An 84,252-nucleotide genomic window follows, 5' to 3' on the forward strand; every position below is an offset into this window, starting at 1 on the left:
GCATTTCTGGAACGCCACCCGGAAATAAAGCGGGTCACGCTTTACATGGACAATGATTTTGGCGGCCTTACCAATGCCCGGAAAATCAAAGCCATGCTCCATGAGGATCAGCGTTTTAAGCATATCCGGGTAGGCGTCAACCCACCCCGCATCGGAAAGGACTATAACGAAAAGCTGCTATATACCAGGGAACAGATCAGGGACCGCCAACTACAATGCCGCCAGAAACAGGCGGCAGTTTCAATTTAAGGGGGATTTTGGTATGAATGAAGCACAGCAGATTTGCTTTACGGACAGCGCGGGAAAGGCGCTGTTTTCGATTCCTGATAATGGCCTTCTCTGTCTGCACTATGGGAATGGAGACCGGCATTTTTCTCTTTGCCGGCGTCTGGATCAGACCCATGCGGAGATTGACGGCGTGAAATATTCCCTTCGGGAATTTTCCCGGAGGATGGAACACAACAAAATCAGTTTTGCCCCGGCTTAACAGCGGGGCCAGAATAACAGGAGGTTTTCACTATGACGAAAACAGAAAATACCGCTTTGCAGATGATCGCCGAGGCCGCCCGGTGCCCGGAATATGGCCCCGATATGGTTAAGGCTCTGATGAAAAAATTGGATATGAATGAAAAGGGCTTTGCACTTCTGATGAATGTTACGCCCTCTACCGTCCGGTTCTGGACCAGCGGCGCCGTTCAGCCCAGCGGTACGGCGAAACGCCTGATGCAGATTTATGAGACCGGGCCGGAAATCGTAAGTAAGATTGCCGGCGGGCAGCACCCGGAGAATGGGAGGGATTCATAAATGGCAGAGGAAATCACACAGCCTGTCGATGCGATGGAACAGCCCATTGCTGAAAATGAACAGGTGAAAGCGCTGCTTGCGCTCCTAAAGGAACACAACGCTGCGGGTTATGAGGACTTTGCGCAACTCATTGAATCTGTCACAACGATGGAAAGCCGTCTCTCCGCTGCACTTGGAGAACTGGAGGCTATGCGGGAGGATTTGCTGAAAATGCAGGATCATTCCCTGAAAGCCTCCCTTCAAAAGACCTGCAAGGCATTGGAGGCGAATGTCACTTCCATGCAGCAGAAATTATCGGAACTGAAAGGCCGGATCGTTGAGGGATGCAAGCATATCCTGGCGGATTTTAAGGAACGCGGTGTTGCTGCCCTGAATGGGATCACCCATTTTCTTCACCTGAAACCGGCATTAGAAACGATTTACCAGGGGGCGGAAAATCATCAGCAGGCCAGTAACCGGGCAATGGCAAAGATTGACGCCTTTGTGTCCGAGTACCACGAGGCTGGGAAACACCTGAAAAATATGCGCCTGGCGCTGATGGGAAAAGAGCCGGTTCAGGAGGCAAAGACCGGTGGTGAGATTGCCCAGTATGTCAAGGCTCCTTACCGCGCCAGCCGTGCGTGCATGGGGACAGTGAAAAAGAGTGCGGAAAAAGCACTGGACATGTTGGAGAGATTGGAACAGTCCGCAGAGCGCCGTCCCTCTGTTTTGAAAGCCATGCGGGAGCAGGCGGCAAAAGTGGAACCGGCGAAAAAGCAGCCGGCTCCTTCCCGCGACAAGGACAGCCGGTAAATTATCAGGTTCAGAGTGAAAGGAGGAATTTGATTGAACAATGAACCGCTTCCGCAGATTCATTTGATCCGCGACACGGACCTTATTACATTTGCTTATGAGCTCCATATCTTCGCGGGCGACTTCCTGCGGGAATCAGAATTTAATATACATTCCCTGGTGACGAATACCGGAACGGATTCGGTTGCCATTATGGGGAAAAACCACATGTGGCTGTCGGATGCCCTGCACGCCTACTGTTCCACGGCAGACCTCCACCAGATGATTTTTACAACGGAATATATCGGGGCAAGGGCTTTCCTGTTTCACACGGACCGGAAAGAGGATGGCCGCCTGTACGGTGACGTTATGATGCTGGACTTAGATACGCTGCGCCAGGACGTGAAAAGAAATACTCTCTCCCCTTATGGTGTTGACATATATCGCCCAAATGGACGCATGGAAACAGTCAGCCTTGAAAAAATGGCACTCTATGGAGCTCTGCGAAAAAGACGCCTTGAAAAGCTGGGGGTTCTGCTACAGGCCGGAGCAGGTCACAGAATGGCAGCACCACTATTCCGGTATGTTCAGCCAGTGGAAGGAGCAGGCGTTTTCCTACATGGCTCAGGATTTGGAGGAACTTCTGAACGTCGGCTATATGGAGGCGGCACAGAATCCCGATACAGACATGTACCGCATACCGTTGGGTACGGCCCGGCAGATGCTTCTTTATGATGAAGCGCCGGTTTACCGGCTTCTCCCTTCCGGTCCGGAAAAGATACCCCCTATTGCGGCGGTCCGGGCAGGCTTATGGTATGAGAACTACCGGGAATTTGCCGTTGCCCCGGAGGATTTGGGCGCGGTAGATGCCCTGGTACGCAGGGAAACGGACCGGCTCGCAGGGAACCGCCCGAAACTTCATCAATCAGAGAAAAGCCGTTCCACGCCGGAACGGTAAATTTTTGCACAGACTGGAGGTGATACCGATTGGCAGAAAATTTACAGCATGAAGATTTTGGGGAAAAGATCGGAGGCGCGAAAAAAGACCTCTGGAAAGACCGCGGCCTATATGTGGATGACCTGGGCGGCATGAATGAGCGGGAGGCAGAGAAATTTGTCAAGAAGGATAATGTCTGGAAGAAACCGGACTATCAGGCCATGCTTGACGATGGTGTCCCCCTCGGTGTTGTCTACTTCATCAAAAAAGCGCGGGACAGCCTGGGGGCTTCTCCCCAGTACCGGTACAGCGACACGACCCCTGAGCTTAAGCGTGCCAGACAGGAGGAATATATTGAGACCATCCGGCAGCTACAGGCCGTGATCGAGGATGTGCGTACACTGGATGACGCCATGCAAGCCTATGACCGCTTTCTGATACAGAATGGATATGTGGAGCAGGTGCAGGGCTGGGCCAGCGGAATCCATTACCGTGCCACAAAGAAAGGGCAGGATAACCCGGTCATTACCAATAAGCTGGCACAGACTCTATATATCCGCTCTGCTTCTCACTTTGACCGGAACTTTACGCAGAAGGCACAGCAGGAACAGTTTGGCGTTTCCAAAGACCAGAAGGTGCCAAGGGGCTACGCGATTCACTTCAATGACGGGAAAAACACCTATTCCAGAAATAACGACTGGAAACCCGGCACTTATTATGTGACGAAGGGATATTCCATTTTGCAGACGAACTTTGAATCCCGTGAGACAGCCCTGAAATGGGTGCAGGATTTTGCCCGGCAGCGAAGCAAAGGCGGAAAGGTCCGGTTTACCCCTCCGCAGCTTGCGCATGTGAGAAGGACAGGACCGGACTACCGGAGCGGTCAGGAGATCACCGGGCAGCATTATCTTGATACTTTCGGCTTCCGCGGCGGTGAGTTCGGAAACTGGATGAACCAGAATGACCGGCAGGCGTCCCTGAACATGGGGTTTGAAGCACTGAAAGACCTGGCGGCTGCTTTACAGATCAGCGATCAGGATATTGCCTTTGGGGGCACGCTTGCTATTGCTTTCGGTGCCAGAGGCAGCGGCAACGCCGCGGCCCATTATGAACCGCTCCGCAAGGTCATCAACCTTACGAAGATGCACGGCGCCGGTTCCCTGGCGCATGAATGGTGGCACGGCTTTGACGACTACCTGGGGGCAAAGATGGGCGCAAAAGGGATGCTCTCAGAACAACCCCGCCTTTACCCATTGTTTCAAAAGCTCATTGATACCATGAAGTACAAACCGGAGACGCCGGAACAGGCGGCCAAACGTACCGAGGCACAGAACAGCCGGACAAAGAAAAACGCGGCAAGCTGGCTGGATTCGGCGGTGCTTGGCTCCTTGAAACGGCATGGTGATGAAAGGACGCTGGCACAGTACGCAGCATTAAAAGACGCTTTCCTTTCCGGGGAAGTCGGTTCTGTGGATAAGATCAGCGCCTTAAAGAAATCCGTCAGCGGCCATGTGATCCCCAAAAGTGAACGTGACCGTTTGGAAATGTTCGAGCGGATGCTTCACGGGATGCAGGGACAGGAAACCCCGCAGATCGGGCGGACAGAGACCGACTACTACCGCAATTCTGTGAGGATGGGAAAGGAATGCGAAAAAGACGGCGGCTATTGGGACAGCAACACAGAAATGACGGCCAGGGCTTTTGCCTGTTATATCAAGGATAAGCTGCCCTATGCTTCTGATTATCTGGCAGGCCATGCGGATTGCGCTGTAGCCCTCGTTATGGATAAATCCGGGGAAACAGAGGTTTTGAAAGCCTATCCCCAGGGTGAGGAACGCAGGGCGATCAATGCGGTGTTTGACGAGATCGTGGCAGATTTGAAATTACAGCACACCCTTACCCATGCGGAAACAACGCTGCCTCTTGCGGTGCAGGCTGTACCGTTGGCTGAAAATGAGCAAATTTCGATTTTTACGATGGAACGCCCTTCGGTGATCGGGCAGCTTGCGGCGGCAAGACCGGAAGAAAGAAGTACGCCGGCGCAGGCGGCTCCCAAAAAGTCCCACGCGCCGGAAATTTAAGGAGGTGAAACATTGGAAGAAAACAAGGACTACAAAGTTTATCGCTTTGATTATCTGACGGAAGGCAGCCAGCTCAAATTTGAGCACAGCGTATATTGCGAGGACGTGGATATTTCTTCCCTGATTACGCAGGGTGCGGATGCACTGGAGGCATTGCGTCAGGACAGCATGGACGGCGAGCAGAAAGCCTTTGAAATCGTGCAGGCAGCGGCAAAGCAATGGGAACAGCAGGCGGCGGTCACACAGAAATTGAACCGTGCGCTGGAATATCTGCGGACCCCGGAGGTTGTGCATACCACAAACCAGTGGCAGCCCAATCGAAATAACAGTGATTGGGAAGAAATCAGCAACAAAGTCTATAAAATGAGCTGCCGGATCAGGGAGGACACCAGCTATGACCGTATCAAAAAGGTTATGGTTCCGACTGCATGGTATGTGACCTGGGATTTGTACTTGAATTCACCGAAGGACGGTCACAATATACATCTTGCCGGACAGAACCAGAAACGCTATACCGACAAAGCCGCTGCTATGAAATATCTGGAGGGGCGCAAGAAAGCCTATTCCCACCTGTTTACAGAAATCTCCCCGCAGATTCCGAAAGAATATGAACGCCACTTTACCGTCAATGGTGCCCTCCTTCCCGGTTATACCGTGGAGGGTCAGGAGCCGGTCAAGGCAGAACACACCGCCGCCGAGGTTTCGGAGGGCGGTATTTCTTTGCCCGAAAAGACGGGAAAGCCTTCCGTGCTGGGGAAACTGGCGGCAGCAAAATCCCAGGAGAAAGCACCCGCTGCTCCTGCGGCAACAAAAAAGAAGGAGGATATGCAGCTATGAACGTGTTAATGGTGGAGCCTGGAAAAGTCCCCTATGCGGTGGATATTGGCGAAGGTCTGGAGGCATTGCAGGCCGCTGTCGGCGGGGACATTCAGGCTGTTTACCCTTACGATGACCCGGTTGCCCTGATCTGTAACGAAGAAGGCAAATATATGGGGCTTCCCCTAAACCGTGCTCTCCGTGATGATGAGGGCAATATCTATGATATTGTTGCAGGGAATTTCTTTCTCTGCGGGCTTGGCGAGGAAGATTTTACAGACCTTCCCGCAGACCTTATGGAGAAATACCGGCAGCAGTTTGAGCACCCGGAGCAGTTTGTCCGCATTGCCGGGAAAATCCTGGCGGTCAAGCAGCCGGTCCCTTCCGAAGAACAGGAGGCACAGCGGGCGCAAATGGCCGCACAAGAGGCGCAGCGGGAAGAAATGCGGCTGGACGATTCCACAGACCTTGCCTTTGACCTGGATGTGTTCCTGCGGCAGCACAGTGACGCTTATGCGGATATGCACCCCGATTTCCATGAGGAAAAAGAGCGCATAGCGGACGAACTCCTTTCCGGGCAGACCGGAAAGATACGCATGAGGATGGCAACTGTCATTCAGGAGGAACATCTGGATGTTGAGGCCGGGCCGCTGCTGAATCGCATTGCCGCCTATGAAAAGGAATACGGGATCAGCGCCTACTCCATTTACCAGCTTGACTTATCGGACAGCACCGACGACCTGCGCTTTATGTCTCTTGACTGGCTGGAAAAGAAAGGACTCCCGGTAGACAGGGACAATTACCAAATGGTCTATGCGACAGAACTTTCGCCCGGCGAAACACTGGAAGATATTTATACCCGCTTTAACATCGATCACCCGGAGGATTTTAAGGGCCATTCCCTTTCTGTTTCTGATGTGGTAGTGCTCCACGAAAAGGGCAGCGACACCGCCTACTATGTAGACAGCATTGGATTTAAGGAGCTGCCAGATTTCTTTGGCGGCACCCGGCAGCCGGAGGCAAAGCGGGATGTGTCGCTACGGGAGCAGCTTGACGACGCAAAGAAACAGGCGGCAAAAGCGGAACCTAAGACGCCGGAGAAAAAGAAAGAACCGGAAAGGAGCTGATGACTTATGCTGATGGCAGAACAGGAACCCTATGCCTTAATGGTGCAGCCGGACGATATGCTGATTAGTCCCCGTGAGGTGGGTGACAACTTCGGGACAATGGTATGCTTTCACCCCCGCTATGCCCTGGGCGATCACCATAACTATGTTGACAAGGATGATTTTCTGCGGGAAATGTACTTAAACACCGTTGGCAACAATGAGCGCGGCATGGAACGCTATGAGCGCATGGTAAATATGGTCTGGAGCCGGAAAATGACCGGCGACCACCCCGATCCCCGCGCCGTGGATGATACCATGCTCCGGGTGATCTCTGAAAAATACATTGTGATGCCCCTGTATCTTCTGGATCACAGCGGCCTTGCCATGCAGACGACCAGCTTTCACGATCCCTGGGACAGCGGGCAGGTAGGTTGGGTGTATGTTTCCAAGGAGGATGCGCTGAAAGAATTCGGCGGGGAGAAAATGACCGGCGCCCTCCGAAAAAAGGCTGAGGATTTGCTGCGGGGCGAGGTTGCCGAGTATGACGCCTATCTCCGGGGTGAGTGCTATGGCTTTGAGCTGTATAAAAACGGTGAGCTTTCGGATAGCTGCTGGGGATTCATCGGCAGTCTGGAAGATGCCTGTAAAGCAATGGCGGATTATCTGCCGGACGAGTGCAAAGGCATGACGGAGCATCTTGCGGAAGTGAAAGAGCCGGCTTCCATGATTAAGACGCTCCTTCGGCACGCCCGTATTCAGATCGAACAGGCGGCAAAAGCCCATGAACACGCCCCGCGCCAGCAGGTGCTAAGTGAGGCACGGTAATGAACAGACTACATTTTTTCAGGAAGGAGGATGCAGGTGCAGGAAGATATTGAACAAAGAACCATGTCGGTCACGGTCCAGGCAACAAAGCTGTCCGGGCGGGTGCTGAAAGCGGCCATTGCCGCCGCGCTTCAAAAGATGGAGCAGAACCGCAATACCCCAAAGGTGGGCCGTAACAGCATGAAGCGGCTGACCGCCAGGGACCCCGGCGCCAGTACCATTGAAGTGACCGGGCGGATTCGCTCTTTTGAACGGATCGCCAAAAAGCATGAGGTCCGTTATCACATTGAAAAGGACCCCGGTACGGACCCGCCCAAATGGACGGTGTATTTCAAGGCAAACCAGGCGGATGCCCTGACTGCGGCATTTAAGGAATATACAAGAAAAGACCTTGCCCGCAGCACCAGGCCGTCGCTGCTTTCCCAGCTTGCCAAATTCAAAGAGCTGGCACAGGCGCTTAGCCGTGACAAGGTAAAGAATAAGGAGCATGGAGGACCAGAGCGTTGAAGATAGATACCGACACCCTGAAAAAACAGGTGATCCTCCACCTGCCTTACCTTCTGTTCCTTTTGGTATTCGCGAAGCTGGGCCAGGCGGTGCGGCTGGCTCCCGGAGCGGATGCTTCCCAAAAGCTGCTGGGGTTAAGTGAAGGCTTCACTTATGCCTTTCAGAGCATGTGGCCCGGTGCGGCACTGGACTGGCTGGTGGGTCTTTGCGGTGCGGTCATTGTGCGACTGGCGGTCTATCTCAAAGGAAAGGACGCCAAAAAGTACCGCAAAAATGTGGAATACGGTTCTGCCCGCTGGGGCAGCAAAACGGATATTGCACCGTTTATGGACCCGAAGCCGGAAAATAACATCATTCTGACGCAGAGCGAGGGGCTTATGATGTCCGGCAGGCCGAAGAACCCGGCCAATGCCCGGAATAAAAATGTGCTGGTGGTGGGCGGTTCCGGTTCCGGCAAAACAAGATTTTTTATCAAGCCCAATCTCATGCAGATGCACAGCTCCTATGTCGTTACCGATCCGAAGGGCACAGTCTTAATTGAGGTTGGAAAGCTGTTAAGCCGGGGCACACCGAAGCTGGATAAAGACGGAAAGCCGGTCCGGGGCAAGAATGGGAAGATCGTGTATGAGCCGTATAAAATCAAGGTATTCAACACCATCAATTTTTCAAAGAGTATGCACTATAACCCTTTTGCGTATATCCACAATGAGAAGGACATTCTCAAACTGGTAACGGTGCTGATCGCCAACACGAAAGGCGAAGGAAAATCGGGAGACGACTTCTGGGTCAAGGCCGAAACGCTGCTCTATACGGCGCTGATCGGCTACATCTATTATGAAGCGCCCTCCAATGAGCAGAACTTTTCTACGCTGGTGGAAATGATAAACGCTATGGAAGTCCGGGAGGATGACGAGACTTTCAAAAACGCAGTAGATTTGCTGTTTGACGCACTGGAGCAGAAAGACCCGGATCACTTTGCCCTCCGGCAGTATAAAAAATACAAGCTGGCCGCCGGTGATATATGCTCTAAGTGACTTCTTAATCATGATTTTGTCATGGTTAGTGAAGCAATTACTTAGAGCATTTTTGTATCAGGAGGTACAGCCATGAGAAATGAAAAAATTACCCCACTGTACGAGCGCCTGAGCCGGGACGATGAGTTACAGGGCGAGAGCAATTCCATATCCAACCAAAAGCAGATGTTAGAGGATTTTGCCCGCCGGAATGGGCTGCCCAACCCTACGCACTTTACCGATGATGGTATCTCAGGCACCCGTTTTGACCGCCCCGGATTTTTGGCGATGATGGAGGAAGTGGAGGCAGGGCGTGTAGAGGCAATCGTCATCAAGGACATGAGCCGGTTAGGGCGTGACTATCTGAAAGTCGGCCAGGTCATGGAGATTTTGCGGCAGCGCGGCGTACGGTTAATTGCCATCAACGATGGCGTGGACAGTCTGAAAGGCGACGATGATTTTACGCCCTTCCGCAATATCATGAATGAGTTTTACGCCCGCGACACCAGCCGGAAAATCCGATCTGTGTTTAAGTCAAAAGGCATGAGCGGTAAGCACCTGACAGGCACCGTGATTTACGGCTACTTGTGGGATGAAAAGCGGGAACATTGGCTGGTAGATGAGGAAGCCACCGAAGTGGTACGCCGTATCTTTTCCCTCACGCTGGAGGGATATGGGCCTTATCAGATCGCTTGCAAGTTGTCCGCAGACCGGATTGAAATTCCTGTCGTACACCTTGCCCGATTCAACGAAGGTGTGAACCGTTCAAAGCCGGTCAAAGACCCCTATGGATGGGGATCATCTACCATCGTGAACATTTTGAAAAAACGAGAGTATTTAGGGCATACCATCAATTTCAAGACCCGCAAGCACTTTAAGGACAAGAAAAGCCACTATGTTTCTGAGGATGAATGGACGATCTTTGAGAATACCCATGAAGCCATTATCGACCAGCAGACCTTTGATTTGGCGCAGAAAATCCGCAGCAATGTACGGCGTTATCCAAACGGCTGGGGCGAAGCGGCTCCCCTCACAGGTTTGCTCTATTGTGCCGATTGTGGCGGCAAGATGTATGTCCACCGCATCAACAATGGCAGGCGGATTTCTCAATATACCTGTTCCAATTATACCAAAGTTCCGTGTGGGACACTATGCCCTACACAACACCGTATCAATGAGAGTGCTGTTCTGACATTGGTTTCTGACACGCTCCGGGCTATCGCTGAATATTCCAGAAATGACCGGACGGAATTTATTCACACCGTTCAGGAAACGCAGGTTGCTCAACAGAGTGCCGATATATCGAAAAAGCGCAGGCGTCTGGCTGCTGCTCAAAAGAGAACCGGAGAACTGGAAAAACTGATTTGCAAAATCTATGAGGACAATGCCCTCGGCAAGCTGTCGGATGCACGATATAGGGCGCTTGATGCACAGTATGCCAAAGAGCAGGACGCACTTGAGATTGAAATTGCGGAGCTGGAAAAGGCTGTTACCGGCTATGAGCAGAGCCAGAAATCCGCAGAGAAATTTATAGCCCTGATTGATAAGTATGAGAATTTTGACACGCTGACAAACACCATGCTCAACGAGTTTGTAGAGAAAATCCTTGTCCACGAACGCGCCCGAAAAGGCAGCCAGGACACCACGCAGGAAATTGAAATCTACTTCAATTTTTTAGGACGCTATATCCCACCATCCTTACAGCCGGTTCCTTTAACCCCGGAGGAACAGGAAGAACTGCAGAAAAAAGAAGAACGCAAGGACAGGCTTCATCAGAATTATTTGAAGCGGAAAGCCAGCGGCGCACAGAAACAGTATGAGGACAAAATCAAGGCGAAGAAAAAAGCGGAAATGGACGCTAAGAAAGCCCTGATCCGGGCTGAGGATATGAAAAAAGGCGTTTTTTCTACTGTCGGACAGCTGCCGAAAGAAGAACCACGCAAAGGCAGCATAGCAGCCAGCGCAGCAGTCTAATCATCACGAAGCAAAGGAGAATGAATATGAGTAAGTTGACTTACATTCGTTGTGGAGATTATGATATACCCAACCTAAAACTTTCTGAACAGCCGGAAACTTCTATCGGCAAGTACGGCAGAATGCGAAAATCCTACCTAAAGGAACATCGCCCCATTCTCTACAACCATCTGCTGATGAGCGAGAAGCTGTATCCACACCTGTTAGAGATTGAGCGGACAGCACAGGGGCGTGTGGAAACCATGTTGCCTCACATGATGGAAGTTGCGGGTGTCACGGAGGAACTGAAAGCCTGTGACCCTATGCGCTGGATGGGGCTGATGAACACGCTGAAAGCGCAGGCAGAAGAAATCATATTAGCAGAATTGATTAACGACTGATTCCCTAACAATAAATTACAATATAATCAAAAAGACGAAGTTAGTGTAAATAGACTGACTTCATCTTTTTTGATTCCTATATTCTTCTGGGGATTTTCCATAAACTTTACGGAAAGTGGCCGCAAATTTACTTGCATTGGCATAGCCCAAATGCTCTGCAATATTGCCGATTGTCAAATTCGGTTTTGACATCAATAAAAGCGCATACCGCATTTTTGCCTGTCGGATATAAGCCCCAATAGGAACACCATACATGGCTTTGAATGATTCTCGAAGTTTGGTCTGCCCCATTGCTGCTATTTTGCAAAGCTGCGAGAGTTCTGGTGGGTTTAAAATATTCTGTTCAATAGCCAGACGTACAGATTCCAGCGCCTTTTTCTCTTGTTTGGAAAGAGACTGGTGTTTAGATGCTATCTCCTGTCGCTGTTTATGAAAGTTGCCTGCCACAATAGAAAGCAGTTCACCTACTTTGCTTTCGTAGTAAAGACGGGAGGTTTCGCCAGCAATCAGTTTATCCCGTATCTGCAAAAACAGGGTTCCAATTTCCGGGGTATTATAATCAAAAGCTTTCCAATCATAAACCTCTGCATAGTCAAAATCGTCCGGGGTAAAACGGTCTTGCAGATTTTTCTCTATGTAATCTTCAAACAGCAAAACTGACGCATAGCTGATTGGTATATTGGGTTGATATAATACTCGCCCCTGTGACGGCTTATTTAGATAAAGGTGGATTCCCTCTGTGATAGGTTGGGCTTTCCGCCCATTCTGGATCAGGGTAACACCGCCGGATTCCAAATAATAAATTTTCACCAGCTTTTGATTGATCTCATATTTGCGTTCCATTGAGGCGTATGGTATCCAGCTTCCGGTTGACAGGAATAATCCATCTGTCGGTTGAACCTGATAGATATTTCCATAGCCTTGTCTGTTTTGCGGCTGCAAGGTGCAGATTCCATTATGATTATCCTGTCGAAAATGATAATCATGCAGATAAAAAGAAGCATCCCCTAATTCGTGCGCGGCCTGTGTAGAATCGGTCTGCATCCTGCTCACCCCCGTTTCTTATGTAGTCGGAATAATCCGCAGTATCTTTTTTTATGCTCCAAAATGTCGCAAAGGCTGTCAGCAAAACCACAAAAAGCACTGATATATCCGGTTGTTTTTCCACTTTTAACTCCTGTTTTGACCTTTTTTGCCGGATTTGACACCCAAAAAATCACTGAGTAGAATGACATTACTGGCTGGTTAGCTGACTCTAATCACAGCAATTCTATCACGATTTTGTGCGTAGGTCAATGAGGCTTCTGCCAGCAAATAATAAATAGGAGGACGTTGAAAATGTCTAATTCACAACAAATGAAAAAAGGGCTGTCTGTGCGTGATTTGATTACCACCGGCATCCTTGCTGCTTTGTACATGGTATGCGCCATGATTGGCGAGGCTATCTTTGGGTTCTTCCCTGTACTGACTTTCCTTTGCCCGCTGTCTATTGCGCTGCTGTGCGGCCCGGTTTATATGCTGATACTGGCGAAGGTGCCGAAGCATGGCCCAATCATTGTCACCGGTATTTTGGTAGGAGGTGTACTGTTCGTACTCGGTATGTACTGGTCTATGTGTTTGGCATATTGTATTCTCGGCGTTGTGGCCGATCTGCTGGCCGGTTCCGGGAACTTTAGAAACAAAGGGCGTAACCTGTTGTCCTACATGATTTTTGTTCTCAGCCCAGTTTTCTCCTACGGTATGCTTTGGTTTGACCGCGACGCCTATGTGCAATATTTGGTAGAAAAGGGAACAGAACAGACCTATATGGACACAATGGTTTCAACCGCGCAAAACTGGATGCTCCCGGCAATGATTATCGGCGTGTTGATCTGTGCTGCTATCAGCGGTCTTGTAGGCCAGAAACTATTGAAAAAGCATTTTGAAAAGGCCGGAGTAGTGTAATGGAGATGCAACTGCAAACAAAAGACACACTTGCCACATTACATTTAGACCCTCGCACAAAACTATATCTGTTGATCGTCGGAAATGTTGCGTTGTTCCTTGCGCCCTCTTTACTCTATGAGATTGCGCTGGTTGTATGCGTTGTGATTCTCGGCATCCTTGTAGGAGCAAAGCGGTTTACGGTAAGAATGGCTGCTGTCTATGCGGGAATGGTTGTTCTGCATATCATTGGAACAAATTATTTGACAGGGACTTTGCAGATTGCGATTGTAACATTTACCGTATTTATCCGTAAAATCTTTCCTTGTGCCATGCTCGGAGGTATTTTAGTCAGCACGACAAGGGTAAATGAATTTATGGCGGCCATGAACCGTATTCATATGCCAAAAGCAATGGTTATTCCTCTGACGGTCATGCTCCGCTATTTTCCTATGGTGCATGAGGATTGGGGCTATATCAGCGACGCCATGCGGATGCGCGATGTAGCTCCAACCGTCAAAAGTCTGCTGACCCATCCGGCCCGAACAGTGGAATGTATCTATGTTCCGATGATGATGTCAGCACTGAAAGTGGCGGATGAATTGTCGGCGGCGGCTGTTACAAGGGGGCTGGAAAATCCGAAGCCCCGAACCTGCTTGCAGGAAATCCACTTTAGTGTTGCGGATGCCGTATGCTTTATCCTGTTCACTTTGTTTATGTCAGTGTCAATCTGGCTGAAATTGAAAGGGGGTGCAGGCTAATGATCCGTTTTGACAAGGTTTCTTTTACCTATCAGGAATCATTACAAAATGGCGGACTGCGCGATGTTGATTTGACAATCAACAAAGGCGAGTGTGTGCTGTTGTGTGGGCGAAGCGGCTGTGGGAAAACCACATTGACCCGTCTTGTGAATGGCCTGATTCCATACTTTTATCCGGGAGAAGTCACCGGAACAACCTATGTTGACGGTAAAAATATACAGGATTATCCCATATATGAAGTGTCCGAGTATGTGGGGTCTGTATTCCAAAATCCACGCTCTCAATTTTTTAATGTAGATACAGACAGTGAAATCTCCTTTGGAATGGAAAATCTGACTTATCCAAGGGAAAAAATGAAAGAACGCATTTCAAAGACAGTTGCGGATTTAGATATAGCACATCTGACGGGGAGAAGCATATTTGAATTGTCTGGCGGTGAAAAACAAAAGGTGGCGTTTGCGTCCATCTATGCTATGTCTCCGAGTATTTACTTGTTAGATGAACCATCGTCCAATCTGGATATGGATGCTATTGAGGATTTGCGGCGTACACTTGAACTCCTAAAGAAACAAGGCAAGACCATTCTAATTGCAGAACATAGGATTTATTATCTGAGGGAATTAGTTGACCGCATTGCGTATATGGAAAACGGGGCTATATCTGCTGTGTTTTCTCCAAGCCAGTTTCTTTCTATTCCTGAAGAACAGCGGCATAGTATGGGACTTCGCGCTTTAGATTTGTCAAAGGTACAGCCAAGGGCCTTTGCTGAAAATTCTCAAAAGCCGATTTTGGAAGTCAGGAACTTATCCTTGTTCTATAAGAAAAAACTGGTTCTGGACGATTTGAATTTGAGTGCGGCACCGGGAGAAATCATAGGAATTATCGGCCATAACGGAGCCGGGAAATCTACATTTTCCAGAACACTATGCGGCCTGCACACAAACTGTACGGGACAAATTCTTTGGGATGGTAAAGAACTGAACGCAAAGAGCCGGTTAAAACGCTCCTATATGGTGATGCAGGACGTAAGCTATCAGTTATTTGCCGATACATTGGAAAAGGAATGTGTATTTGGAATTAAACATCCTGATCTGGATGCAGCAAAACAGGCAATGGAACGGCTGGGTATTTATGAGTACCGTACTCATCATCCCAATACACTTTCCGGGGGGCAGAAGCAGCGTGCAGCCGTGGCGGTCAGTATGGTATGCCGTAAGGATGTTTTAATTTTTGATGAACCAACTAGCGGACTTGATTATGACAGCATGATTCAGGTTGCGGGGTTATTTCAAACGCTTTCCAAAATGGGAAAGGTAATTTTTGTTGTAACCCATGATTACGAATTTTTAGCGGCAGCCTGTACAAGAGTGATTCATTTAGATAACGGAAAACAGCAGGAAGATTACCCACTTTCCCCCGACAATCTGCATCGACTACATGATTTTTTCTTGCGGTCAGAAAGGAGGCAGAACCTTGAGGAGAATGGAAAATGACCTCCTGTTCTTCCATGAGCTGATTGGTAACTGTTCCGTTGAAAAGGATTCAAAGATATATACAATTTCTCCCAAATTTGGGAAAGGCACCATGCAGAGCTTTGAAGTGATGCCTGGTGCTGAAATTGTTTATAGCAATGTTCATATCACAACTCCAATTCAAAAAAATATCCAATGTATAGATCGTTTTATTGAAGTCACCTATTGCTTTCATGGGCGAGTGAATATGCTGTTCAGCGACCAGCCGGAGATGATTATGAGCGACCATTATATTTCTGTTTTCAATGGTGCAAGCCACCTGAAAAGCTGTGATTTTGGAGAAGAACCTTTTGTTGGTGTTTCAGTGGTGGCTTATCTGCCGCAGATCATAAACAGCCTGAATATCATGCTGGGGACAATCGCGTTTGACGAGGACATGGATTTTCAAGGACTTTTTACAGCGGGCGGATGCTTTATAGCACCCGCAACAAAAAGTGTGGAGCATATTTTTACCGAACTGCTCTTGCTGCCGGAACAGTACCGCAATTACCTTATGCGTATTAAAGTCATGGAACTATTGCTATACCTGGTTGGCAAAATGGAGTATCGGACAGATTTTGGAATTTCACTATTCCGCAAGGAGGAGATGAATTGTAATGAGTGATGTAAAAGCCCTGTTTGGACTAATTGATAAGAGAAATAAGCGCCGCCTGATTGGTGCGGTGATCTGTTGCGTCCTGTCTGTTTTGTGCGGCATCCTGCCCTATTTAGGCGTTTGGGGTATTGTGACCTGTTTCCTGGATGAACGGACAGAGAACCTTTTTCAATATGTGTGCCTGATTGCCGCAGCAATCATTTTGAAACATCTGCTGTTTGGAACCGGCACAAAAATCTCTCACAAGGTAGCCTACCAGACATTGGGGGAAACCCGTAAAAAGCTGTTCCGTAAAATTGCCCGCTTACCAATGGGCTATGTGAAAACAACGGCATCCGGGCAGGTCAAAACGATCATTATGGACAATATGGAACAGTTGGAGACATTTTACGCCCATAACATTCCAGAGATTATTTCCGGCCTCGCTGTACCGCTGTGTATGGAAATCCTGCTGGTGATATTGGACATCAGGGTAGCCGGTATCATGCTGATTCCGGTCGTTCTGTTTATTCTTGTCGGTATTCTTATGATTATCGTTCAGATGAAAAAAATGGACGAATTTAATCAGGCGTTTGCCGATGTCAGCGTTAAGACGGTGGAATATGTCAACGGTATGAAAGAACTGAAGATATTTGCTGCCGACGAATCCACTTATGGCCGCCTGTCAGAAAGCATCCGCACTTACAGCACCGTTGTAACAGAGTGGTTCCAAAGCTGCTTGAAATATGTTGCTTTCAATCATACCGACTTAAACAGCAACCTTGTGTTCCTGTTTCCGCTTGCCGGTTTGATGTACCTCTCCGGCAGCGTGACAGCGGCCAGCTATATTATGTATCTGTTTATGGGGCTTGCCATGCTGATTCCGTTGGAAACTGTTTCTAATAACTTTGATTATATCGGCATGAACGCCTCTGTTGCAAAAAAGATAGACGAAATTCTGAAGCTGGATGAAATGGCGGATACGACCTCAAAGGCAGAACTTGCCGACCACACGATTGCGTTTGAACACGTTACATTTTCCTATGGGGAAGAACAGCCGGTATTAAAAGATGTCTCATTTACTGTTCCTGACGGAAAAGTAACGGCGCTCGCCGGTGTTTCCGGCAGCGGCAAAAGTACAGCGGCCAGCCTGATCTGCCGGTTTTGGGATATAACCGAGGGACAGATTTGTATGGGCGGCGTACCGCTGAACCAGATTCCGCTATCCGATCTGATGTCCCAGATTTCCTTTGTGACCCAGAATACGTTCCTGTTCAAAAAGAGCATCCGGGATAACATTATGATGGGAAACCCAGAGGCCACGGAGGAAGAAATGATGCAGGCAGCCAAGGATGCCGTATGTCACGACTTTATTATGCGGCTTCCAAAGGGCTATGACACAGTGATAGACAAGGAAACCAAGTTGAGCGGCGGTGAAAAACAGAGAATCACATTGGCAAGGGCGATTCTGAAAAATGCGCCGGTCGTGATTCTTGACGAGGCAACGGCTTACATTGATGCCGACAATGAAGATTTACTGCAAAAGGCGCTAGCTAAATTATCAGAGGGAAAAACCGTACTTGTAATAGCGCACCGTCTTTCCAGTATCAAGGAAGCTGATTCGATTGTGGTTCTGGAACAGGGCAAAGTGATTGACTGCGGCACACATGATGAATTGATAAACCGTTGCTCCCCGTATCAGGATATGTGGGCGGCCTTTGAACAATCCGATCAATGGAAAATGGGAGGTGTAAACGCATGATTGCTATGATAAGGAAATTCTTAGACCTTGCAGGCGAGCGCAAAAAGCAGCTTTATCTTGCGTGGCTGTTTCAGGCGTTGACCTCAATTTGTGAGGGCGCGATATATTTCATGCTGTTCCTTGCGATAAAAGATATTTTGGGCGGCTCGTTTACAAAGGAAAAACTGATGCAGTATAGCCTTATGTTTCTGGTCTATACTGTCCTGCATTTTGTTTTTTATTACTTTACGATTGCAAAACAGCGCCCGGTATCTTATGCCATGATGCGGGATGAACGTCTTTCGATTGCGGCGAAAATCAAACAGTTTCCGCTCTACTACTTTACAAAAGACAAGATCAGCCAGCTTACATCTTTGTTTACAACTGATTTAAGTTTCGTGGAAATGAATATCATGGAGATTATTGCCGGTTTCGTTTCCAGCATGATCATGACGGTTGTATTTGCTCTGATGCTGCTTAGTGTGGACTGGCGTATGGCGCTTCTTCTGTTTGCGGGGATCATCCCCGGCTATATCCTCTACCAGCAGTTTCAAAAGAGCATGGTTCAACTGGGAGAGCAGAAGAAAAATACGCAGGTGGCAATGATTGATTCCACGCTGGAATATGTACAGGGCATGGAAACGATCAAGGCATACCGGCTGGAGCAATCCGGTAAGCTCGTGGAGAAGCAGGTGAACGGATATTGCACGGCTTCTGACCGTTATGAAGCGACGCTGACGAATTGGAGCATGGGTTATAAAATCTGCCTGAATCTGGGCCTGTTTTTGAGTTTGGGTGTTGGCATTGCAATGGTTCGTTCTGGTTCATTAGCCCCGGCAACCTATTTGTTTTTTGCAATCATGGGTATTATTTTTTACCGTCCGCTGGAAGCTCTGATGGGTTCCTTTGCCATGATGAATCTTGCAAACGCATCGTTGGATAATATAGCAGAAATCAACAACCTGCCGACCGAAAATGAAAAACAGGGAACTACACAGTTTGCAGATACACAAGCCGATGTACGGTTTGAAAATGTATCGTTTAGCTATGATGGAAAGCGTGACGCAGTTAGTCATGTAAGTTTTTCAGCTAAACCCGGAACGATCACTGCATTGGTGGGTCCTTCTGGAAGCGGCAAATCCACTCTCCTTAATTTAATTCCGGGATTCGTGACGCCGAAAAACGGGCGGATTCTGTTGAATTGGAAAGATGCGGCAACATTAAAGCATAGTGATCTGGTGCGTCATGTGAGTGTCGTTTTTCAGGAAGTATATCTTTTTCAGGATACCATGATGAATAATATCCGAATGGGAAACCAGAGCGCAACGGACGAGCAGGTGGTAGAGGCGGCAAAAAAGGCTCACTGTCACGAATTTATAGAAAAGCTCCCACAGGGCTATCAAACGGTTATCAGCGAGGGCGGCGCAAGCCTTTCCGGTGGAGAGCGTCAGCGCGTCGCTATTGCGAGGGCAATTTTGAAAGATTCCCCGATCATTCTTTTAGATGAGGCGCTGTCCAGTCTGGATGCCGAAAATGCCGTAGCAATACAGAAGGGCATAGAAGAAATGATTAAGGGCAAGACGGTGTTCCTTGTATCACACACTTTGTCCTATATCCAAAATTCAGATCAGATACTTGTCCTATCTGACGGCATATTGCAAGGCTGTGGGAAACATGAAGAACTGTTGCAGACCGTGCCGCTTTATCAAACTATGTGGGAAAAAGAGAAATCTATTAAAAACTGGAAGCTGGCATAATGAGCAGCAAGAACAAACTTCATGCGTCCGGGGAGGACTACCTGGAAACCATCCTTGTTCTCCAAAAGAAACGCGGTATGGTACGCTCCGTAGATGTGGCCCGGCACATGGAGGTGTCAAAGCCCAGCGTGTGCCATGCAGTGGCTATCTTGCGGGACGGCGGCTTTCTCACTATGGACGAAGATCACTTTCTCCATCTGACCGATGTGGGCCGCGAGGTAGCCGAAAAAATCTACGAGCGTCACTGCTTCTTTACCGAGCAGCTTATCGCCGCAGGCGTTGACCCCAGGACTGCGGAGGCTGACGCCTGCCGGATTGAACACATCATCAGCGATGAGAGCTTTTCACGGCTGAAAGAGGCAGCCGAACAGGAACAAACCTAAACCAAATAAGACAAGCGATCCTGCCCCGCAAGACGGGGAAAGAAAAAAACCGTTGCAGGGCAGGCAGCTTCGTGCGCCCATAATGGATTTTCCGGGTACTGCGGCGGTTTTGAGTAACATCAAGGCCGCCGTTCCTTATGCCCTCAACAAAGGAGTGACGACTACACGCTGACACGGCGGCTTTAGGAGGGAACCGCCATGAAGCACATTGACCGCCGACAAATTCAGACGATATTTCACTACCGTCAAAAAAAGCCCAGTCAACGAACAGGCCCCGTCTGGTAGCCGGTGCGAAAATTGTCATTCTGTAAGTGAATATTGGAGTTTTTGCGCTCGAATAGCTTTTTGCTGTCCGGGCGCTTTTTTGTCCCTATGGAGCCGGAACATCGGGCCAGCATGGCCCGAACCCTGGCCCCGGTGCCGCTCCCCGCCGCCCCATTCAGATTTACTAAAAAAATCTGAATGGAGGAAAGGCAGATGGAAGTTACCATCAATTATAACGGACAAGCTGTGGCCGTGGAGGTTACGCTGGAAGTCTATGAATTTCTTGACCGGGCCGATCATAAAACGGAGAACCTCTTCCATGAACAGCGGCGGCATTGGGATGGCCGGGAGTTTGACGAGTACATCATTACCACCGAGGGTGTAGGGGTCTACGGCGAAACGCCGGAGGAACACCTTTGCCGCATGGAAACGCTGCATGAGCTGATGGCTGTTCTGGACACCTGTACCGAGGCCCAGCGCCGCCGGTTCCTGCTCTATGCGCTTGACGGGCTGAGCCTTGCAGAGATCGGTGTGCTGTGCGGCTGCTCCAAAGTGGCTGTTTATCAAAGTGTGGAGGCGGTCAGAAAAAAATTTATAAATTTCTCTGAGAACAGGCTTAACGAATGACCTGTTTTCGGGCTACCAAGTGAAAGGGATTATTTCCCTTATCTCAGCGAGGGGCGGACAGCGGACAAGCTGCCCGCCTCTCCGATTTTCAGGAGGTAAGCCTATGAAAACAATCAATCTGCGGTGGATGTATCCCCACTACCGGCATGACGAGTTTGTGGATGTTACAGACAAGGTATGGGCAGCGATGTATCAGGCCCAGCGGGAGATGGAGAATTATGAGCGCCGGAAAGTCTACCACCGCGCCTACTACTCTCTGGACGCATACAGCTGGCTGGAAAATTACGCACTGGAACACAGCAGATCGCCGGAAGATATTTTGCTGGAACGAGAAGAAAAGACCACCCGCCTATACCTGATTGCAGCTCTGCCGGTGGCTCTGGCTCATGCCACTCCGACACAGGCCCGCCGTGTTCACGCCTACTACATTGCCGGTATCAAGCAGCCGGAAATCTCTCGGATAGAGGGTGTCCACAGCAGCAAGGTCAGCGTTGCCATCCGCCGGGGGCTGCGGAATATGCGCCGCTTTTATGATGGCCTTTTTCAAACAGAGTGAGGGCGTGCCTATGCAGACCATCAATCTCAAACAATATTATCCATTTTGCAAAGAGGACATTTTTGTGGAGGTGTCCGATGAGATCGTCGAAGCGTTTCTTCTGGACAAGAGAGCCGAGGCCGCCAGAGATCGCAAGATGTTCCGGTATAAGGCGTTTTATTCCCTCGATTGTAACGATGGAATCGAAAATGCCGCCATCGGCTGGGCGCAGCCATCGCCGGAGGACTACCTGATAGAAAAAGAAGAATTAGCCGAATACGAAGAATTGATACGGCGATTGTACGAAGCCATTTCCTCCCTGCCGCCTATGCAGGCTCGCCGTGTTCACGCCCGCTATATGCTGGGTATGAAAGTGAAAGATATTGCCGCAATGGAGGGTATCACGCCATCACAGGCGGGAAAATCCATCCATGCCGCACTGCGGAGGCTACGCCGGTACTTTGCTCGACAGAAATGGACGGTCAATCTATGAGTATTTTCAAAGAAAAGAGGTGCCTGACATGAACGAAAAAATTACAGCCCGCCCCCAAAAAGAAGAACGGGAGAAAGTCCTGAAGGAGATTCGGCAGCTTGAAAGCCGAAAGAAGATTTTGGAGAACAAGCAGCGCAACGAGGAACGCAAGGCCCGCACCCGCCGCCTGATTGAGCGTGGGGCCGTTTTGGAGGGCATTTTCCCTCTGGCCCCCGACCTTCCCGGCGTAGAGGTCAAAGCGTTCCTGATTGCCCTGTCCCATCTTCCGGGGGCGGCAGAACTGGCCGCAAAACTGCCGAAATCCGGGGACAAGCCGTAAGTCCCTTGTTTACAAGGGCGCACTTATACACCGTTGCCGGTGCTGTGCGCCCTGCCGGGGGCGTTGCGTACTTCGTCCGCGATGGGGCGCTACACTCCCCAAACCCCTTGTGCGCTCTGCGCAGCCAAACACCCGCTTTGCGTTTGTCCGGCTCCACAGAGCCTGTTATCCCCTCACTGAAAGGAGGTGTTCCCCATAGATTTCTGTCATATCCCCGTCAGTATCATAAAGCGCAGCGCAGGCCGTTCTGCCGTTGCCGCAGCTGCTTACCGCAGCGGAACCAAGCTGACAAATGAATGGGACGGAATGACCCACGACTACACCCGGAAAGGCGGCATTGTCCATGCGGAGATCATGCTGCCTGCCCACGCGCCGCCGGAATTTGCAGACCGATCTATCCTCTGGAACAGCGTGGAGCAAATCGAGAAAGCAAGGGACAGCCAGCTTGCCCGCGAGATTGAAGCAGCCCTGCCCCGTGAACTGTCCGGCGAACAGCAGCTTGCCCTTGTGCGTGCCTATGTGAAGGACAACTTTGTAGACAAAGGAATGTGTGCTGACTTTGCTATCCATGACAAGGGAACCGGCAACCCTCATGTCCATATCATGCTGACGCTCCGGCCTCTGAAAGAAAATGGACAGTGGGGTGCAAAGTGCCGCAAGGCATACGATCTGGACGAGAATGGACAGCGTATCCCGGATGGGAAAGGCGGCTGGAAAAATCACAGAGAGGATACGACCGACTGGAACGATAAAGAAAATGTGGAGATTTGGCGGGCAGCGTGGGCGGCTTATACCAACCGGGCATTGGAGGCTGCCGGTCAGCCCGCCCTGGTAGATCACCGCAGCTACAAGCGGCAGGGCATTGATAAGATTCCCTCTGTCCATCTGGGGCCAGCTGCCAGCCAAATGGAAAAGCGCGGCATCCGCACCGACAAGGGCGAAGTAAACCGGCAGATCGCCGCCGACAATAAGCTGCTGAAAGAAATCAAAGCCCGCATTACCCGTCTTTATCGCTGGTCGAAAGCCGAAACGGAAAAACCACAAACACAGCAAAGCAGCTTGACAGCTTTGTGGGAGGCCCAGCAGCAGTTGGACGCTCCCCGCACCCGCACCGGCAAAATCCGGGCTTTGCAGGAAAGCGCTGCACTATTCAGCTTTTTGCAGGCAAACGGCATCCAGTCTATGCAGCAGCTTCATGAAAAAATCGCTGATATGAACAGCCGTTACTATGACCTGCGCGGAAAGATCGTCAAGGCCGAGCGCCGGATCACTACCCTTACCGAGCGCGGGGAGATGTGGGAACAGTACAACCAGTACAAGTCCATCCACAAGCAGCTTGCCAAAGTAAAGCCGGAAAAATGGGAACAGTTTGAACAGCGCCACAGCCGGGAACTGATTCTGTATGACGCAGCGGCCCGGTATCTGAAAGAACTGAAAGACAGCGGCGAGGCAATCACCCCAAAGGCATGGCAGCTGGAAATTGACCAGCTGGCCGCTGGAAAGCAGACGGACACGCTTGCCATGAAATCCATGAGGGAGGATTTGAAAGCAGTGGAACGGCTCCGCAAAACCGCCGAGCAGCTGTCCCGACAGGAAAGGGACAAGTCTCACGACCGTGGGCCGGAGCGGTAAAGTCTACCGCGTTTTGGCGTACCCCTTTTAGGTGCGTCGCGTTTCACGACATACCTTTGCATACAGAAAAACCGCCGTACAGGTTTCCCCATACGGCGGCAGACTGTTTATTTGCCGAACAAGTCGCTGTGTGTGCCGGTGCGGGCCAGCGTCAGCACCAGAACATCATCTTCTATGCGGTAGACAAGCAGCCAGTCCGGGAGAATGTGACATTCCCGATGGCCTGCCCAATCGCCGGACAGGTCATGGTCACGGTTCTTATCTGGCAGCGGTTCGCCCATCGCCAGCAATGCTACGACCTGCTCCAACAGCTCAATCTTCAAGCCACGCTTTATGGCTCGTTTGTAGTCCTTTTTGAAACTGGTCGTGTACTTGACGGTATATTTGGTTTCTTTCATCTTTTCAGGTCAGCAAACAACTCGTCAAGGTCATTATAGCCCTTTACAGACGGGTCTTTTGCAATCCTTTCCGCTTCCAGCATGGCAGCAACCGTTTCTTTGTTCGGCTGTTCCAGCCTTACTTCAAAGGGAATGCCGCCTTCACGAAGCGACTGGCGCACAAAGATGTTAAACGCCGTAGTCAGGTTCATGCCAAGTTCAGTAAACAGTGCGTCCGCCTGCGCTTTCAAATCTGCGTCCATGCGGATACTGATGTTTGTGGTATTTCCAGCCATACGATCAACCCCTTTCTGCTGGCAATTATAGTATATGCCATTTGCACGAAGAAAACAATACTTTGCACGAATATTTAACAATAAATTCATTCAAGGAGGTTACCGGCTTTATGAAAGAAATCATTTATGAAGAACAACAAGACTGAACCTATCCCTGTCATGGATTACCGCCAGTATCGCAGAGCGCGGAGGCTGGTGCATGAGTGCTGTAACTACATCGACGGAAACTGTATCGCCCTGGACGATGGGGAGGAATGTGTCTGTGTCCAGTCTATTTCCTACTCCCTGTTGTGCAGGTGGTTTCGGGCGGCGGTATTGCCGCAGGATAAGGAACTGGAAACGGCGCTGTTCCACCGGCTGAATGCTAAGAAATGCTCCGTATGTAAGGCACTGTTTACCCCCGGTTCCAACCGAGCCAAATACTGCCCGGAATGTGCCGCACGCATGAAGCGGATCAACGCCGCAAAGCGCAAGCGGAAACAACGGGAGAAATGTCACGCTTTAGGGGATGAAAAACCCTTGTAAATCAAGGTTTTTTTCGGGGGTGTCAAAGGCAGTCTGATAGATTTATCCTCTGCCCACTAAAATAGCCTTAAAATGCGTACAGAATCCCAAGAGAACCCCAAGGAGGAACCCTATGTCAGACAATCGAAAATATTATTACCTGAAACTCAAAGAAAACTATTTTGACGATGATTCCATCGTGCTGCTGGAAAGTATGCAGGATGGTGTGCTGTATTCCAACATTCTGCTCAAGCTGTATCTGAAATCGCTGAAACATGGTGGACGGCTTCAACTTGACGAGGACATTCCTTACACGGCGCAGATGATCGCCACCATTACCCGCCAGCAGATCGGCACTGTTGAGAGAGCTTTGCAGATCTTTTTGAAGCTGGGTCTTGTGGAGGTGCTGGACAGCGGCACATTCTACATGAGCAACATCGAACTTTTAATCGGCCAGTCCTCTACCGAGGCTGAGCGAAAGCGGGCTGCGAGGCTCCAAAATAAGGCTCTTTCTGCGCCCCGGACAAACGGCGGACATTTGTCCGACATTCGTCCACCAGAGATAGAGATAGAGTTAGAGAAAGAGATAGAGATAAAGAGAGAGATAGAGAAGGGACACTCCGCCCGCGCCTATGGCCGTTACCAAAATGTTTTCCTGACGGACGAGGAAATGGCAGACTTGCAGGCCAGCTTTCCCACCGTATGGGGTCAGTACATCGAAAAACTGTCCGAGTACATGGCTTCTACCGGCAAGCGTTATCAGAGCCATGCAGCGACCATCCGGCGCTGGGCCGGTGAGGACGCGAAGAAAGCAGCCCCGCCCTCTCGCAACCGGGATTACAGCGTAAAGGAGGATGAAACCGTATGATTGAGATTACCGCAGAAATCCGGGCGCTGATCGACAAGGCAGCCGCCGGTATGGAACTGGCCGGGGACGAGTACATAGACCCGGCAGACGGCCTCATTCACTGTAAAAAGTGCGGCGGCCAGAGGCAGACCGTTGTGCCATGCTTTGGGAAACCCGGCTACTTTATGCCGCGCTGCATCTGCCAGTGCCAGCGGGAGGCTGAGGAGCAGCGCAAGGCCGCCGAGGAACGGCAGCGCCGCATGGAGCGTATCAAACGCCGAAAGGCACAGGGCCTGCAAGACCGTTATCTGTACGACTACACATTTTCCAATGATAACGGGCAAAACCCATTGATGGACAAGGCCCGCGCCTATGTGGAAAATTGGAAGGAGGCATATAAAAACAACACCGGCCTGCTGTTGTTCGGGGATGTGGGAACCGGCAAGTCTTTTTTCGCCGGTTGTATTGCCAACGCCCTGCTTGACCGGGATGTGCCGGTGCTGATGACGAACTTTCCCACCATTCTGAATCGCCTGACAGGGATGTTCTCCGAGGACAGGGCCGACTTTATCGCCAGCTTTGACGAGTACGACCTGCTCATCATTGACGATTTGGGTGTGGAGCGCAATACCGAGTATGCGATGGAGCAGATGTTTTTCGTCATTGACAGCCGCTACCGCAGCCGCAGGCCCATGATTATTACAACAAACTTGAAACTGTCCGAGCTGAAAAACCCACCTGATCTGGCTCACGCCCGTATCTATGATCGTATTTTGGAACGGTGTGCGCCGATTCTCTTTGACGGGAAGAATTTCCGGGAAGAAAATGCCGGTGCTACCCGACAGACAGCAAAAGACATTGTAAACAGTAAGCACGATTGATTTTTTACCGGGTGTCACAGACCCGTTCGGAGAAAGGAGCGCCATGAACAAAGAACCCCGTACTATGCAGGTGGCAGACGCCGCTACTGCGTCCAGAGCGCCGGAAAACACGCCGGCGATGGTAAAGAAAATCGGAAAGACAACCTACAAAGTTCATGTCCATTTCAGCAATACCAGCACAGAAACCATGAGCGATAAAATCAAGCGTATGCTCAAAAATGAAATTCAGCAGATGTGACAGACTGATAAACGAAGCTGCCTTGTGCTAAACTGATGATGGTACGCACCAAAATTTTTGTCAAGGAGGACACGAAAATGCTTTACACAGAAAAAGAGAAGCATGAAATTGAACGAGTAAAGGAGGTCTTTGCGGAACATCTGCGGCAAAGCCCTGATTTTGAACTGCTCTGGTCGGACAAGGTAGGCTATGTCTGGCTGGCGATTAGCGTCAATCCAGTCTATGTGGATACCGGTATCAGAATCGAATCAGCCGCCGATCTCTGCGGCAGGTGTTTGGATGATGTTGCTACGGATGTTTTATATATGACAGGCAACGATCATGCACTGGAAGCAGCCGATCCGCTGGAATTGGCCGAAATCAAGCGGCGCTGGGAGCCATATATCAACCAGCTGCCAGACTATGCGTATCTCTGCAAAGACCTGCTGAACGGAAAAATGTAATCTATCAAACGAGGTGTCAGGAGCCATACGGTGCTTCTGGCACCTTTTTTTGTGGATTTTTTGTGAATTTGATGAAAAAGTCCTTGACAATTTGTCTCTGGCAAGACGGCTAAGTCGATCTTAATTAGCTGCGGTGCCAGACTTGCCCCGTTTGACATTAAGGAAGTCCGGGAGATTACCATGTATGACGAGCTGGAGCTTGACCTGGTGGGCGACAGAAAAACGGCTCTGTTCTTTATTATCAGTGATACGGATGCGACATTTAACTTTCTTGTCAGTATGGCTTATACCCAGCTATTTAACCTGCTCTGTGAGCGGGCGGATGATAAATTCGGCGGCAGGCTCCCGGTCCATGTGCGGTGCCTGATTGACGAGGCGGCCAATATCGGCCAAATCCCGAACCTGGAAAAGCTGATGGCAACGATCCGTTCAAGAGAAATATCCGCCTGCCTGGTATTGCAGGCCCAGAGCCAGCTCAAAGCGCTTTATAAGGACAACATGGACACGATCATAGGCAACTGTGATTCTTCTCTTTTCCTGGGCGGTAAGGAGGAAACCACCTTGAAAAGCTGGAACGCCCTGTTGGGGAAAGAGACCATTGATATGTATAACACCAGCGTTACGAAGGGTACCCAGGAATCCCACGGGCAGAACTTCCAAAAGCTGGGGAAAGATTTAATGTCCGTTGACGAGCTTGCGGTGATGGATGGCGGCAAATGCCTCCTGCAGATCAGGGGCGTGCGTCCCTTCCTGTCCCGGAAGTACGATATTACCAAACACCCGAATTACAAATATCTTTCGGATTTTGATGAAAAGAACGCCTTTGACATAGAGAAATACCTGTCTACAAGGCTGCCTGTACGTCCCAGAGAGTTGTACCCCAACTATGAGATCACGCCGGAAGAACTGGCAGCACAGACAACCGCGTAAAATTCCACTGTATTATTTCCTTATTATATGGTGGACTTTTATATACCCTTTGGAAAGGAGGTGCCTATTGCGGATTCGCGATTCTCCCTGACAACTGAATATTCCCCGCAGGTCTTACCCTGCCCCTTATGCCGCTGTCATGTTTTTGTAGGTTTTCTATTTAAGCATGGCGGCGGCTTTTTTCGTTTCAGGCCCAATGCGGCCATAACAATAAATTTTATAAATATTAAGGAGGACTAATTTTATGGCATTTTTCGCAAGTGCGATTGACACTTTGAAAATTCTCGTGATTGCCCTGGGCGCGGGTCTCGGCGCATGGGGTGTCATCAACCTTCTGGAAGGATATGGAAATGACAATCGTGCGACACGTTCGTAAGTGAAAAGCTTGCGCACAAAGTCGAAGGGCAATTGTAGCCCGAAACTTTGGAGAACTGATATTCCGATGGGTGAAATGAGGGGGTAACGTCCCGAAGCGCCACCCTGATACTCCGAATGGCGGGGAGCATGCAACGGCTCTCTCCAAAAGTTTATAGAGCTCGGTGAAGTCGGCAGAGAGCAACCGTAAGACTGGTTTTCAGACCAGACACGAAAGCTGTCCAGAGGTGGATGGTGTTGCCTATATGCCGGGGGTCGGATATCCATGGTGAGAATGTATGAAAATACTGACGAAATTCCGAATGTACGAGTCTAAACGTTGATGCTGTCGAAAGGCGGTACACCTTTCATGGTGGTATCTGTGGGCGAGTAAAATTGGTTGTTATGAAAGTCCATGCATCGTTACAGGCGGTGCGGTTATGCATGACCAGATACAGGCTTAGAGGAAGAACCTAAAGATGTCCAATGATAGGAATATCGGAACGTGGAAAGCTGGGGATACGGAGGCGGTTGCAAGCCAATGATGTGGTGGATGGGAATACCTTCGCGAGAGGGCAATAACCATTCTTTATTCCAGTGAGAGTAGTGGCACAGTACCTGTGAAGCCGTGAATAAGTAAGCGGTGGAGGGATAGCCACAAGTCGAATTCAGCAAAGAAAATGAAAACACAACAAACACAGCTTCGAGTATGACAAAGAAAATCCAAACCGAAGGGAGAGGATGCCTGTGTTGACTTCGGGGCAGCAAGAAAGGAAAAGTAAACAGAGAAAAATCCGCAACTCAGAGTATTACGACATGGAAGGTACTTTTGACAGGCTGTATGCAGAAAGTAAGAAAGATAAAACCTTCAACCATCTGATGGAAATCATCGAGAGTGAAGAAAATATCAAGCTTGCATACAGAACGATAAAGAAGAATACAGGAAGTGATACTTCGGGAGTGGATAAAAGGACGATAGCCGACCTTGCAAAGTTAAGCGAGGAAGAATACGTCCGTCTCATACGGAAACAATTCAGTAATTATCATCCACGACCCGTAAGGCGAGTGGAGATACCAAAGCCCAATGGAAAGACCAGACCTCTGGGAATTCCAACTATCGTAGATCGGATCGTACAGCAATGTATTTTGCAGGTCATGGAGCCGATATGTGAAGCAAAATTCAGTGAGAACTCCAACGGGTTCCGCCCGAACCGTTCCGCTGAGACTGCTATTGCGCAATGCATGAGGCTGATACAGGTACAGCATCTGTACCATGTGGTTGACCTCGATATTAAAGGCTTCTTTGATAATATCAGCCATACAAAGCTGATTCGTCAGATATGGGCATTGGGAATCCGGGACAAAAAGCTGTTATGCATTATAAAAGAGATGCTGAAAGCACCTGTTGTTCTGCCAAATGGGGAGAAAACATATCCCACACGGGGTACCCCGCAAGGCGGTATTTTGTCGCCATTGCTGGCAAACATCGTATTGAATGAACTGGATTGGTGGATTGCTTCCCAGTGGGAGCAGATGCCAACAAAAACAAAATTCAAAACAAGGAGCAATGCGCAGGGAACAGAGATTAAGAGCCACGCCTACAGGGCTCTGCGCCGGAGCAGACTAAAAGAGATGCATGCAGTTCGGTACGCAGATGATTTTAAAATTTTCTGCGCAACACATGAGGATGCTGTAAGAGCATACAAGGCAACAGAGTTATGGCTAAAGGACAGGCTGGGGCTGGAAATCAGCCCTGACAAATCCAAAGTAGTTAATCTCAAAAGACAGTATTCTGATTTTCTCGGGTTCAAACTGAAAGTCCGTAAAAAGGGTAAGAAATATGTAGTTCGGTCTCATATGAGCGATAAAGCATACAAAAAGGCTCATGAAAAAGTCTCGGAAGAAGTAAAGAAACTGGCTCATTCGTCAGATGATAATGCTCAGTTCATGCAGCTTCAGAAATACAACTCTGTAGTTGCCGGACTTCATGAATACTATTGTATTTCTACAGAAGTATCTCATGACTTCAGCAGACTTGCCTTCAGTATCAACAAACAGCTCAGAAACAGACTGAAAGGTGACTTATCCAAAAAGGGACAACTCAGAAATGGGTTCATCAAAGAAAAATATGGAGCAAGCAGACAGATGAGGTTCCTTCATGGACGTCCGGTGGTTCCACTGGGATATGTCCAGTCAAAGAATGCCCAGCATAAAAGGAAATCCATCAATAAATATACGGTCAAAGGTCGGGAACAGATTCATAAGAATCTTGCAATCGACACAGCGACAATGTTATGGCTGATGAGAAATCCTGTAAAAGGCAGAACCATTGAATATGCGGATAACCGTATTTCTTTGTATGCGGCACAGTATGGTAAATGTGCAGTGACAGGAATTCCGATGGATTCTCACGATATTCACTGCCACCATAAAGTGCCGGTTAGCAATGGCGGTTCGGATGAATACGCAAATCTTATTCTTGTCAGCAAAGCGGTTCATATCCTTATCCATGCTTCTTCAGAACCTACGATTGAGAAGTATCTGAAATCCTTAAATCTTGACAATAAACAAATAGAAAAGCTTAACAAACTTCGTTCTATGGCAGAAATGCCACCTATTATTCTTTGAATTTAATGCTGTAACGAAGTGTGTAAGTTGTGTTTAAAAGCCCTGGACGGCTGAATTCGATGGAGCGCCGTGTGCGGTGAAAGTCGCATGCACGGTGTGGAGCGGGGGAAAATCCGGAGATAACTTCAAAGGATTACCTATCGCTATCTGGGGCCAAATCACAGGGAATGAAACAGCTTATGGCGGGCGGCGGTATCGCCCTGGTGGGTGCCACGCTGATTCCGCTCCTGTCCGGCCTGTTCGGTTAATAGCCGATGGGCAGTCTGTTTGACTGGATAACAGACTGGATTAAAGAGGGCCTGATCGAAGCGATCACCGGGCAGTACACCAGTATTTTTGAATCGGTAAACAGCCAGGTCGCGGATGTGGCCGGGCAGGTCGGACAGACCCCGCAGGGCTGGAATGGCGGCGTGTTCAGTATGATCCAGAATCTTTCTGAAACCGTCGTCATTCCCATTGCGGGCATTATTCTGACCTTTGTGCTGGTATATGAGCTGATTCAGATGATTTTGGAAAAGAACAACATGCACGATTTTGATACGTTCAATATCTTCAAGTGGATTTTCAAGACCTTTGTAGCCACCTACCTGCTCACCAACTGCTTTACGATTGTCATGGCGGTGTTTGATGTCGCCCAACATGTGGTATCGCAGAGCGCCGGCGTAATAAACGGAAATCTGGATGTCACAGCGGCTTTGGCTGACCTGGAAACGCAGCTTGAAGCAATGGGGATGTGGGAGCTGATTGGTCTGTGGCTGGAAACCAACATCATCAACCTGTGCATGTGGGTACTGTCCATCGTGATCTTCGTCATTGTGTATGGCCGTATGATTGAGATATATCTTACGGTCAGTCTGGCACCCATACCGTTTTCCACAATGGCAAACCGTGAATGGGGACAGATGGGGACGAACTACCTTCGTTCCCTGTTTGCTCTGGGATTTCAGGGGTTCTTAATCCTGGTATGCGTCGCAATCTACGCGGTGCTGGTCCAGTCGATCCCCTCGTCCGGCGATATTCACGGTGCGATCTGGGGCACGGCAGGATATACCGTTCTGCTGGCCTTCGCCCTCTTTAAGACGGGCTCGTTATCAAAAAGTATTTTTAACTCGCATTAGCGGGTAACAACTACATTTATCAAGGAGGAACTTTCATTATGAGTAAAACCAACACTGAACCCATGCAGCCGGAAACACAGGCGTCCGAAGGCTTGAAGCTGGATGTAACCGTGCGCCCGATTGCCCCGATGGGAAACCTCTTGGCCTTTGCCAACGTGACGATTGGCGACTGCTTCAAGATCGACGGCTTCCGTATCTGCTCCGGCGAAAACGGTCTGTATGTCAACATGCCTTCCACCCAGGATAAGCAGGGCAAATGGAGGGATGTCTGCTGGCCGGTGACGGCGGACTTCCGCAGACAGCTCAATGATGCTCTGATCGAAGGGTACGGCCAGGCGATTGAAAATTTGCAGGCCACCCTTGAAGCGACCAGGGGCGCGGCGGAAAAGCCTTCCCTGACCGGCGCCTTGAAAGAAAATGCCGGAAAGGTCAAGACGCAGCCGGCAAAGCCCGCACCTGCCAAGAGTGAGCAGGCCCGCTGATGGCGGAGGCCGGAAAATATGGCATTGTGTACGCGGACCCGCCCTGGCGCTATGATATGAAGCGCGGAAAAGGCGTGGCAGAAAACCATTACCCTACCATGAGCATTGAAGAAATATGCGCACTGCCGGTTGCAGACCTTGCGGCCAAAGACAGTGCGCTTTTTCTATGGGCCACCTTCCCGCAGCTCAATGAGGCGTTCCGGGTGATCGAGGCATGGGGCTTCCACTATAAGACCCTGGCGTTTCTGTGGCTGAAGCAGAACCGGAAAGCCGATACATGGTTTTATGGGATGGGTTTCTGGACCCGCTCTAATGCGGAAGTGTGCCTGCTGGCAACACGCGGGCACCCAAAACGCCAGTGTGCAGGAATCCACCAGTTTGTGATCTCCCATATCGAGCAGCACAGCAAGAAGCCCGATGAAGTGCGGGACAAGATCGTAAAGCTCATGGGAGATCAGCCCAGGGTGGAGCTTTTTGCCAGGCAGCAGACGCCCGGCTGGGATGTGTGGGGCAACGAAGTGGATTGCAGTATCACAATGCCGCAGAATGGATAGAAAAGATTCTCGCAGATCGGAGGTGACAATGAAATGCCTTATGTACCCGTACCCAAAGACTTAACCAAAGTCAAGACCAAAGTTGCCGCTGGCCTGACAAAGCGCCAGCTTATTTGTTTCAGTCTGGCCGCGTTGGTGGGGCTGCCGGTATATTTCTTTACCCGCGGCACCATTGGCAATTCGGCGGCGGTGCTTCTTATGATCGGCCTGATGATGCCCTTTTTCTTCTTTGCCATGTATGAGAAGGACGGGCAGCCCGCCGAGAAATTGCTGAGGAATCGGCTCCGCTATAAGCTCTGGCCCAAGAACCGCCCTTACCGGACGGAAAATCTCTATAAATCTATATCCAAAAAGGAGGTATCACAGATTGCCAAAAACCAAACAGCAGGAGGCGCAGAAAAAACGTCTGCAAAGAAACGTAAAGCAGGCAAAAAAGACCCGCGCCGAAGCAAGAAAGGCAGGAAGTAAAACTGCCTCTCCCGCCGGGCCGAAGAAAAAGCCCGGCTTTTTTTCCGGGCTGAAAGCGGACGCCCCGCAGACGGTCCAGCAGAGTATTCCCTATAAGGAAATGTACCGGGACGGTATCTGCCGTGTGAGCGGCAATTATTACACCAAGACGGTGCAGTTCTTTGATATTAACTACCAGCTCGCGCAGGCGGATGACAAAGCGCAGATTTTTGAAGGCTACTGCGATTTTCTCAATTACTTTGACGCCTCGATCCATGTGCAGCTCACCTTCATCAACCAGCGGGCCAACATGCAGGACTTTGTTCGGAGCATAGATATTCCTACCCGCGGGGACGAATATGACGGAATCCGCAGGGAGTACGCGGATATGCTGAAGAACCAGCTCCAAAAGGGCAACAACGGCCTTACCAAGCGGAAATATATCACGTTTGGGATTGAAGCGGAGGACCTTCGCACGGCGAAAATGCGTCTGGAACGGATCGAAACGGATGTGTTGGGGAACTTCAAAGCCCTGGGTGCGCAGGCAAGGCCCCTGAACGGGCTGGAACGCCTGGAGCTTTTGCACAGCCAGCTCCACCCGGACGGCCAGGAGAAATTTCATTTTACCTGGAGCGACCTGCCAAAAACCGGGCTCTCCACAAAGGACTTTATCGCCCCTTCCGGCCTCTCCTTCTCTCAGGACGGTAAGACCTTCCGGGTGGGCGACCATTCCGGTGCGGTGTCCTTCTTGCAGATTTTGGCCCCGGAGCTGACGGACCGGCTGCTTGCCGACCTTCTGGATTTGAATGATGCCGTAACGGTGAACCTTCATATCCAGTCTATCGACCAGGCGCAGGCGATTAAGAACATCAAACGCAAGATGTCCGATTTGCAGAAAATGACGATTGAGGAACAGAAAAAAGCGGTCCGCTCTGGTTACGATATGGACATCATACCTACCGACCTTGCCACTTATGGCGAAGAAGCGAAAAATCTCTTGCAGGATTTGCAGAGCAGGAATGAAAGGATGTTCCTTGTGACGGTGCTGGTGGAGAATATCGCCCCGAAGCGCCAAAAGCTGTTTAACGATGTTTTCGCCGCTTCCGGTGTGGCGCAGAAATACAACTGTGCCCTGAAACGGCTGGACTTCCAGCAGGAACAGGGCCTTATGTCCTCTTTATGCCTGGGACAGAACCAGATCGAGATCGAGCGGGGGCTTACCACCAGCAGCACGGCCATTTTTGTGCCTTTTACCACCTGCGAACTGTTCCAGGAGGGCGAGGCTTTGTATTACGGTCTCAATGCCCTTAGCAACAACCTAATCATGGCGAACCGCAAGAACCTGAAAAACCCCAACGGCCTGTTTCTGGGAACGCCCGGCAGCGGCAAGTCTTTCTCTGCCAAGCGTGAGATCGTCAATGTGTTCCTTCTGACGGAGGACGACATCATCATAGCAGACCCGGAAAATGAGTACGGGCCTTTGGTAAAGCAGTTCGGAGCCCAGGGGCAGGTCATAGACATTTCCCCTAACTCCACCAATTACATCAATCCGATGGACATTAACCTGGACTATTCGGACGATGAAAACCCGATCACCCTGAAAAGTGATTTTATTCTGTCTTTGTGTGACCTTATCATCGGCGGCAAGGAAGGGCTTTCTCCCATTGAAAAGACGATCATTGACCGCTGCACAAGGCTTGTGTACCGGGACTATTTGCAGGACCCGCGCCCGGAAAATATGCCGATCCTGGGGGACCTGTACGACCTCCTTCGCAAACAGAGCGAGCCGGAGGCACAGAATATCGCAACGGCGCTGGAAATCTACGTCAACGGTTCCTTAAATGTATTTAACCACCGTTCTAACATTGACATGAATAAACACCGGGTACTGTGCTTCCAGTTGAAGTCTTTGGGTAAGGCCCTGAAAGAGATCGGTCTTTTAATCATGCAGGATGCAGTCTGGAATCGTGTTACGGCCAACCGCTCCAAACATAAGACGACCTGGTTCTATATAGATGAATTTCACCTTCTCCTGAAAGGCCAGACAGGGAGTTTTAGCGTCGAAATTTGGAAAAGGTTTAGAAAATGGGGAGGGATTCCGAGCGGCTTAACTCAGAATGTGAAGGACCTGCTGGCTTCCAGGGAGATCGAGAACATTTTTGAGAACTCAGATTTTATCTACATGCTCAACCAGGCTCAGGGAGACCGGCAGATTTTGGCGAAGCAGTTAGGCATTTCGCCCCACCAGCTTTCCTATGTGACCCATTCCGGCCCCGGCGAGGGCCTTTTGTTTTTCGGCAACGTGATTATTCCTTTTGTCGATCACTTCCCGAAGGACACCCTTTTGTATTCGGTCCTTACCACAAGGCCGGATGAAGTGGCAGGCGCATGAGCGCCGGCAGACCAACAAAGATAATTCAGACTGGAGGTGATGGATATGTCCCGTGATAAAGAATTCAGACGGCCCAAAGATGATGCGGCACGGCAACCGGCGAGGAAAACAGAAAATGATGTCCGGGCCGGCGAGGTGCGCAGCCAGGATTTTGATTTGCGTCGTGCCCGTGACGCTCCTTTGCAGGAAGATAACCGCCATAAAGGGCGGAACCTGTATCAAGGAGCTTCGGAGGACAGCACAATTCCGGCAGCGGATTCAGGTGAGGATTATCCTGCTTCCCGGCAGGCGTCCGGGGATTCTGTTCAGGACAGCCGCGGCGATCTGCAGCAAAGCGGGCTGGATTTTTCCGGGCGTGACAGCTTCCGCGAAAGCAGGCAGCAGGATTCCGGCAGGTTCCGGCGCCAGGATGCAGATTTTTCCCGTCATGGCAGCCAGGAGTTGTCCGGTTCCGGCAGTTTGGAGACTTCCACTGCTTCGGAGGCCGGCAGTACAAATGCCGGGGAAACATCGGGCAGACGCCGGATGCACCAGCACGGCAACAAATACCAGCAGCGTTTTCAGGAGGCGGCAAAAGCCGAGGAACCCCAGGAGAAACAGCCGGGAGCAGCCGAAGGAGAACCAAAACGGCCTTCCAAGCTGGAATTTACCGCTGACGAGCTGCCACCGGAGGCGGCGGATAAAAAGCTGACCCAGGCGAGGCGCAGGGCCGAGCGTGTGGAAAAGAAGCTGGAGGATGCCGAGGCGCGTCTGCCTTCCCGGAAAAAACTGCGGATGGAGACGGCTTCCGACCCGGAGACCGGCAAAGCAAAAAAACGGCTGAAATTTGAGCAGGAAGTAAAATCCCAGCGGGTCCATGTAAAGGGCTCCCTTCCAATGCGCCCGGTAAAGGCAGCAGCAAATACGGCAGCCGGTTACGCGCATAAGAAAATCTACCAGGCGGAGGAAGAAAATATTGGCGTGAAAGCCGCCCACCGCACCGAGCTTGTGGGTGAGGCTGGGGCACGCACCCTGTATCACCGCCATAAAACAGCGCCTTACCGCCGGGTGACAAAGCTGCAGCAGAAATCAGCGAGGGCTAACGCACAGTTTGCCTACCGGCAGACTCTTTCGGATCACCCGGAGTTAAAGAAAAACCTCCTTGCCCGGATGTGGCAGAAGCAAAAGCTGAAACGCCAGTATGCCAAAGCCGCAAGGGAGGCACAGAAAACCGGAAAGCGGGCAAAGGACGCAGCCGTTACGACAGAGAAAATTGCTGCCTCGGTAGTAAACGCTGTCAAGCGCCACCCGGTTATCTGCGGCATTCTTATCCTGTTGCTTTTGGTGGTTTTTCTCATTACTTCGCTGTTTTCCTCGTTTTCCAATATCGGGACCGGGGGCTTGGGAAGTATCGCCGCCTCTACCTATCTGGCGGAGGATCAGGACATCAACAACGCGGAGCTTATCTATACCGAGTGGGAAACAGACCTGCAAATGGAAATAGACCGTGTGGAAACAGACCGGCCCGGTTATGACGAATACCGCTATAACATCGGCGCTATCGAGCATGACCCCTATATCCTGATGGGCTATCTCACTTCTGCCTATCAGAATTTTACCTATGAGCAGATCGAAGGCGTCCTGCGGCAGCTTTTCAATGAGCAGTATTCCCTTACCTTTACAGAGGAAACGGAGATCCGCTACCGGACAGAGACCCATGTTGACCCGGACACCGGCGAGGAAACCGAGGAAGAAGTACCTTATGAGTGGCACATCCTGAATGTAAAGCTCACGGCCACGCCGCTTGCAAACCTGGTGGTGCAGCGCATGAGCGCTGAGCAGAAAGAAATCTGTGAGATTCTATTGCAGACCAAAGGCAATCGGCAGTATGTGAAAAATGTCTTTGGGACAAACTGGCTGCCCTATGTCACCAGCTACTACGGCTACCGGGTACACCCCATCAGCGGAGAAAAGAACTACCATACCGGCGTTGACATCGGCATGGCCCAGGGCACGGAAATCTTAGCCGGCCATGACGGAACGGTCACGCTGGCAGGAAACGCGGGCGGCTACGGCCTGTGTGTCGCCATTGAAGGCGAGGCTTACGAGGGGCATACCCTTACCACCAAATACGGTCACTGTTCACAGATTCTTGTGTCTGTGGGCCAGGAAGTAAAAGCCGGGGATGTGATCGCAAAGGTCGGCAGCACCGGCAATTCCACCGGGCCGCACCTGCACCTGGAGGTATTGGTGGACGGGCAGTATTTGAACCCGCTGTATTTTGCAGATACCGGCGACACCAGCAGTACCGGGCTTCCAAATATTGGCGCGGGCGGTGGCGGCAGCTACTTTGATTACGATATTCCACCGGAGGCCCTTGCGGATGAACAGTTCGCAGCCATGATCGCGGAGGCGGAGAAATACTTAGGCTATCCGTATGTGTGGGGCGGCGCAAACCCTTCCACTTCCTTTGACTGTTCGGGCTTCGTTTCCTGGGTAGTCAACCATACCGGCTGGAACTTCGGGCGGCTTACCGCGGACGGGCTTCTGGGCGTGTGTACGCCTGTATCGAGCGCGAACGCAAGGCCCGGCGACCTGATTTTCTTCCAGGGAACCTATAACACCAGCGGCGCAAGCCATGTGGGAATCTATGTGGGTAACGGAATGATGATCCACTGCGGGGACCCGATCTCTTACGCAAATATCAATACAAGTTACTGGCAGAGCCACTTCTATACCTTTGGCCGTCTGCCTTAACAGAATGGAGGTAACAAATTGAACCCTAAAATTGAAAAACTGGCAAAAGACATTGAAAAGACCAAGGCGAAGATCGCGGAGCAGCAGGCCAGGCTCCGGGATTTGGAGAAACAGAAAACGGAGCTGGAGAACACCGACTTTGTGGCGGTGGCCCGCAGCTACCACCTGACGCCCCAGGAATTGGCCGAATTCTTAAAAACGCGGCAGATGGCGTCCGCACAGGAACCTTTGCCGCAGGAACAGGAGGAAGTGCATGAGGACTAAACGAATCTCTCTCCTTGTGGCGCTTGTCTTTCTCATAGGCGCCATGACCTTACCCATGACGGCTTTTGCCGCCGGGGGCAAGGACACCACGCCGCCCACGCTTACGGCGGTGCTGGATGGGGAAACCGTAAAGATCGAGAGCAGCGACGACAATTCCGGCGTGGAGGCGGTCTATATCGACAAGACCCGTGTAAATTCCCTTGTGGACGGAAAAGCCTCTGTCTCGCTGAAGGATTATGCCGGCACGGATAAAAAAGTGAGCGTTTATGCGGTGGATTATGCCGGGAACCGTTCTGATACCGTGAAGTTTGACAATCCCTATTATAAGGAACCGGCGCCCACGGAAAAACCGGCTGCACCCACGCAGCAGAGCCAGGGCAGCACACCGGTAACGAAACCAGCGCAGACCCAGGCGGCTTCTTCCGGCAGTACGGGCACTGGCACCCAAAGCGGCAATTCCGGCAGTTCCAACATGGGAACAGTTTCGGGAGGCACAAGCTCCCAGGGCGGCAGCTCCGGCAATACAGGAAATTCCAATGGTAGTCCTTCCGACACACCGGAGCCCACCACTTCCTCCGTCCCGGATGGCGCTTTTACCCCGGAGGGGACCGGGACCGTGCTGGACAGCGCCACCGGCGAGGATGGGGATAAACAGTTTTACACCATTACCACCGAGGCCGGGAATGTATTCTATCTTATCATTGACGGCAAGCGTGACGACAACAACGTGTATTTCCTGAACGGCGTTACCGAGGCGGACCTGATGGCCCTTGCGGAAAAGGGCGACGGCAGCGTGAGCGTGATCCCGGCTGCGGATGTCTGCACCTGTAAGGAGAAATGCGAGGCCGGAAATGTCAATACTGGTTGCCCGGTCTGCAAAAACGACTTAAACGGCTGCATCGGGAAAGAAAAGCCGGCAGAGCCGGAGGAACCGGCTGAACCGGAACAGCCGAAGAAAGATACCGGCAGCGTCGGCACGATCATCTTTATCATCGTCGCCCTGCTTGCAGTCGGAGGCGTCGGTTACTATGTGAAGATCGTGCGCCCGAAGCAGCAGGCGGCGGACGAGGACGAATTTGACGAGGACGACGGCTACGGGGAGGGCTTTGACCCGGACGAGGCTTACGGGGAGCCGGAATATCTCTCCGAGGATGACTTTGAGGATAGCACCCATGAGGACGGCGAGTAATGCGCCGTCCTTACCTATTTTATGAAAGTGAGGTCTTTCTATCGTGAATATGAAAACAAACACACACCGCCGCGGTCTGCACAGGATCGTGGCATTTTTACTCTGTGCGGTATGCGTCTTTAGTCTGCTCCCCGCCCAGGCGTTTGCGGCAGGCGTGGGCCAGAAAGCAAGCTCCTGGCTGGGCGATCAGTATGTGGGCTCTGACGGGCAGCATTATTATTCCCCGGCGCCTACCAATTTTCTTGCTTACAATTCGGACGGAACCACTGAGAAACGTTCCGGCTCCGGCGGCAGCGCCTACCGGCATTATATGCTGACGGATTCGGACGGTGTGACCCATTCGGTCTACTGTGTGGAGAGCGGGATTCCCTACAACACTTCCGAGAACACCTATACTTCGGAGAATGGGACCAACAGCAATTACCTGAATATGCTCCCTTCCGCTGCCAAGCGCGGCATTACCCTGACCGCGATCTATGGCTGGAAACCCGGCGCCTCCCTTCCTGTTTCCGGAATCAATGAGGACGATTATAAAATTGCGACGCAGATTATTCTCTGGGAATACCAGCAGCAGCTTCGGAGCGACCCCTACAGCAGACACGGCAACGGCCATGCTTCGGCGGACCAGTATTACAGTGTGATTGCCGGGCGTCCCGCGGAAAAGGCATACAACTGGATTCTGGAACAGGTGGCGTCCCACTCCACCGTCCCTTCCTTTACCGCAGCGAAAAAGGGGGATGCCCCTGTTTTGGAGCTGAAATGGGACACCAGCAGAAAGGTCTATACCCTGACTGTTACCGACACCAACAACCTGAATATCGACCTGCAAATGCTTTCCGGCAGCGGCGTGTCTGTTACCCGAAATGGCAACAAGTACACTTTTACCAGCAAGAACATGATTATGGACCCTGTGACCTTTGAATTCCGCAAGGACATTCCGGTTGCCAACGACATGCTGATCTGGGGCCGCCCTGGTTATCAGACCATGATGACCGGCGCCAGCGACCCGGTTTCCTTCTTCGTAAAGATCAAGACCGAGACCTACGGCACCGCAAAGATCGTAAAGACCAGCGAGGACGGCATTGTGTCCGGGATTTCCTTCCACATTTCCGGCACCGACATATTGGGAAATGAAGTCAACGAGAATGTCACCACCGGGGAAAACGGGCAGATCGCAAAGAAGCTCCTTCCCGGTACTTACCTTGTGACCGAGATTCCGGTAGACCGCTATGTGACCCCTTCCGCGCAGTATGTAACGGTGGAAAGCGGCCAGACTGCCTCTGTCCATTTCAGCAATATTTTGAAGAAATTCCGCGTCCATGTGGTAAAGAGTGACGCGGACACCGGAACCGCCCAGGGCGACGCTACCCTTGCGGGCGCGACTTACGGCCTGTTCAATAACGGCGATCTGGTAGATACCTATACCACCGGGCCGGACGGCAGCTTTATGACCCGCTACTATGTCTGCGGCGATAACTGGACCCTCCGTGAGATCGAGCCGAGTACCGGCTACCTTCTGAATGATACGGTCTATGAGGTGGGCGCTTCTCCTTCCCTGTACGAAGTGGAACTGAACACCGCGGAGAACAATGTCACCGAAACCGTGATCTATGGCAATATTCAGCTTGTGAAGCATACGGACGATCCTGACCCGGATGTGTCCGAAGATGAAAATACGGGGGAACCGAATGAGGGTGTGATCGAGCGCCCGGAGGCTGGCGCTGTCTTTGAAATCTACCTGAAGGCGGCGGGCAGCTATGACGCGGCAAAGGAAAGCGAGCGCGACCTGCTCACCACGGACAGCGACGGCTTTGCTTCCTCCAAAATGCTCCCTTACGGCCATTACACGGTCCACCAGACAGCCGGCGAGGAAGGCAAGGCGTTCATTCCTGATTTTACCGTCTTTATTTCCGCAAACGGCCAGACCTACAGCTATATCCTGAATAACCGCACCATTACCGCAAGGCTCAAAGTGGAGAAATGCGACGCCGAAACCGGGAACATTATTCCGATGACCGGCACGGGTTTCCAGATCAAAGACCTTTCCACCGGGGAATTTGTCACCCAGGAAATCTTCTACCCGACCCCGGAGACCCTTGATACCTTCTATGTTTCGGACGAAGGCTGGCTCATGCTGCCGGAACCTCTGCATACCGGGGATTATGAACTTTATGAGGTGGCGGCGCCTTACGGTTATGTCCTTTCCAGTGAGCCCGTACCGTTCACCATTGATGGCAGCGAGGCGATTGTGACCGTCACGCAGTACAACATGCCCCAAAAGGGACAGCTCACCATCACTAAGACCGGTGAGGTATTTGCTTCCGTCCAGGAGAACGAAGGTCTGTATCAGCCGGTGTATGAAGTCATGGGGCTGCCCGGCGCGGTCTATGATGTGATCGCCGACGAGGATATTTATACCGGCGACGGTACGCTGCGTGCGTCAAAAGATACGGTTGTGGAAACCCTTACCACCGGGGACGACGGAACAGCACAGAGCGGGCTTTTGTACCTGGGTCGCTACCGCCTGGAGGAACGCCAGGCGCCGGCTGGCATGGTCGTAAACACTACGCCGGAATATGCGGAGCTTACCTATGCGGGTGAGACCGTGGAGATCACACAGACTGCTATCGGCCTTTATGACGAGCGCCAGAAGGTCGATGTTACCCTGTTCAAAGCTCTGGAAACAGACGAGCTCTTTGGCATTGGCTTTGGCGAGGAATACAAGGATATTTCCTTTGGCCTGTATGCTTCCGATGACCTGACGGCTGCGGATGGCAGCGTGATTCCGGCAGGCGGGCTTCTGGAAGTGGTTTCCGTTTCCGCGAATGAGGCGGGCGGATATGACGCTTCTTTTGCCTCTGACCTGCCTTTTGGCAGCTACTATGTGAAGGAGCGCACCACAAACGGCGCCTATGTCCTTTCCGATACCGAGTACCCGGTGGTATTTGAATACGCGGGTCAGGAGGCGACGCTGGTACAGATTCTTGTAAACGAGGGTGAGGCCATTTCCAATGACCTGCTCCGCGGGCGTGTAGACGGTGTGAAATATGGCGAGAACGCGGACGGCGGCGAGTCTGTGAAGCTGGAAGGCGCGGTCATGGGCCTGTTTAAGCCTGATACCGAGGAATTTACCGAGGAAAACGCGCTGTTTACCGTTACTACTGGTGAGGACGGCAGCTTTGCCTTTGAGAATATCCCTTACGGCCACTGGATCGTAAAGGAGATCGCCGCGCCTGCGCTTTATACCATCAGCCCGGAAGAACACCATATTTATATCGGTGTGGACGGCCAGAGCATTGAAATCCGTGTGGACGATACCCTGATCCGTGGCAGCGTGCAGGTCAGAAAGACCGAGGCCGCCCGCGAGCCTTCTTCCGTGGAGAAGGAGGACGAAGATAACAACACCTTTATGCGCTTCCTTTCCGGCGCGGTATTTGAGCTTTACGAGGATGTGAACGGCAACAAGGAATTTGACAGCGAGGATAAGCTGCTGGGAACGCTTACGGAAACGGATGCCGGATTCCACACAGCGGAGAATCTTCTGGCAAAGGGCTATTTCGTGAAGGAAAGCAAAGCGCCGGAGGGCTACCAGCTCGACAAAAACGCCTACTACTTTGAGATCACCGAGGACGGCCAGACGGCAGTTGTGGAAAATGGCGAGGCCGGACGCGGATTTACCAATGAGGCGTACCGCGGCAATCTGAAAATCACAAAGGATTCCAGCGACGGGCGAAAGGATGGTTTTGCCATTGAGGTCAAGAGCGCGGACGGCTCCTACTGTGAAACCTTTACCACACCGAAATCCGGTGTGATCGAGGTCAAGGGGCTGCGTGTCGGTATTTATACTGTAACAGAGGTTGCAAATCGGGCAAGCAAGGACTATATCATTCCTGACGCGGCCACGGTGGAAATCAAGGCGGATGAAACCGCGACGGTCCAGTTCTTCAATGAAAAGCCGGAGGAACCGACAACCCCGGATAATCCGAACACGCCTTCCAATCCGTCTACTCCGACCACTCCGGGCAAACCCGTACCGCAGACCGGGGATGACAATTTCATTTTCCTGTATGGGAGCCTTTTGGCGCTGGCTGTGATCGGCGGCGGACTGTTCGCAGCTTTCTACTTCAAAAGGGGGAAATACAGCAAAAGCACCCCTAAGACAAAGGCTGTCGGCATTACGGTGGTTTCTCTCTGCGCGGCGCTGGCCCTGTGCAGCGGCTTTCTGATGGTACGTGACATCAGCCAGTATACCAAAAGCGCCGGCGCCTATGATGACCTGGCTTCTCATGTAGAGCTGCCGGAACAGACCGAAGCACCGGAGGAAGGCGAAACGGAACCTGCCGGGGAGGACCCTTCTGTGGTCCTCCCTGTGGTGGACTTTGAGGCTTTACGGGAGACCGGGCCGGACATCATCGGATGGCTCACCCTTCCCAATACGCCGATCAATTATCCGGTGACGCAGACAGACAACAACGAGTATTACCTGCATCACCTGTATGACGGCACTTACAGCAAGGTTGGCTGTCTGTTTGCGGATTATGAGAATCAGGCAGACTTTTCAGACCGCAATACCATTATCTACGGTCATAACATGCGGGATGATTCCATGTTCGCTACGCTGAACCAGTATGACGAACAGAGCTATTTTGATGAACACCCGCAGATGTACCTTGTTACCCCGGACGGCGGCTATATCATGGAGATTTTCACAACCTTTGTGGCGAAACCGGCAGAATCCGGCAGCGACACTTCTCCCTGGCGTCTTAACTGGAAGGATGACGGCGCTTATACGACCTGGCTTAGCGCTATGGCGGAGCGTTCCGTTGTGGAAACGGATGTCACGGTGACAAGCAGCGATAAGGTGCTGACCCTTTCCACCTGTACGCCCGGAGGCGCGAGCCGCTTCATCGTCATGGCAAAGCTGGTGGAAGTAAACAACTGAACAGACTGAAAACCGGTGCGGGGGCATGTGCTCCCGCACCAGTCATTTACAAGGAGGATTTTTCTATGGTGAATACCATTGTTTCAATACCCGGCTATGTGCATCTGTACCGCTCCCTTCTTAGGTTTTACGACATGCCGGAAAATGAGATCAGGGAAATGCTGTACCTGCTGAACACGGCCAACCTGGACTGCTACGAGTATTACCACCCGGAGCGGGAACTGGTTGAAAGCGGCCCGGTAGCCTTCTGCCACTGGCTGGAGACGATGGACTGCCGGCCCTACCGCACGGAGGTACAGCTTTATAAGTCGCTGCTGTTCCTACAGCGCAGCGTGGACCGTGACCTGATCGTGACCGCCCAGCGGGAGGCGCTTCAAACGCTGCGCTGTATCATTTCCAACCTGGAATACCGCTTTTATAAGGCGTATGGTATGGAGTTTGAGGACAAACGGACGGTGTACGGGGAATGTACCTACCGACTGGTTCCCAGAGAGGACGAACCGAGTGTGTGCCTGATGCACGACTGGATTTATCTGCCGAGTGCGTAAAATAAAAACTGTCCCGGATTTTATACAATATTCGGGACAAATCCATCTTTTCAAAGGAGGGATGCCACATTACACAAAATGAAGTCAATGCTGTATTTGACGAGCAGGTGCGGCGCTGTGCCGACATTCTGCAAAAGAAAACCAAAGAATACACAGGGGACGATACGGACCGGCTGGGCGCGTTCAAGGCCGCGGCTGCTTTACAGCACTGTTCGCCGGAGCGGGCTCTTGCCGGGATGCTGGCAAAGCATATCGTTTCCCTGTATGACATGTGCTTTGCGGAGAATACCTGTTTTGATATGAGCACATGGGATGAAAAGATTACAGACAGTCTCAACTATCTGTTTTTACTGAAAGCCATTGTAAAGGAGGGACATACCAATCAACAGAATTGAAGTGAAGGTTTTGAATTGCCAGGCGGTGCAGGAGGCCGAGAAAAATATGGTCTTTGCCGCCAGGCTTACCCAAAGAGGCCACCGGATCGCCACAATGGATGATCTGATGGCCCTTTATGAAAAATCGTTCAGTGATGATACTGTGGCAGCCATCGGCAGCCTTCCGCACCCCACGGTCCAGAAATTCGCGGTAATCACGGTTGCCGTTGTCGGTGCCAGCCGGCGCTTTCTGGCGCAGATCACAAGACACCAGAACGAAGTTAAGTTTATGAGCGCGTCCTTGCAGTACAGCAATTATACGGGGCAGGCGGATTTTGCCGTACCCTACGAAGTGCTGACCGCGCCGAAAGCAATTCAGGAAATGTATCTGGAAAGCTGTAAATCCGATATGGACTGTTACGAAGAACTGTGCGCGGTAGGAATCGGACACGACGCGGCGGGGTACGGCACACCGCAGGGGCTAAGGAATGTTCTGGTTATCAGCGCCACGCCTTATCAATGGAAACATATCATCGGCCAGAGGGTGTGCCGGCGTAATACGGACGAAACCCGAATTGTGCTCCTGAAAATCTGGCAGGAGCTTTACACATTAAGCCCGGCACTGTTCGCTCCTGCCCTTGCCGGTCCGTTCTGCCAGAGGGATAAATGCCTGGAAGGGAAAATGACCTGCGGCCAAAAGCTAAAGCCGGATATGACGCCGGAGGATATTCTGAAAGCTGACTATCCGGCACTTCTGGAAGGAGGCGGCGCATGAAGATCAAGCTGATTGACTTTGGCGTACCGGAAAACCACCGCCCCTTCCGTCCTCATGGGAACGACGCCGGCGCGGATGTGTATATGCCCTATGACTGCACCTTGCAGCCGGGCGAGATTGCGAAGGTTCCGCTTGGCTTTGGAATTGAGGTGCCGGACGGATATGCGGGGTATGTATTCCCCCGCAGCAGTATGGCCGTTAAAGGGCTGGTCTGTGAACTGCCGCCAGTAGATTCCGGCTATCACGGTGAAATCCATGCGATTATCAGTAATGTAAGCCATGAGACACATACGCTGCATAAAGATTCCAGAATCGGGCAGCTTATCATTATGCCAGTGGTGATTGCTGATTTTGTGACAGAATTTTCGGATAACCGGGGAACGGACGCCTTTGGCAGTACAGGAGAATGAGAAAAGGCGGCGCCTACTGTATGTAAGCGCCGCCCCGGTTCTTAAAACTGGTCTAAAATGTCATGGTGTCCAACATCAACAAGAATAATGATCTTATCACCCTCATAATACCAGATAATGCGGATGTCCATGTTGACGCTGCACTCAAATAAATCCCTGGTTCCCTGGATGCGTTTCGTGCGGAGGGATGGGTGCATAGGATTTTCGGCCAAAAGCTGCAATTTGTTTTGAAGCTGCTTTTTTTCCTGTGCGGTCAAATCCTTAAAGTGCTTTTGAAATCGTTTGGTAAAGGTAAATTGGTAGGCCATCATTCTGCCTCCAATTTTGCGAACAGTGCGTCTACACTGTCAAATACAGGCTGTTCGCCGGAGGCGATCTTAGCCTTTGCCTCGTCAATTTCCCCGCGGAGCTCGTCGAGGTATTTTTTTGGATATACGACAACCGGCATCATGCAGATGGTTCCGTCCTGCTCGAAAATATCCAGTTTATCACCTTCCGAGAGACCCAGTTTTACAATGATCTCCTTTGGAATGGTGATCTGTGATTTCTGACGTAATTCGGCCAGCATATAATCATCTCCTTCGCTTTAAGATTGAAAGTAGGAATTTCTTACTTTCTTACTTATAGTATATCCACTTTTCAGGGATTATGCAAGGGGGTACGAAAAAAGTTTACATTTCATTTTGAAGAAAGCAGCATGGATCTGCGCCGTTAGACAAAAGGCGGCTCATTTTAGGACAAAACATGGATTATCGCCGGTATAGGGATTGGACATTATCAGGACATTACCGGGTACAATAATAAGAAAAGCGGCCAACTGCTGGCCGCTCTACCGTTTGCTATTGAGTTCTTTCATAATGCCGAGAATATATTCCATTGATTTTGAGTCCAGTTTTTTGGCCTCAGCCATGAATTCCTGTAGCGTCTGCGGGCAGGCATTTTCTTCATCAAAGAATTCCTGGGGTGTTACGCCGAGATATTCGCAGATGTAGAAAAAGGACTGCATGGCGGGAAGTGACTTCTTATTCTCAATGTTGTTGATGTAGTTGTTCGCCTGACCCAGAGACAAAGACATGTCACGGGCCGATACACCCTTTAGCGCCCTTAGCTTTGCCAGCCGTTCCGGGACAAAATCTTCATACATCATAGTCACCTCCTTCTGCATAATAGATTGTACCTTACAGGAGGCGAATATTCGCTAAATAAAAAAGGGTATTTGCATTGACTTGCTAAAATAAGCCTATTACAATATAGCAAGACGGTAGTTTTAATCTATTACTGGAGGTGCCAGATGGAGAAGAAAGTATGCTGTGTCACGGGACACAGGAATTTGCCGCAGAATCAAGTCAACTATGTAAAGGCCGCCCTGCTGCGTGAAATCGAAAAGGCGGTTGCGGACGGCTTTACCTGCTTTATGAGCGGGTTTGCTGAAGGTGTGGACCAGTATTTTGTGGAAATGGTTATGGAAAAACAGAAAGATGATCCTTCACTGGAACTGATTGCCGTAATCCCATATCAAAAACGGTTAGACAGTCTCAGGGCAAAGGGGCGGACCTATGAAATGCTGGAGGCTTGCCGTGATGTCGTTGTGATACGGGAAGAATACCAGCCCAGCGTCTATTCCCACCGCAACCGTTATATGGTGGAACACTCTGACCGGGTAATCGCTGTGTATGACGGGCGGGAAAAAGGCGGAACTGTAAGAACGATCCGCTTCACTCATCAAATGAAAAAAGAACTGCGGGAAATTTCTGTGGGAGAAATCCATCTCCCGAAAAAGTAAACAGAATAGGAAAGCTTGGCATAACGCTCACTTAAACAGTGGGCGTTTTTTTATACCCGGAAGGAGGTGATTTTTATGTGGAACCTGATAACACACTTTCTGATTTTTACAGGCGGTATGTCAGCCGGCGTCGTACTGATGTGTCTTTTACAGGTCGGAAAGCAGGCGGATGAACAGATGGAGGAAATGCAAAGGAGGAAATCGAATCAATGAGTGTGGACGCAACGAAGGAACAGTTTGAACACATAGAGATGTTTGGAAAACCTGCCCTGTTCACGGATGCCCGTGTTGATATAAGCACGCTGCCGCTGGGATTTTACTGTTATAACCTGCGGGGTTCAGACAATGATCCTGGCAGGCCGGTAACGCTGGAGCTACATGTTGGCGTCAATCATGCGGGGACTGTATTGACGCCGCAAAAGATAAAGATTCCAGAGAGCGGATATAAGAGGCTGAAAGATGGACTGAACTTCCTGGACGAAGAAATCAGCCTGGAACAGTTTTGCCGGGAATATCAGATTGACTTTAAGCCCCGGCTTGCCATACAACCTGCTTCTAATCGTGAGGCAGGTATTTTTTATGCGCAGGACCCGGACACAGACCGGATGATGGGGGCTATCGGCCATGTCCGCATTGACTTTGGACAAAGTGGTAAAGAGTTTTGGCATACCTGGCACCCCCGCGGGGATGAAAGCCTGAACAGCGCCGCGTTCAAAGAGGAATTAACACAGGTAGTCGATCAGCTCCGAGACAGCGTATTGAAGGATTTACGTGCTATGGACCGCTTCTGTTATGAGCATGGCGGCAAGATCGACGGGGGCTGGCGGCAGAATTACGGCTACATCATTGAAACTGAAAATTATCGTTACTGTCTGCGCTGCTCTCCCGGTCAGGGGGATTATCATGCTTACCTTAGTTGTTTTGATCTGAATCTCCAACGCGTAAATTTGGCTAAGGAAAGTACCATTGCCGGAGAGCTGTCTGGCAATAAGAAAAAAGGGGTCCTGAACCAGCTTTCGGATCACCGGGAGCAGATTCAAGAAAAGGATGTTGTGAAACCCAAAGCAAAACAAGCCGGTAAAACTGATCCGAGCTTATAAAAATGGAGGTTACGAGAATGAAATTAGTGATTGCAGAAAAGCCCTCCGTCGCCATGTCGTTGGCGGCGGTATTGGGTGCGAATGAGAAAAAGGACGGCTATCTGGAGGGCGGCGGGTATCTGGTGAGCTGGTGCGTTGGCCATCTTTTGGAACTGGCGCAGCCTGAAGCCTATGGGGAGCAGTATGCCAGATGGCGTTACGGTGATCTGCCAATCCTGCCGGAAGAATGGAAATACGAGGTGCCGAAGGATAAGAAAAAGCAGCTTGACCTTCTTTGCCGGCTGATGAAGGACAAACGGGTGGAATCGGTTGTATGCGCTACCGACGCCGGGCGCGAGGGTGAATTGATTTTCCGTCTGGTCTATCAGTACGCCGGTTGCAGCAAGCCGATGGAACGCCTCTGGATTTCCAGTATGGAGGACGCGGCGATCCGGGATGGGTTTGAACACCTGCGCCCCGGTAAGGATTATGACCGTCTCTATGATGCCGCGGTCTGCCGGGCTGGGGCTGACTGGCTGATTGGCATTAACGCTACCCGTCTTTTCTCCGTGTTGTATGGCGTCACGCTCAATGTGGGGCGCGTCATGTCTCCTACACTGGCCCTTCTGGTACAGCGGGAGGCGGATATTCAGGCATTTACAAGCAAGCCCTTTTATGTACCGGAGATTACCTGCGGCGGCTTTACCGCCTCCGGCGAAAAGCTGTCCGGGAAAAATGAAGCTGAAAAAATTCGCATGGCCTGTGACGGAAAAACTGCCACGGTGCTTTCTGTGGAAAAGCAGGTCAAAACGGTGCAGCCTCCCCGTTTGTATGACCTGACGACCTTACAGCGGGAATGTAACCGCATTTATGGATATACGGCCCAGCAGACCCTTGATTATGTGCAATCCCTCTATGAGAAAAAGCTGGCGACCTATCCCCGGACGGACAGCCAGTATTTGACCGAGGATATGCAGGCCACCGCCGTCTCCCTGATCCTCTGGATGCGGGACAACATGCCCTTTGGAAAGGGCTGTATCGGTGAGCCGGATATTGACCGTGTGACCGATGGCAGCAAAGTCACCGACCATCACGCTATCATTCCTACGGTGGAGATTGCCCGGACGGATTTGTCGGAGCTTCCTTCCGGGGAGCGGGATGTGCTGACGCTGATCGCTATGAGGCTCCTTTGCGCCACCGGCCAGACGCACCGCTTTGAAGCGGTCACGGCGGTACTGGATTGTGCAGGCCATTCCTTCACAGCGAAAGGAAAGACCGTCTTGCAGGCAGGTTGGAAGGAAATTGAACGGCTCTACCGCATGGGGCTGAAACAGGCGGAACCGGAAAAGGCAGACCCCGCAGACGCGGCCTTGCCGGAGCTTGCCCAGGGCCAGACCTTTGAACCGGTGTCAGCAGGCGTCCGGGAAGGCAAGACCTCCTCGCCAAAGCACTATACAGAGGATTCCCTATTGGCAGCTATGGAAACGGCAGGCGCGGCAGACGCGCCGGAGGATGCAGAGCGCAAAGGTTTAGGCACCCCGGCTACCCGTGCCGCCACACTGGAAAAGCTGGTAGCAACCGACTTTGTGCAGAGAAAGAAGAAACAGCTCATACCTACGGAAAAGGGAACCAACCTGATTACGGTCCTGCCGGATAATATCAAATCCCCTCTGCTTACCGCGGAATGGGAATCCAGACTAAAACAGGTGGAGCGCGGCGAGATCAGCGCGGAGGCTTTTATGGAAGGGATCGCCGATATGAGCCGGGCGCTTGTCAAAGAACATACTGCACCGGAGGAACGGTTTGCCGGCCTGTTCCCCGACGCGAAAGGGACCCAGCGCGAGGCTGTCGGCACCTGTCCCCGCTGCGGCGGCACTGTGTATGAGGGCAAAAAGGGATTTTTCTGTGAAAATCGGGACTGCTCCTTTGCCCTCTGGAAAGATAACAAATTCTTTACAGGTAAGAAGAAAACCCTGACAAAAACCGTTGCGGCGGCCCTTCTGAAAGAGGGCCGCGTTTCCATGTCCGGGCTTTACAGTGAAAAAACAGGCCGGACCTATGACGCGGTTGTGGTGCTGGATGATACGGGCGGCAAGTATGTGAATTTCAAGCTGGAATTTCCGGCGAAGAAAGGCGGGCGCAAATGAGCGCCCCACCGGAAAGGGAACTGACACGATCCGAGCGGACGGCGATCCGAAGGCTGGTGACGAATTTGTGCGCCAATTATGACTGCCAGGATAAGCTCTGCCTCCCTCTGGACTGTCCCTGTTTCATGCTGAATAAATGGTGGACCGGCGCGTTCTGCCGTTATTTCCGGGCGGCGGTGCTGCCTACGGAGCCAAAGCTGGAATCTGCCTTGACCGGTGAAGATACTTCTCTCAGGCAGAAGATATGCCCGGTCTGCGGAAAGGCTTACCTTCCGGTCACAAGCCAGGCGTATTGCTCCGATTATTGCCGGTCCTTTGCCAGACGGAAATCCGAGCGGGAACGGAAACGGCGCAGGAGGCAAAACAGGGGGTGATGTGTCCGCAACTTAGCCCAATCAGACCAGTGTTTTCAAGGGTTTTAAGGCCCTGTTTACGGGGCACCTATATTAGAATACTCCCGGCCTCTGAAATGGGGTTAAGTTGCGGACAAAGGGCGCTTTTGGGCGCTCTATTTTTATGACAGTTTGGAGGGATGCCTATAGAAAAAATACCGATTGTGCCAGAGATCATGCGGATCGATACCAGGACGCAGGCCATTGACATGCAGCAGATCGACAACCGGCGCTTTCTGTTCAATCCAAAGACCGATGTGCTGATCCTGGGAAAACAGTTTGGAAAAACGAAGGGACTTCCAGGCAGCCATGCGGAAGAACTGGCGGCTGCTGGTATCATAAAGGATTTTGATAGCTTTGTACGGGGCTGGATCGGGACTGGCAGGAACTATCCCAAAGGGGTGATCCACTTTGCCCCATGTGTAGATTCCGGAAATATTTCTCTTTTTGACCGGGCTTTTGACACGCTGGAAATGTTCAGGGAAAACGGTGCTCTGGCCGGAACAGTGGTACGGGGCTTCGGGAGCCGGTGGGAACAGCCCTTATCTGCGATCCTTACGGATTTACAGAAAGAGGAACAAAAGCCCTCCCTCCGGCAGCAGCTACGGAAAACGCCGGAGGGCAAAGCGGTTCGGCACAGGAAAGAAAACCAACAACAACGATAGGAGGCGATTTTTTGAGTATCAACCATATTGAAACAGAGGACCTTCGCCGTATGGAGGAAAAAGACGGCCTGATCTTGCAGGGCTGCGGCGGCGAGCTGCAGGAATGGCTTGACGGGATCAATGAAATGTTTACCGAGAACGGTATTCTGAAAAACGGTGCGAAGTTCCAGGATATTTCCGCTTTTGAGTATGACGGCCTTACCTGTCTGCTCTATCCCTTTGAGGGTGTGGACCTGGAGATTGGAAAACTTGCCGTGTGGCGTTTGCAGACCCATGATACTTTCGGCGGCACATGGCTCTCTGATTTTGTTCCCAACCGCCTGGGCGGGTTTATCGGGGAACCGGCGCCGGAGCCGGAAAAGCCGGACTGTGCGCTGATCGGGCAGGATGGCAATATTTTTAACCTGGTGGGGATCGCTGCCCGCACTTTGCGGGAGCATGGGCTTACAGACCAGGCAAAGGAAATGAAGGACCGGGTATTTGCTTCCGGCAGCTATGGCGAGGCGCTTTGTATCATCGGCGAGTACGTCAATATCACAGATACGGAGCCGGAACGCAAGCCCTCCCTCCGGCAGCAGCTTAAAGAAACGAAAACAGCGGAACCGTCTGCCCGGCTAAAACCGGAAAAGCAGCAGGAACGATAACAGGAGGTGCCGATGGAAAAAGAAAAGACTTACGGTGTATGGGCGGTGCGCAGCGCCGCTTCAATCTTTGGACGGGCGGAAAGCTGGTGTAAGGAGGACGGCAGGCCCCTTGAATTTGCCTCCCAGGAGGCAGCCGAGGCTTACGCAAAGGAATGTAACAGCCGCACGACTGCCAACGTCCACTATTTTGTAAAGGAAAAGGAACCGGAACCGGGTGCTGTCCGAAGGGACGGAACACAACCGGACAGAGATGCCCGCGCCCATGAGGAACAGACGCCCCGAAACGCGGCGGTGGAAAAACTGAATGAGATTCCCGGCAGGCAGCTTCCGAAAGGGCCGGACCCTTTGGTGGAAATCCGTTCCGCGGTACACAGCAATTATGCCGGCATGGTCGCCATGCTTGCGGCAGATAACCGGGTCTATCTGGGCCGTGGGGAACGCTATCACTATCAGGACGGGTTTACCTCCTATTACGATAACGGCGACGGTTCCCTATGCTTTGTCACCGACCGGGCGGATATGTATTATTTCCTCTACGGTGAGGGCTGGACCCATTCTCAGGCGGAAATGCTGGAGCGCGGGCTTACAGCGGATCAGTATGCGGAGTTTGCCCGGCTGCAAAACGGCGTTCTCCGGCAGTTTGAAGCGCAGCGGGAAATCCTGTTCGCCGGGCAGCCCTTCCAGCCGCCCGAAAGCTATCTACGGAACGCGGAACTTTACGAGGAAGGACAGACCGGCAATTATAATATGCTGGACGGCAGGCTGAACAACGAGCCCCCGGTAAAACCAGACCTGACAGACGGCCAGACCCATGAGGAAATCCGGGAGCTTGCACCGGAAACCTTGCCGGAAGAAAAGCCCTCTGTCCTGGACCGCCTGAAATCCGAGCGCCCGGAGCATGAGGCGAGGCAGATCACACCGCCTGTCCCGGAAAGGGGACTTTGAGTATGGGGACAAAATTTGAAGGTGTTGACGTGCTGGACTTTCTGGGCCAAGTCGTAGAACTGCATACACAGCATTATAAAGAAGATTTTGACATGGATAAAGAACTGATCCAAAACCTTGCCAGAAATATGCAGCCGGAGAAGTGCAATCTCCTGTGGATGTCCCGGCCCTGCGGCACCTATTGTTTGAGCGAGCGGGAGGTGTATTTACAGGATAGCAACGAAAATAAAGTGTGGATGTTCTACCATGAGCAGACGAATGACCCGATTTTAGCTTATGCCCTTACATTGGATGGTTTGCAGGATGGAAAAGTGACCGGCACCATCTACCCTCTGGATTACCCTTCCCATGTGGAGCGGGTGAAATCGTTGTCCTGTCCCATTGACCGGGTAACGGTGACATTCGAGGACGGCGTACAGTTTACTTTGCCGTACCAGTCACGGAGACGGCAGATCAATGAACTTATGCCGGAGCATGGCACCCCAAAATCCATACAGTACGCGCCGGAAAGCGAGCGGGAGCTGGCGGTGATCCTGCGCCGGGAACGACTGAAACGGGATTACCATGCAAAGCCGGGCAATGTTCAGGATTACATGGAAAAATTAAAAAAGGCGTCCATGCGCGGCAGGCTCAAAGAGGCCCAGGCCGCCGTCGCTGCTCCCGGTAAAGGCGTGCCCTATAAAGGCGGGCTGGACCGATGAAAAAAGAAAACCGCAACGTACAACTTCACTTCTTTGTTACCGAGCCAGAGGCGGAACTAATAAAAGAACGTATGGCACAGACCGGTGTAGCCAATCTTTCTGCCTATCTTCGCAAGATGGCGGTGGACGGTTACATCATTCACCTGGACATGGACGACATTCAGGAAATGATACGCCTCCTTCGTATCTGCTCCAACAACCTGAACCAGTACACCCGGCGTGCCAATGAGACCGGCAGCGTTTATGCTGCGGATGTGGAAGATCTGCGTACCCGACTGGATGACCTGTGGAATGGCATGGATAAGCTGCTCCGGGGATTTGCAAACATTTCGTAAACGGAGAAAATAGCCGTTGCTTTCCGGGAACCGGCACGGTAGAATTTTGGTAGAGGGATATGATATTTTCCCGTGGAAGGAGGCTTGACCTATGCGTCTGATATTCAAACTGTTGGCGTTTCCCTTTGTCCTGGTTACGGGGCTTCTTTATCTGGTGTGCAAGTTCCTGGTGATCGCGTCCGGCGCAGTGCTGGGGATTTTATCAAGCATTGTATTTCTGGCGTCGCTGGTGCTGTTCTTTACTGCCGGAGTGTGGGCCGGGCTTGCATGGCTGGTGATCGCGTTTCTGATAAGCCCCTACGGTCTGCCAATGGCGGCGGCCTGGCTGGTCGGGATGATCGGTGGCGCAAACCACGCGCTCAAGGATTTTGTATTTGGATAAACTTACGGGCGGGGCATTTTCGGTGTCCCGCCCTCTTTTTCACTATTCGTGGCTGTCTCACAAGGCAGCTTTTTCTATTTGGAGGGATCACATGAAAGACACAACACAGCTATATATCTATCCGGCTTCCTATGCGCGTGAGCATGGAGAGCTGGAACAATACCGTGCTTCCTATAAGGCAAATATCGCCTGTAAGGAGGCAATCGAACAGGCCATTGCCGATCACTACCGGGATAACCACCTCGGCACGGAGGCAGTACATCAGGTCTTGGAACAGTTCGGCTATGACCGGATGTTTTATGTGCTTGCCAACACGGTCCGGCAAAAGGATTGGGACGGGCGCATTTCCCGCGATAACAAAGCATGGGCGAAAACCATTCCGGTCTATGAGAACCCGGACGGCTTCGGCCAAGACCGGAATGTTTACTTTGTGGTGGACCGCAGCCACCCCGGACTTACAGATTTATTTCTCACCCAGGCACGGAAGGAGTATGCGCTGTCCCAGGAGAAAAAGCCTTCTGTCCGTGACAGTCTGAATAAAAACGCTGGGCAGCAGACCAGAGCAGAGAAACCAAAGCAGCACAAGAGCCAGGAACGATAAACGGCTAAACTGAATTAAGGAGGTGTTGGTATGGCGACTACACGGCTGATGCCGCTGCATGTAGGAAAAGGCCGGGATGTGTCTACGGCTATTGCGGACATTATTGACTATGTGGAGAATCCGCAGAAAACGGATTTTGGAAAATTCATTTATGGCTATGAGTGTGATACCCGGATCGCGGATGCGGAGTTCCTTCTTTCCAAGCGGCAGTATTTGAACCTGACCGGACGGGACCGGGGCGCGGATGATGTGATCGCCTACCACCTCCGGCAAGCCTTCAAGCCCGGCGAAGTCACGCCGGAAGAAGCGAATCAGATCGGGCGGGAGCTTGCGCTGAAGCTGACAAAGGGCAATCATGCCTTTGTGGTGTGTACCCATGTGGATAAACACCATGTTCATAATCACATCATTATCAATTCCACCGCCCTTGACTGTACCCGGAAATTCCGCAACTTCTGGGGCTCTACCTGGGCGATCCGGCGCATGAATGACAAGCTGTGTCTGGAGCACGGTCTGTCAATCGTGGAAAATCCAAAACCCAGCAGGGACCACTATGGCACATGGCTGGGAAATACGAAACAGCTCTCCTTCCAGGAGCAGCTACGCCGGGCAATCGATGCGGGCCTGGAAGAAAGGCCGAAGGATTTTGAGGACTTCCTGAAGAAGCTGGAGGCTGCCGGAATCGAAGTCAACCGGGAACGCAAGAACCTCCGGCTCCGGGTGCCGGGGCAGAAAAACTATACCCGATGCAATACGCTGAAAGGCGACTATACCGAGCAAGCCATACGGGAACGGATCGAAGGCACCCGCACGGTAAAGCCCCGCCGTACTTTTTCGCAAAAACCGGTTCCAAAGGTTGGACTGCTGGTGGATATTGAGGCGGCGGTCCGGGCCGGCAAGGGGTCGGGCTATGAACGCTGGGCGAAGGTATTTAACTTAAAACAGCTCTCCCAGGCGGTGATCTACCTGAAAGAGCATGGGGATATGAGTTATGAAGATTTGCAGGAAAAAGCTGCGGCGGCTACCGCCAGCTTTAATGCACTGTCGGCGCAGATCAAGGAACTGGAATCGCGGATGACCGCCAACGGAGAATTGCAGAAGCAGATTGTCAACTATGCAAAAACGCGGGCGGTTTATGTGGAATACCGCAAGGCAGGTTATAGTAAAAAGTTCCGGGCGGAGCATGAGGCGGATATTCTATTGCACCAGGCAGCGAAGAAATATTTTGACAGCATGGGAATTACGAAACTGCCCTCCGTCAAATCGCTCCGGGAGGAATACGCCGGTCTGCTGGAACAGAAACGGAAAGCCTATGCTGCTTATAAACAGGCCCGGTCTGATATGAAGGAGCTCCATAATATCAAGGCCAATGTGGACTATCTGCTGGACATTCCTTCTTCCCAGGAGCAGCAGAAAGACAAGCAAAAATCCCGGCAATAATTCTCTGCTGCTTTGGGTTTTCAGCGTTCCGAAGGAACGCGCAGCCGTCACCGCAGGTGACGATCTCAGGGGTTTGGGGACATGTCACCAACAAGCGTTTTCGCAGGTTTGCCGGGTACGGCAAATCTGCGAAAATAAGCAAACTTGTACAAGTTTGCATTGCTTGCCAGTATGTTTTATGAGCTTTTACAGGTGAGCCTTCCCCAAAGGATAGCCCCTATCAAAAAAGTGCCTTCTTGATAAGAACTTTATAAGATGATACCCTTATTCTGAATCATCAAGGAGGCTAAAATCAAATGAAAGATATAGAAATTGGACCCATTCGTCCACCGTCAGAAAGTGAAAGTCTGCTTATCCGTGTAACCAGAGGATGCCATTGGAACAAGTGTTATTTTTGCGGGCTTTATAAATCTATGAAATTTTCCATGCGTCCGATTGAGGAAACGATAGCAGATATAGAGAAGCAAGCAACGCTGTATCAGGGGAAAAAATTCAAGTCCTGTTTTCTACAAGATGGGGATGCTCTGGTATTGAAAACGGATTATTTGCTTCGGATATTAGAAGCACTTAATAAGTGCTTTCCCGATCTGGAATACATTACTTCCTATGCTCGCGCAGACAGTATTACACGAAAAAGTCCGGCAGAACTAAAGGAACTGCGACAGGCAGGATTGAACCACTTGTATTGTGGTATGGAAACTTGTTCGGATAGAATATTGCAGCTCATTAACAAAGGCTTTAATGCTGATACAGTTGTGAAAAGTGGCTGTATGGCGAAAGAGGCCGGAATGATTTTATCTGAATTTATTCTGTTGGGGATCGGCGGCAAAGAGTTTTCTGAAGAAAATGCAGTCCAGACAGCAAAGGCGCTGAACATTATTCAGCCTGATTTTATCCGTGTCCACGCCACAGGTATTAAGCCGGAATCCAAGCTGGGCGAGTTCGTCCGGGACGGCTCTTTCACCTTGCAATCAGAAGAAGAAATTGTAATAGAGCAAAAGCTGTTTTTACAGCGGTTGCAAGAGATGGACAGCTACTATGTGAATGAACATATCATCAATCTTCTTTTGGAAGTCCGGGGCAATTTGCAGACAGAGAAACAGGAAATGCTATCGGCGATTGATCGGTTTTTATCTTTATCCCCGGATGAAAAACTTCTTTTTACGATTGGCAGGAGGCTTAACATTTTCTTTCTGCTGGATGATTTGAAAAAGCCGGAGCTGCACAAAAAGGCGGAAGAAAGTCTGCGAAAGATTTTGAGTAAAAGTCCAGATGTTGACTTTGCTGCACTGTGCAACTATATCCGGCAATCTCAGATTTGATTTCTTCATAAGATAAAAAGAGAGCGGCGGCTTTGATTTCTCAAAGTCGCCGCTTATAGATATGCACTCTTTTCAGTTATCCATTATATTAGACTGGTACTACAAAAAAAGTGAATAACATGAGTACATAAAATTCTCTTATCAGTAGCCTTTCGGTTCTTTTGGAACGAATATAGCAAATAAGATATAGACCAACAAACCACTCCCGTATGCAGCGACAAGTGCTACACAGAGCAGTCGCACTATTTTAGGGTCTATATCAAAATACTTTGCAATACCTCCACAGACGCCGGCAATGATCTTGCCTTGTCTTACCCGATATAATTTGTTCCTCACACAAAGTCCTCCTTTCAGCATTGTGTACTGGCCCTTATTCTCAATCACGCAAATCAAGCGAGTAGGAAAAAGCGCACATTTCCAGTAGTACGAGTGACATAATGAGTGACAGTCTGTTAATGCAAACCAAGTTGGTTAGCCCATTCCTCTATCTGTTCCGTCATTCCTTTGTTGGGAGTATCATTGAATTTATCTTCGGTATAACAGTGTAGCGCAGCGAAAAGCAGCAACACTATTATTAGAGCAATCAGTTTTTTCATTTTGAAATACCTATTCCTTTTTATCTCTACGATTCAGCCCTTTCAAGAGTAATACAGAAAGACAGCCGCATAGCAGCAACACAAGAATGCTCACTATTTTTTTCCCAATGGTTGTTATATGATAGCCGGAAAGATTGAATATGGCGTCGATAGGGTATAAATATAGCAATCTGCTTGACATACCCGCAAACAGTCCGGCAATGGAATAAAGTTCGGTAAATACCAATGCCAGCCAGTAACTTTTTTTCATACACGGTACAACAGCAATGATGGGTGAGATTGCAAGAAACACACCGATACCATCCAACAGATATTCCTTCATGCAGCTTAAAACCAGTTCTACCGATAAATCAGAAAAATGTAACAGGGCTTCGGTCAAAAATGTTATAGAAAAAAGCAGTAAGTATAAAAGCACACTGAATACAAAAGCTATCATCATTTTTGCCGCAACTAATTTTCCTTCGTCTACAGGAATCAGCCGTAGGGATTTCATTGTGTCATCTTCTTCCTCACGGCAGATCATATAGCTCCCTAAAAGGGAAATGACCGCTGGAAGAACAAACATAGTCGCCAGGGGTTGTGCTTCATCCATATACCATCCGGCATTGTCTATATATCGTGAACCCTCATATACGACCTTTAAGCCATACTGTACGTCCGGGCCATCGTGTATACCCTGCCCTTCTGCAAAAACAATAATCGCGAGCAACACTGTTGCGAAAATGGTGATCCAGACAATATTTGAACGGCGGAGCTTTCTATATTCCGCCCAAAGTAAGGTACACATCATTCGCACCTCACTTTTCTTTCAATGCAATTTTTGCAAGTAACACAGAAACAATATCCCAGACACAGATGCAAAGGAACGCCAACGGAAGGTTAATGTCCTGTGCAAATATAATACCGGGAATATCCTTATTCCGCATCACGATCACCGCACTGCTGGTTAACGGGATCAGATACATATTGATCGACATAAAGATAAATCCAAAAAAAGCATAAACCAGCGTTACGCAGACCGGGAGAACATAGCCTTTTCTTGATGCAGTTATCGCTAAAACCGGCAACATCGCAAATGCGGTAAGCACTCCAATTTCGATACATCTTTCCAGCAAGTACAAAATGCTTCCCCATTCAAACTCCACATATCCGGGAAGTACACTGAACAGAATAGATGCTGCTGCTGTAATCAGCATAAAAACCACGGAGTAAAGTAAAACCACAAAAAATTTACTGAAAAGATACGCCAATTTGCTGACAGGCACAATCCAAAGCTGTTTCAATAAATCGCTCTGTTTTTCTTCATGGATAAGCATGGTACAAAATATTCCTAAAATGACCGGAAGGATAATAAAAAGCGTATATCCAAACGCAGACCATTTGTAAAATTGTATCGGGTCAACATCTGTATCTCCGCGGTAATTAAATAGCAGAAAAGCCATAAAAGGCATAATAAGAGAAGCCAAAAGCATGAGCCAGACCATTTTTCTGCGGCGTAGCTTTAAGAACTCTGTTTCAATCAGTTTAAGCAATGCCCTCACCTCCTGTAATTCTCTTGAAGTAGTCCTCCAAGGTATCATTGCAGAGCTGTGAGCTGATAACGGCCACATCCTGCACCACGAGGGCCTTATTGATAGCCGCCATGTCCAGCGTAGTATCATAAAGCCAAAGCGTCTGTTCATCCTGCACAGAATATTCTTTGACATGGAATTGACGTTCCAAAATCAGCGATGCTTTAGGCACATCAGATACACGCAGCAGGATATATTTACTGTTTTTCTTTGCTAATTCTTCCATACTGCTTTCTTCCAGCAAAACGCCGTGGTCGATAATACCGATGTCGTCTGCCAGCAACGCAATTTCTGAAAGAATATGGCTGGAAATCAGGATTGTCTTTCCGTGCATGGCACTCAAATTCTTAATAAAGTCCCGCATCTCTGCAATGCCGATAGGGTCAAGGCCATTTGTCGGTTCATCCAAGATCAGCAGCTCCGGATCATGCAAAATGGCGTTGGCAATGCCAAGCCGCTGTTTCATGCCGAGAGAATATTTACTGAATAGCTTTTTGTCTTTATAGGGTAGGCCGACAACTTCCAGCGCACTCTTTACTGCATCGGGGGCCGCTGTGCCACGCAGCTTTGAAAAAATCTCCAAATTCTCCGTCCCGGTCAGGTTAGGATAAAATCCCGGTGTTTCGATAATGGCACCAATACGGGGATATATCCGCTTTTCATTTCCCTTGATATTCCTACCGAACACATCCGCCTCACCAGATGTAATAGGAGCCAAGCCCAAAATCATTTTCATAATCGTAGTTTTTCCGGCTCCGTTGCGTCCAAGCAGGCCATAGATACGGCCCTTTTTAACATGAAGATCAACCGCATTGACCACAGTTTGTTCTCCATAAATTTTTGTCAGGCGTTTTGCTTCAATTACAAGATCGTCCATATAAGGTTTCCTCACTTTCCGTTGATTTGTTTCGTTTGTAAGCCAGCCACAATTAAAGTATAATCTATAAACCTTGCCAAAACCTTGCCGTAACCTTGTTTTTAGCTTGCTTTTAATACAAGAAAGCCCTGCATTTTTACAGGGCTTTTGGAAGTGTTATTGTAAATTCAGTTCCAAAGCTGGGAGTGCTGGTAACGGTGATTTTCCCTTTATGGGCGCTGACAAGCTCTTTGACAATGGACAGGCCCAGACCATTTCCGATAGCGGAACGCGAATGGTCGGCCTGATACATTCTTTCAAAAATATGTGGGAGATCGACAGGTAAAATACCAATTCCATTGTCCTTGACTGTAATAATGGCATAGTTCTCTTTTGCAGAAATAGACAATATCATCTGGTTTCCTTTGCTATGGACAATCACGTTTTGTAGCAGATTATTGAGAATACGAGTATAAGCGTTAGGGTCTATGCGAATAGAACACTCTGTTTCAGGTATTTCTATCTCATACTCAAAGCCACTGTTTTCCAAAACGGGAACCCAATCAGCCATAATGTTGCGGGACAGCTCATTGAGATCAGAATATTCAAAATGAAAAAGCTGCTCCCCGGCATCCAGTTTCACCCATTCAAATAGGCTTTCTACAAAATGCTTTAGGTGCTGGGACTTATCAAATGCGACATGGAGGTATTCTTCTTTTTCCTCACCTGAAACAATACCGCTTTCAATCGCCTCTAAATATCCCACTAAAGAAGCTAACGGTGTTTTTACATCATGGGAAAGACTTGTCATAAGTCGTTTATATGCCTGATCTGCCTGTCGCTGTCCAATAAGTCGGGCCTGATTGCTGATAGCCATTTGATTGATGTCATAGCAAATTTGCTTTGTCATATCACTTTCCCTTGCTAAAATGCGTCGGTTGAGATTGCCCCGTTTAATATCTTCCAGCGCATCTTTTATTAACGAGAGCTGGCCGTGGACTTGGCCTAATTTAGAAAGCAGGAAGGTGATGATAAGTAGGGAGATCGCCAACACTACAAGAAGATAAATATTTACTCCCATGTCACGCCTCCTTGTTGAAACGATAGCCAACCCCCCGGACGGTCAAAATATAAAAAGGATGTTCTGGGTCTGGCTCAATCTTTTTCCGCAACTTGCTGATAAAGGACATAATGTTGTTATCATCGAAAGCATATTCCTCTGCCCATACATGGGTGTAAATCTGCTTTTTCGTGAATACACGTCCCTTATTTGAAGCCAAAAAATACAGTAGGTCAAATTCTTTACTCGTTAGATCAACAGGTACGGCATTGATAGAAACAATACGGTTCTCTTTATCAATCACCATATTTTTTAGTGTCAGGTTGTTTATATCTATTGTAGAAGTGGGATTTAAGGTGGTAAACCGGCGTATGAGCGAATTGACACGAGCCATCAACTCATTAAGGCTAAATGGCTTAGTCAAATAATCGTCAGCTCCCATTCGCAGCCCGGCAACCTTATCTTCTTCATCACTTTTTGCCGTGAGCATAAGCACAGGGACATTGCTTGTTTCTCTGATTTTTTGTAATACTTGAAAACCATCTATATCAGGCATCATTACATCCAAAATAATGAGAGAATAAGCGGAATCATGTTCAGAAACCAACTCAAGGCCCTCTGCACCGCCGTATGCTATCAATGCAGACATATTTTCCTGTTCTATACATTTTTTCATCAAGGCACAAAGTTCTTTGTCATCATCTATAATCAAAACTTTATTCATGTTGTTGCTCCTTATATGTGTTTGCCATGAGGCTATGGCAACATGGGGGTTGAACATCCAGCCCGTCCAGATAACTGTTTCCCCATTGGCACATTGCGTCCAAAATAGGGATAAGGCTCCTGCCAAAAGCTGTGAGGGAATATAGAGTCTTGGGCGGCTTTTCCGGTATAACTTCACGATGAATTATACCACAATTATTCAAATCGTGAAGCTGCTGCGAAAGCATTTTCGGTGTCGCCTTTGGAATAAGCCGCTGCAATTCCATGTAATGAAGCGGCTGGTCGATTAAATGCCAAAGGATCAGCGGTTTGTATTTTCCACCGATCAGGGATAAGGTTGCTTCAACCGGACAGTTGAATTGAGTTTTTTCACATTTCATAATACATTCTCCTTTATCGCAGAGGCTATCTTTTTGGGTAGTGCCTACCAAAAAAGTGCGTTCTTGCGGATTCTGTGATTGGTGCTACAATATAGTCAGTGGTTGATTTGACATACATAAATTTCATATAGAAAGGACCGAAAACAATGGATTTCATTAACATTGCAAAACAGCGCTGCTCTGTACGCAGCTACACCGACAAGAAAGTCGAAGCCGAAAAACTGGAAAAGATTTTGGAGGCTGCTCATGTGGCTCCTACTGCCGCAAATCTCCAACCCATCCACCTGATTGCCGTTCAGAGCGAGGAAGGACTGGCTAAGATTGGCAAAGCGGCCAATGTATACGGCGCGCCTCTGGCTATTATCGTCTGCGCCGATCATAATAAGGCTTGGGTTCGTCCCTTCGATAAGAAGCAAACCGGAGACATCGATGCCTCCATTCTGACGGATCACATGATGCTTCAAGCTACGGAGCTGGGGCTTGGCTCTGTTTGGGTATGCTACTTCAAGCCGGATGTTCTCAGCAAGGAATTTGGCCTCCCTTCCAATCTGGAGCCGGTCAATATCCTGGCAATCGGTTATTCCGATGAAGGCGCGGCGGACACGGACCGTTTTGACAGCGCCCGTATTCCGTTGAGCCAGTTGGTTTCCTACGACAGCCTGTAATTCAAAATTGAACAGATCAGCGCAGCCCCCCTCTTGTGTTTACGGAATGGGGGCTGCGTTTTATCTTTCTGAAATATGAGCGTATGTTTCTTCCAATACCCATTGAATATGCTCGTCTAACAGAGAGTAAAATACATTCTTTCCGACTTTTCGCGACTGGACTAATCTTGCTATACGAAGCTCCCGAAGCTGATGGGAAACAGCCGATTCCGTAATGTTCATTTGTTTTGCCAAACTGCTTACGCATAGTTCCTGGTCCATTAAGAGCCACAGGATTTTCATACGGCTGTAATCGCCCATAGCTTTGTGCAGCTCACTTAGCTGCTCCAATTCTTGCTGTGTCGGGGTAGAAAAAGTAGTCTTTGCTGTGTCACTCATGTTTTACCTCCTCTCTATATATGAAGCTGTTTGACATCTAAAAAGGTTATGGTTATTATTGTATCAGGAAGGAGTTGATTGCTATGGAACATTACAATCTGCCTCACAACCACGGACAGAATATAGAAAATGTTTTGGAAAAAATGCCTTTGGCGGAGGACTTCAAGGATATATCATTTTTATTTCAACAGCTTGGCGATCCGACCCGCCTGCGGATTTTGTGGCTGTTGTGCCATTGTGAAGAATGTGTATGTAATATCGCGGCGGCAGTTGATATGAGTGCTCCCGCTGTATCACATCATCTGCGTATTCTAAAAAAGAGCGGGATTATAACCAGCCGCAGAGATGGAAAAGAAGTTTATTACACATTGGCCGACATGCCTCAGGCAAAACAGTTGCATAAATCCATTGATGCCCTATTCAAAATATCCTGTCCAACAAATTTATAAGCGAAATGCGCCGTCCGCTGTATTAGGAGAACGGCGCATTTATTATTTAGGGAAAAGCTGAACATTACCGCTGTACCGAGCTGTCCAGGTTCTTCACACGCATAGCGCGGATCGCGTTCAGAATGGCAATAATCGAAACACCGACATCGGCAAATACGGCAGCCCACATATTGGCTTTACCAATGGCTCCTAAAATGAGTACCAGGAACTTAACAGCCAAAGCAAATACAATATTCTGGTTTGCGATTCTGATTGTCTTTCGGGCGATTTTCATTACGGCTGCAATCTTAGAAGGCTCGTCTGTCATCAAAACAACATCGGCAGCTTCGATGGCAGCGTCAGACCCCAGGGCACCCATAGCAATACCGACATCAGCCCTTGCCAGTACCGGCGCGTCGTTGATACCGTCACCGACAAATACCAGCTTGCCTTTTTCACTTTTCTGTTTCAGCAAATCTTCCACGCGGTCAACCTTATCAGCCGGGAGCAGTTCTGTATATACCTGATCCAGACCGAGGCGTCCGGCAACCTTTTTACCTACTGCGTCTGCATCTCCGGTCAACATGACTGTCTTGCGAATACCGGAGGATTTCAGATTTTTGATAGCTGTCGCTGCGTCGGCTTTAATTTCGTCCTCGATTACAATACAGCCGGCATATTTTCCGTTGCAGGCCAGATAAACTACGGTACCCACGGAAGAAGATGGAGAATACTTGATATGCTCCTTTTGCATGAGTTTCGCGTTACCGGCCAGAATCTTTTTCCCGTCAATTACAGCCTGGACGCCGTGACCGGCAATTTCCTGTACATCGGAGATTCGGGAACTGTCAATCTTTTTTCCATAAGCGGACTTAATAGAAAGAGAAATAGGATGATTGGAATAGTCCTCTGCGTATGCAGCCAGCTCCAAAAGCTGCGTGTCTTTCATATCGACAGGATGAATTTCAGTGACAGCAAATGACCCCTTTGTCAATGTACCTGTTTTATCAAAAACAACGGTCTCTGCATGGGCCAGGGATTCCAAATAGTTACTTCCTTTAACCAAAACGCCAATTTTGGAGGAACCGCCGATACCGCCAAAGAAACTAAGCGGGATGGAGATTACCAGAGCGCAAGGGCAGGAAATAACCAGGAAGGTCAATGCCCTGTAAATCCATACGCTGAAGGATTGCTGTAAAATCAGCGGCGGCAGAACTGCCAGAGCCAGAGCCGCAAATACAACAATCGGCGTATAGTATCTGGCAAATCGGCTGATAAAGTTTTCTGTTTTGCCCTTCTTGTCGCTTGCATTTTCTACTAAGTCCAGGATTTTGGCAACTGTGGATTCCCCAAATTCCTTCGTGGTCTGTATGGTAAGAATACCCGTCTGATTGATACAACCGCTGATAACGTCCATTCCCGGTTCAACTTCACGGGGCATGGATTCTCCTGTCAGTGCGGAAGTGTCGAGTGCGGAGGTTCCTTTGATAATCTTTCCGTCCAGAGGCACACGTTCTCCGGGCTTTACAACGATGGTATCTCCGATCTGCACCTCGTCAGGGTCCACCTGAACCAGTTTACCGTCCTTTTCTATATTGGCATAATCCGGGCGAATATCCATCAGACTTGTAATGGATTTTCTGGATTTAGATACTGCATAGGACTGGAACCATTCTCCCACCTGGTAGAACAACATAACGGCAACGCCTTCGGAATGTTCGCCTAAGATCAGTGCCCCCACAGTGGCAATCGTCATAAGAAAGTTTTCATCAAATACCTGTCCATGCAGGATGTTGGTAATTGCTTTCCACACAATATCCCAGCCGGCAACCGCATAGCAGATCAGGAACACGCCCATTTCTGCCCATTCTGGCAAAGGAATGAAATTTCCGGCCAGAAATAAAGCCGCCGCCACGATAATGCGCGTTAGCAGTCGTTTTTGTTTTCGTGTCATAACGATGTTCTCCTTTCAAAAAGTACACCGGCTACCAGAGCGGCAGCCGGTGTCCAGCTTTCATCACACCTTAACGGTTACATCCGGCTCGATTTTTTTAATCAGTGCCTTTGCTTCGGCCAGAATAGCGTCGAACTTCTCGTCGGGTGCTTCCAGAACCATCTTCTGGTTAAGGAAGTTGACCTCTACATGGGTGACGCCATCAATCTTTTGTACGGCTTTCTGAATTTTGTCGGCGCAATGGCCGCAGTCCAGATCAATCAGTTTAATGGTCTTTTTCATGTCGAAAGACCTCCTTTCTTAATTCATTTGGTTGGTTTGACATGGCTGAACAATTAAAAGAGTGTTTAATCGTTCATGGCCACAGTATATTCACGAAAATGTCTAAAGTCAACGGGTTCGGGGATGATATTCCCCTTTGGATTTGAAAAGCTACTGATTGGATTGGCAATAAAAAACAGATTCCTTTTTGGATAAAAAAGACTTCCCTATGGAGCGGACAAACGAAAAGTTGAGAGCTTATAATGATACACGGTCAAATAATGACCGCTTGTGCAGACGTTATGAATGGGACGGCAGGTATTTTTCCCCCGAAAATACCAAACGTCCCTTATCATAACGCTTCTTAGTCCCCCACGGGGGAGGGGGACTTGCACATGAAATATTTATCAAGAAAGAAGGGATGATTTTGCACAAGGAGCAATTTGATATTACGGGAATGACCTGCTCGGCATGTTCTTCCAGAATCGAAAAGAGTGTAGCAAAGCTGCCCGGAATACAAGAAGTTTCTGTTAATCTGTTGAAAAACAGTATGGTTGCTTCTTATGATGAATCGGTTCTGGACACAGCGGGAATCGTTCAGGCTGTTGAAAAGGCCGGATATGGGGCGCTTCCCAAAACTTCTTCTGGAATCCAGAATAAGAGCCGTACAGAAAACCGGACAACAAAACCGGAGGTCAGTACGGCCCAGGCAGAATATAAGAAAATGAAGCAACGGCTGCTGTTGTCTGCGCTTTTCACGATCCCATTGTTCTATATTTCAATGGGGCACATGATGGGCTGGCCTCTGCCCGGCTTTTTGCTGGGGATGGAAAATGCCATGACTTTTGCTTTCACGCAGTTTCTTCTGGTGATTCCAGTAATATTTATCAATTTCAAGTATTATCGGGTAGGCTTTAAGACGCTATTTCATGGATCGCCGAATATGGATTCTCTGATAGCGATAGGTTCCAGCGCGGCAGCGGTTTACGGCATTTATGCGATTTACAAGATTGGAATTGGTTTAGGGCATGGGGATATGGCAACGGTTCACAGCTTTATGATGGACCTCTATTTTGAATCGGCTGGCATGATCCTGACCCTTATCACATTGGGTAAGACATTGGAGGCGCGCGCAAAAGGCAAGACTTCGGATGCGATTACCAAATTGATGAACCTGGCTCCAAAAACCGCAATGGTAGAGCGGGACGGACTTGAAATCCAGATTCCCGCCTCCGAAGTCCAGTTGGGAGAAACGCTGATTGTAAAAGCTGGTGAATCCATTCCAGTGGATGGTATTCTCCTGGAAGGTTTTTCATCAGTAGATGAATCTGCACTGACCGGTGAGAGTATTCCGGTTGAAAAGCATATAGGCGATAAGGTAATTGGCGCCACGATCAACAAATCCGGCTATTTCAAAATGCAGGCCACAAAAGTAGGCGACGATACCACGCTTGCACAGATTGTCCGGCTGGTAGATGATGCGACCAGCTCAAAAGCGCCGATTGCGAAACTGGCAGATAAAGTCAGCGGCGTATTTGTGCCGGTGGTTATCACTATCGCGTTGGCCGCTATGGTCGTTTGGTTATTGGCTGGGTATGGTTTGGAATTTGCTTTATCTATTGCCATTTCTGTATTGGTTATTTCCTGCCCTTGTGCCCTGGGACTTGCAACTCCCACAGCAATCATGGTAGGGACTGGAAAGGGAGCAACAAACGGCATTTTAATCAAATCGGCGGAGGCGCTGGAAACTGCACATGGTATCAATACGGTTGTTTTAGACAAGACGGGAACGATTACCCAGGGTACTCCTGTTGTTACAAACATGATGTGCAGGGACGACACACGCCAGAAAGAATTACTTCAAATCGCGGCGTCTCTGGAAAAGTTATCGGAACATCCTCTTGCGGATGCTATCGTTTCGGAGGCTGAAAAAGAAGGACTTGCGTTCCTTCCGGTCAGTGATTTTCGCCAGATTCCCGGACAAGGTATTACCGGCCAGATTGAAGGAGATATTTGTCTGGCCGGCAATCGGAGGCTGTTAGAAGCAAATGGGATTCAAGGCGGCGCATTACAGCAGCTTGGAGAGGCTATGGCCGAAGATGGAAAAACACCGCTGTTCTTTGCCCGTGCGGGTCGGCTCATTGGCGTAATTGCCGTAGCGGATGTAGTAAAACCGACCAGCAGGCAGGCCATTCAGGAATTGTCCGCGCTGGGGCTGGAAGTCGTTATGCTGACCGGCGATAATGCAAAAACAGCGGAGGCAATTAGGCGTCAGGTTGGCGTTGACCGTGTAGTGGCAGAAGTTTTTCCGCAGGATAAAGAGAAAGAAATCCGCCGTTTACAGGATGCCGGGAAAAAAGTGGCAATGGTCGGTGACGGAATCAATGATGCTCCGGCACTTGCCAGAGCAGATGTCGGTATTGCGATTGGGGCCGGAACAGACGTTGCTATTGAGTCAGCGGATATTGTACTGATGAAAAGCGATCTTCTGGATGTTTCTACGGCAATCCAGCTCAGCAAGGCGGTGATCCGCAATATCAAACAGAATCTTTTTTGGGCGTTTATCTACAACATCATCGGAATCCCTGTTGCTGCGGGTGTATTCTTCATTCCGTTTGCCTTGAAACTGAATCCGATGATCGGAGCTTTTGCTATGAGCTTTAGCTCTGTGTTCGTGGTAACAAATGCTCTGCGGCTGCGGTGGTTTAAGCCCAAACATATTTCCCGTGATGAAAATATCATGGAAGATCAGACAGTTATTGTAGAAAAAAGTAAAGGAGAAATTCAAATGGAAAAGACATTGAGCATTGAAGGTATGGTGTGCATGAATTGCGTAAAGCATGTGGATAAGGCACTGCGGGAAATTCCGGGTGTCCAGAGTGTAGAGGTGGACCTGGGAAATAAGTCCGCGCAGGTGCAGTTGAATCAGGACGTGCCTGATGCTGTGTTGAAGGCTGCCGTTGAAGATGCCGGTTACGAAGTAATCGGCGTGCGGTAAGCGCCTATGAAAGCACAGAAAGGCGATATATCTCACAAGCTGAAAATTGCACGGGGGCAGTTGGATGGGATTTTACAAATGGTTGACGAAGATCGTTACTGTGTAGATATTTCCAACCAGATTTTAGCGACCCAGGCCCTACTCAGAAGCGCCAATCAGCAAATTTTGCAAGCCCATATCCGAACCTGTGTCCGCGAGGCATTACAGACGGACACTGACAATCCAAAGCTGGAAGAAGCATTGAAATTGCTTGAAAAAATGATGCAGTAGCAATTTGGAGCGGGCAGCGTAAATTCCTCCCGCTCCATTTTTGTTCCGTTTGGATTGGCATTTCTCCAATTAGGAGCGTACAAAACAAAGCAAATCTTATATACTTTAAGTGGTTAGACATGGCTAATGAATTTAGACCAGGAGGAATAAGTGATGAAACAGGCACTTGATACAAGAACAAAACTTTTAACAAAAAGTCCCTGGCCGCTTATGATAGAACTTAGCATACCTGCGGTTCTTGGTATGGTGGTTGTTGGACTTTATAACATGATGGATTCCATCTTTGTAGGCCAGATGGTAGGCGACGTACAGATGGGCGCCATATCGGTATCTTATCCATTTACTTTGATAAACGCAGGATCGGCGGCAATGATCGGCGTGGGCTCTGCTTCGGTATTGTCCCGTGCCATTGGTAAGAAAGACGAAAATACCATTAAGAAGATCATGGGCAACCTCGTTGCAATGATTCTGCTGTTGTCCGTCATTTATACGGTTGTGGGTATGGTGTTTACCCGTCAGCTTCTGTCTTTGGCCGGAGCCAGTGACAATATTCTGAACTATGCTGAAAAATATCTGCGGATTGTTTTTGCGGGTTCTCTATTCGTGAATTTCTTCCAAAGTGCTAATATGGTAATCCGCGGGGAAGGCCAGCTCAAAAAGGCTATGACAATCATTGCCAGCGGCGCTATTTTGAATATTATTCTGGACCCGATTTTTATTAAGATTCTAAATCCCTACGGTATGGGTATTGAGGCCGCCGCTTATGCAACAATCCTTTCCCAATTTATCCAGGCTGCTGTTACTTTGTGGTATTTCAAAAAGAAAAGCCCTCATGTGAAAATTGGGCGTATTCGCATTGATGGTGAATTGCTTCCCCAGGTTCTTTCCGTTGGCGTGTCTGCCCTTCTGATGCAGATTTTGACTTTGGTACAGCAGACAGTAATTTATCGTGTAGCCTCTAATTATGGCGGTGAGACTTCACAGCTTCTTTTGGGCGCGGCACTTCGTTTTTGGAATTTTTCGTTTGTACCTCTGTGGGGTATCAGCCAGGGATTCCAGCCAGCCGCCGGCACGAACTATGGTGCAAAGGACTATGACCGTGTAAAAACACTGACCCGTGTTTTCATTATCGCAGCAACAATATTGTCTCTGGTATTCTATATTCCGGTTGAACTGTTCCCGGACAAAATTTTGTCCATGTTCCTGACAACGCCGGGTATTGCCGCATCGGGAGCTACGAATTTCCGTATCATGTTCAGCACGTACATTTTACAGGGAAGTTTCCTGATCGCTGTTACTTTGTTCCAGGCTTTAGGTAAAGCAAAGAAGGCAACCTGGCTGGTATTGTTCCGTCAGATCATTTTGTTTATTCCGCTTTGTGTGGTTCTGCCGATGATCGGCGGTATGGGTATCCGTGGTGTCTGGCTGGCGATTGCTCTGACGGATGCAATTCTGGTTGTCATTACTATTTCCATGATGCTTTACGAATTTCGCAGGATGCCGGCAACTTTGAATGTAAAGCGATAGGAGGTATGTATATGTACCTTTGTGATGGAAGTATTGGAAATGATTACAAGGTAACGGATATTAAGCTGCCTACAAATATCGAAAAACGGTTGGAGGCATTGGGGATGACCCGTGGGACTACCGTTACCGTTTTGAACAGTAAGAGCAAAGGGGTTCTGATTGTTAAGGTAAGAGGGACCCGGTTTGCCTTTGGGCGTAACATTACAAAAAATATATTCGTGAGGTAAATTCCGATGGGAGAAAACTTGACTATCGGTTTCATCGGAAATCCAAACTGCGGGAAAACGACACTTTTCAACGCTTATACAGGTGCAAACCTGAAAGTGGCAAACTGGCCGGGTGTTACCGTTGAAAAAGTGGAAGGTGCCATTAAAGACCATGATATGAACATTCGTCTGGTCGATCTTCCGGGCACATACAGCCTGACCTCCTATACAATGGAGGAACAGGTGTCCAGGCAGTTTATACTAAGTGATGAAGTCGATGTAATTATTGACGTTGCGGATGCCTCTGCTCTGGAGCGAAACTTATATCTGACGCTGCAGCTTTTGGAGCTGGGCAAACCGGTTGTGCTGGCGCTGAACATGATGGATATTGTGGAGAAGCGCGGCATGGAAATTGATACACACAGGCTGCCGGAAATGCTGGGGATTCCCGTTATTCCGGTTTCGGCCAGAAAGCGGACGGGGCTGGATGTGCTGCTCCATGCGGCGGCACATCATAAAGACTGCAAGGACCCGGATTGCTTAATTCATCATCATAAATATAAACCGAAGCATAGACACGACCATCATTCGGAGTATGCTATGGTTTACAGTGATGCCATTGAGGACAAGATTGACCTTATCATGGCAGAACTAAAAAGAAAATATCCTGATTTGACAAATTACCGCTGGCACGCGATCAAGTTATTAGAGCAGGATCAGGAAATCACAAAACGCTATCCGGTTGATTTGCCGGATGTGCTTGACCGGAACTATGAATCGGACATTATCAACGAGAAGTACGATTTTATTCAGGAGATCATCAATGAAGTGCTGGTGAATAAAGACCGGCAGGATGCGTTGACTGAAAAAGTGGACCGGGTATTGACACACCGTATATGGGGAATCCCTATTTTTCTCGGTATTATGGCGGTGGTATTCTTTCTGACCTTTACAATCGGTGATTGGTTAAAAGGATATTTTGAAATGGGCGTTGAAGGTCTGTCAGAGCTGGTAAACAACGGATTGATTGCCGTGGGCGTCAATGAAGTATTGCGCTCGCTTTTGGTGGACGGAATCATAGCCGGTGTCGGTGGTATTCTGACATTTCTTCCTAACATTTTTATTCTGTTTCTGGCATTGGCCTTTTTGGAGGACAGCGGCTATATGGCCCGTGTCGCTTATGTTATGGAAGGGATTATGAGCAAGCTGGGACTGGCTGGCAGGGCATTTATTCCCATGATTTTAGGGTTTGGCTGTACTGTGCCAGCAATCATGGCGTCCAGGGCATTAGAAAACCGGCGGGATCGGTTTAAGGTCATGCTGATTACTCCGTTTATGAGTTGCAGCGCCCGACTGCCGATCTACATACTATTTGCTGAAATGTTCTTTGCGGATAAGGCAATGTTGGTGGCGTATTCCATGTATCTGATTGGTTTGGTGGTTGCTATCTTGGTAGCAGCAGTTATTCATTTGATAGATCGGAAAAAGTCAGAGAATTATCTGCTGATTGAATTGCCGGAGTATAAAGCCCCCAGCAGCCGTACCGTGGCAATTTATGTGTGGGAAAAGATCAAGGACTATCTTACAAAAGCCGGTACTACTATTTTTGTGGCGTCTATCGCTATGTGGGTTATCCTTAATTTTGGACCGCATGGATATACAACGGAAATGGCAGAGAGTTTTGGCGCTATCTTAGGTCATTGGCTGGTTCCGTTCTTTGCCCCGATTGGTCTTGGATTCTGGCAGATAGCGGTAGCTCTGATTGCCGGTATTTCTGCAAAAGAAGTTGTTGTGTCGAGCTGTGCCGTTCTCTTTGGTGTACCTAATATCAACTCAGGGGCCGGGATGAATACACTGGTAGGTATTTTGGGCGCTTCTGGTTTTGGACAGCTCAATGCGATCTGCCTTATGGTATTTTGCTTGCTGTATATTCCATGCGCAGCAGCATTGGCTACAATCCGTAAGGAATCAGGCAGCACAAAGTGGATGCTGTTTTCGGCTGTATTCCAGTTGGCAGTTGCATGGCTCGTCACATTTGCTATTTATCAGATTGGATCACTACTATAACAAAGGAGTTGTGTAAATGAAGAAATTGTTTTGGTCTTTGGCAGTTATTACGGTTTTGGTTTCTGCTGTATGGTGCCTGATGAATCGTAGGCAGGATTCTTGATAACAGGCAAGAAAGGAGTATGGAATGGTTCTGACAATCGTGATCGTTGCTGCAATAGCTATTTACGCAATCTGGGCTGTTCGGAAAGTTCGAAGGGATCACAAGAACGGTTCGTGCTGCGGCGGCAGTTGTTCCGGCTGTGCCGGCAGAGAATATTGCAGTAAATAAATCGCTTAGGAGCCAGTGCTTTTTCTGAAAGTGCTGGCTCCCCCTATTTGCACTGTGGACATTTTTGCGTTATAATTTCCGATTGGAGTGATAATCCTTCTGATTGGAGCGGTGCAAAGTGAAGAAAACCTTTATAATAAAAAATGCCAGTAAAAAGCTGGCAGAACAGATCAACAATACAGGAATGATAGAAAGGACTGCTATGAGTACAGACCCGGTTACAAATTCAAAGGGGTTGTCTGCGGTCATTCCAAAAGATAATGATGGTTACTGTACTGTCTATAAAATGGATTGTACGGATGGGCTTGGCTTAATGACGGTTTATCAGGTCTACCCTGGCATCCAGGTTATTTACAATGATTTTGAAGCTACAAGCTGTGAATGGGATGGAAATTTTGATACAAACATCCTGGAAATCAACCATTGCCGGGAAGGGCGGGAAGGCTGCCGCCTTTTGAGTGGTTCGTGTCTGTATCTTGGAGAGGGCGATATGTCTATCCATGCAATGGACAACTGCTCACCTGAAATGTCTTTCCCGCTAAAACATTATCGTGGAATATCCGTAGTGATTAACCTTAATACGGTAGCGGAAAATCCACCTGAAATTCTTTCTGAAAGCGGCATTGATATTCTGGATTTTAAGGGAAAATTCTGCGCTGACGGAAACTGTTTTATCATGCGGGCAAAAAATGAGATTGAGCATATCTTCTCTGAATTATATTCTGTACCGGACTTTTTGCAGAAATCCTATTTTAAGCTCAAAGTTCAGGAATTGCTTTTGTTCCTCAGCGTGATAGATGTCTCAAAGGAAAAACAGCGGGAGCAATATACGGCACCGCAAGTAGAGATTGTAAAAGAGATTCATCAGAAGTTGGTTTCCAATTTGCAGGAGAGGCCCACGATTGAGCAGCTTTCAAAAGAATTCCTTATCAATACTGCAACACTGAAAAATACATTTAAGGGAATCTACGGGCAGCCCATTGGAACCTATATGAAAGAGTACCGTATTAGACAAGCTGCTGTACTGCTTCGGCAGACACAGGCGACAATAGCAGAAATTGCCAATCAGGTCGGATACGAAAACCAGAGCAAATTTGCGACTGCGTTTCGAGATGTTATGATGATCTCGCCGGCTGAATACCGAAAGCAAAATATTGGCGAATAGATATATTGTCAAAACGATACTGTCAGATGGGGTTGATTGCAGATAAGCAAGACCAGTGGGTAAGACTTATTTATCCACTGGTTTTTTCTATCTAACGCGGGAGGTGATGACATGGGAAATTAGCGGTATTTGACTTATCTGAGAATGGCAGACAGATTGGCGAAAAGCTCTTTGTTTTGCTTAATGTGGACCAACAGCAGGAAATGATAGATTTTGCTCTTGAAGTAAAACAACGAGGGGGATTTATCGCTGATATGTCGCATATTATCTCTGCTATCGGACAAAAAGCCGACGGACAGCCCTTAACAGAAATTCGGGAAGGAGATTTATACCTTTGCTTGGAACACCGTCATGTATCTGTCCGCGAACAGGAAATTGCCCTTACAGTAAAAGAGTTTGACATTCTTGCATTGCTTATAATGAATCCCAAACGTGTATTTACCTATGAACTTATTACTGATTTGGTCTGGAATGAGGATTACACTTACTATTCTCGAAAGGCCATTAACAATCATGTGAGCAATCTGCGAAAAAAGCTAAAAATCAGACCTGATGATCCTGATTACATTAAAAGCGTTACCGGAATCGGATATAAATTTGCATTACCATGACAAGGCCGTTAGGAAGAAGCCTCTTTCCTAATGACCTTGTTTTTTGATTCCAACTATGTTGAATTTTATCAGAATTTGCGGTCGGCTTGGACAAAAACGGAATGCTTTTGGAAAGGTTCAAGTAATCTGCTCGTTATAATTTCTTCCCATAAGAGGCCAATAATAGATATTCCGTGCCTCTTTCGTGGGGAGGGGTGTGCGGATGCTGCCAAAAGATACCGGACAGCCAAAATATTCTATTCTATATAATGCCCTATATGCCGTAATCCGTCTGTTATGGATTGCGGCATTTTTCAACTCGACAAGATTTGAGGTTTTTTTACATGCCTTGATTTGGTGCGTACCCATTGTTATATGGGTGCGCTTTTTTGTATCTTGCGGCGATATTACCCCACACTGCCGCTCCCCGCCCTCTGGTTTCGATTTGCCAGCTATCAACTCAAAAATCGAAATTGGAGGACACCCTAATGAAAGAAATCAATTTGAGGGACTATTACCCTTTTTATACAACAGATATGATTGTGGAAGTGCCGGACGAGGTTGCCGATCTGCTCTATGAATACAAATTGAGTGAGGCAGCTCATTTCCTGCGTACATACCGGCACAAGGCTTATTTTTCACTGGACTATGACGAGAATGTGGAGCGGGATGCTCTGGTGATCGTGCTGACACCGGCGGAAATTCTGGAACAGGAAGAAGAAAATGCCCGGCTGTATCGGGCGGTTGCCATGCTGCCAGAGAAGCAGCGCAGCCGGATCAGCGCCCATTTCTTTCTTGGCATGAGCTTATCGGAAATTGCAAAGAGTGAGAATTCCGCTCCCAGCTCCGTGCATGAAGGAATCCAGCGGGGGCTTCGGCGCCTGAAAAAAATTCTGGAAGAAATTTAATCCAGACCCCGAAAAACAGCCCCAAAAATGAAATGAATAATAGAGGGACATATTTCCGGCAGGACAAGCCCGGAGGGTGTGGCCGTGTGGCAGACGCCCCGGCACACAGCAGACGTGAATTGTCATAACTGCCCGCCCTCTCCTGTTCTTTGACAACTGAATATACGGTGTTATAGGTACTTCCCCTGTGTTCCGAGCGACGAATGGGGCGGCGCAATGACAGGCAGCTTAGGAGGTGATGAACAAAGCTGTCCGAGCGATCCACGCAACCCATTGACCCGGCTGTGGCAGGCCGGGCGCGATGACGGACACAGGCTATAATGGTACTTTCTCACGATCCCCTAAGGACTTGGGGGAAGTTCCTGCGGTGTTCGCCAGCTCTGGCAAAGCAGCGGCACAGGCGGGGCTATGATGCGGCCAAGCTGTCCGCAGCCTATAACATCCCCTTTTCCTGCACAGTCAGGATCATGCCGGGGCGCGTGGCAAATACGGCATAGCAAAATCGAAATCAGATACCATGAGCCGGGCCTGCTTCCTTATGGACGGGGCCGGCTTATTCATGTGGTTTTGATGTCACTATATTGCAGAACGGAAAGGAGCGTGTGCCATGCAGGAACCATATACTTTATCAGGACAGAAGGATATTTCTGCTGAACCGCTGGCGGATATTCGCCATGTGTCAGTCAATAAAGACTTATCCAGGGAAGAACGGATCGCCGAGTTTGTCCGGCAGATCAAAGACCCCTACTGCTTCAAGTGCGGTAAGTTTACTGTCCGAGCCAGCTTCGCTCAGGGCGGTGCTACACTGGAAGAATGTTTGCAGGGCGTCTTACGGTAAAAAATTTTTGAATTGGGGGCTGCTTTTTCCCGCGGGGAGCGTTATAATATTCTTGGGAAAAGGAATTGAATAACGAATGTACGAACTGCACTCCTTGAATTGCGGGATTTTTCCGCGACGAAAGGAGTGTTTTTGTATGCAGGTTTACAGAGCGATCAAATATATCCGTCTCTCTTATACGGATGACAAATCAACGGAAAGCGACAGTGTTGTAAACCAAAGAAAACTGATTGACAACTATATCGCCCAGCACCCGGAGATCGAGGTTGTGGACGAAAAGATTGACGACGGTTACAGCGGAGTCCTTTTTGACCGGCCAGCATTTCAGGAAATGATGGAGCTTATCAAGGAAGGCAAAGCCAACTGTGTCATTGTCAAGGATTATTGTGCGATAATAGGACTAAATCAGAAAGACCTTGAAAACCAAGGCATTCTGGCTTAGTCCCTTCTTTTTTTGACCGAAAACAAAGGACTTTCACAATAATCAAGCAAGCCGGAGGGTGCTGCTGCACACTTCCGGCAGAAGGAGGATATAGTGGGTGCTATCAAAGTCTTCTTGAAGGAGGTTCTGCTTCCAATCGCGCTTGCGTTCTGCCTCGCGTCATTTCTCAAGCCGATCTATATGCCTGACGGCGTATGCGACTACTTTCTTATGTGGATCTGCGTTGGATTACCGTTCGGCATCCGGAGGATGTGCCTCTGGCTCGTTCCCAGCGGCTACGGTATCTCCGGCTCAGTCGGCATCTTCGCATTGAACTTAATCATAGGCGGTCTTATCGGAGGACTTGCCTTCTTCATCGGGCTGCTGCTCGGTGTCATTCATACCATCCGAGAAATAATCTGAACTACATCGTAAACGAAGAGGGTTTGTTTCTTCTCCAATTTGGAGTAAGAAGCAAACCCTCTTTTTTTGTTGCCCAAAAGCCGGAATATTTGCTGGCGATGCGGCGAAGGAAAGGAGTTTTTAAGTATGAAACGCATGACAGCCGGTGATCTGCAAGCACTGGAATTGCTGATGCAGACCACACCCGGCTTTGAGCATTTTGACAGCGGCGCGGATGGCATTCTCCCTGAGTGCCGAAGCTGCCGCTTTCACCGTCCTCACTGGAAATATCAATCCTGCGTGTTTGCAGAGTGTCCTTACTGCTGCAATCCCGTTTCAACCCTCAAAAATCAAAGTGGCACATCTGCTGCCGGAAAGGAAGTCAGTCATGGATAACAAAATCGAAGTCTTCAAGAATGAACAGTTCGGTGAGGTGCGAACGATCCTCGAAGGGGAAACACTCCTGTTCTGCGGTTCAGATATTGCGAAAGCACTTGGATATGCCCGACCCGGAAAGGCAATTATTGATCACTGCAAGGGTGTCCTAAAACGGGACACCCTTACAAGCGGTGGTATGCAGTCCCTTTCCTATATACCGGAGGGCGATGTTTACCGACTGATTGTTCACAGCAAACTCCCTGCTGCTGAGAAGTTTGAACACTGGCTGTTCGATGAAGTTGTCCCCACCATCCGCAAGACAGGCGGCTACATGACGGACTCCCTTCTGGAACGTATTCAGAAGGAACCGGCGGTCATTGTGGAGTTTGCTCAGGCGTTGATTCTGGAAAAGAATCGTGTGAAGGCTCTTGAGTGTGAGCTGAACACAGCGAAGCCTAAAGCTGATTACTACGACGCCTTCATCAATCCGGATGACTGCACCAATATCCGAACGACGGCGAAGGAACTGAAAATCCCGGAGCGCAAGTTCGTCCAGTTTCTTCTCAGGGAGAAGTACCTGTTCCGCTCTCCCTCCGGGCAGCTTCTTCCCTACAACAAGGACAGCAATGCCGGACTGTTCATCGTCCGCGATTTCGTGACGTACTGCTACACCGGTTCTCAGACCTACTTCACGCCGAAGGGCAAGGAGGTCATCCGAGTGAAGTTCCAGAAAAAGTGCGCCGAAGAGCTGCTTCCCAAGATGGCAAGGTGATTTCTGTGGCAGTCTATCGCGTAAACAAGAATCGCGGCTATACGGTCATGGCGAACTTTCACCTCCGCGACAAGAGCCTGTCACTCAAGGCAGTCGGGCTTCTCTCAAAGATGCTCTCATTCAATGACGGCTGGAAGTTCTCCACCAAGGGACTTTCCGCAATCTGCAAGGAAGGTCCGGATGCCATTCTCTCCGCGCTTCGTGAGCTTGAAAAACACGGCTACCTCGTCAGGCACCGGCAGAGAGACGGTAAAGGCAGGATGAGCAGTACAATCTTTGAGATATACGAAGAGCCGCAGGAGTCCACGCCAGAACAGGAAATGCCACACACGGAAAATCCATGTGTGGAGAAGCCAGATGTGGATAATCCACGCGGGGATAAGTCCGCACAAATAAATACTAATCAAGTAATTACCCAAGAAAGAAATACTCTCTCAAAGAACTATCAATCCATCAATCTTGATGGGATGGACAGGATGGATGAGCGAAGCGAGTATGAAGAGATTATCAAAGAGAATCTTGATTACGACATTCTCTGTCAGGATCCGAAGTTCGATAAAGACCGCTTCCGGGAGATCATGGACATCATGCTGGATGCTGTCTGCTCTACCGCTCCGACCATCCGTATCAACGGCGAGGATATGCCGCAGCAAGTGGTCAAGTCCCGCTTTCTCAAACTGAATAGCAGCCACATTGAGTACGTTCTGGAAGCAATGAACAAGAATCCGTCAGACATCCGCAATATCCGGGCGTACCTGTTGACCGCTCTGTATAACGCCTCTCTGACGATAGACAATTATTACTCTGCGCTTGTCAACCATGATTTCTACGGGCAGGACAGATCAGCAGAGTCAAAGAAGCCCAAGACCTACGATTATAGCCTTTGTGAAGATACTTTTTATTGAATACCATCGTGAGCATTGCTCGGAAAGGAGGACATTGCAAATGAAAATCATCTATCGCCGGATTGTGCCGCCTTAGCTGATGCAGCATTCCCACAATCATTCCAAGGAAAGGAGGTATCACTGCAATGCAGGATGAAGTCAACACCAAAGTTGTTGCAATCATGATCAAGGGCGGCAAAATCTCTGCCGAGGTACTGAAAAAGGCGCTGGACAAGTTCGTTCAGGAAATTGAGAAGGCACAGAAGCAGATGCAGCAGCCCAAAGCCTATCGCGGCAAGCAGTCCATCAAGCATCTGATGAGCCAGAACGCCGCCATCTCCAACATCGAAGTGACGGACGGCAACATCAAGTCCTTTGAGCGGACTGCCAGCAAATACGGTCTGGACTTTGCGCTCAAGAAGGACGTTTCCGTTGAGCCGCCCAGCTATCTTGTCTTCTTCAAGGGACGGGACGTTGATGTTATGACCGCCGCGTTCAAGGAGTTCTCCGCCAAAACCGTCAAGCAGAAGGAACAGCCGTCCATCCGGCACAAGCTGGATCATGAGAAAGCCCAGAGCAAGGCACAACACAAAGAGAAGGTCAAGGTCAAGACCAAGGATCGGGGTGTGGAGCTGTGAACAAACCCGATGTGAAGAAACTCATTCTTCTGAACCTTCCGTATGTCTTCGCCTTCTACTTCGCGGATAAGATCGCCGCCGTGTTTCGTCTCGCCCCCGGCACAGAGTTCATCGACAAGCTGACAAACGGCTTTGCCGTGTTCGGCTCTGCCTTTGCAAATCCGCTGCCCAGCTTTCATCCCGTCGATCTTCTCATCGGTCTGTCGGCTGGAGTGTTGCTCAAGCTGGCGGTCTACGTCAAGGGCAAAAACCGCAAGAAGTTCCGGCAGGGCGAAGAATACGGATCTGCCCGCTGGGGCAAACCGGAGGACATTAAGCCGTACATGGACCCAGAGTTCTCCAACAATGTCATTCTGACGCAGACGGAGTTCCTGACCATGAACAGCCGCCCGAAGCAGCCAAAATACGCCCGCAACAAAAATATCCTCGTCATCGGCGGTTCCGGCTCAGGCAAGACGCGCTTTTTCGTCAAACCTAACCTGATGCAGATGCACAGCAGCTACGTTGTGACTGACCCGAAGGGTACGGTGCTGGTGGAGTGCGGCAAAATGCTTGAAAAGGGAGGCTACGTCATCAAGTCGCTGAACACCATCAATTTCAATAAATCCATGCACTACAACCCATTCGCGTACATCCGCAGCGAGAAGGACATCCTCAAGCTGGTCAATACGATCATCGTCAATACGAAGGGAGATGGCGATAAGTCCGGCGAAGATTTTTGGGTGAAGGCGGAAAAGCTCTACTACACAGCTCTCATCGGCTACATCTGGTATGAGGCACCCGATCACGAGAAAAACTTTACTACCCTGCTCGAAATGATCAATGCCTCGGAAGCCAGAGAGGACGATGAGACCTTCAAGAACCCTGTGGATGTCATGTTCGACGAGCTGGAAGCCCGCGACCCTGACCACTTTGCGGTCAAGCAATACCGCAAGTACAAGCTGGCGGCTGGTGTTGTATGCTCTAAAAGACTTCTTAATCAAGCGGTTAGGAAGTCTCTTAGAACACATAACCTAAAACCGAAGAAAGGAGCGCAAGTTATGAGAAAAAACGAGAAAATCACAGCTCTGTACGAACGACTGAGCCGTGATGACTTTGGCAAAGATGATGACCAACAGCGTG

General features: G+C 49.5%; 90 protein-coding genes and 5 pseudogenes (1 of these 95 only partly in view). 79 read left to right on the forward strand and 16 right to left on the reverse strand.

Translation table 11 applies throughout. From position 1 onward, the window contains the following. The 13 genes and pseudogenes from E0E29_RS05460 to E0E29_RS05520 form a co-directional block, all read left to right on the forward strand. On the forward strand, positions 1-249 hold the 3' portion of the coding sequence (locus E0E29_RS05460; RefSeq protein WP_242622379.1) for a DUF3991 domain-containing protein. It extends 831 nt beyond the left edge of the window; 249 of the gene's 1,080 nt are visible here — the last part of the coding sequence; its start codon lies off the left edge, out of view; its stop codon occupies positions 247-249. Between the two features lie 13 nt (positions 250-262). Further along, positions 263-487 carry a hypothetical protein gene (locus E0E29_RS05465; protein WP_130848969.1) on the forward strand — a complete coding sequence of 75 codons (225 nt, stop codon included), beginning with the start codon at positions 263-265 and terminating at the stop codon, positions 485-487. Positions 488-519: 32 nt separating this feature from the next. Next, positions 520-804, forward strand: a complete 285-nt coding sequence (locus E0E29_RS05470) for a helix-turn-helix domain-containing protein (RefSeq protein ID WP_130848970.1) — start codon at positions 520-522, stop codon at positions 802-804. Then, a complete protein-coding gene (locus E0E29_RS05475) occupies positions 805-1,596 on the forward strand; it encodes a DUF6674 family protein (RefSeq protein ID WP_130848971.1) in 792 nt (263 codons plus the stop codon). Positions 1,597-1,629: 33 nt separating this feature from the next. Next, a complete protein-coding gene (locus E0E29_RS05480) occupies positions 1,630-2,310 on the forward strand; it encodes a hypothetical protein (RefSeq protein WP_242622380.1) in 681 nt (226 codons plus the stop codon). 252 nt (positions 2,311-2,562) lie between these two features. Further along, the gene (locus E0E29_RS05485; protein WP_130848972.1) at positions 2,563-4,593 is read left to right on the forward strand and encodes an LPD1 domain-containing protein; all 2,031 of its coding nucleotides are present in this window, start codon (positions 2,563-2,565) and stop codon (positions 4,591-4,593) included. A gap of 12 nt (positions 4,594-4,605) precedes the next feature. Further along, a complete protein-coding gene (locus E0E29_RS05490; RefSeq protein ID WP_130848973.1) occupies positions 4,606-5,430 on the forward strand; it encodes a hypothetical protein in 825 nt (274 codons plus the stop codon). Beyond that, a complete protein-coding gene (locus E0E29_RS19205; RefSeq protein WP_130848974.1) occupies positions 5,427-6,536 on the forward strand; it encodes a DUF3846 domain-containing protein in 1,110 nt (369 codons plus the stop codon). The genes E0E29_RS05490 and E0E29_RS19205 overlap by 4 nt, the downstream gene beginning before the upstream one ends. A 6-nt stretch (positions 6,537-6,542) precedes the next feature. Then, the gene (locus E0E29_RS05500) at positions 6,543-7,343 is read left to right on the forward strand and encodes a hypothetical protein (protein ID WP_130848975.1); all 801 of its coding nucleotides are present in this window, start codon (positions 6,543-6,545) and stop codon (positions 7,341-7,343) included. 30 nt (positions 7,344-7,373) lie between these two features. Beyond that, positions 7,374-7,850, forward strand: coding sequence for a PcfB family protein (locus E0E29_RS05505; protein ID WP_341273098.1), 477 nt, complete (start codon positions 7,374-7,376; stop codon positions 7,848-7,850). Next, positions 7,847-8,866: pseudogene (locus E0E29_RS05510) on the forward strand (type IV secretory system conjugative DNA transfer family protein); the annotation flags it as partial. The gene E0E29_RS05505 and the pseudogene E0E29_RS05510, both read left to right, overlap by 4 nt. Positions 8,867-8,956: 90 nt before the next feature. Beyond that, positions 8,957-10,837, forward strand: coding sequence for a recombinase family protein (locus tag E0E29_RS05515; protein WP_050617384.1), 1,881 nt, complete (start codon positions 8,957-8,959; stop codon positions 10,835-10,837). Between the two features lie 26 nt (positions 10,838-10,863). Continuing rightward, positions 10,864-11,217, forward strand: a complete 354-nt coding sequence (locus tag E0E29_RS05520; RefSeq protein ID WP_024724768.1) for a TnpV protein — start codon at positions 10,864-10,866, stop codon at positions 11,215-11,217. A 60-nt stretch (positions 11,218-11,277) separates the two neighbouring features. Here E0E29_RS05520 and E0E29_RS05525 read toward each other — a convergent pair whose 3' ends face one another. Beyond that, the gene (locus E0E29_RS05525; RefSeq protein ID WP_050004277.1) at positions 11,278-12,261 is read right to left on the reverse strand and encodes a helix-turn-helix transcriptional regulator; all 984 of its coding nucleotides are present in this window, start codon (positions 12,259-12,261) and stop codon (positions 11,278-11,280) included. 294 nt (positions 12,262-12,555) lie between these two features. Here E0E29_RS05525 and E0E29_RS05530 point away from each other — a divergent pair, with 294 nt between their 5' ends. The 12 genes from E0E29_RS05530 to mobQ all read left to right on the forward strand — a co-directional run bounded on the left by E0E29_RS05530 (position 12,556) and on the right by mobQ (position 23,758). Then, complete coding sequence (locus E0E29_RS05530) at positions 12,556-13,161, forward strand: MptD family putative ECF transporter S component (RefSeq protein WP_015533385.1); 606 nt, start codon at positions 12,556-12,558, stop codon at positions 13,159-13,161. Then, positions 13,161-13,901 (forward strand): energy-coupling factor transporter transmembrane component T, encoded by a 741-nt coding sequence (locus tag E0E29_RS05535; protein ID WP_050004278.1) that lies wholly within the window; start codon positions 13,161-13,163, stop codon positions 13,899-13,901. Before E0E29_RS05530 ends, E0E29_RS05535 begins: the two co-directional genes overlap by 1 nt. Further along, positions 13,901-15,394 (forward strand): ABC transporter ATP-binding protein, encoded by a 1,494-nt coding sequence (locus tag E0E29_RS05540; protein WP_050004279.1) that lies wholly within the window; start codon positions 13,901-13,903, stop codon positions 15,392-15,394. The genes E0E29_RS05535 and E0E29_RS05540 overlap by 1 nt, the downstream gene beginning before the upstream one ends. Beyond that, entirely contained in the window at positions 15,375-16,037 is a 663-nt protein-coding gene (locus E0E29_RS05545) for a hypothetical protein (protein ID WP_059004508.1), read from the forward strand. The genes E0E29_RS05540 and E0E29_RS05545 overlap by 20 nt, the downstream gene beginning before the upstream one ends. Next, the gene (locus tag E0E29_RS05550) at positions 16,030-17,769 is read left to right on the forward strand and encodes an ABC transporter ATP-binding protein (RefSeq protein WP_050004281.1); all 1,740 of its coding nucleotides are present in this window, start codon (positions 16,030-16,032) and stop codon (positions 17,767-17,769) included. The genes E0E29_RS05545 and E0E29_RS05550 overlap by 8 nt, the downstream gene beginning before the upstream one ends. Continuing rightward, positions 17,766-19,505 carry an ABC transporter ATP-binding protein gene (locus E0E29_RS05555; RefSeq protein WP_024724762.1) on the forward strand — a complete coding sequence of 580 codons (1,740 nt, stop codon included), beginning with the start codon at positions 17,766-17,768 and terminating at the stop codon, positions 19,503-19,505. The genes E0E29_RS05550 and E0E29_RS05555 overlap by 4 nt, the downstream gene beginning before the upstream one ends. After that, complete coding sequence (locus tag E0E29_RS05560) at positions 19,505-19,888, forward strand: metal-dependent transcriptional regulator (RefSeq protein WP_024724761.1); 384 nt, start codon at positions 19,505-19,507, stop codon at positions 19,886-19,888. The genes E0E29_RS05555 and E0E29_RS05560 overlap by 1 nt, the downstream gene beginning before the upstream one ends. Positions 19,889-20,365: 477 nt before the next feature. Beyond that, complete coding sequence (locus E0E29_RS05565) at positions 20,366-20,779, forward strand: RNA polymerase sigma factor (protein ID WP_050617386.1); 414 nt, start codon at positions 20,366-20,368, stop codon at positions 20,777-20,779. A 103-nt stretch (positions 20,780-20,882) separates the two neighbouring features. Next, positions 20,883-21,335 (forward strand): RNA polymerase subunit sigma-24, encoded by a 453-nt coding sequence (locus E0E29_RS05570; protein WP_050617387.1) that lies wholly within the window; start codon positions 20,883-20,885, stop codon positions 21,333-21,335. A gap of 10 nt (positions 21,336-21,345) precedes the next feature. Beyond that, a complete protein-coding gene (locus E0E29_RS05575; RefSeq protein WP_009296689.1) occupies positions 21,346-21,807 on the forward strand; it encodes an RNA polymerase sigma factor in 462 nt (153 codons plus the stop codon). A 28-nt stretch (positions 21,808-21,835) separates the two neighbouring features. Next, on the forward strand, positions 21,836-22,126 hold the full coding sequence (locus E0E29_RS05580) for a DUF3847 domain-containing protein (RefSeq protein WP_050617388.1): 291 nt from the start codon (positions 21,836-21,838) through the stop codon (positions 22,124-22,126). Positions 22,127-22,312: 186 nt separating this feature from the next. Continuing rightward, positions 22,313-23,758 carry a MobQ family relaxase gene (gene mobQ, locus E0E29_RS05585; RefSeq protein ID WP_077138751.1) on the forward strand — a complete coding sequence of 482 codons (1,446 nt, stop codon included), beginning with the start codon at positions 22,313-22,315 and terminating at the stop codon, positions 23,756-23,758. A 107-nt stretch (positions 23,759-23,865) separates the two neighbouring features. Here the strand turns inward: mobQ and E0E29_RS05590 are convergent, their stop codons facing one another. Next, the gene (locus tag E0E29_RS05590) at positions 23,866-24,156 is read right to left on the reverse strand and encodes a type II toxin-antitoxin system YafQ family toxin (protein ID WP_002596328.1); all 291 of its coding nucleotides are present in this window, start codon (positions 24,154-24,156) and stop codon (positions 23,866-23,868) included. Next, on the reverse strand, positions 24,153-24,431 hold the full coding sequence (locus E0E29_RS05595) for a type II toxin-antitoxin system RelB/DinJ family antitoxin (RefSeq protein WP_005924829.1): 279 nt from the start codon (positions 24,429-24,431) through the stop codon (positions 24,153-24,155). Before E0E29_RS05595 ends, E0E29_RS05590 begins: the two co-directional genes overlap by 4 nt. A gap of 126 nt (positions 24,432-24,557) precedes the next feature. Here E0E29_RS05595 and E0E29_RS05600 point away from each other — a divergent pair, with 126 nt between their 5' ends. From E0E29_RS05600 to E0E29_RS05705, 21 genes and pseudogenes are all read left to right on the forward strand, one after another. Next, entirely contained in the window at positions 24,558-24,956 is a 399-nt protein-coding gene (locus E0E29_RS05600) for a cysteine-rich VLP domain-containing protein (protein ID WP_050617390.1), read from the forward strand. Positions 24,957-25,068: 112 nt separating this feature from the next. Further along, on the forward strand, positions 25,069-25,803 hold the full coding sequence (locus E0E29_RS05605) for a phage replisome organizer N-terminal domain-containing protein (RefSeq protein ID WP_050617391.1): 735 nt from the start codon (positions 25,069-25,071) through the stop codon (positions 25,801-25,803). Next, positions 25,800-26,663, forward strand: coding sequence for an ATP-binding protein (locus tag E0E29_RS05610; protein WP_050617392.1), 864 nt, complete (start codon positions 25,800-25,802; stop codon positions 26,661-26,663). The genes E0E29_RS05605 and E0E29_RS05610 overlap by 4 nt, the downstream gene beginning before the upstream one ends. Before the next feature lie 64 nt (positions 26,664-26,727). Further along, positions 26,728-26,901 carry a transposon-encoded TnpW family protein gene (locus tag E0E29_RS05615; protein WP_005924807.1) on the forward strand — a complete coding sequence of 58 codons (174 nt, stop codon included), beginning with the start codon at positions 26,728-26,730 and terminating at the stop codon, positions 26,899-26,901. Positions 26,902-26,978: 77 nt separating this feature from the next. Next, positions 26,979-27,344, forward strand: coding sequence for a hypothetical protein (locus tag E0E29_RS05620; RefSeq protein WP_050617393.1), 366 nt, complete (start codon positions 26,979-26,981; stop codon positions 27,342-27,344). An 87-nt stretch (positions 27,345-27,431) separates the two neighbouring features. Continuing rightward, positions 27,432-28,274, forward strand: a pseudogene (locus E0E29_RS05625) (VirD4-like conjugal transfer protein, CD1115 family); the annotation flags it as partial. A 244-nt stretch (positions 28,275-28,518) separates the two neighbouring features. Beyond that, positions 28,519-28,647: pseudogene (locus E0E29_RS05630) on the forward strand (Maff2 family mobile element protein); the annotation flags it as partial. Positions 28,648-29,369: 722 nt separating this feature from the next. After that, on the forward strand, positions 29,370-31,256 hold the full coding sequence (gene ltrA, locus E0E29_RS05635; protein WP_101695384.1) for a group II intron reverse transcriptase/maturase: 1,887 nt from the start codon (positions 29,370-29,372) through the stop codon (positions 31,254-31,256). Between the two features lie 149 nt (positions 31,257-31,405). Beyond that, positions 31,406-31,504: pseudogene (locus E0E29_RS05640) on the forward strand (Maff2 family mobile element protein); the annotation flags it as partial. A 6-nt stretch (positions 31,505-31,510) separates the two neighbouring features. Beyond that, entirely contained in the window at positions 31,511-32,374 is an 864-nt protein-coding gene (locus E0E29_RS05645) for a VirB6/TrbL-like conjugal transfer protein, CD1112 family (protein ID WP_130848978.1), read from the forward strand. A 38-nt stretch (positions 32,375-32,412) separates the two neighbouring features. Then, positions 32,413-32,856, forward strand: coding sequence for a SpoVG family protein (locus E0E29_RS05650; protein WP_130848979.1), 444 nt, complete (start codon positions 32,413-32,415; stop codon positions 32,854-32,856). Then, a complete protein-coding gene (locus E0E29_RS05655; protein WP_130848980.1) occupies positions 32,856-33,410 on the forward strand; it encodes an MT-A70 family methyltransferase in 555 nt (184 codons plus the stop codon). The genes E0E29_RS05650 and E0E29_RS05655 overlap by 1 nt, the downstream gene beginning before the upstream one ends. A 33-nt stretch (positions 33,411-33,443) precedes the next feature. Further along, the gene (locus E0E29_RS05660; RefSeq protein WP_130848981.1) at positions 33,444-33,878 is read left to right on the forward strand and encodes a PrgI family protein; all 435 of its coding nucleotides are present in this window, start codon (positions 33,444-33,446) and stop codon (positions 33,876-33,878) included. Beyond that, complete coding sequence (locus E0E29_RS05665) at positions 33,778-36,249, forward strand: VirB4-like conjugal transfer ATPase, CD1110 family (RefSeq protein ID WP_207303565.1); 2,472 nt, start codon at positions 33,778-33,780, stop codon at positions 36,247-36,249. Before E0E29_RS05660 ends, E0E29_RS05665 begins: the two co-directional genes overlap by 101 nt. 45 nt (positions 36,250-36,294) lie before the next feature. Continuing rightward, positions 36,295-38,985, forward strand: coding sequence for a CD1108 family mobile element protein (locus E0E29_RS05670; protein WP_130848982.1), 2,691 nt, complete (start codon positions 36,295-36,297; stop codon positions 38,983-38,985). Positions 38,986-39,003: 18 nt separating this feature from the next. After that, positions 39,004-39,249: a DUF4315 family protein gene (locus tag E0E29_RS05675; protein WP_130848983.1), complete on the forward strand. Its 246-nt coding sequence runs from the start codon at positions 39,004-39,006 to the stop codon at positions 39,247-39,249. After that, positions 39,239-40,438, forward strand: a complete 1,200-nt coding sequence (locus E0E29_RS05680) for a DUF4366 domain-containing protein (protein WP_130848984.1) — start codon at positions 39,239-39,241, stop codon at positions 40,436-40,438. The genes E0E29_RS05675 and E0E29_RS05680 overlap by 11 nt, the downstream gene beginning before the upstream one ends. A gap of 154 nt (positions 40,439-40,592) precedes the next feature. After that, positions 40,593-45,380 (forward strand): class B sortase, encoded by a 4,788-nt coding sequence (gene srtB, locus E0E29_RS05685; protein WP_341273099.1) that lies wholly within the window; start codon positions 40,593-40,595, stop codon positions 45,378-45,380. A gap of 65 nt (positions 45,381-45,445) precedes the next feature. Further along, complete coding sequence (locus E0E29_RS05690) at positions 45,446-45,928, forward strand: hypothetical protein (protein WP_130848985.1); 483 nt, start codon at positions 45,446-45,448, stop codon at positions 45,926-45,928. A gap of 420 nt (positions 45,929-46,348) precedes the next feature. Next, positions 46,349-47,077, forward strand: coding sequence for an FAD-dependent thymidylate synthase (locus tag E0E29_RS05700; RefSeq protein ID WP_479723851.1), 729 nt, complete (start codon positions 46,349-46,351; stop codon positions 47,075-47,077). After that, positions 47,074-47,487 (forward strand): dUTP diphosphatase, encoded by a 414-nt coding sequence (locus E0E29_RS05705; RefSeq protein ID WP_130848988.1) that lies wholly within the window; start codon positions 47,074-47,076, stop codon positions 47,485-47,487. The genes E0E29_RS05700 and E0E29_RS05705 overlap by 4 nt, the downstream gene beginning before the upstream one ends. A gap of 41 nt (positions 47,488-47,528) precedes the next feature. On the opposite strand, the gene E0E29_RS05710 is transcribed toward E0E29_RS05705, so the two are convergent. The 3 genes from E0E29_RS05710 to E0E29_RS05720 all read right to left on the reverse strand — a co-directional run bounded on the left by E0E29_RS05710 (position 47,529) and on the right by E0E29_RS05720 (position 48,631). Beyond that, positions 47,529-47,795 (reverse strand): type II toxin-antitoxin system RelE/ParE family toxin, encoded by a 267-nt coding sequence (locus tag E0E29_RS05710; RefSeq protein ID WP_130848989.1) that lies wholly within the window; start codon positions 47,793-47,795, stop codon positions 47,529-47,531. After that, the gene (locus E0E29_RS05715; RefSeq protein ID WP_130848990.1) at positions 47,795-48,055 is read right to left on the reverse strand and encodes an AbrB/MazE/SpoVT family DNA-binding domain-containing protein; all 261 of its coding nucleotides are present in this window, start codon (positions 48,053-48,055) and stop codon (positions 47,795-47,797) included. The genes E0E29_RS05710 and E0E29_RS05715 overlap by 1 nt, the downstream gene beginning before the upstream one ends. A 261-nt stretch (positions 48,056-48,316) precedes the next feature. After that, positions 48,317-48,631, reverse strand: coding sequence for a helix-turn-helix domain-containing protein (locus tag E0E29_RS05720; RefSeq protein WP_130848991.1), 315 nt, complete (start codon positions 48,629-48,631; stop codon positions 48,317-48,319). 126 nt (positions 48,632-48,757) lie between these two features. Between E0E29_RS05720 and E0E29_RS05725 the strand changes: the two genes are divergently transcribed. The 14 genes from E0E29_RS05725 to E0E29_RS05790 all read left to right on the forward strand — a co-directional run bounded on the left by E0E29_RS05725 (position 48,758) and on the right by E0E29_RS05790 (position 59,923). Next, positions 48,758-49,270, forward strand: coding sequence for an SLOG family protein (locus E0E29_RS05725; protein ID WP_479723852.1), 513 nt, complete (start codon positions 48,758-48,760; stop codon positions 49,268-49,270). Between the two features lie 75 nt (positions 49,271-49,345). Beyond that, positions 49,346-49,483 carry a DUF3789 domain-containing protein gene (locus tag E0E29_RS05730; protein ID WP_130848993.1) on the forward strand — a complete coding sequence of 46 codons (138 nt, stop codon included), beginning with the start codon at positions 49,346-49,348 and terminating at the stop codon, positions 49,481-49,483. Beyond that, complete coding sequence (locus E0E29_RS05735; RefSeq protein ID WP_165449798.1) at positions 49,480-50,370, forward strand: LPD28 domain-containing protein; 891 nt, start codon at positions 49,480-49,482, stop codon at positions 50,368-50,370. The genes E0E29_RS05730 and E0E29_RS05735 overlap by 4 nt, the downstream gene beginning before the upstream one ends. Positions 50,371-50,387: 17 nt before the next feature. Further along, entirely contained in the window at positions 50,388-52,496 is a 2,109-nt protein-coding gene (locus E0E29_RS05740) for a DNA topoisomerase 3 (RefSeq protein ID WP_130848994.1), read from the forward strand. Further along, positions 52,493-52,870, forward strand: coding sequence for a cysteine-rich VLP protein (locus tag E0E29_RS05745; protein ID WP_130848995.1), 378 nt, complete (start codon positions 52,493-52,495; stop codon positions 52,868-52,870). Before E0E29_RS05740 ends, E0E29_RS05745 begins: the two co-directional genes overlap by 4 nt. 227 nt (positions 52,871-53,097) lie before the next feature. Continuing rightward, entirely contained in the window at positions 53,098-53,553 is a 456-nt protein-coding gene (locus tag E0E29_RS05750) for a hypothetical protein (RefSeq protein WP_242622381.1), read from the forward strand. An 11-nt stretch (positions 53,554-53,564) separates the two neighbouring features. Further along, positions 53,565-54,197, forward strand: a complete 633-nt coding sequence (locus E0E29_RS05755; RefSeq protein ID WP_130848997.1) for a hypothetical protein — start codon at positions 53,565-53,567, stop codon at positions 54,195-54,197. Between the two features lie 12 nt (positions 54,198-54,209). Then, positions 54,210-55,142 (forward strand): DUF4316 domain-containing protein, encoded by a 933-nt coding sequence (locus tag E0E29_RS05760; protein WP_130848998.1) that lies wholly within the window; start codon positions 54,210-54,212, stop codon positions 55,140-55,142. 2 nt (positions 55,143-55,144) lie between these two features. Next, positions 55,145-55,843 (forward strand): hypothetical protein, encoded by a 699-nt coding sequence (locus tag E0E29_RS05765; RefSeq protein ID WP_130848999.1) that lies wholly within the window; start codon positions 55,145-55,147, stop codon positions 55,841-55,843. Next, a complete protein-coding gene (locus tag E0E29_RS05770) occupies positions 55,840-56,178 on the forward strand; it encodes a plasmid mobilization protein (RefSeq protein ID WP_130849000.1) in 339 nt (112 codons plus the stop codon). Before E0E29_RS05765 ends, E0E29_RS05770 begins: the two co-directional genes overlap by 4 nt. Positions 56,179-56,269: 91 nt before the next feature. Next, positions 56,270-56,560: a CD1845 family protein gene (locus E0E29_RS05775; protein ID WP_130849001.1), complete on the forward strand. Its 291-nt coding sequence runs from the start codon at positions 56,270-56,272 to the stop codon at positions 56,558-56,560. Further along, positions 56,553-57,161, forward strand: a complete 609-nt coding sequence (locus tag E0E29_RS05780; protein WP_242622382.1) for a DUF3849 domain-containing protein — start codon at positions 56,553-56,555, stop codon at positions 57,159-57,161. Before E0E29_RS05775 ends, E0E29_RS05780 begins: the two co-directional genes overlap by 8 nt. Before the next feature lie 30 nt (positions 57,162-57,191). After that, positions 57,192-58,601 (forward strand): relaxase/mobilization nuclease domain-containing protein, encoded by a 1,410-nt coding sequence (locus E0E29_RS05785; protein WP_130849002.1) that lies wholly within the window; start codon positions 57,192-57,194, stop codon positions 58,599-58,601. Positions 58,602-58,897: 296 nt separating this feature from the next. Further along, entirely contained in the window at positions 58,898-59,923 is a 1,026-nt protein-coding gene (locus tag E0E29_RS05790) for a radical SAM protein (protein WP_130849003.1), read from the forward strand. 141 nt (positions 59,924-60,064) lie between these two features. Here the strand turns inward: E0E29_RS05790 and E0E29_RS05795 are convergent, their stop codons facing one another. From E0E29_RS05795 to E0E29_RS05825, 7 genes are all read right to left on the reverse strand, one after another. After that, on the reverse strand, positions 60,065-60,259 hold the full coding sequence (locus E0E29_RS05795; protein ID WP_130849004.1) for a PspC domain-containing protein: 195 nt from the start codon (positions 60,257-60,259) through the stop codon (positions 60,065-60,067). A gap of 270 nt (positions 60,260-60,529) precedes the next feature. After that, complete coding sequence (locus E0E29_RS05800; protein ID WP_479723848.1) at positions 60,530-61,309, reverse strand: ABC transporter permease; 780 nt, start codon at positions 61,307-61,309, stop codon at positions 60,530-60,532. A 7-nt stretch (positions 61,310-61,316) separates the two neighbouring features. Then, positions 61,317-62,060, reverse strand: coding sequence for an ABC transporter permease (locus tag E0E29_RS05805; protein WP_479723849.1), 744 nt, complete (start codon positions 62,058-62,060; stop codon positions 61,317-61,319). Beyond that, positions 62,044-62,967 (reverse strand): ABC transporter ATP-binding protein, encoded by a 924-nt coding sequence (locus E0E29_RS05810; RefSeq protein WP_130849006.1) that lies wholly within the window; start codon positions 62,965-62,967, stop codon positions 62,044-62,046. The genes E0E29_RS05805 and E0E29_RS05810 overlap by 17 nt, the downstream gene beginning before the upstream one ends. Positions 62,968-63,103: 136 nt before the next feature. Next, a complete protein-coding gene (locus E0E29_RS05815) occupies positions 63,104-64,027 on the reverse strand; it encodes a sensor histidine kinase (RefSeq protein ID WP_130849007.1) in 924 nt (307 codons plus the stop codon). A 1-nt stretch (position 64,028) separates the two neighbouring features. Next, complete coding sequence (locus tag E0E29_RS05820) at positions 64,029-64,730, reverse strand: response regulator transcription factor (protein WP_130849008.1); 702 nt, start codon at positions 64,728-64,730, stop codon at positions 64,029-64,031. Beyond that, complete coding sequence (locus tag E0E29_RS05825; protein WP_130849009.1) at positions 64,723-65,109, reverse strand: winged helix-turn-helix transcriptional regulator; 387 nt, start codon at positions 65,107-65,109, stop codon at positions 64,723-64,725. The genes E0E29_RS05820 and E0E29_RS05825 overlap by 8 nt, the downstream gene beginning before the upstream one ends. Before the next feature lie 146 nt (positions 65,110-65,255). On the opposite strand from E0E29_RS05825, the gene E0E29_RS05830 reads away from it, so the two are divergent. Further along, a complete protein-coding gene (locus E0E29_RS05830; protein WP_130849010.1) occupies positions 65,256-65,774 on the forward strand; it encodes a nitroreductase family protein in 519 nt (172 codons plus the stop codon). Positions 65,775-65,834: 60 nt separating this feature from the next. Here the strand turns inward: E0E29_RS05830 and E0E29_RS05835 are convergent, their stop codons facing one another. Next, positions 65,835-66,152: an ArsR/SmtB family transcription factor gene (locus tag E0E29_RS05835; RefSeq protein WP_130849011.1), complete on the reverse strand. Its 318-nt coding sequence runs from the start codon at positions 66,150-66,152 to the stop codon at positions 65,835-65,837. 83 nt (positions 66,153-66,235) lie between these two features. Here E0E29_RS05835 and E0E29_RS05840 point away from each other — a divergent pair, with 83 nt between their 5' ends. Beyond that, positions 66,236-66,601 (forward strand): ArsR/SmtB family transcription factor, encoded by a 366-nt coding sequence (locus E0E29_RS05840; protein ID WP_130849012.1) that lies wholly within the window; start codon positions 66,236-66,238, stop codon positions 66,599-66,601. A 64-nt stretch (positions 66,602-66,665) separates the two neighbouring features. Here E0E29_RS05840 and E0E29_RS05845 read toward each other — a convergent pair whose 3' ends face one another. Continuing rightward, positions 66,666-68,534: a heavy metal translocating P-type ATPase gene (locus tag E0E29_RS05845; protein ID WP_130849013.1), complete on the reverse strand. Its 1,869-nt coding sequence runs from the start codon at positions 68,532-68,534 to the stop codon at positions 66,666-66,668. A gap of 63 nt (positions 68,535-68,597) precedes the next feature. Further along, entirely contained in the window at positions 68,598-68,816 is a 219-nt protein-coding gene (locus E0E29_RS05850) for a heavy-metal-associated domain-containing protein (protein WP_130849014.1), read from the reverse strand. A gap of 400 nt (positions 68,817-69,216) precedes the next feature. On the opposite strand from E0E29_RS05850, the gene E0E29_RS05855 reads away from it, so the two are divergent. The 17 genes and pseudogenes from E0E29_RS05855 to E0E29_RS05940 all read left to right on the forward strand — a co-directional run. Then, positions 69,217-71,793: a heavy metal translocating P-type ATPase gene (locus E0E29_RS05855; protein WP_242622383.1), complete on the forward strand. Its 2,577-nt coding sequence runs from the start codon at positions 69,217-69,219 to the stop codon at positions 71,791-71,793. Positions 71,794-71,799: 6 nt separating this feature from the next. Next, complete coding sequence (locus tag E0E29_RS05860) at positions 71,800-72,063, forward strand: metal-sensing transcriptional repressor (protein ID WP_130849016.1); 264 nt, start codon at positions 71,800-71,802, stop codon at positions 72,061-72,063. A 153-nt stretch (positions 72,064-72,216) separates the two neighbouring features. Continuing rightward, positions 72,217-73,590 (forward strand): MATE family efflux transporter, encoded by a 1,374-nt coding sequence (locus tag E0E29_RS05865; protein ID WP_130849017.1) that lies wholly within the window; start codon positions 72,217-72,219, stop codon positions 73,588-73,590. An 11-nt stretch (positions 73,591-73,601) separates the two neighbouring features. Further along, positions 73,602-73,817: a FeoA family protein gene (locus tag E0E29_RS05870; RefSeq protein WP_130849018.1), complete on the forward strand. Its 216-nt coding sequence runs from the start codon at positions 73,602-73,604 to the stop codon at positions 73,815-73,817. Between the two features lie 6 nt (positions 73,818-73,823). After that, positions 73,824-75,863: a ferrous iron transport protein B gene (gene feoB, locus E0E29_RS05875; RefSeq protein WP_130849019.1), complete on the forward strand. Its 2,040-nt coding sequence runs from the start codon at positions 73,824-73,826 to the stop codon at positions 75,861-75,863. A 127-nt stretch (positions 75,864-75,990) separates the two neighbouring features. Then, positions 75,991-76,134 (forward strand): FeoB-associated Cys-rich membrane protein, encoded by a 144-nt coding sequence (locus E0E29_RS05880; RefSeq protein WP_130849020.1) that lies wholly within the window; start codon positions 75,991-75,993, stop codon positions 76,132-76,134. 118 nt (positions 76,135-76,252) lie between these two features. Beyond that, the gene (locus E0E29_RS05885) at positions 76,253-77,299 is read left to right on the forward strand and encodes a helix-turn-helix domain-containing protein (RefSeq protein WP_130849021.1); all 1,047 of its coding nucleotides are present in this window, start codon (positions 76,253-76,255) and stop codon (positions 77,297-77,299) included. Between the two features lie 254 nt (positions 77,300-77,553). Beyond that, positions 77,554-77,910 (forward strand): winged helix-turn-helix domain-containing protein, encoded by a 357-nt coding sequence (locus tag E0E29_RS05890; RefSeq protein ID WP_237971772.1) that lies wholly within the window; start codon positions 77,554-77,556, stop codon positions 77,908-77,910. 467 nt (positions 77,911-78,377) lie between these two features. Beyond that, positions 78,378-78,797: an RNA polymerase sigma factor gene (locus E0E29_RS05895; RefSeq protein ID WP_130849022.1), complete on the forward strand. Its 420-nt coding sequence runs from the start codon at positions 78,378-78,380 to the stop codon at positions 78,795-78,797. A gap of 607 nt (positions 78,798-79,404) precedes the next feature. Further along, positions 79,405-79,635 carry a DUF6870 family protein gene (locus E0E29_RS05905; protein WP_087417467.1) on the forward strand — a complete coding sequence of 77 codons (231 nt, stop codon included), beginning with the start codon at positions 79,405-79,407 and terminating at the stop codon, positions 79,633-79,635. 136 nt (positions 79,636-79,771) lie between these two features. Further along, positions 79,772-80,017 (forward strand): annotated as a pseudogene (locus tag E0E29_RS05910) (recombinase family protein); the annotation flags it as partial. Positions 80,018-80,170: 153 nt separating this feature from the next. Continuing rightward, positions 80,171-80,479, forward strand: coding sequence for a DUF6050 family protein (locus E0E29_RS05915; protein WP_005934801.1), 309 nt, complete (start codon positions 80,171-80,173; stop codon positions 80,477-80,479). Positions 80,480-80,605: 126 nt separating this feature from the next. Next, positions 80,606-80,854: a hypothetical protein gene (locus E0E29_RS18655; protein WP_058966949.1), complete on the forward strand. Its 249-nt coding sequence runs from the start codon at positions 80,606-80,608 to the stop codon at positions 80,852-80,854. Further along, positions 80,847-81,608 (forward strand): phage antirepressor KilAC domain-containing protein, encoded by a 762-nt coding sequence (locus tag E0E29_RS05925; RefSeq protein ID WP_058966951.1) that lies wholly within the window; start codon positions 80,847-80,849, stop codon positions 81,606-81,608. The genes E0E29_RS18655 and E0E29_RS05925 overlap by 8 nt, the downstream gene beginning before the upstream one ends. After that, on the forward strand, positions 81,605-82,513 hold the full coding sequence (locus E0E29_RS05930) for a DUF6017 domain-containing protein (RefSeq protein ID WP_058967232.1): 909 nt from the start codon (positions 81,605-81,607) through the stop codon (positions 82,511-82,513). The genes E0E29_RS05925 and E0E29_RS05930 overlap by 4 nt, the downstream gene beginning before the upstream one ends. Positions 82,514-82,638: 125 nt before the next feature. Continuing rightward, the gene (locus E0E29_RS05935) at positions 82,639-83,130 is read left to right on the forward strand and encodes a PcfB family protein (protein WP_058966953.1); all 492 of its coding nucleotides are present in this window, start codon (positions 82,639-82,641) and stop codon (positions 83,128-83,130) included. Further along, on the forward strand, positions 83,127-84,252 hold a 1,126-nt coding region (locus tag E0E29_RS05940), incomplete at its 3' end, for a type IV secretory system conjugative DNA transfer family protein (RefSeq protein WP_242622384.1). The genes E0E29_RS05935 and E0E29_RS05940, both read left to right, overlap by 4 nt.

The organism is Intestinimonas timonensis (assembly GCF_900626145.1).
GTDB lineage: Bacteria > Bacillota > Clostridia > Oscillospirales > Oscillospiraceae > Intestinimonas > Intestinimonas aquisgranensis.

Bases quoted from the DNA above. Each gene is read 5' to 3' on its own strand.
- E0E29_RS05890 (WP_237971772.1), top strand. From the start codon at position 77,554: ATGTCGCATATTATCTCTGCTATCGGACAAAAAGCCGACGGACAGCCC.
- E0E29_RS05615 (WP_005924807.1), top strand. From the start codon at position 26,728: ATGCAGGTGGCAGACGCCGCTACTGCGTCCAGAGCGCCGGAAAACACG.
- E0E29_RS05850 (WP_130849014.1), bottom strand. From the start codon at position 68,816: ATGAAAAAGACCATTAAACTGATTGATCTGGACTGCGGCCATTGCGCC.
- E0E29_RS05660 (WP_130848981.1), top strand. From the start codon at position 33,444: ATGCCTTATGTACCCGTACCCAAAGACTTAACCAAAGTCAAGACCAAA.
- E0E29_RS05595 (WP_005924829.1), bottom strand. From the start codon at position 24,431: ATGGCTGGAAATACCACAAACATCAGTATCCGCATGGACGCAGATTTG.
- E0E29_RS19205 (WP_130848974.1), top strand. From the start codon at position 5,427: ATGAACGTGTTAATGGTGGAGCCTGGAAAAGTCCCCTATGCGGTGGAT.
- E0E29_RS05760 (WP_130848998.1), top strand. From the start codon at position 54,210: ATGGAAAAAGAAAAGACTTACGGTGTATGGGCGGTGCGCAGCGCCGCT.
- E0E29_RS05650 (WP_130848979.1), top strand. From the start codon at position 32,413: ATGAGTAAAACCAACACTGAACCCATGCAGCCGGAAACACAGGCGTCC.
- E0E29_RS05600 (WP_050617390.1), top strand. From the start codon at position 24,558: ATGAAGAACAACAAGACTGAACCTATCCCTGTCATGGATTACCGCCAG.
- E0E29_RS05520 (WP_024724768.1), top strand. From the start codon at position 10,864: ATGAGTAAGTTGACTTACATTCGTTGTGGAGATTATGATATACCCAAC.
- E0E29_RS05770 (WP_130849000.1), top strand. From the start codon at position 55,840: ATGAAAAAAGAAAACCGCAACGTACAACTTCACTTCTTTGTTACCGAG.
- E0E29_RS05835 (WP_130849011.1), bottom strand. From the start codon at position 66,152: ATGAGTGACACAGCAAAGACTACTTTTTCTACCCCGACACAGCAAGAA.
- E0E29_RS05880 (WP_130849020.1), top strand. From the start codon at position 75,991: ATGGTTCTGACAATCGTGATCGTTGCTGCAATAGCTATTTACGCAATC.
- E0E29_RS05500 (WP_130848975.1), top strand. From the start codon at position 6,543: ATGCTGATGGCAGAACAGGAACCCTATGCCTTAATGGTGCAGCCGGAC.
- E0E29_RS05680 (WP_130848984.1), top strand. From the start codon at position 39,239: ATGAGGACTAAACGAATCTCTCTCCTTGTGGCGCTTGTCTTTCTCATA.
- E0E29_RS05820 (WP_130849008.1), bottom strand. From the start codon at position 64,730: ATGAATAAAGTTTTGATTATAGATGATGACAAAGAACTTTGTGCCTTG.
- E0E29_RS05535 (WP_050004278.1), top strand. From the start codon at position 13,161: ATGGAGATGCAACTGCAAACAAAAGACACACTTGCCACATTACATTTA.
- E0E29_RS05925 (WP_058966951.1), top strand. From the start codon at position 80,847: ATGGATAACAAAATCGAAGTCTTCAAGAATGAACAGTTCGGTGAGGTG.
- E0E29_RS05865 (WP_130849017.1), top strand. From the start codon at position 72,217: ATGAAACAGGCACTTGATACAAGAACAAAACTTTTAACAAAAAGTCCC.
- feoB (WP_130849019.1), top strand. From the start codon at position 73,824: ATGGGAGAAAACTTGACTATCGGTTTCATCGGAAATCCAAACTGCGGG.
- E0E29_RS05905 (WP_087417467.1), top strand. From the start codon at position 79,405: ATGCAGGAACCATATACTTTATCAGGACAGAAGGATATTTCTGCTGAA.
- E0E29_RS05825 (WP_130849009.1), bottom strand. From the start codon at position 65,109: ATGAAATGTGAAAAAACTCAATTCAACTGTCCGGTTGAAGCAACCTTA.
- E0E29_RS05860 (WP_130849016.1), top strand. From the start codon at position 71,800: ATGAAAGCACAGAAAGGCGATATATCTCACAAGCTGAAAATTGCACGG.
- E0E29_RS05810 (WP_130849006.1), bottom strand. From the start codon at position 62,967: ATGGACGATCTTGTAATTGAAGCAAAACGCCTGACAAAAATTTATGGA.
- E0E29_RS05790 (WP_130849003.1), top strand. From the start codon at position 58,898: ATGAAAGATATAGAAATTGGACCCATTCGTCCACCGTCAGAAAGTGAA.
- E0E29_RS05590 (WP_002596328.1), bottom strand. From the start codon at position 24,156: ATGAAAGAAACCAAATATACCGTCAAGTACACGACCAGTTTCAAAAAG.
- E0E29_RS05845 (WP_130849013.1), bottom strand. From the start codon at position 68,534: ATGACACGAAAACAAAAACGACTGCTAACGCGCATTATCGTGGCGGCG.
- E0E29_RS05550 (WP_050004281.1), top strand. From the start codon at position 16,030: ATGAGTGATGTAAAAGCCCTGTTTGGACTAATTGATAAGAGAAATAAG.
- E0E29_RS05690 (WP_130848985.1), top strand. From the start codon at position 45,446: ATGGTGAATACCATTGTTTCAATACCCGGCTATGTGCATCTGTACCGC.
- E0E29_RS05645 (WP_130848978.1), top strand. From the start codon at position 31,511: ATGGGCAGTCTGTTTGACTGGATAACAGACTGGATTAAAGAGGGCCTG.
- E0E29_RS05570 (WP_050617387.1), top strand. From the start codon at position 20,883: ATGAAAACAATCAATCTGCGGTGGATGTATCCCCACTACCGGCATGAC.
- E0E29_RS05475 (WP_130848971.1), top strand. From the start codon at position 805: ATGGCAGAGGAAATCACACAGCCTGTCGATGCGATGGAACAGCCCATT.
- E0E29_RS05530 (WP_015533385.1), top strand. From the start codon at position 12,556: ATGTCTAATTCACAACAAATGAAAAAAGGGCTGTCTGTGCGTGATTTG.
- E0E29_RS05515 (WP_050617384.1), top strand. From the start codon at position 8,957: ATGAGAAATGAAAAAATTACCCCACTGTACGAGCGCCTGAGCCGGGAC.
- E0E29_RS05855 (WP_242622383.1), top strand. From the start codon at position 69,217: ATGATTTTGCACAAGGAGCAATTTGATATTACGGGAATGACCTGCTCG.
- E0E29_RS05765 (WP_130848999.1), top strand. From the start codon at position 55,145: ATGGGGACAAAATTTGAAGGTGTTGACGTGCTGGACTTTCTGGGCCAA.
- E0E29_RS05655 (WP_130848980.1), top strand. From the start codon at position 32,856: ATGGCGGAGGCCGGAAAATATGGCATTGTGTACGCGGACCCGCCCTGG.
- ltrA (WP_101695384.1), top strand. From the start codon at position 29,370: ATGCCTGTGTTGACTTCGGGGCAGCAAGAAAGGAAAAGTAAACAGAGA.
- E0E29_RS05815 (WP_130849007.1), bottom strand. From the start codon at position 64,027: ATGGGAGTAAATATTTATCTTCTTGTAGTGTTGGCGATCTCCCTACTT.
- E0E29_RS05565 (WP_050617386.1), top strand. From the start codon at position 20,366: ATGGAAGTTACCATCAATTATAACGGACAAGCTGTGGCCGTGGAGGTT.
- E0E29_RS05870 (WP_130849018.1), top strand. From the start codon at position 73,602: ATGTACCTTTGTGATGGAAGTATTGGAAATGATTACAAGGTAACGGAT.
- E0E29_RS05580 (WP_050617388.1), top strand. From the start codon at position 21,836: ATGAACGAAAAAATTACAGCCCGCCCCCAAAAAGAAGAACGGGAGAAA.
- E0E29_RS05620 (WP_050617393.1), top strand. From the start codon at position 26,979: ATGCTTTACACAGAAAAAGAGAAGCATGAAATTGAACGAGTAAAGGAG.
- E0E29_RS05735 (WP_165449798.1), top strand. From the start codon at position 49,480: ATGAGTGTGGACGCAACGAAGGAACAGTTTGAACACATAGAGATGTTT.
- E0E29_RS05670 (WP_130848982.1), top strand. From the start codon at position 36,295: ATGTCCCGTGATAAAGAATTCAGACGGCCCAAAGATGATGCGGCACGG.
- E0E29_RS05935 (WP_058966953.1), top strand. From the start codon at position 82,639: ATGCAGGATGAAGTCAACACCAAAGTTGTTGCAATCATGATCAAGGGC.
- E0E29_RS05605 (WP_050617391.1), top strand. From the start codon at position 25,069: ATGTCAGACAATCGAAAATATTATTACCTGAAACTCAAAGAAAACTAT.
- E0E29_RS05465 (WP_130848969.1), top strand. From the start codon at position 263: ATGAATGAAGCACAGCAGATTTGCTTTACGGACAGCGCGGGAAAGGCG.
- E0E29_RS05610 (WP_050617392.1), top strand. From the start codon at position 25,800: ATGATTGAGATTACCGCAGAAATCCGGGCGCTGATCGACAAGGCAGCC.
- E0E29_RS18655 (WP_058966949.1), top strand. From the start codon at position 80,606: ATGAAACGCATGACAGCCGGTGATCTGCAAGCACTGGAATTGCTGATG.
- E0E29_RS05750 (WP_242622381.1), top strand. From the start codon at position 53,098: ATGCAGCAGATCGACAACCGGCGCTTTCTGTTCAATCCAAAGACCGAT.
- E0E29_RS05800 (WP_479723848.1), bottom strand. From the start codon at position 61,309: ATGATGTGTACCTTACTTTGGGCGGAATATAGAAAGCTCCGCCGTTCA.
- E0E29_RS05705 (WP_130848988.1), top strand. From the start codon at position 47,074: ATGAAGATCAAGCTGATTGACTTTGGCGTACCGGAAAACCACCGCCCC.
- E0E29_RS05555 (WP_024724762.1), top strand. From the start codon at position 17,766: ATGATTGCTATGATAAGGAAATTCTTAGACCTTGCAGGCGAGCGCAAA.
- E0E29_RS05740 (WP_130848994.1), top strand. From the start codon at position 50,388: ATGAAATTAGTGATTGCAGAAAAGCCCTCCGTCGCCATGTCGTTGGCG.
- E0E29_RS05745 (WP_130848995.1), top strand. From the start codon at position 52,493: ATGAGCGCCCCACCGGAAAGGGAACTGACACGATCCGAGCGGACGGCG.
- E0E29_RS05505 (WP_341273098.1), top strand. From the start codon at position 7,374: ATGCAGGTGCAGGAAGATATTGAACAAAGAACCATGTCGGTCACGGTC.
- E0E29_RS05895 (WP_130849022.1), top strand. From the start codon at position 78,378: ATGAAAGAAATCAATTTGAGGGACTATTACCCTTTTTATACAACAGAT.
- E0E29_RS05720 (WP_130848991.1), bottom strand. From the start codon at position 48,631: ATGTATGAAGATTTTGTCCCGGAACGGCTGGCAAAGCTAAGGGCGCTA.
- E0E29_RS05575 (WP_009296689.1), top strand. From the start codon at position 21,346: ATGCAGACCATCAATCTCAAACAATATTATCCATTTTGCAAAGAGGAC.
- E0E29_RS05840 (WP_130849012.1), top strand. From the start codon at position 66,236: ATGGAACATTACAATCTGCCTCACAACCACGGACAGAATATAGAAAAT.
- E0E29_RS05830 (WP_130849010.1), top strand. From the start codon at position 65,256: ATGGATTTCATTAACATTGCAAAACAGCGCTGCTCTGTACGCAGCTAC.
- E0E29_RS05560 (WP_024724761.1), top strand. From the start codon at position 19,505: ATGAGCAGCAAGAACAAACTTCATGCGTCCGGGGAGGACTACCTGGAA.
- E0E29_RS05540 (WP_050004279.1), top strand. From the start codon at position 13,901: ATGATCCGTTTTGACAAGGTTTCTTTTACCTATCAGGAATCATTACAA.
- E0E29_RS05775 (WP_130849001.1), top strand. From the start codon at position 56,270: ATGCGTCTGATATTCAAACTGTTGGCGTTTCCCTTTGTCCTGGTTACG.
- E0E29_RS05785 (WP_130849002.1), top strand. From the start codon at position 57,192: ATGGCGACTACACGGCTGATGCCGCTGCATGTAGGAAAAGGCCGGGAT.
- E0E29_RS05470 (WP_130848970.1), top strand. From the start codon at position 520: ATGACGAAAACAGAAAATACCGCTTTGCAGATGATCGCCGAGGCCGCC.
- E0E29_RS05730 (WP_130848993.1), top strand. From the start codon at position 49,346: ATGTGGAACCTGATAACACACTTTCTGATTTTTACAGGCGGTATGTCA.
- E0E29_RS05710 (WP_130848989.1), bottom strand. From the start codon at position 47,795: ATGGCCTACCAATTTACCTTTACCAAACGATTTCAAAAGCACTTTAAG.
- E0E29_RS05715 (WP_130848990.1), bottom strand. From the start codon at position 48,055: ATGCTGGCCGAATTACGTCAGAAATCACAGATCACCATTCCAAAGGAG.
- E0E29_RS05525 (WP_050004277.1), bottom strand. From the start codon at position 12,261: ATGCAGACCGATTCTACACAGGCCGCGCACGAATTAGGGGATGCTTCT.